This window comes from Psychrobacter sp. 1Y10 (assembly GCF_052259005.1).
GTDB classification, from domain to species: Bacteria; Pseudomonadota; Gammaproteobacteria; order Pseudomonadales; family Moraxellaceae; genus Psychrobacter; species Psychrobacter saeujeotis.
Genome location: NZ_JBQQES010000004.1, coordinates 173,015 through 255,994 on the forward strand (window position 1 = coordinate 173,015; position 82,980 = coordinate 255,994).

Sequence of the window (82,980 nt, forward strand, 5' to 3'; positions counted from 1 at the left end):
CGATGAAAGATGGGATAGATTATGTGCCTACCAATAAGTATGTATTATGGGGACATCATTTCACCTCTGTAGCAGGTGCTGCACCAATTATCGGTCCGGCCATTGCAGTCATTTGGGGCTGGGTACCAGCGGTGCTTTGGGTGGTATTTGGGACGATATTTATGGCTGGTGTTCATGATATGTCAGCCATTTGGGCGAGTATGCGTAATCGCGGTCAGTCTATCGGCTCTATCGCTGGTACGGTCATGGGCACACGCGTACGCAGTCTGATGATGGTCGTTATATTTTTATTATTATTAATGGTCAATGCTGTATTTGGTGTCGCTATTGCCAATATGCTTATCAAAACGCCATCAGCTGTCTTGCCAGTATGGGGAGCATTGATTGTCGCTTTCATTATTGGTCAATGTATTTATCGCTATAATATGAGCTTGGGTTGGGTTTCTATTATTGGGGTAACGGCCTTATACGGACTGATTTATCTTGGCCCTATGTTCCCAGTCGTATTACCTGAGACTGTCTTTGGACTGCCAGATAATGCCGTTTGGATTATCATTTTGTTCACCTATGCCGCCATTGCCTCATTATTACCAGTATGGATGCTATTACAGCCCCGTGATTATATTAATGGGTTGCAGCTATTCGTCGGTTTGATTCTATTATACGCTGCCATCTTTATCTCAACACCTAATATTGTCGCGCCAGCAATCAACACCGACTTACCAATAGGCACGCCATCTATGTTGCCATTATTATTTGTGACGATTGCTTGTGGCGCTATTTCAGGATTCCACGGCTTAGTCGCGACAGGTACGACCTCTAAGCAAATCGACAAAGAAGAAGATGTACGCTTTGTTGGTTACTTTGGTGCACTTGGCGAAGGGATGTTGGCATTAGGCGCCATTCTTGCTGCCACCGCAGGTTTTGCGACCCTTGGTGATTGGCAAGCAGTTTATCAAAAGTTCGGTGATGGCTCGGTTGGCGCATTTATTGATGGCGGTGCTGCGATTCTCAACGCAGGCGTTGGTATTGATTTGGTCTTATCACAAACAATGCTCACGGTAATGGCCGCACTATTTGCCGGTACGACCATGGACACGGGTGTCCGTCTTCAGCGCTACATCTTCCAAGAGTTTGGGGAGTTTTATAATCTGCCAATTTTGAGTAAAAGCGTCGTTGCTACTTTGCTAGCAGTCGGGTCGTGTTTGTTATTAGCATTTGGTGCAGGTGGTATTGATGGGGCGGGCGGCATGATTATTTGGCCACTATTTGGCACTACTAACCAGCTAATGGCGGCATTAACATTGATGATCGTAACCGTTATCTTATTACGTAAAGGCAAGACGGTTTGGTATACCTTAGCGCCCTTGTCATTTTTGTTGATCATGACCGTATTTGCACTGATGATACAGCTCAAAACCTTTTACACAGATGGTAATTGGTTACTCATTATTATGGATATCATCATTATGATTGCAACGATTTTGGTTACTTTTGAGAGTCTGTCTGTGCTACGCCGTGAATGGTCGCAGCATAAAGGTAAAAATGAGACTTAATTAAATCTGAAATATTTGAGCAGAACAAAACGCTAGCAATTGCTGGCGTTTTTATGCTTTGGAATATTGTTTTATAGGATATGGTTAGTACAGTGTAACCCACCAGTTAATGATATTATCTAATAAATAAGTTGTTAGAACCAAGGCAAAACTATGGACGAAACAAAAAACGACCAGCCTTTATGGAAAAGATTCCTAACAGGACTTAATGAGTTCTACCATGCACCATATCGGCAAACAATGGCACGCGCCGCACGCGATGAAGAAGATTTATTTATGCTAATGATGTTTGCGGAGAGTCTCGGCATTGATAACCCAGCCAGCTTTTATACACTTGAGCTACAGCCACTATTTTTAGAAAATTTCCATGAATGGCATACACGCATGGGTATGGAAAAATGCCCCTTTGACCATGTCGGCTGTTGCTAGTTGGGTGACTAATTAGATTGTTAGAAGTAACTATAAATAATAACTATAAGAAAAAAAATACAAACAGAAAATGGGAAAGGATTATGGCTCTACAACCATTAGATAAGCTAGCCACACAGTTAGCTAGCCAGCCGATTATATTTGTCGGTGGTAAAGGCGGCGTTGGTAAGACAACGACAGCTGCCGCACTTGCCAGCTATTATGCTACTCAGCAAAAAAAAACGCTCATTATCTCGACTGATCCAGCGCATAGCTTGGGCGATGTATTAAATGTAGCGCTCAGTAACGAGAAGACAGCAATTACCCCTTACCTTGATGCGCTTGAGCTCAACCCTGATATTATCGTTGATAACCATTTTGCGCAGGTCGAACGTACCATTAAAGGTTATGCCAATCCTGACATGATGCCCAAGATTCGTGAGCATCTACGTCTGTCAAAGTCTGCGCCGGGAGCACAAGAGGCGGCCATGCTCGAATCGATGTGTCAGCATTTGGTAGCAGCAGCGGATGCTGACTCTGATAAAAGGTACGAGCATATAGTCTTTGATACCGCTCCAACGGGGCATACCTTGCGTTTATTAGTATTGCCAGAGATGATGGGAGCGTGGACGGATGGATTATTAGCTCAGCAGCGGCGGCAGGCTAAGTTACGCTCGGCAGCAACGAGTCTGGATTTAGATAACAACAATTATAAAGACGATGATAAAAATAACGTCTCAAACCCCTTTGCCAAGCAAAAACCAGATCGATGGGAGCAGGCAGTATCTGTACTAGAAAAACGCAAGCAGCTGTTTCGTGAAGCAGGGTCGTTACTCCATGATCGTAAGCAAACAGCCATTGTATTGGTAATGACTGCTGATATACTGCCATTGGCTGAAACGAAGCGTGCCATCCAGCAATTAGAAGAAACCAAACTCACGCCAGCGGCAATCGTAGTCAATCAGCTAATAACGCCTACGCAAACCGATGAGTTTTGGCGTACACGTGCGGATAGACAACAAGGATTAATGAAAGAGATTGAAAGTAATTTTACAGACTATCCAATCTATCCCATTTATTTACAGCAGACAGACGTACGCGGTAGCGAAGCTTTGAGTGAGTTATTGAGTTAGATAAGTTATTGAGTTAAATCTGACTCTCAACTTAGTATGGACTTTCGTAGGGTGCATTCCACAATGCACCCTCATAATTTGATAGGTGTTTAGAAAGCACCCTACGCTCTAGAGCGCGTCAACAATCAAAACCATTAACCACGGTCAAGATTATGCGCCTGCAATTTACTTGAAAGTGACCATGCAGCATCAATACGTAAGCTTTCCGCCTGCTCAGACTTACCACTACTGAGTGATGACCATTGCGGCTTGCCACGAGCTTTTTTTAGCTCACTTGGCAGTTTGTGGGTAGACCAAGGGGTAATCGGATTGCTCTCATCATCGTTAAGTTCAACATTGCCATCATTATTTGTTATTTGCTCTTTTGCATACAACAGCTGCGTCGCATCAGTTGCAGCGTGACCACGATGACGCACGGCAACCAACAAGTCCATAGCGCGGGTAGCAAGGAGGGTTAGGGTAGCGGGGTCAATATATAAACGCTTCATACCGGATAACTTGTCCGCGATACTACCTGTATTGGATAACAGCCCACCTGCGATCCCACCTATCGCAGCACCCAATCCCAAAGTCGTACCCAATGCAGCTGCATCAATACCCAATCCCAATAACGCGCCAGCCGCCGCGCCAGAAGTCGTACGAATACCATAACTTTTGAGCAATTCAGGATCAAATGGATCTTGCTGATAAGCTTGCAACTCAAGCGGAGTCGCTGCCACAGCATTATCATAAAACTTGTAAAGATTTAATAACTTATGCTGCATGCTACGCTCGCTTTGGCGCACGGCTTCTTGCATCTGCTGTAACACAGGCATCGGATCATCGTCTTCATTAATTTCTTGGACAAATGCGGCGACATTTAATAAAAAATCTGCAATGATAATATTGGCCTCGTCGTACAGACGTGCCCAGTTTTCAGTCCGGCGTTGCATCAGTTGCTCAAGCATCTCAGCATGAGTAAGCATGGTAGCTAAATTCTGCCAAAGTCGCATCTCGTCGGCAAATTCAAAAGCGACAGAGTCAAAACGGGTGGAGATATGCAAATTACGCCGCGCCAGCATGGTTTGCCATTCATCAATATTGGCGTCTTGGCTATCAGTAAAGTTGAATACGGGCATAACTGGAATGGCTGCCCACGACAAAATGGTTAATTCGTCTTTATACTTACCGAGCACAGGCTCACGCGCATCGACTACATAAATGGTCATATCACTCGCCAGCAGCTGGCGAATAACTTTTGCTTCTTGGCTATAATCCTCACTGCTACCTAAGGCATCACCACCTTGTGCAATGTCTGTTGCCAAAAATTGCTGCAAACGCTCAATACCATCGCGGCGACTGGCAGTATTGTCCTCGAGCCAATCCATCAGACCAGACGCATCCTCCAAACCCGGCGTATCGTATAAGGTGACCAGAACTTCACCCGTTTGGTTATCCGTTAATTGCGCGCGCTCCACATGGCGGGTAGTCGCCGCCTCGTTTTTGACTTCACCAAAATAGACGTCACGTAGTAAGGTGCGCAGTATTGAGGTCTTACCTGTATTGGTATGACCAACGACTGCCAATTTTAATGGCTCGTCACTGGCAATTGTGGTTTTACTGGTTGTTTTAGTCGCGTCCATTGGTGACGTTGATAAAACCGATGAATCGGTTAGACGACTATCGGTAGTAGATTGATCAGTATTACCCGCACTCTGCTCTTTACTGATATCAATAGGTGGCGTACCCTCAGTAGGCTTGGTAGAAGAATTAGACGCATAATAAGCCTTGTCCGCAAATAGGCTTTTAGGCCGACTGTCAGAATTATTATTGTTATTATTCATGATAGGGTCTTATATTGAATATTATTGGTCAATGGCGGCTTTTAATTGACGGATAACAGCACTTAACAACATCTCGTCAATCTCAGTTAGCTCGTTTAATCCGTAATCATACGTTTTTAAGATCATTGCTTTTTGATCTCGAGTAAGGTGTACCGATATATCACCATCTTTTACCATTCCTCGATAATCTTCTAGCGTTACTTTTTTATCATTTTTCATGTCCAACCTCCTCTTGACTGTCGATACTGTCGATTTAGCAAATACTGTATAAAAAATCACTCTTTTTTATACAGATACATCCTCATCTATAAGCTATTGTAACCAAACGCTCTTATATGGTCTATATACGCGATGTTATTGCTAATCAGTCAGTTTTAAACGGCACTAGGTGGACGAAACAATACTTTAAACTTGTTCTTTAGCCCTTTGGTACGAAAGAAGCGTTGCCACATACGATAAAAGACACCAAATATTAGGCCAATAATATTATCGTGACTGGTCACGCCTACCGCACCATATTTCACTGGGTTATTAACCGTATCTTCTTCTACGTAAGTGCCAAACCAACGATCAAAAAGAATAATAACGCCGCCATAATTTTGATCGATATAGTCGCCATTGGTACCATGATGCGCACGATGATTGGAAGGAGTATCAAAGATATATTCAATCCATCTAGGGAACTTACCAACCGTTTCGGTATGAATAAAGAATTGATAAATCAGATCAAGCGCGTAGAAGAAGAAAACCCAAACCGGATGGACGCCAAGCAGCATCAGCGGGACAAAGAACAACCACCAGCCTGTGACTGAGTACAATAAACTTTGGCGCATAGCGGTTGATAAATTCATTTGATCGTCGGAGTGATGTACCACGTGTGCTGACCAAAACCAGTTGATTCGATGTGAGCTACGATGAAACCAGTAATAGCAGAACTCGACTGCAATAAAAATAGGAATGGCCGTGAGCCATGTGACTTCAATCGTAAACAAGCGATATTGATATAACCACAAGCAAATAGGCAGCACGACAAGTGCTTGTATGACCAGCTCAAACCCTAAATAAGAGCCGCCTAAGCTAAAGTTGGTCATGGCGCGACGCCAACCAAAGGCAGATCCACGTCCACGCTTAGATTGATAAAACCATTCTGCCAAAAATAATAAGAAAAAAGGTCCACCTGCCAGCGGTAATAGCCACTCTTGCCAGTGTGCAGGTAAGATACTCGCCAGCATAGGCTGCCATGACTCAGGCGCGATGGCTAAGATACTTTGATTGAGCATCTCTTTGTAAGCATCTAGGGTCTGTCCGTACTTGCCTAAACTTATTAGACCGTTACTACTATTATCTGTCATCGCCATAACATCCTACCGCATATCTACCATTATGGTCATCCTTGACTCTTTAATATAAGCTTGACGCCTTATAAAAGCAGCATTGCTTATGAACGCATGCGTCATCTACAGTCAGTCTAGTCTTATACAAAATGGTAAAGGGCTACTCATATGGATTTTTTGCAGCCTCTGTCTGCGCAGGTACCACAAGCAAGAAAAAATTATACCAGTAGAACCTTATAATGAGCGACTCTCTACCAAGCCAATATTACGTGCGGCTAATGCCGTTTGCCATTGTTGATAACGGATAGTCTGAGGCGATTTCGGGTCAGTAACCACCACAGATGTTGAGATATCATTAATATCGGCGCTATCCGTTCTGTCATTATTTAACAATTGAACGTTGAGGCCATGTTTTGCGTGAGTAGCAATGCGATCAAGCTTACGCAGGGTGCCGCGATCTGGCAATGCCTGACTATGAATACCTAGCAATACTTGTACTGGATTTTGCTCCAAATAGGTCGTTAGGCGATCCATATCATCCCGGTCATCAACGATACCGAAATCTTCAACCTCGCTATTGCTATCAGTACCCTCAAGACCTGCTTGCCACCAATGATCCTGCTCTGATGGATACTCAAGTAACGCAACCAGCTTCTTGCCCGCACTAACGCTCGCCTTTGGTGCTACCGGTACTGGTGCTTCATTGAAATCATCGGCATCTACTACTTGACGCTGCCAAAAGCTTAAAATCTTTTGATAATAGGGGAGTTTAATATCCAAGCGCATTTTTTTGCGGCGAAACATTAGCGCACAAAATGTCCAAGCGATCGCCCGTGGAACGATACCATACATAATTAGGCTACCAATTAACAAACTTGCCCATTGCCGCGCGACAGATAGTGGCATGGCATCTGTGACCAGTCGGCTCTGCACAATAGCAGCATTGTCCGGCACATCGAAACCAACCATACTGGGCAGCCAGCCAAGTACTTGGGTCAAGCCAATCAGCGCCTGATCTGATAGTAACGTCGACTCCCAGCTAAAGCTATACTGACGTACAATTAATAAAAAAATAATCGCAAACATCATGCCTGTCAGTGTTGCCAGCCACAATTGATGACTAAACCGACCTAGATACCAGCGCATCCCACTATGCTGCAATTGACGCTCGTATAACTCGACTGCCGCCTTAGTGACATCGTCCTTACCACGTATTAGGTAGCTGGGACTCACAAAGTTTGCAAACCAACTGGGCGACTGGCGACCTTGATTAATCAGTGTCATCACGAGCCAGCCACCGAGCATCAATGTATGAAAGCCCAGCAGGCAAACCAACACATAGAAAAAATTGACCACGTTGGTCTGCAATAAGGTAAACAAACCCAAAAATCCTGACACGCACCAGACGATGCTCATGACTATCATGATGCCTTTAATGCGGCCATCGATTTTCCCCAGTATCCGTGCAAGATTGCCATTACTGTCAATACGCGAAGCTCGCCGATGGAGCTTTTGAATCGGCTTACCGTCTTCTGCCTGTAATTTTTCGGTTACCAATAAAGGATCGGTCGTAAAGACGTGCTGCTCGGTCTCAAGCGTACGTACCAGCTCAGTTAATTGGTCTTGGGGTGATAGCATGATAGGGAGATATCCATATAAATAGAACAAACATTAATCCAGTAAAGTAAACAACTATTACGAACATTGTAACCTATTCAAGATTATTTTCATTCTTGCTTGAATAAACAAGAAATAAGGGTAAAATAAAAAGCTGACCAAATGGTCAAAATACAACCAGTAGTTATGGATAATAAAATCTACCCTAAAATTAAGTTATAAATATTATGACATATTCAATCATATCGTAATCTACTATACCTTCTCTTCTTAAAGAGTCTCTGCCACAGATATGGACTCTAGTGATCGTTTATAGCAAAGCTAGACAATACGATTGTGGTTGTATTTAAGCTTTATTTTAGGCTTTAGACAAAATATACATATCTAAAATAGATTAATAATAGATTATGCAGGGAGCACATCTATCTATGGATATCAAATCTACTTCTCAACCTCTATTAGAACGGCCAGAAGATGAAAACCTAGGCACTGTCGCCAATATTGCTTATGGCTTCCAACACGTACTAACTATGTATGGTGGTATTATTGCTGTGCCACTGATTGTTGGGCAAGCAGCAGGTCTAGTACCTGCTGAGATTGGCTTACTGATTGCCGCATCTTTATTCGTTGGCGGTTTAGCAACATTATTACAAACGCTTGGACTGCCGTTTTTTGGTTGTCAGCTGCCACTGGTGCAAGGGGTCTCTTTTGCAAGTGTCGCGACTATTGTGGCGATTGTCACTGCAGGAGGCGGTTTACCATCGGTATTTGGTGCTGTCATTGCTGCATCCGTTCTCGGGCTTTTAATCACCCCTGTTTTTTCAATGATTATTAAATTCTTCCCGCCACTGGTCACAGGCGCTGTCATCACAACCATTGGCTTGACCTTGATGCCCGTAGCAGCGCGCTGGTCGATGGGCGGTAATAGTAATAAGCCTGATTTTGGTAGCATGATCAATATTGGTTTAGCCGCCTTTACGCTAGCATTGGTGCTGTTATTAAGTAAACTTGGCAGTGCCGCTATCAGTCGCTTGTCGATACTACTCGCTATGGTCATCGGTACTTTTGCCGCTTGGGCAGTTGGTATGGTTGATTTTTCTGGTCTGATGACAGGACCTATCTTTGCCTTTCCTACTCCCATCTATTTTGGTATGCCAACCTTTGAGATTGCAGCTATTATCTCTATGTTTATTGTGGTGCTGGTCATTTTGGTAGAGACTTCAGCAGATATTTTAGCCGTTGGTGATATTATTGACACCGAAATCGATTCACGTCGTTTAGGCGATGGCCTACGTGCAGATATGATTTCAAGTATCGTGGCACCGTTTTTTGGTTCATTTACCCAAAGTGCATTTGCGCAAAACGTAGGTTTAGTTGCTGTGACTAACGTAAAAAGCCGCTTTGTCGTTGCTGCCGCTGGTATTATTTTGGTGACATTGGGACTATTACCAATCATGGGCCGTGTCATTGCGACTGTTCCTACTGCTGTATTAGGCGGTGCTGGTATCGTGTTGTTTGGCACGGTCGCCGCGAGCGGTATTCGTACCCTTGCGCAGGTAAGCTACGAGAATAATATGAACCTTATTATCGTTGCTACCTCTATCGGCTTTGGCATGTTACCAATTGCCGCCCCAGCTTTCTATGACCAGTTCCCAGATTGGTTTGCCACGATTTTTCATTCTGGCATTAGCTCTACTGCTATTATGGCCATTTTACTCAATTTATTATTTAATCACTTAAAAATAGGTAACTCAGATCAACAATCAGTGTTTGTAGCTGGTACGGAGATCAGGACAGTACGCTCTGATATTATTGTAGATTTGAATGAGGGTGATTATTTTGTTGAGGGTAAATTATTCGATTGTGACGGACAAGAGGTACCTGTGGAGCCTGATCAAAGGCAGGTTGCTCATCATTAATCTCTCTTTTATATGACTTAAGATACTAAACCGCTTATTGACAAAGGCGGTTTTTTTATCTGTCATCTTATGCCATAGTAATATTAAAAAATGTAATATTAAAAAATCAGCCTAAATAACCCATTAAGATAAACAGATGACAAGGAGTCGGTATGAGTAATATAAGTAAGAAAGACAAAACCTACCTAATCATCGGTGGAACAGGGGGCATTGGTCAGGCAATGGTTAGACAGCTGGTGCAAGCGACTACCGATGAGCAAAGCAACAACAGCACGCAGGTTAGAGTCTTTGCCACTTATCATAGAAACGTCCCCGACTTTGAAGCGGCTAATTTGTACTGGTTACAAATGGATGTCAGTGATGAGAGTAGTATCAAACAAGCCGTTGAGGACATAAAGCAACAGAGCACCCATCTTGATTGGGTCATTAACTGTGTAGGGCTATTACATACTAAAAAGTCACAACCAGAAAAGGCACTCCGCCAAGTTGAAACGGAATTTTTCTTACAGAATATGCAAATCAATGCACTAGCAGGGCTACTTATAGCTAAGCATGTCAGGCCGTTACTTGCCAAAGCCAAGCGCAGTACTGATAAGCCGGCGATATTTGCGACTATATCGGCACGTGTGGGCAGCATTGGTGACAATCAATTGGGTGGCTGGTATAGCTATAGAATGAGTAAGGCTGCGCTGAATATGGGCATGAAAAACCTAAGCATTGAATGGGAACGCTCATTAAAAGATGTGTGCATAGTGGTCATGCAGCCAGGAACGGTCAACACCCAGTTGTCAGCACCATTTCAGGGTAATGTCGCTGATGGACAGTTATTCTCGCCAGCCTATAGTGCAGAATGTCTACTAGAGGTACTGTCAGGTATGAGCGCTGCCCAATCGGGGAGTTTTGTCGACTGGGCAGGGGAGACAATCCCGTGGTAAAAAAGGACTTAAAAAAGTGAATTGTTAAAATAAGAAAAAGGGTATGTCATAATTCAATCAATGACATACCCTTTTTATTTATAGCACTCTAATTGATAACAAACAAGTCCATAAACTCATGAACAGGCGTCTGCTCTAATCGACTTTGATCGTCGCATAGCGCAACAATCTCGTCACAACGGCTCTCAATAAAGCGAGTCGCTAAACTGGCGCGAAACTTTGCTTCTAGTATAGGAATGCCTTCTTCACGGCGGCGTTTGTGTCCGATCGGGTATTCCACAGCGACTTTATCGGTACTAGTGCCATTTTCAAAGAAGATTTGAATCGCATTGGCAATTGAGCGCTTGCTTGGGTCATGATAGTCTGCTGAGTAGCGCTCGTCCTCTTCTACCACCATTTTGCTACGCAGCTCATCAATGGATAGATGCTGCTCATGATAGTCATCTTCATAGTTCTCTGCCATGAGATCGCCAGTTAGTAGAGGGACGGCAACCATATATTGTAGGCAGTGATCACGATCAGCAGGATTGGCAAGCGCGCCTTCTTTTGAGATGATTCGAATCGCTGAGTCATGCGTGGTCAGGACGATTTTTTCAATCTCATCAATTCTATCTTCGATGCGCGGATGTAGAATAACTGCGGCTTCACAGGCGGTTTGTGCATGAAACTCTGCGGGGAAACTTATCTTAAATAGTATGTTTTCCATCACATAGGTGCCAAAGTCACGCTGAAAAGTAAAGCGGCGCTCATCTTCAGGCTTGAGTGCGAGATCTTTATTGGTATGACTAAATAATACATCATAAAATCCCCATTGCGGCGCGGTCAGTGCACCAGGGATTCCCATCTCGCCGCGACGGGTGATATCGACCAAGCGTACCGCTCGGCTGGTTGCATCACCTGCTGCCCATGATTTACGGCTACCAGCATTCGGTGCATGGCGATAGGTACGTAGCGCTTGACCATCAACAAGGGCTTGTGAGATCGCGGCCATAATGCGCTCACGTGGTAGGTCGTATAATTTAGCAACGACAGCGGTTGATGCAAGTTTGACCAAGAATACATGATCCATACCCACGCGGTTAAATGAGTTTTCAAGCGCCATAACACCTTGGATTTCATGCGCCATAATCATAGATTCCAGCACATCTTTCATAGTAAGCGCTGCGCGACCTTTACTGACGTTTTGCTGACTAATATAGTCGGCCACTGCCAAGATGCCACCCAAGTTGTCTGAGGGATGCCCCCATTCAGCGGCAAGCCATGTATCATTATAATCAAGCCAGCGCACCATACAGCCAATATCAAAAGCGGCCTTGATGGGATCTAGTCGATGAGAAGTACCGGGGACGCGCGCGCCATTAGGCGTTATCTGATCGATGCATTCAGGCCCTAGATGCTTGGTACATTCAGGAAAACGTAGTGCCAAAAGGCCACAGCCTAGCGTATCCATTAGACAGTGACGTGCAGTCGTCCAAGCATCGGCGCTATTTGGAGAGTCATCAATAGAGTAGTTGAGAACATAATCGGCGATTTTTTGAATCTCGTCATCATATTCTGGACGGACATTGCTTTCTACATTAGACATAGTCGTTACCTCTTCCTTGAGTCAGATGATTTTTTGACTATCGACCGTTTATCAGTATCTTCAGTCTTACGATCATAGTCATGACTCAAAAGTAGCACAATCAATATAGAACAACAGTGAAGTCATGTAAAAGAACTTTATCGTTTGAGGCTTTATACGTAAGATCTCATGATTGCGTCAATTTTATCAAATCAAGTCAGCCACTTAAGTCATCAAGTAGATTAAGCCTGCGATGAATAAGAGGCTCAATACTAAAAGCAAAAAACTCAACAATTTGGTGACAAATCCTGAACTTTCAGAGCCAGCTGATTTCTGAAATTTTACTTTACCCTTTTTTAAAATGGGTAAGACCATGGTGATATGTTCGATATTGTCTTCAAGATACACAGGACCTTCAGGAACAAACCCCAATGATTCGTAAAAGCTGAGCAAATAGGTCTGTGCTGAGATAATAATCGGTTTTTTACCGTACTTTTTGCGGCAATACTTGATGGCATGCGTCATGATTTGCCGTGCTAAACCATAGCCTCGATGATCGCTTAATACCAGCACTCTTCCGATAGCAGGCATTGAGTGTGCTGAGTTTTCTAAATAATTTTTGGGATTAAATTTAGGTCCAATAATGCGACAATAGCCAACCAGCGCCTCATCCTTATGAGCGATCAGATGCAAGCAATCAAAGTCTACCTCATCCATATCTTGGTAAGCACAGTGTTGCTCGACAACGAATACTTGCGAGCGGGCCTTTAAAATATGATAGAGGTCAACTGAGGTCAGCTCATCAAAGGTTTTTATAGAAAATTCACAGGTCATAATTAATGATTCTTAACGGTTTAGACGTTTTTGGTTTACCTTTACAGTCGCTGCATAAGGACTAATGCCTTTATCTAATATTTTAATCGTTTCTTCATCGATATCATGCTCAAAGTTATTAAAAGCATGATAATGCCCTAACATAAAACGTTGACAGCTGCTCATCCATTTATTTAATAAAACCGATTGTGATGACATAATTTGCAAATTTATATCACTAATAGAATCTACAAAAGCTTTTTGCTTTTCTTCAACCATAGTAAATATCTCTTTTTGTTGCAATGTGGGGTTCATAGGAGAGGTGGCAAGCATCCAAACTCTAGAAGCCATAATTTGTGGCACAGCCGCGCACATCATCATGGTTTTTTTCTGAAGATTGACTGCACTTACTGAGTTCATTAACATTTTTTTCTCAATATACTTTAAGTTAATTTAACATTATATAGGCTTAACCATGGAGTGTTTGTCTAATTTTGTCCAAGTTTAAACTATCCGACATGGCGCTAAATATCTCATAATACTTACCACCTTTATCATACAGATCTTCATGCGTCCCAGTCTCAACTACTTGACCGTTTTCTATTACTACCAAATCATCGGCGTCAATAATCTGCGCGATATTGTGCGACACCATAATCACCGTACGATCTTTTTTGATTAAATCTAAGCTTTTTTTGACCTGCTGACTGGCGATAGCATCCAGGCTGGCGGTTGGTTCATCTAAGAACACAATCGGTGGATCTTTTAAAAACATCCTTGCCAGCGCAATGCGTTGCTGCTGACCACCTGATAGTGATTTTGCCGTACTCTCATAACCATCTTTAAGCTTCATAACTTGCTCATGAATCGAGGCTTTTTTGGCAGCGACAATAATGTCCTCTTGTATCGCATTGGTATCGCCATAACGGATATTTTCGCTGATAGTCCCTGAGAAAATATGATTACTCTGTAATACTAAGCCAATATTGTGACGTAAATCATGAGTATCACAGTCTGCTAAATCATGACCATCCAAGTAGATCACGCCTGCGTCTGGCTCGTAGAACTTGACTAACAAGCTAATAATGGTGCTCTTGCCAGCGCCAGAGAGGCCAACAAGAGCGGTAATACGATTGGGACGAATCTCAAAACTGACGTCTTTTAGTGCTTGCGTGCCGTTAGGATAAGTAAAATCGACGTTTTTTAGCTCAATATGACCCTGCAGATCTTTACTACTGATACCGTCAATATTCTCAACTTGTTTGTCATCTTCCAATATCTCAAAAAACCCTTCTGCATAAGTGAGCGCATTATTGATCTGATCATAAATGCGATGCAATTGACGGATAGGGGCGGCGACGTTCTGAAACAGCAGTACATGAAACAAAACCATGCCGATGGTCATCTCGCCTTGTAAGACAAAATAGGCAGTCAATAAAATAATAATGACGATGCCAATTTGCTCAATAAAGGTCTTTACCGCATCATAGATAAAGCCAATGCTACGAATGCGCAGCTGATTGCCTGTCATCTCTTTTTGAATCTTTAGATGCTTTTGCGCCTCGATCGGCTCACGGACGAAGGATTTGACCACGCTAATAGAGTTAATAAGCGAGATAACAAGCCCGCTTTTGGCCTCCCGAAAGCCGCGCATCTGCCGGCGGTAACCTTGTAAGCGCCTAGCTTGCTTTTGACTAATAAAAAAGTAAATGGGTATGATAATCAAACCAACGAGGCCAATCCAAAAGTTGGTCGAGAACATAATAATAAGCGACACAATGGCACTGGCAAACAGTGGCAGCATATCAATAAAGAAGTTTTGCACTAGGCTGGTCAGGCTCATCACACCATAATCGATGCGGGTTTGCAGCTTGCCACTATCGTTTTGACTACTGGTATAAAACGCCATACGGTAGGTGAGAATGCGTTCTATAATCTTTTGTGATAAATCGCGTGACAGATTAATACGAATTTTCTCACCAAAAAAACGCTGACCAAAAGAGATGAATATCGATAATATCTCTTTAGTCAACAACACGGCACTAATAATACCTAACATACGCAAACCTGCCTGCCAAGGGTCGGCAAGCGCGGCAATCTCAGTTAAAGTATCAACGGTATAACGCAATACAAAGGCATTGACCTGTGCGGTAAAAGAGCCAAGTACGGTTAAGATTAAAGTGGCTACGATTAACACTTTGTAAGGCGCGGCAAAGGTAGCAAGCTTTTTTAGAATATTCCACAGCAGTGCACGGCGCTCCGTTTTTTCAACGGGTGCAGTATTTAAGAAAGGATTATCATTTAGGACACGTGTGGGTTTAAACGGTTTTGGCATATTAAGGTTTTGGTCTTACGATTGAAGCCAATAAAATTTAGAGTCAAAAATATAGCAGCTGGTAACTATTCTATTATCCCGCATTTTATTTAAAAATACAGCGGATGACTGTTAATTTTAGATATCACTATTTATAAGTTAACGTAGGCTATGGTGTTAGCCACGTTTTCTATTTTTTTGCAAAGGTTTTGTAGAGTACGCTGCAAGTACCAAATATTATAAATGGTGCGCGGGACGTGCCCTACATACTACATATCACCTTACATACTTCATACCGCTAAACGTTTTAAAAAGTATCCGCTGGCACAAATACTGCGCCTGCCATAATACGTCGGGCTGAGCGACTCATGGAGACTTTTTTGGCTTGCCAGCGTCCAGCGACTTGTTCAGTCTTGCCGCCAACCAATAGCGTACCTGAAGGATGACCAAAACGCACCTCTGACAACTCGCCACCACCAGCGGCTGCATTCACTAATGTTCCCTGAGTAGTCGCTGCCGCGGCAATAGCGACCGCTGCCGTACCCATCATCGCATGATGCAGCTGTCCCATACTCATCGCCCGCACCACTAAGTCGATGTCGTCTGCGCTGACGTCTTTACCACTCGACGCGCTATAGCTTTGTGCAGGGGCGACCCAAGCGATTTTGGGAATATGTTGGCTGGTTTGTGCCTCGCTCTCGTCTTTAAAGAGTCCCATCGCCACACCGCCACGCGCGCGTATTTTTTCTAGTCTTGCTAACGTTTCGCTATCACTGTTAATATCGCCTTGTAGCTCAACCCCCGTAAACCCTAAGTCATCGCTTTTCATAAAGATAGTTGGGATACCGGCGCTGATAAAGGTCGCTTTAACGTTATCAGTATTTAGACCGCAACCAGACACATCAAATTCATCAACTAGATTGTTTGTTGGAAACATATCGCTTGATGAGTCAACGGGATCGATAAATTCAATTTTCACTTCGGCGGCAGGGAAGGTGACGCCGTCTAATTCAAAGTCGCCAGTTTCTTGTACTTGCACCTGGCCATTCTCATCTTTGTATACAGGGACATGAGCAATGATGGTTTTGCTGATATTCTCTTGCCAGATACGCACTTCGCAAATACCGCTATCGGCATCGACATCAATGCTACTAGAAACCTTGTCCGCGTCAACGATACCCATGTTGATAGCACAAGCACCAACTGCGGCGGTTAAGTTACCGCAATTGCCTGCCCAATCAATCATCGGCTTGGCAATATTCACTTGTCCAAATAAATAATTGACATCGTGGTCTGCTTGCCTTGCCTCAGATAGAATCACCGTTTTTGACGTGCTAGAGCTACCATTACCTAGACCATCGATTTGTTTGCCATAAGGGTCAGGGCTGCCGATGACGCGCAGTAGAAAGTTATCACGTGCCTTGCCAGCCATTTGGCAGCGCTCAGGTAAGTCGGATAGTTTAAAGAAGGTGCCTTTGGAAGTACCGCCGCGCATGTAGGTGGCAGGTACGGAGATTTGCGGGGCGAATTTTGGTTGGGTCATTTTTTCATTCCTTTGTATCTTCTTATAGTGTGATTAGTTAATATTTCTTATTTGTGGTAAAATACCACAAAGGTTAGCGTTATTAAATAAGGAGGACATTATGTCCACTGCAAGTATACGACTTAATAAGTCACTAGTTGACAAAGCTCATGCTATTGCAAAAGCACAACATCGGACACCACCGAAGCAAATTGAGCATTGGGCAACTATTGGTCAAATTATGGAGGATAATCCCGATTTATCCTATGAGTTTGTTCGTCAGTTATTAATTGCACAAGCAGAGGTTGATGCTGGTATGACTGAGCCTTATGAATTTGGCTAGTTTGATTTGGAAAAACTATGACTCAATTTCTACGTGTTATTCAGTCTCATGGATTCAAAAAAGCGGTTAAAAAATTGCATAAGAATCAAAAAGCAGACCTTGATGCTGCTGTACAGGCTATCATCGATAATCCTCATTTAGGCATACTCAAAGCAGGTGATCTTTCGTCTGTGCGCGTCCATAAATTTAAAATGACAAAACAGTTAACGTTATTAGCTTATCAGATAGATGATGGTCAGCTCGTTCTTACGCTGCTTATGCTAGGAACACATGAGAACTTTTATCGTGATGTTAAGTTAATGCTTTAAAGCTAACCTTTTCAGCTTGATACTGCTCAATAGATTTAGCCGAATGCGCTGCATTTGCAGGCGACCCTAACGAATAAAGTGTCTCTTTCAAACTATTATAATGAGCATGCGACATGACAACCGCATCATCATTGTTTTGATGCTTTATACAGACCACATTAGTATCATCGTTCACTATATCTAAAATTTGTTTAAAATCTTGATTAGCTTCTGCAAAACTGAAAGTTTTCATAAGATGTCTCTTTTTTAATTCGAGATTAAGACTTACGTTATCAACTATAAAAAGGCCGATGCCATATTTCTATACAACATCGGCTCATTTACTAATTATTAGCGTTTACGCCAAAAACTAAGCAATATCAATCGTTCCTTCAATAAATTCTTTGGCAAAACGCTGTAGCATACCGCCAGAGTTATACATCTTCACCTCATCAGCGGTATCTAAGCGGCAGATGACAGGCGTTTTATCAACTGTGCCGTCTTTGCGATGAATCACTAACGTCATCTCGCCGCCCGCTGATACGTCACCTTCGATATCAAAAATCTCAGACCCGTCAATGTTTAGCGTCTCACGGTTGGTGCCGTCTTTAAACTGCACGGGAAGCGCGCCCATACCGACTAAGTTTTGACGATGAATACGCTCAAAGTCTTCAGCGACAACGACTTCCACGCCAGCCAGACGCACGCCTTTGGCCGCCCAATCACGGCTTGAGCCTTGACCATAACCGTCACCGGCGATGATGATCAGCGGCTGTTCACGATTCATGTAAGTTTCAATCGCCTCCCACATACGCATGACTTGGCCTTCTGGCTCTACGCGAGCGAGTGACCCTTGGATAACGTCGCCTTTCTCATCACGTACCATCTCATTGAGCAGTTTCGGGTTAGCAAAAGTGGCGCGCTGAGCGGTTAAATGGTCGCCACGATGCGTGGCGTATGAGTTATAGTCCTCGCTTGGTAATCCCATCGTATCGAGATACTCGCCAGCAGCGGAATCTCCCATAATCGCGTTAGAGGGCGACATGTGATCGGTTGTGATGTTATCACCAAGCACAGCGAGTGGACGCAGACCTTTTAACTTATTCATTGCCGCCATCTTACCTTCCCAGTACGGAGGACGACGGATATAAGTACTCATCTCACGCCAGTCGTACTGAGGGTCGATAACCGACGCTTCATTACGACCTGCCTGTGCTTTGGCTTCATCAAACATCGGAATATAGACGGCATTATACTGCTCAGGTTTCACCGAGGCTTTAACGATAGCATCAACTTCCGCGTCATCAAACCAGATGTCTTTTAGATACACATCGTTGCCATTTTGGTCTTTGCCAAGTGAATCTTTTTCGATATCAAAACGGATATTACCAGCGATAGCATAGGCGACCACCAAAGGCGGTGAAGCTAGGAAAGCTTGCTTGGCATATGGATGAATACGGCCATCAAAATTGCGGTTGCCTGAGAGGACGGCGGTACTAAACAAATCCCGCTCGATGATCTCTTGCTCAATCTCTGGGTCGAGCGCACCGCTCATGCCATTACAAGTGGTACAAGCAAAGGCGACGACATCGAAGCCCAGTTTTTGTAGCTCGGGCAATAAGTTGGCTTCTTCTAAATACAGTTTAACGGCTTTTGAGCCTGGCGCGAGTGAGGACTTCACCCAAGGTTTGCGAATCAGGCCTTTTTCTACTGCATTACGAGCGACAATACCCGCAGCCACCATGTTGCGCGGGTTTGAGGTATTGGTACAGCTGGTGATAGCAGCAATAATGACGGCGCCATCTGGCATCAGACCATCTTTTGGTTCTGGCAACTTGTTACCTTCGCCATGAGCGATGCCTTCTTTTACCAAATCAGTCGTCGATACGCGCGCATGGGGTCGTGACGGGCCTGCGATATTACGCACGACTTTTGATAAATCAAAACGTAGCACGCGCTCATATTCGGCATCTTTTAGACCATCTGCCCACAGACCAACCTGCTTGGCATAGGCTTCAACCGTTTCGATTTGCTGCTCTGAGCGCCCAGTGAGACGCAAATAATCAATGGTTTGCTCATCGATGGAGAACATCGCAGCCGTTGCGCCGTACTCTGGTGTCATATTGGAGATAGAAGCACGGTCGCCAACGGTCAGATTGCGCGCGCCTTCACCGTAAAATTCTAGGTAGGCGGAAACCACGCCTTCCTCACGTAAGAACTCCGTCATGGCGAGTACCAAATCGGTACCGGTAATGCCTTCTTGTAGCTTACCGGTTAGCTCAACGCCAACGATGTTTGGCAAGCGCATGTATGAAGGGTTGCCCAACATGACGCTTTCGGCTTCTAGTCCGCCGACACCGATAGAGATAACGCCGAGCGCATCGACCATTGGTGTGTGACTATCAGTACCGACCAAGGTATCAGGGAAGGTGATGGCATCGCCGTCTTGGTCAGCCACCACTTGTACCACTGGCGACATTTTTTCAAGATTGATTTGGTGCATGATACCGTTACCGGGTGGTACCACGTTGACGTTATCAAAGGCGTACTGACACCAGTTGATAAAATGAAAACGGTCTTCGTTACGGCGCTCTTCGATAGCACGGTTTTTTTCAAACGCATCTTCCTCAAACCCTGCATGCTCGACCGCTAAGGAGTGATCGACGATAAGCTGTGTTGGTACGATAGGGTTCACTTTGGCAGGATCACCGCCTTCTGCTGCGATAGCATCACGCAAGCCTGCCAAATCGACAAACGCAGTCTGCCCTAAGATGTCGTGGCAAACCACGCGGGCAGGGTACCAAGGAAAATCTACTTCTTGCTTGCGATAAATATGCTGTGATAGCGCCTCGGTCAAATCTTCCGGTGGACAACGGCGGACAAGGTTTTCACACAGCACTTTTGAGCTAAATGGTAGTTTGGCATAAGCGCCCGGCTCAATCTCATTCACTGCTTGCTCGACGTCGAAATAATATAGATCAGTATTCGGCAATGGCTTTTTATACTGCTCATTCATGGTTTGCGGATTAACTTGCGTTAAAGGCTGCTTGCTGTCGCTCATGGCGTGCTTTCCTTTATAGTGGGTTTTATTAGGTGTCAAAGTATTTATTTAGCAAAATATATTATGAATAATAGGTTTTGCTAAATAAACATCATGATAATTTTAGAGAATGATAGGGTACGCCATACGTACCCTATAATGAAACAAACTATTAAATAACGATACTCAATTAACCACGCTCAGCGATAGAAGGCACGTCTCTTGGCTCTTCACCGATGTACTCTGCACTTGGACGAATAATACGGTTGTTAGCACGCTGCTCAAAGACGTGGGCTGCCCAGCCAGTCAGGCGCGAGCAGACAAAGATTGGGGTAAATAGCTTGGTTGGGATACCCATAAAGTTATAGGTTGAGGCATGGAAAAAGTCAGCATTACAAAACAGTTTCTTCTCACGCCACATCACTTCTTCACAACGTACCGATACTGGGTATAAAACCGTATCACCAACGTCCTCAGCCAGTTTTTCCGCCCATTGTTTGATGATGACGTTACGCGGATCAGACTCGCTATAGATAGCGTGACCAAAGCCCATGATTTTGTCTTTACGCTCAAGCATGGCCATCATCTCTTTTTCGGCTTCATCTGGTGAGCTAAAGTCTTCAATCATATCCATCGCTGCCTCATTAGCGCCGCCATGCAAGTGCCCGCGCAATGAACCAATCGCACCGGTGATGCAAGAATGGATATCTGACAAAGTAGAGGCGCAAACGCGCGCAGTAAAGGTAGACGCATTAAACTCATGCTCTGCATACAAGATAAGTGAAACGTTCATCACGCGTTCGTGTAGCTCATTTGGCTTCTCACCTTTGAGCAGATGCAAAAAGTGACCTCCAATAGTGTCATCATCGGTTTCAGTCTCGATACGCTCATTGTCATGGCTAAAGCGATACCAGTAGTTGATGATTGATGGGAACACCGCCAGCATACGATCTGTTTTATCATTTTGCTGTTCAAAGTCGGTTTCCATCTCAAGGTTACCCAGCATTGAGCAGCCCGTACGCAATACATCCATCGGATGAGCATCTGCTGGGATACGCTCAAGCACGTCTTTTAATGCTTGTGGTAGACCGCGCATCTTTTTGAGTTTGGTTTGATAAGCATCTAGCTCACTTTGAGTTGGCAGGTTGCCATAAAGCAGCAGATAAGCCACTTCTTCAAAGATACATTGCTCAGCCAAGTCTTTGACATCATAACCACGGTAAGTAAGACCTGAGCCTGATTTACCGACAGTTGATAATGACGTCTTGCCAGCAACTTGACCACGTAGTCCTGCGCCTGATAGTTGTTTGCCTGCTGCCATGATTAAATTCCTTTTGTTGGTAGCTTGTTGTTAAGGTGATTGAGTTAAACAGTATTGACTGTTTCTTACTTATTGTCCGCAAATAGCTTATCTAGGGTTTGCTCAAACTCATGATAATTTAAGAAATCATAAAGCTCCATGCGTGTCTGCATGGTATCGACGACATTTTCTTGCGTGCCGTCATCTAAGATATGTTGATAAACGTTTAATGCCGCTTTGTTCATCGCACGGAAGGCTGATAATGGATATAGCACCATATCGACACCTACGCCATGTAGCTGCTCAGTGGTATACAGGTCAGTTTGACCAAACTCAGTCATGTTGGCCAGTACCGGAATATCTAATACATCGGTAAATTTACGATACATCTCAATGTCAGTTAATGCTTCTGCAAAGATCATATCAGCGCCCGCCTCTTGAAACGCTACCGCTCGCTCAACTGCCGCATCAAGCCCTTCAACTGATAGTGCATCAGTACGCGCCATTACCACAAAGTCAGGGTCAGTTTTGGCATCAAGCGCAGCCTTTAGACGGTCTACCATCTCTGAGATACTGACGATTTCTTTATTAGGGCGGTGACCACAGCGTTTTTGCGCGATTTGATCTTCGATATGAACCGCTGCCACGCCTGCTTTTTCCATTTTTCTTACAGATTGGCTAATGTTAAATGCGCCGCCCCATCCCGTATCGATGTCGACTAATAGTGGAGTGTCGACGGCGTCAGTAATGCGGCGCGCATCTTCAAGCACATTATCAAGGCTGGTCATACCCAAATCTGGTAGACCAAATGAGGCATTGGCAACCCCGCCACCAGATAGATATATTGCCTGATGACCGACTTGCGTTGCCATCATGGCCGTATAGGCGTTAATAGTACCGACGATTTGTAGTGGTTGGTTATTATCGTTCTTTTGTTTCATGGCATTGCGAAAGCGCGCGCCAGCTGATGATGTCATTTGAGAGTCCTTGCATGGAGGGTTAATCTTATTATCACCATACAAAATCCTAGTCAGTATCTTGTATGGTCAAATTTTTATTAACTTAGAGTATACGCATTTGACTCTAATTTGGAAGTAAACATTGCTAATGTAAATTTAGTAAATATTTATTAAAAGTTAATTTAATTTAACATTATTCACTTATTGAATAATAGTATCTATATATTGATGATATCTCTATTCTGTTATGCATATTAATAAAAACAACACGCTATAACCAAGTTACTATGAAATATTTAGTTACACTTGCACTGTTTATAACTCATCAATTATAGTCGATTGACTATGGGGGACGTCTCATCGGAAGGGCTTTTACATTTTTTGTAATAAAAAAGCCCTAATAGCTAGCAGCTAAAAGGGCTTTGATTATTTATGGCTTAAATTGTTCAATACGCTTCACGCTTTTAGCCAAGCAGACCGGCAAGGTTGGCTAAAAATAATAGAGCGACACTTCCTAAGAACAGTAAGCTTACTATCGAATAAGCATTCATACCTGCTGATAGTTTTTGATGATTTTTTACTAAAGTGTAGTTCAACCAACCAAAGATAGGCGCCGATACAAAGGCTGATATCATAGCAAACTTTAACATAGCGCCTAATTGTCCGGTGAAGAAAGTGATGATAACCAAGCCACCGCCAATTGCATAAGTCGTCCAAAAAGCAACTTGCTTCTTATTAATCTCGCTCTCACCTTTTAGCAAACGCCAGCATTCAGCATTGGCACGGCCATAACCATCCGCACAGGTAATCGTAGTACCAAACATACACATAAAGGCGACAAAGGCAACCAGCAGCCTTGACCATTCACCAATAGTAGCAGTATACATATTGATAAGCTGATCAATATAAGCAACGCCTGCGGTTTGAATCTCTTGACCGGAGCCATATTGAACAAAAACACCTAAGGATAAGAAGAACAACGCTAAAATAGCAGACACTAAAAAGCCCACATTAAAATCAAGCAGACCTTGTTTATGAGTGGTATTGTCCGCTTTTCTCTTTGCAGAGGTCCACATCGAAGTAATGGCAGCAAACTCAAGTGGCGCTGGCATCCAACCCATCAATGCCACAATAAACCCTAAAGTCGCTAAATTCCAAGGAGACGTAGGAATAAAGTCAGCAGTCATTACCGTCGGTTTGCCAGCAGCAATCAAGACTGCTAACACTGTTGCGGAGACGAGTGCAATCATAATCCACTTAGTCACCCCATCGAGCAACTTATAATGACCAGCAATGAGAAAAAACCACGATACAGCAACGATTATGACCGCCAAGCTGATACTGGACAGCCCTATAGAAGCTGGCAACATAAAGCCCAATATTACCGCGGCCAGTAGCGTCACGGCACCTGTACTAATCACCGCGGATAAGATAGATAAAACAAAGTAAATCCAAAGATACGCTTTTGAGCGTTTGGCATAACCGGCGATCAAACTTTCGCTGGTATCATAAACATAATCTGTGCCAAAACGAAAGAAAGGGTACTTAAAGACGTTGGCCAGAATAATCATAATCGCCAGCTGCCAGCCGTATATAGCCCCCGCCTGCGTTGATGAAATCAGATGCGAGCCGCCGATGGCAGCAGTTGCCATCAAAATACCTGGCCCAAAGATACGCCAGCTAAAGCCTTCTTGTTGAGCGGTGCTAACCGTATCAGGGTTATCAATTGGTCGTGTGGTCATAAATACCTCGAGATGGTTAAAACGGCAAATTATCACTTACCTGTGTCAGCTTGCCAATGATCATTAAAAAATCGTTCTATATAGGATTGGTTAAAATGTAAAACGATTCATATCGTATCGACTTTAGCACATCAATACTATTCAGGATAACAATTATTCCAGTTATCATTACTATTTTCTTGTATGGCTATTCCTGTTGGTTATCATAGTAAACAACCAATATCAAGTATTGGCATCGTTTATTTTTTAGCGGTTCTTTATATCACAATACGCATCTGATATAGGATAATTTTAGACTATTCTTATAATTTATAGCTTTGATCCAAACTTTTGTCGTCGATAAGTAATACCACGTTGTTCATAAACGGCATAGATTGCATCTAAGAGATTGGGGATTTTGGGGTGGATAAAGTCTTTTAGTGTATGCAAGTACACAGGAGAGGTGATATTTTCATGAATCAAACGCTGATAACTGATCTGTTCGGTGCGTACTGTGCGTAGGCTGGCGGGTACTAATGTAATACCTTCGCCTGCCGCCACAAGTCCAAGCGCAACTTGCAAGTCGCTCACCTCAGTCGTCATTAGCGAGGTGATGCCATACCTTGCAAACAAGTGCAACAAAGGTTCGGTGACAGGCTCACTAACTGATAACGGTTCGCTGTCTGTCTCGCCATTTTTGGTCGCTAGGGTTGTGGCTGCGGTAGTAGATACTGGTAAATGTGTTTGATGATATAAAATTAGGCGGTTGTTTGCCAAATCGATCAAGCGTTGATCTGTAGTATTGGCAAGTGGGTGGGCTTTGGGCAATGCCACCAGATAGCGCTCATGACGCAATAGAATTTGCTGTATCCATGCATCTTGATGAGCAAAGCGACCAAAGCCAACATCAATATCACCAGATTTTAACGCTTCTACTTGTTGATATGAGCTGATATCTTTAAGATTGACTTCGATATCAGGGTTTTGCTGTTTTAAGGACGCAATGATGTCTGGTAAGTGCCCATAAAGTACTGATGGCACAAAACCTATGTTAAGTGCTTTACTTGGTGCTGATAAGCGCTGGGTCATACTGGTGATGGTATTGAGCTCTGTCAATACTGTACTGACTTTATCATAAAAGAACTGACCGGCCTTAGTCAGTTGTAGTGGCCGATGATAACGATCAACCAGTATCACGCCCATACCCGCCTCAAGCTGCTTTAGCTGGCGACTAAGACTTGGTTGTGATAAGCCTGTTTTTTTAGCGGCAGCACTAAAGCTTTTGAGATCGGCGATAGCAATAAAAGCATTGATCTGCTTTAAATCCATTGTTTATAGTCCTATCATAGTAGCTTTTTTCGTCTTTGATCGAATTAATGGCGTCGTGCGTATGTCAATTGGATCCAAAGTATCATAACGCAGTTATGATAGCGTAGTTTTTGCAATCACTTAATATTAACGGCATTACTTGGTTTATTAACATATGAATGAATTCAACAAAGGTAACTTAGAAAAAATTAATTTAGATAACCATAATTTAAGCAAAAATAAATCAGACAATAGTGATTTGTACAAAAATAACGTGGAGGGAAAAGAAAGTTTATCTGCCTCCGTTTGCAGAAAAGATAATAAAACCAGTGACATATATGAGCGTTTTATTAATCGCATACAGGGTATTAGTGAATCTAATGTTGACAAAAATTTAAGTCGTGCCAATTTTAAAGAAAAATTACCTCATGCAGAAACTGCATCTGAACCTTTAGATAATGCAGAGTGGCAACTTTCTTTAGAAACTGAACAGACCTCACACAATGATCAAAAAATCAAAGCCCAACAGCTAGATACCTCTAAAGCAAATACAGAAAACACTGATGATGGGTTGGAGCTGTCTTTGCTATCTTCACATGAAGATCCTACGCTTGACGACGCCGCGACAGCATCCGTACTACCTACTGACTTAAAAGCAGACGCTGACATCCAAAAAACAGGCGTATCAGAGGATAAGCAAGTTAGTAGCCTAAAACTAAAGCTATTGATTATTGGCATTGTTTGCGGGTTACTGCTGAGCGCACTTGTGGTTGCTATACTGACTATGACAGGTATATTTGCTAATACTGAGCCAGCTACAGAAAGCTCAAATACAACAGTGGTGAGCGCTGATGGACCAGATACTGCGGGTATAAAGCCATTGAGTAGTGAAGAGACGGTAGCGAAATCTGACAATGTAAGTGAGACAAATTTGTCAGATAACGTTGCAACGGTAGGGGAGTTGTCTGTAGACAAGTCAATCGACAAATCTAAGTTAAGCGATGAACAAATAAAAGATACACTGTTAAAGACTAGCACAACGCAACTGGTTACTGCAGTATCTCCAAAGACCGATACCAGCGATACAGAAGCTGACCTTGTCAAAAATAGCGATAATGAGGCTATAATTAGTTATGAGGATTTTGCAGAGGAGGCGCAAATTACTCTATATCGAGAAACGAATAACTAGTCGTTGTAACATATAATCAAATTGTAAGTACTTAAAGTAGGTTTTATAAGAAACAGCTTTAGATTTATAGTAAAAATATTTAAAGATAAGATATAATATTAATGCTATTTTTTTATAGAATTAATAAGTGAATATTGTAGTAAGATAACAAATACAAACAAAACTATTTAAACAGACTTTTGTTATTAAGTTATTTTTATCGACAAAAGACTACATTTGTTTGAAAGAGTATTGGTATTGAAAGAAAGATAGTCGCAAGGTGGTAATACTTAGAGTTAGGCTACTGGTTTATCAAGATTAAACACGCTCTATTATTGGATAATTATTATTCAATAGTAGAGCGTGTTTTTTTATATTGGCGGTATATTTTCGATAGTTATAGGAATACCATATACTTTGTAAGAGATTAATTTTCTCATTTATTAAATAGATAGAAAATTGTTCGCTAATATTCTCGTCATGTTTTTTTGTATAGAGTAGTAATAAAAAATTACGGCCTATTTACATTTTGTAAGCTTGTAAACATATTCGCTTTGATGAATACTAATTGAAACTATTTATTAAAATGAAGGAGCAAGCAGTGAATAAGATCTTCAAAAAAATCTGGAACCAATCATTAGGGCAGGTGGTAGTCACCTCTGAGACAGCAAAAAGTGCAGGCAAAACCAGCGGCGTAACTGGTAGTATTAGCCAAACGATTAGCCTATCTAGTCCTTCATCCAACAGTTCATCTAATTATCCAATGCTGACTCTAAAAGCTTTAGTTCTTGGTATGACAGCGATTAGCGCTACTGTTTGGGCAGATACCGGTTTTGATAATACAGATCCTAGTTACATTGATTTAAATAAAAACAGTAGTGATGTAGACCTTGATGAAAATCCAATGCCTTCATTCAGCACTGAAGTTGGTTTTGATAATATGGCAGGGGGTATATTTAGTAGTGCGGTCGGTAGTAAAAATCAAGCAATGCACGATGGTAGCAATGCTCTAGGTTATAATAATAAGGCATTCGGTCATCAGAGCAGTGCTGTGGGTAGTAACAATAACGCGCAGACTTGGGGAACTAGTGCGATAGGCAATGGCAATGCAGCATTAGAAGAATATAGTATCGCAATAGGTAATGGTAATGTCGCAGAGGGTGGTTGGAGCAATGCACTAGGCCGTGGCAATGCTACATCAGGGTATTATAGCAGTGCATTGGGTAACGAGAATACTGCTTCAGGTGAAAATAGTAGTGCCGTAGGTTATATCAATGATGCATCGGGTGAAAACAGTAGTGCGGTAGGGGCTAATAATAAAGCAGAAGGTACTGATAGCAGTGCAGTAGGTCATAATAATACTGCAAGCGGTCCCTTGAGTAGTGCCGTAGGTAATGGTAATACTGCATCGGGCAATAGTAGCAGTGCGGTAGGTTTCGGTAATGAAGCATTATTTACAAACAGTAGTGCAGTGGGTAATAGCAATACCGCACGGAGTAGATACAGCAGTGCGGTGGGTTATAACAATATCACATCGAGTAGGGACAGCAGTGCTATAGGTAATAACAATCAGGCGTTGGAGGAACATAGCAGTGCGGTGGGTTTTAGCAATACAGCAGTGGGCTTGTTAAGCAGTGCGGTGGGTTCTAACAATACCGCATCGAGTGAATATAGCAGTGCGATGGGGGCTTTTAATGAAGCATCAGGTGATGGTAGCAGTGCGGTAGGTGTTGGCAATACAGCAGAAGGTACTGATAGCAGTGCAGTAGGTCGTCTTAATATTGCAGAAGGTAATAATAGTAGTGCAGTGGGTTTTAGCAACAGAGCATCGGGGGGAAATAGTAGTGTGTTGGGTTATGGTAATAGCGCAAGTGGCTTTCTTAGCAGTGCTGTGGGTAGTGATAATCATGCAGAAGGTAGTGAGAGTAGTGCGGTAGGTAACGAGAATAGGGCATCAGGCGGTTGGAGCAGCGCAATGGGCTCTGGAAATACGGCATCGGGTGAAAAAAGCAGTGCGCTGGGTCGCTCCAATACGGTATCGGGTAGATTTAGTAGTGCGATAGGTTTCAATAATGAAGCATCGGATGACTTTAGCAATGCAATAGGAGCTGCTAACAAGGCATCAGCACGTAATAGTAGTGCGATAGGAGTTAGTAATATAGCACTGGGTGTTGATAGCAGTTCGCTGGGTCGCTCTAATACTGCATCAGGAATTGTTAGCAGTGCAATAGGTGTTTCCAATGAATCTTCGGGTGCTGCTAGTAGTGCGATGGGTCGTAAAAATAAAGCAAGAGGTACTGATAGTAGTGCAGTGGGTTCTAATAATATAGCATCTGCTAGCAATAGCAGCGCATTGGGTAGTGATAATTATGCATCTGCTAGCAATAGTAGCGCAGTAGGTCGCTCCAATACGGCATCAGGTAATATTAGCAGTGCCATAGGCATTAGCAATAGAGCAGTGGGTATTGCCAGCAATGCTGTAGGTCGTTCCAATATCGCATCAGGTAATGCAAGTAGTGCGGTGGGTTACAAGAATGACGCGGATGGTGAATATAGCAGTGCGCTAGGCTCTTTTAATAAAGCAACGGGCATTAGTAGTAGTGCGGTGGGTTATAGAAATATTGCCTCAAGTAGTTTTAGTAGCGTATTTGGAAGTAACAGCCGCGCTACAGCAGCACGTGCCACGGCCATTGGCCATAATTCTCTTGCGGATGAGGTAGATACCATTTCAGTGGGCCGCGCAGGTAGTGAGAAACGTATCACCAACGTTGCTGGTCCACAAAACGATTATGATGCTGCCAATAAACGTTACGTCGATGATCAAATACTAGTGATACAAAGAAACTTTTTAGTTGCCCCGCAGTCAGCTATGATTCAGCCTGCATCTATTGGACCTTCACCTATTGAGAATGAAATCAGTAGGTTTACGTCTGCAGAGTTTGCAACTGCCGACAATGCAAGTATGAGGTCGGTAGAGGCAAATGCTATAGACAATAATGCTACGAGCGACAATAACGCAGCCTGGCAAGGTGAAGGTGAGCAATCTATTGCCATTGGTGATGGTGCAGAAGCAAGCGGTGTGCAATCCATTAGTATCGGTACCGGTAATAAGGTCACAGGAGACCATTCTGGGGCGATTGGTGACCCAAGTGTCGTCAGTGGCGACAACAGTTACAGCTTCGGTAACGACAACACGGTGTCTGGTGACAATACTTTTGTAGTAGGCAACAACGTGAATACATCAGCTCAAAATGCGGTGGTATTGGGTAATGATTCTAGCTCTGATCGTGACAATACGGTGTCGGTTGGCTCTGCTAATGACCAACGTCAAATTATTAATGTTAAGGATGGTACTGATGAGCATGATGCGGTGAACGTAAGTCAACTACAAGCTGAGAAAACGAACGCTATCGAAACGGCCAATGCCTATACCGATACTGGTATAGCGACTTTGAATAACACATTCCAAAATTATGAGGTTGAGACTGACAGACGTTTTCGCGAAGTTGATGAGCGTTTTGATCGTCAAGGAGCGATGAGTGCTGCTATGCTAAATATGGCGACCAGCACCTCAGGTTTGTCAGGTAAAAACCGTATAGGCGTAGGTGCAGGTTTTCAAGGATCTGAGCAAGCGGTTTCAGTCGGCTATCAACGTGTCATCCATCCTAATGCAAGTGTCAGTGTTGGCGGTGCTTTCACCAAAGATGAGACTTCTGGTGGTGTAGGCTTGGGTTATAGCTGGTAAATACTCACTAAGCACAAACAAGGGATATTTATTTATCCTTTGTTTTTTTATAGACGTGAACTGCCATTATAGTTTAATATAAAACAGTCTATTTAACATAATATACATTATGCGAAAACAAACCAACGGTCTTAGACGTTGAGTGTATAATGTTTTAGTTCAATTATTTGTTATCCAGTTCTGTCTACAAGTCTTGCCATTCATTTCTAAAAGAAATTTATTTCATACTTAAATATCTATATTCCTTCTTAATAAATATTAATGCTCACATCTACCTCTTATATTCCAGCTAACGACAATGCTTCAGTAAATGCTCTCGTAACGATGTGCCATCCTCATCTAAGATGACATCTGCTACTTGGCAATTTTCTTCATTATCGATGCTATCACATGACAGCTCATAATAAACATCATTACCTTGCACTAAGCTGACTTTGACCAAACCTTTTGTGGTCACTGAAAACTGCTTGTCTTGTGCATAGTCAGGATCTTGAGAACTCCACAACACATCATAACCAATATGACATGACACTTGCTCTTTATCGAAATAATCCTGCTCAAGCTGCATGGCCGCCTGTAGCTCTGGACTACCATATTGTTGTAGTACAACTGGATAATCTTGACCTTGGTTTCTCGCATCCTGCCGGTACATTTTGGCAATAGTATTAACTTTCATAGCAAAAACTTTCTGTAACGGCTCAGTTAGATTAGCGCTAGCCGTCATAGCAGAAAACCCTATTATTAGCATTATTATAGACAATATCGTTTTTTGCATGGTGTCCTCCATGGATGATGACATCGTAAGTATTAAATTCATTAAAACACATATAAACTATCATTTTACTGCATAATTGTTTAGTATTTATATTAGTCTAACTTTTCTCCAATTCCACTTTTATAAAAATAATAAGCTATGATAAGGATATTGTTATGATGCCGTCATCTCGTTTTGATATTTCTAAGTCCTATCTTTATAAACTATCAGCTACTGTATGCTTTGCTTCAATACTGGTTACTACCGGTTGTCAATCTTCTGCTGAGTCAAATGCAACCGTTACTCATCAATCAAACGGTAACTCATCGACAACAGTTGTCTCAGATATAAGTCAACAAACCCTTAGACAGCAAGCGTTACGCATCCAGCGGGCACTTGCTAATAATGATTATGCTCGCATCACCAATGATATCCATCCGACACGTGGTGTGCGCTTCTCAATGTACGCTTACGTGCGCCCTGAGTCTGATAAAGTCTTTAGCCGTGAGCAATATGCACAGTATCTAAAACAGCCTAACATTCGCTTCACTTGGGGCGAACTTGATGGTACTGGCAATCCATTAATAATCCCACTACCAGAATACCTAGCTACTTGGGTGGACACGCAAAAGTATAATAATAGCGCCATCAGCATCAATGAATTCCGCCAAACTGGTGGTATGATTAATAATATAAGAGATATCTATCAACACTCGGATGTGGTTGAGTTTTATTATAAAGGGTCTGAAGAATATGATGGTATGGACTGGCGCATCATGCGCTTAGTGTTTGATGACTATCAAGGTAAACGCTATTTGGTCGCTATTATTAATGACCAATGGACAGTTTGATCAACAATTAAGCATATGATTTTATAGTCAAATTCCATTAAAAAAGGGCAATGCATCGTATATGATGCACTGCCCTTTTTGTATCAAAATAAAGAGATTAGCTATAACTATCTGTTCGTTTTTTTTAAAATATAGAATTCTAAAAATTTTTTAGTATATGTGAAGAAATTTTAACTAAAGTTACAATTTTTTAATGAAGAAAAATATATACACTTATACAAAATTCTGATATTTTGTAAATAGATTGTAATTTAAACTTACGAAATTTGTATTTAGAAATGCAACTTCAATTGCTTAGAAATAATTATTAAAATTTATTCAAAAATAAAGGTATGTGATGAGAAATAACTAACAAGGATGTTAATATTATGAGATTCATTATAGTAATGTTAGTTTCGGCTCTTTTGTCTGGTTGCTCAACACTTGGAAAAATTACAACAAATAGTGAAAAAGGCAGGTATTTTTGGTGCAATGATAGATACCTTCATAAGTTAGATTCTCCTTTTGGTAAGGAACATCTTAAAGTAGCTGAGAGAGGTTATATATATGCATTGGCTAGTTCATTAGTACTTCAGGGTCAAGATAAAATAACACAAGAAAGCAAAGACCATTTTTTTCAAATACCCTCTTATTTAGAAGTACATCACTGGCCTAAGTCAGACAAGTCTGGCTTTGGCGTTGGGACATTTAAGCTATATGAAACATCTGATAAAATAAAGCTTAAAGAAATAATAATTGCATTCACTGGCTCAAATCAGAAACGTGACTGGATATTTACAAACTTACTTTTTAGTAAAAAACAGTACAAATTAGCAGAAGAATACGTTCTACAAATAGCGGAAGCAAATCCAAACACTAGAATTGTTGTTGCAGGTTATTCACTCGGTGCAGGATTAGCAGTTCATGTTACTAAAAAAGATTCAACAAAATATAAGATAGCTGAGGCTTGGGCCTTGAATCCAAGTCCAAAAACTTATACACATGGAAAATCAGACAATAAAATATGGTTGGCATCAACTGATAATGAAGTATTGAAAATAGTAAGAAGCCCGTTTTTTCATAGATGGCCTGGAGTTGATAATATTGGTGCACCTGAAGATCAGACTGCTGAAGAATACAATCTGATAAGATCAATGGGTATCTACTCACATTACAGATGGGTTCTTACACGCAATATGCTTTGGGTTGCTGACCTATCTATATATAACCGCACAAAAGCTGATATGACTGAACCATTAAAGATAATTAAAAACTCAAGTTTTAAATCTTGCCAACAATATATTAATTAGGAATGAGTGAGAGTTGGTTGACAGAACTTAGTTCACTTTACCTTCCTCAAATCTATTATCTTCGTTCAATTCGGCGTCTGGCGAAAGAACTTGACCATAATCTCATAAATATCAGGATAAGCGTCTATCAGTTTTTGCGGGGTCTCAAAAAATACTTCGCTAAGTACCGCAAAGAACTCAGCCGGATTGGTCGCACCGTAGCGATCCAAGCCTGATTTACGATGCTTTTGAAAGTCTTCAAAGTCGCGGCTCATAATTGTCGTCCAGCGCGTTGGATCCATATCCGGCTGCATGGGCGGGAAGCCATTGGCGCGGCCATTAAGCATATCAAGCTTATGCACAAACTCGTGAATGACGACATTATGACCATCGCGCTCGCCTGAATGCTTGGCATCCTTCCATGATAAAACCACAGGTCCACGCTGCCACGCCTCCCCGCTTCGATGTTGCTGGCCTTCATGAACAATACCAAACTCATCTACTGTTTTGGTCTCACTTTTGTATGAACCAGGATAGATGATGACTGACGACCAGCCAGCGTACCACTCAAGTCCTAAATTTAAGATAGGCAGACAAGCTTGCAAGGCAATAGACTGCTTAACAGCATCGGTAATCTCAAAGCCTTGAGCGCCGTTAATAGATTTGTCGTCCAAAAACAATGTCGCCAAATCAAACAAACGAGATATCTCATCCTTGTCTAGTCTATCGAGTATCACAATACGCTTGGCAGCTTGCATCCAGTCAGCCTCGGTAAATTCGCTATTATCCAGTATTCGCTGCTCGCGCCAGTCTTTTATTATTTCAAACATATTGATTTTCCTTAACGTTAACGTTTAAACCATGTTTATCCCATCTATTCACTGCACAATGTTATCAAACAAACTGAGAGCAGCGATGATATTTATATAGTGCTTGATATCGTTGTGATTTAACGTGTGCAAATATGCCAGCGCCCTGCTCTATTTTTCATCTTTTAAAAGTAAAGCCTAATATATGTGCCTTAAAAATATAAGGATCAAAAAGCTGTATGTTTTAGTCTAAAATGATTCATTACGTTGAGCTTACCTTTTTCAAAAAAACTTAAATTAAAAATTACATTGTAATATATCTCTCTTCTATCAAAGCGTCTATGATTAAAGTAAATGTCCTACAGCTTCGCATAAAGCTTTTATCTTTTATAACAATAAACCGTTTTGCTTTAGCTACTACCTGTGCCACTTTGACTTTGCGCAACCCTCATTCATAAATGGCTTTAATAACATTCATATAGCTTTTTAATGGACATAAATATAAAGATATTGCTAAGGAGCTTTTCGATGGTATCAACGATTGACTTAAATTCAGATATGGGAGAAGGATTTGGCGCTTGGACGATTGGCGACGGGGTCGATCCCGATATCATGCCACTTATTAGCTCAGCCAATATTGCCGCAGGTTTTCACGCCGGCGACCCCTCTATTATGGCTGAGACGCTGCGGCTGGCAGCGCGCCATGAAGTATGCATTGGTGTCCATCCAGGTTTTCGTGACTTGGTCGGCTTTGGACGTCGCCATATCTTAGCATCTGCTGATGAACTGGTGAATGATGCATTGTACCAATTAGGTGCTCTACGAGAACTTGCTCATCTTAAAGGTCTAAAGATGCATCATTTCAAACTGCATGGCGCATTATTTATGCACGCAGCACGAGATGAAGAATTTGCTGAAAAGCTAACTTCTGCCCTAGCAATTGTCGCTCCCAACTTAGCTATTTACTGCTTGGCAGACACAACAATTGATCATGCAGCAAAAAATGCTGGGTTACATAGAGTGCATGAGTTTTATGCAGATCGTGATTACGACGATGAAGGAAATCTTGTGTTTGTGCGCAAGATCAAGCCACTTGATCCTAAGCGTGTGGCACAAAAAGTATTACGTGCCTGCCAGCATAATGAAGTAGAGTCAATTAATGGCCAGCTATTAACGGTTAAATTCGATTCTGTATGTATTCACAGTGACACTCCAGGCGCCCTTTCACTGATAAAAGCAGTACGAGCAGCTCTTGATAACGCGGGTATCGAGGTAGCGGCTCCTTAACTTAACTTTCATTAATAATAATTTCAAGGAAGAAGGAAAATCATCATGAAAAATCTCGAAATTGAAGAATTAACTATTGCTGATATGCAGACGCACCTTAAGAATGGATCGCTTACTGTACGAGGCTTGGTTGAAGCATACCTCGACCGAATCGAAGCCATTGACAGATCTGGTCCTACTCTTAACTCTATCATTACTATTAATCCACTCGCGCTCGATGAAGCCGATCGCCTTGATTCACATTTTGCAGAAACAGGAGAGTTTGTTGGGGCGTTGCATGGCGTACCGGTGCTTGTAAAAGATCAGATAGAAACCAAAGAAATGATGACGACCTTTGGTTCTATCGCTCAAGACGGCTACCAACCAAAAGACGACGCAACCGTTGTCAAAAAAATCAAAGCAGCAGGTGCTATTATCCTTGCTAAGACAGTATTGCCAGATTTTGCATCATCATGGTTTGGCTTCTGCTCAAAACAAGGCGAAACCAAAAATCCTTATGTTTTGTCACATGATCCAGGCGGCTCTAGTAGTGGTACAGCTGCTGGGATAGCGGCGAATCTAGGGTTGGTTGGAGTTGGCGAAGATACTGGTGGCTCTATACGTCTGCCAGCCAGTTTTACCAATCTTGTTGGTGTCCGTGTCACACCAGGCCTGATCAGTCGCGACGGCACCTCACCGCTTGTGGTATTTCAAGACACAGCAGGACCGATGGCGCGTACCGTTACAGATGCTGCTCTTCTTTTAGATGCAATGGTAGGCTATGATCCAAAAGATGAATATACTACTGCCGCGAGTATTGCCAATCATCAAGGCAGCTATACGGATGCGATGGATATTAACAGTCTAAAAAATGCACGTCTGGGCGTTGTCCGTAATGCTTATGGCTCAAATGACAATAATGAGTCAGCAGAAGTTAATCAGATTATCGACTCAGCGCTTGAACAAGCAAAGAGCGCTGGTGCAGAACTAATTGACGTTGAAATTCCAGATATGATGGAGCACATTACTGAAACCTCCTTATATGGTTCGCATTCGCGACACGACATTAATGAATTTTTAGCCTCACGTGAGAATATGCCAATCAAAAGCCTTGAAGAAATCAAAGAAAAGGGCTTGTTTCACCCTGTGCTGGACCTTTTAATTGATATCTTTGAGGGGCCAGTAAACCCAGAAGATGAGCCTGATTATTTCAAAAAACTTGCCGCTCGTGACAAATTCCAGCGCCTAGTTGCCGGAATCGTTGCAAAAAACAACTTAGATGCACTGGTATTTCCTTGCATTCAGATTCTGCCACCATCGAAACAAGATGTCCGTGATGGCAAGCATCAAGTATTAACTTTCCCAACAAATACTTTGATTGCTTCACAAACTTGGATGCCATCGATTTGTTTGCCTGCTGGATTTAGTAAAAATGGGTTACCCGTGGGTATGGAGCTGGTTGTTTTGCCCTATCACGAGCCTGATTTATTCCGATTGGGTTATGCGTTTGAACAAGCTAACAATGTACGTCAAACGCCTAAGTATTTATGATTTTCTAATTTTAAGACTCGCTTTAACGGCTATAGTACTGAGTTACTTAAATGCAATGATCTACTCGATAATTTTCACCATCTGCAGCAGTTGTCGAAAATACTGCGACAACTGCTTATTTATCCAGCTTACCTTTTTTAAAGACATTGTTAGTTTGATTAATACTAATAACACTACACCAATAAAAAGGGTGCGGTACGACTAGTCTTGGACTGCGCCACCTCAATAGGCGTGCCTTGAGCAACGATAGATCCACCCGCATCCCCTGCCCCTGGACCAATATCAATAATCCAGTCGCTATTGCTGGCCACTTGCATATCGTGCTCAACCATAATGACAGTATTGCCCGCCTCGACGAGCGCATTCAATTGCGCCATTAGCATCGACACATCGGCAGGATGCAGACCGATGGTCGGCTCATCCAAGATATAGAGCGTATCACCACGCTGGGTACGTTGTAACTCGGTGGCAAGCTTGATACGCTGCGCCTCCCCGCCCGACAGTTCAGTCGCTGGCTGCCCCAGACGCAAGTAGCCAAGACCAACTTGCAAGAGAGCATCTAAAGCACGTAATATCGAGGCTTCTCCGTCAAAAAACGCATAAGCGGCTTCTACCGTTAGATCCAGTACTTCAGCGATGTTTTTATCTCGGTAAGTGATCGCCAGCGTGTCATTATCATAGCGCTGACCGTGACAAACTTGGCAAGGCGCATAAACACTCGGCAAAAATAGCAGCTCGACACTGACAAACCCTAGCCCTTCACAGTTGGGGCAACGACCCTTTGGCGTGTTAAATGAAAAACGGCCCGCATCATAACCGCGCGCTTTGGCCTCTGCCGTTGCCACAAACAATTTACGGACATCATCAAACAGCCCTGTATAGGTCGCAAGGTTTGAGCGCGGCGTACGGCCAATGGCTTTTTGATTGATATCAATAAGGCGGCTGACCTTGTCCATGCCAACAATTATTTTGCCTTTAGTAACCGTCTCAAACTCCTGCTCTAACAAATCCGCTTCATCCGCTGGCGCGTCTGCACTGGATTTTTTTCCTAATGCCTCATTGACCAGCTCAACTAGAGCTTGACTGACCAAGCTTGATTTGCCTGATCCCGATACGCCAGTCACACAGCTCATAACCCCTAGTGGCAACTCAATACTTAACCCTTGGATATTGTTACGCTCTATATCAGCAAGCTTTAGCCAAGCGTTAGGTTTTCTAAGCGGTTGTTTGTGTGTCGTCTCTTTATCGGTAAAGAGATATTGCGCCGTTGTTGATGCAGCAACCTTGCGCAAACCCTCTACAGGTCCGCTATAGACAATCTCGCCGCCATGCGTACCTGCCTGTGGCCCGACATCGACCACCCAATCGGCATGACGAATAACGCTCACATCATGTTCAACGACAAACACTGAATTGCCAGCGGCAATAAGCTCATCCAATGCACCGAGTAGTGCTTGCGTGTCGGCAGGATGCAGACCTGCGGATGGCTCATCAAGCACATATACCACGCCAAACAGCTGCGAGCGTATTTGCGTGGCCAGACGCAAGCGCTGTAGCTCCCCTGGCGATAAGGTCGGTGTTGTGCGCTCAAGCGATAAGTAACCTAAGCCGAGCCTCGTTAGTGCCTCAACACGCGCTAAAATGTCGCTAGCGATCCGCTGTGCGACGATGGCTTTTTCGCGGTTGGGGGTGTCATCTTCGATTTTTGTATGCGCTGTTTTTTCCAGCGTTAACGCCAAATCGGTTAAAGTAAGTTGCGACAGCTCGCCGATATCCAGCCCTGCAAACTTTACTGATAGCGATTCTTTTTTAAGCTTTTTACCGTGACACTCTGGGCATACAGATATTTGCATAAACTGCGAGACCCGTTTTTTGACCCGTGGGCTTTGCGTGGTGGTAAAGGCATTTAAAATAAAGTTTTTGGCACTGATATACGTGCCCATATAATTGGGCTTCTCTCCTTTTTCAATTGCAGCACGCGTTTGCGTCACATTGTATTCAGGATAGACTGGTACCGTTGGCGTTTCATCAGTAAACAAAATCCAATCGCGAGACTTTTTGGGCAATTTGTGCCACGGCGTATCGATATCATAGCCAAACGTGGTCAATATCCGGCTCAAGTTTTGTCCTTGCCAAGCGCCGGGCCATGACGCAATCGCCCGCTCACGAATGGACTTGGTACTATCAGGCACCATCAAATCTTCGGTCACATCAAACACTCGGCCAATACCAGAGCACGCTCGGCATGCACCTTCTGGCGTATTGGGCGAAAATGCATCAGCGTAGAGCATGTCTTGATCTGCTGGGTACTCGCCAGCTCGTGAGTACAACATCCGCAAGCCGTTCGATATGGTCGTGACACTGCCAACGGAGGAGCGTACAGAGGGTGTGCCGCGCTGCTGCTGTAAGGCGACTGCGGGTGGCAGGCCTTCTATGGCATCGACATCTGGCTCGTCCACTTGATCGATCAAACGCCTTGCATACGGTGACACCGAATCCAGATAACGGCGCTGTGATTCGGCGAACAAAGTCCCAAACGCCAGCGATGACTTGCCTGAGCCTGATATACCCGTGAACACCACAAGTGCATCACGTGGCAAGTCAACATCGACGTTTTTTAGATTATGGACACGTGCGCCTCGGACTTGAACGTGATTATTTGGTTGCCTGCTCCGTTGATGATTGGGAGTGCTATAAAGATCGTGGAAGTTTGTGTTATTGTACTTGGCCATACCGCAGTCTTTCCTCTTAACTCATTGTTATTATAAGATTTGATTCACAAGAGGTTAACACACCTTGATTGTAGCCTATGGCTCGGCTTACGTATTCATAGTATAGAGAGACAAAACGATAACTTGAAACTAAAAAGAATATAAAAATAGCGCGCTAAAGACATCTTTAGCGCGCTATTTATTTACAAGTCAATGCGTTTATAACTTATGACGCGTAATTATTAATAACTATTAATAATCATGAGTACCACGAATGGGATAGTCTTTGTCTCTGATAAACGCCAAACCTTCTGCAAGTGTTTCAAGATCGGGTCTTACAAAAGGATTATTTGAGATATCCACGACCTGAATATCCCCTTTGTCGTTGACCACGTAGATACCAGGTTCAGCGAACGGATGATCGGTTTCTTTTTCTGAGCGCGGATTAGAGATATAAAGCCCCAGCGTTTTCATTTGCTCGACGCTCAAGCCATAAGCAATCGGGAAATCGATATCTATATCGTCAAAATGGCTTTCTAGCTGCTCTTTACTGTCGCCAGATACCGCAATGATATCGACACCTGTTTTATAAAAAGACGTTTTTCTAGTCTCAAGCTCATTGAGGTATTTGGTGCACATCGGACAATGCTGACCGCGATAAATAACGACCAGTTTCCAATCATGACCATGGGCCGGCTTCCCCAATGACTGCATCCCACCGTTATATAGCTGTACTTCCATCTCAGGAAACTTGGTACCAGAAAGCAATTTTTGATTGTAAGATGCTTGCATAATTTTATCCTTATATATTCTCATTATTGTAACTTTGAAGATTGATTTTGACCAATCGTTCAACATCTCACCAACGATGGTATAACTAAAAAGCCGACAGTTAAGTCGACTTTTTGTTATGAAATGATACGTATTGGCAATCTATAGAGATATTTTTAATCTCACCCCACCACCAGCCGCATCATCTGCGTACTGATATAACCGCCAAAGGTGCCGACCGCATAACCAAGAATACCCAAAAACACGCCTACAGGTGCCAAGGAAGGATGAAAGGCGGTGGCGACAATTGGTGCTGAGGACGCGCCGCCTGTATTGGCGTTGGAGCCGACTGCCAAAAAGAAAAACGGCGCACGAATGAGCCTAGCGACAGCAAAGACAATCACTACGTGAATACTCATCCATAGCAGACCAATGAGCAGCAGTCGCCACTGTGAGACGATGCCCGCCAGATTGATTTGCATACCGATAGCCGCGATGAGTACGAAGATAAACACCGTACCGATTTTGGAAGCACCCACATGATCAAGCCGGCGAACTTTGGTAAAGGAAAAAATCACCCCTATGATGGTAATGATGACCACCATCCAAAAGAAGCTGCTGGCAAAGCTATATTGTACTGCCCAACTATAGGGCGCAAAGAATTCTGCGATTTGCCCACCGATAAAGTGTGCCACTCCTACCATAGCAAAGCATAAGCCGAACATCACCATTAAGTCATTAAGTGTCGCTGGACGTGCATGGTCACGCTCGTAGCTCTCAACCGCTGCAATCACTTTATTAATACTACTGCTATCAGCCCTTAATAAGCGATCTATCTTATCGCTGTGCTTGGCCATGACCAAGATAGCCAATAGCCACAATGAGGCATTGGTCGTATCAACCAAAATCATCATGCCAAACAAATCATCACTGACCCCAAACAATTCTTTCATCGCTGCCTGATTAGCAGCACCGCCAATCCAGCTACCTGCCACTGCTGAAAACCCGCGCCATAACGTATCATCGGTAAACATACTGGGCGATACCCACTTAGCCACACCCAAACTAATCGGACCACTGATAATAATGGCAATACTGGCGGCAAAAAACATCGCAATGGCTTTCCAGCCTAAGCCCAGTATCTTGGGTACATCCATCGACAGGGTCATCAGTAGTAAGCTGGCTGGTAACAAGTAGGTAGCGGTAAAGCCATAAATCTGTGAGCCAATACCATCAGCAAAGAAGCCCAAGCTATTCAACGTCGCCGGTATAAAGCAGCACAATACGATACCGGGCAATACAGCATAAAAACGTCGCCAAAACTTACTGGGCAATCCTTGGGTATAAAATACCAAGCCTATAATGGCCATGATAATACCAAATGCTAGTGGCAAACTATCAATTGCAAAACTTGAGGTAGCGGGCATCAAGGGGCTCCGAAGTGTGCGATTTATCAAAGTTTGTCAGTATAGACAAGGCAAAAAATAGGTGCAAGCTGCTATTTGGCCAAATCCTAAATTGAATAGACACAAAAAAGCCAGATAACACGTATCTGGCTTTTTCCGGCTTTACTATAGGGCTAAATGAGCGGCTTTACTATAAACCGTGATTAGCCGTTAGAGCTAACGTTATTACGAGTTTCTACCACGATTGCCACCAGTTGGACGACCTTGACCACGGCTGTCAGAACGATTGGCTGGACGACCTTGGCTACCACTTGGACGACCGCGACCAGAGGCGGCACGTTCACCGCGCGGCGCGCTATTACCGTCACCGCGGTTAGGGCCACTGCGTTTACCTTGGTATGGTTTGCCGCCTGAGCGCTCATTTGGTTTGCCTTGATAGCCACTGTCGTTGCTGGCGCGTTGACCAGTCGCTGCGCGATCACTTGAACGACCACCGGTGGACTTGCCAGCATAACCGCCGCTTGAACGGCCACGGCCTTGACCACCACCGTTAGAGCGTCCGCGACCACGGCCACGCCCTTTACCTTTGTTTTCACTCGGTACATAAGTTTTCTTTGGCTCCATGCCTTCAATGACACAGACTTCCATCTTACGATCTAAGTAGCGGTTGATAGCGTTTAGCTGTGGACGATCATCCATACTACATAAGCTAATAGCCACACCAGTACGACCTGCACGGCCACAACGGCCGATACGGTGGACGTAGTCTTCTGTTTGACGCGGCAAATCGTAGTTGATGACGTGTGAGATGGCTGGTACGTCTAAACCACGGGCTGCAACATCAGTCGCTACCAAGATTTTGCACTTGCCATTACGCAAGTCTTGCACAATACGGTTACGCTTACTTTGTGGTAAGTCACCATGTAGGAAGCTGGCTTTATGACCTTGTTCTTGTAACGATTTGGCCAATTTTTCCGTACTACGTTTGGTCGCTGCAAAGATGATAATTTGGTCCATCTCTGGTTGACAAACAATTTTATCAAGCAAACTATTTTTATGATTAAAATCATCACAGTAATACACTTTTTCTTCAATGTGTGCTGATTCAACTTTGATTGACACACGCTCAGGATTTTTAGTAAAGCTTGCAGCAATTTTGCCGACCGGGCCGTCCCAAGTCGCTGAACACATAATCGTCTGACGATCCGTTGGTGCCGCACTCAAGATATCACTAATGTCATCAGCAAAACCCATGTCTAGCATGCGGTCCGCTTCATCCAGCACGAGTACTTCAAGGTTTGATAAATCAACACGGCCTGCTTTGATATGGTCAAGTAAACGACCTGGTGTGGCGACAATGACCTGTACGCCTTTTCTTAACGCTGTGATCTGACCGTTGTATGGTGCGCCGCCAACCAATGGCACGCAAAATAGACCGCGCATGTCTTTAGAGTACGTACGCACACTGTCATGCACTTGTTGGGCAAGCTCGCGTGTTGGCGTTAGAATAAGGGCTTTGGTGAGCTTATCAAAGCTGGTAGCACGGCTCAAACGATCCAGTACTGGGATGACGAATGCCGCCGTTTTACCACTACCGGTTTGCGCCGACAATAATAAATCACGGCCTTGTAGGGCAAAAGGAATGGCTTGTGCTTGAATAGGGGTTGGGTTGGTATAACCAACGCGATCAAGCGCTGTCAAAATTGGCTTGGCAATATTAAGGTCAGTAAAGGTAACTTGATCTTCTTTGGCAGCAGTAGCCGCTTGATTATCAGTATCAGAGGTGTCGGTATTTGCAGTAACAGTATTTTCGATGATGCCGTTTTCAGCGGCAATGGTAGATAAGATATCAGTCATGAGAATCCTTGGTAAGTATAAGCTGCTGCACATTCAGCAAGCTTGATGCATACCACTGATAACCGTTCATCACGCTGCTTTTATCGACCATTACCGAAACACAAAAAAGTGTCGATAATCAAAAGCCAAGCCAATAAAGCTTAGAGCCTCTACAATAAATGCGTGCGTGCTGTCTGACGTATTTTGGTGGTAGTGCCGAGTGTCTTATCCTTGTCTGATACAAGCGCATTATCGATACTTTATCCAAAGCAGATAAGGGCGAATAACAACCAATCTAGCCCATACTCATGGGTCAGTAGATAAGATATGAGTCAAAAATAACTGACATATTATAAAGGTTATTTAAGTACACAAAATCATCGGCAACAATTACTAATGGTCAATCCTAGACCCAAAATCGCAGGCGATGTTATCAATCTCATAATTCACGAAAGCCTATGCTAACGTGGCGACGCAGTATAGCACAATGAAACGGCTATCAATACCTATTTTTTAATGTATTGGCAAAAACATAATGTTTGCAAGTTAAAAACAGGGTTTTATGAATCTATAGAGCTTAACGCAGGGTGTTGACCTCAGATACATAAGTTGGCAGTTGCCATGCCCCGCCCGCTTCAATCATACGGCACAGCCCTGTACTACTCTCATGACTTTTTACAAAACTCTTACCCGTCCATATCCAATCAATTTTATTTAAGCAATCACCAATACCGCGGCCTTTTTGTACAGAGCTGATCTTACCGTTTGTATAATCAGTCGCCTCAGTGGTTATTAGCACCGGGTTATAAGGTTTTTTATCATTGATTAGCCACATTCCTGTTCCCGCATTATAAGCACCCATCCAGCAGTTATGTTGGATTAGCAATTGTGACCCATTCAGACGACTGATTCGCCAAGGTGATTTGTCTGTTAAATTTGGGCAGTCAGTATCTACATTGGCTATGGTGCCTCTTGTCAATGCCGATAACTGTGAGGACTTCATACTAAACTTCTCTTTACGGCTTGATGTGGCCCTGATGTTAGGCACTATTAAACGCAGCTGAGGAGCAGGTTTGGGTGGTAGTACATTACTGTTAGACTTGCTTGTGCCATTGGTACTGACTAGCGCACTAGGTGTCCCTACTCGCCCTTGTGCTTCATCAGCTTTTATCATCACCGCCGTTGCGCCCTTATCAGACAACTCCCAACGCGCGTTGCGCATGACCAGTTCAATCTTACTAGATTTGGTCAACGCTTCAAGCAATGCTGAAACTTGGGTGGTAGTAAGCTCGGCATCACCTGCAACTGTTGAAAAAGGCTTGGTTTCTCCCAAATCTTTACCATCAATAAATAACGACATACGGTGGCGATTACCCAGTTGTAGCAGCGCTTTGGTAGAGCTCTCTTTGGTTCCGCCAAGCTTGACTTTACCCATGACATTAGCATCACTACCTGCACGGCGCATGAGTAATATTGATATAGGAAGCTCGCTATTTTCTGCTTGATAACCTGCTAGCCGGCAAGTACGCGTATTGTCACAAGCCACTTGCCAGTCTTGATGCGTCAGCTCAACCGCTGCGCTACTTATCGAACTTAACGCTATAGCACTGATGGCTACTAGTGTCGACGCTGCTATCTTATTTATAGGGAAAATACTTTTTAAAGAGGCGCGGCTATGTGCTTTGTCCCAAGAAGTACCCATTATCCAAGCCAATTTATTCTTATTATTTTTGTACTGCATACCAGTATTGCCCACAGTCCTATTTGACTGTATAGGCTTATAAAATAAACCTTTCATAACTCTCACTCATCAACAGAGGAAATATAAAACTGTAGCATTGATGACCACAGCTAATTATTGTCTTAGCCCACTGACGTGTCAATTTGTTATTACAATGTATCATTGTGTAATGCCATAAGCAAACAACTTTCAACCAGTTATCATTAATATTTCAATCAGTTAGTAATAAAAAAGCCAATCAGTATGGTGCTGATTGGCTTACAGGTTTTCTTCTACCTAAAATACAAATTATGTCTAAAAACAACCAATGTAGGAGCCGCTATTAGATAATAATTGAATTAAATACCACAAAACGTCAATCATCAAAATTATATTAAATTGAAAATAATAAGTTATTTAAACGATGGCTTTTAATGACAGGTCAACCGCTTTTTTTACTGCTGGACGTTCAGCGATATTTTGTGCCCAGCGTTTGACATGCTCATACTCATCCACTTGTAAGAACTCAGCGGCATCATAGAGCTTGCCAAGCACCAACTGTCCATACCATGCCCAAATAATCATATCAGCGATATTGTAATCGGCATCGTCATTACCGCCCATGTATTTGTGGTCTTTTAAGTGCTTGTCTAATACGTCAAGCTGACGTTTAACCTCCATCGTATAGCGATTGATCGGATACTCTAATGGCTTTGGTGCATAGGCATAAAAATGTCCAAAACCGCCCCCTAAGAAAGGCGCACTGCCCATCTGCCACATGACCCAAGACAAGCAGTCTGCACGCGCTTTACCTAAGGATAAAGGAATAAATTTGCCAAACTTTTCGGCCAGATACATTAAAATAGCCCCAGACTCAAAGATGGCCACAGGCTCGTCAGCTTCACGATTAGAATGATCGACTAAAGCTGGTATTTTTGAATTGGGGTTGATGTCCACAAAGCCTGAGCCAAACTGCATACCCTCAGAAATGTCAATTTTATAGGCATCGTACTCGGCGCCTTTGACGCCCAGCTCAGCCAGCTCTTCTAAAAGGATATTTACCTTGACACCATTTGGGGTATTAAGTGAATATAGCTGCAGGGGTGCATCGCCTACAGGTAATGCTTGCTCGTAACGCGCGCCTGCGGTTGGACGATTAATATTAGCAAACTTGCCACCGTTGTCTTTGTCTTGTACCCAAACCTTGGGCGGTGTGTAAGCCGCGTTCTGCTCGTCAGTATTGTTGTTAGAATGGTTGTTATCCTGACTCATAATATATCCTTAATTTGCGTTTATTAATTTACGTTATCGATGTTTTATCAACTCATGTTTTTTGTCTATTTTTTACGTAAGCATCAAGCCAAGGTTCACTATAGCGAAAAATTAACGGCATATTAAAGTCCTCTCTTGTAATCAATCTAGCGCTTCAAACATGACCTTTTATAAAATACTACCTTGATTTACTATTATTGTGAGCCGCTCTTTCTTATACTACTCAGCTTGCACCGCTTAACAGGCCGTTTTGCTTGTCTTAAAATCAAAAATCCAATGAGAGTGACATGGTAACGCTAACCCCAACGCAAGAAAAATACCTGCCCTATGTGTTAGCGGTAGCGCTGTTTATGCAAATCCTAGATGCTACTATCCTAAACACCTCGCTACCGCAAATGGCTCAAGCACTAGGCGAGTCGCCACTTAAAATGCAATGGGCGGTCATTAGTTACGCGTTAACATTAGCGATTTTTATACCTATTAGTGGTTTTTTGGCTGACAAATACGGCACACGTCGCATCTTTTTGACTGCCATTGTCATATTTTCTATCGGCTCAGTACTGTGCGCCGCATCCCCAACGTTAGACTTTTTGATAGGTTCGCGGGTGATTCAAGGGATTGGGGGCGCCATGATGACGCCGGTTGCACGCTTAATACTGGTCAAGTCTTATCCACGTAATAAACTACTGACCGTCATGAATTTTGCGGTGATACCAGCATTGGTTGCGCCACTCGTGGGACCAGTGCTGGGTGGCTATATTGTTCAGTATGCCAGCTGGCATTGGATATTCTTGATTAATATTCCGATGGGTATTTTAGGGTTTGTCATGGGTAAAAAGCTGGTGCCCGCTTTGTTTGAAGACACCAAACGCCTTGATTGGCTAGGCTTTGGGTTGTTTGCAGCAGCAGCTTGCGGCTTCACTCTTGCTGTAGAATTTGGCTCGCAAGTTGGGCGCGGTATATATGGCCTCTTATTGGCTGTAGCAGCAAGTGTATTATTAGGCGCTTATGTGGCACATGCTAAACGCCGCGCAGCACCCCTGTTTCCGCTTACTCTATTTGATATTCGCACCTTTCGCATCGGTATTACAGGCAATTTATTTACCCGTTTGGGCATCAGTGCTGTGCCGTTCTTACTGCCTTTATTGTTACAAGTGGTATTTGAGTACTCGCCATCACAAGCAGGTTGGTTACTCGCCCCTATTGCTATCGGAGCCATCGGTATTAAACCTTGGGTCAGTAAAATTATCCAGCGGTTTAGCTACCGTAAGGTTTTGGTATTAAATACTTTATTAATCGGCCTATTAATTATCGTGTTAGCACAGTTCGATAACCCTGATAATTGGCTATGGTTCATACCTCTTCTCATCATGATGGGTGCGTGTAATTCCATGCAATTTAGTGCGATGAACACCATTACTATCGGCGACCTAGAAGGCGCACAGACCAGTAGTGGTAATAGCCTAATGGCCGTCAATCAGCAGCTAGCAATTAGCTTTGGTATTGCTTTTGGGGCAGCGGTGCTCAACCTGCTGCGTGAGCGCTTTGAGCTTGATACCTTGGCGGCGTTTCAAACGACTTATTGGGTACTTGGCGTGTTAACCATTCTCTCGGGATTATACTTTTTACGACTCAAGCCTGAAGATGGTCGCGGTTTATACTAACAACCGTAATGTCTAACTCTCTCAAACCCATCGATGTTATGGGTGCTGTAAACGGCATACTCTAAAATCATAAACATAAGACATAAAAATGCCAGCCTAACCTTAGATATATATCCAAAGACAGGCTGGCAAAAATAGTCTATTCATAATAAAACTAACGCAGTGTTAGACGCTGAGCATCTTATAGCGCGTCATCATCATGCATTTGCGATTGGATATAGCGCTCGACCCCAATACTCTGTATCAGATCTTCTTGAGTCTCCAACCAGTCGTCATATTCTTCATTACCATCTTTTAGAGTGACCAACAGCTGGCGCGATACATAGTCACGATGCGTTTCGCACAATGTAATCGCATCAGTGATGATAGTAAACTTTTGCCTTTCTAAACGCAGATTACACTCGATCATCTCAGGTACATCTTCTGCAAGAAACATCTTGCCATAATCTTGTAAGTTTGGCAGACCGCCTAATAACAAAATACGTGCAATCAAGTCATCCGACCACTTCATCTCAGCGATAGACTGTTTGTAACAGTTGTCGTTTAACGCTTCAAGCCCCCAATGACGAGCGATGCGTGCATGCAAAAAGTACTGATTGATCGCAATTAATGACTGTCCGAGTACTTTATTTAAGGCGCGAATGACCTCTTTATCCCCTTTCATATTTTCTCTCCCTAATCTATTCAATCTATTAATACATGCTCTAATTATTGCAACTCAGTATGACAATACTAGACAATATCAGAAGACACTTCCGCCATTTGGCTTTGCAGATAGTTAGGTAGTCCGATCATATCGATAAGGCGTAGCTGCTGCTCTAACCAATGTGCATGATCTTCTTCAGTATCTTTGAGCTGCTCAACCAACATCTCACGGGTCACATAATCCTGCTCTTCTTCACACAGCGCAATACCGCCTTTTAGATGCTGCTGCACCTCATACTCTAAATCAAGATCATATTGCAGCATCTCAGGAACAGTGCTACCGACTTTAATCTCATTAACGGTCATTTTTGGCGTACCGCTGAGCATCAAAATACGGCGAATAATAGCCTGCGCATGCAAAGTTTCATCTTCCATTTCATGATGGATACGGTCATATAGCTTACCGTAATGCCACTCAGCATACATCTCTGAATGGATAAAATACTGGTCACGGGCTGCAAGCTCACCGCCCAGTAAGAAATTTAAATAATCAATGACTTTTTGGCTGCCTATCATAACGCGTACTCCTATTCCTATACTCATTCGATTTTTTATTTATTCTAAGATGGTTCTGTTAATACAAAAAAATGTATTTATCAGTCGTTTATTGACCTTCAACTATATCCAATATATGGCTAAAGTATCTAACAGCGTTAGTGAAATATACTAGCACAAAGGCAGGATAAGGGGTGTAACGTTATGAACTAGGAATAAGATGTCAGTTGAGAATAATAACTAACATCATTGTAAGAGTGACTGTAAAGAATCAGATGACGCTTAAACATAATTTGGAATTGTTGATAAAAAGGGGAAAATATTAGGTAGTGGAAAGTTACTACATATGCCTTACCAAGTGTTCATTTTTGGAAACTAATATGCTTTACAACTTATTTGTGTCAATTAACCGTCTTTAATCAAACACTTGCTTTTCATTGGCATAACAATTGCATCATTTAAACCGCATAAGCCAATATATCGAGCTTGGCATGATGCTCGTTTAAATAGTCATTCACCATGGGTTCACAGCATCCACAACAAGTAGCAACATCAAGAGAGTCTTTTAAACCCTCAAGGGTATCGACTCCTGAAGCGATAGCCGCTTGAATTTGCTTCTCTTTTACATCGTTACAGATACATACATACATAGTTTGCTCCTATCACTATAGCTAGTTAGTATTGTTTATAATAACGATAATTATTACCATTTACAATGACTGTTTTGACAACAATTTTCAATAACGATTTATTTGGTGTGCCTAATTGGTAGGCGTTGGTAATGCTACAAAAACATAAAAAATAAGTTTACTGATATCAAAATATAGAAAAATATATTTATATATCCGTAAATATTAATATATTGCCGATGAACGGTGTTAAAATACAGACGAGTGGGCATATAAAATATATTTTTACGTATATAAATATATATTTTATGTTATTATTGTTTTCAGTTGCTTAAATGTTTTTTATTGTTCGTTTAGCTTATCATTTATGTATACTTATGTATGAACCGAATGTTCAATTTTGGACTATAGCTGAAGTGATATTGGTTAGCTGACGTTAAATCGACTTTGTTTACAAGACCAATATAATTATGCTTCAAATCTTTTACTAAATGAATGCGTTTTAATGACTCGATTGATTAGATAGTAAGTTATCGGATACTACTGGGTAATGGATTATCTATTTTATTAACTACTCAACTTCTCTCTTATTAAGATGAATAAAATTCATAAGTAAGTGTGACAATCTATTTGGAATATACTCTATGTCTGACAATAATTTTGCTATGCAGCCTCTTGAATTATTTAAAGTACTGTCTGATCCAACTCGTTTGAAGTTGTTCCAGATTTTATTTAATAAAGAGTCACGCTGTGTATGCGAACTGGTAGATCTGCTTGATCAACCGCAGCCTACAGTTTCTCGTCACCTAAACCATCTAAAAAAGCTAGGCATTCTTAGTTGCTCGCGCGAAGGTACATGGATGTGGTATGAAGTGGCTGATGATTTACCAGAGTGGTGTCAAGAAATATTAGAAATTACTTATAACACGCTACAAAGCCAGCCAGAAGCCAGTTAGTAGTCAGCTTTGCTATATGCATCTTTTGCAAATAAAAAAAGACCTATACTATTTAGGTCTTTTTTTATTCTTTATTGAAACGTTTGTTATGGCAAATATAAATTATGCTAAGTCTAAAAAATCACTGACAAAAGCATTGGTTGGATGATGAATCAACTCTTCTGAGGTACCTACCTGCTCTACACGGCCATGATTCATAACCACAATCTCATCGGATACTGCACGTGCCTCTTCTTGATCGTGCGTTACCATAATGCTGGTGATGCCAAGCTCGTGGTGAATGTCTTTTAACCAAGTACGTAGCTCTTTACGTACTTTAGCATCAAGCGCACCAAATGGCTCATCAAGCAGTAACAACTTTGGCTTAACCGCTAAAGCGCGTGCCAACGCAATCCGCTGACGCTGACCACCAGATAGCTGATGTGGGTAAGCATTCGCCAATTGCGGTAACTGAACCAAGTCTAATAGCTCAGCCACACGCTTATTGATATCGGTCTTGCTAGGACGTTCATTCTTTGGTAATAGCGTCAGTCCAAAAGCGATGTTATCCGCGATATTTTTATGTCGAAATAGCGCATAATGCTGAAACATAAAACCAATACGGCGTTTTTGTACTGGCGTATTGGTCACATCAAGCTCATCGAAAAGTATCTGTCCAGAATCTGCATACTCAAGACCAGCAATAATACGTAGCAAGGTGGTTTTACCGCAGCCTGAAGGTCCAAGCAAAGTAGTCAATTTACCAGTAGGAACGGTAATATTAATGTCATCTAAGGCGGTAAAGTTACCAAAGTTTTTATTTACGTTACGAATTTCGATGCTCATAATGGTACCTTTATTTATATTTTGCTTATCGTGGCAAATTGTTTGAGGGCGACAGTATTAATTGTATTCAAGTCGACCATCACCATTTTAGGCCCTATCACCTATACATTCCCTGAGCTGTTAGCGGTCTGTGACGCCGAGGTGTCGGTAGCATTGGCACTCACTGGCAGTTCGGGTGCACTAATCAGCCGTTCGGATTTGGCAAACTTGTGCTCTTGTAATTTGGTCATTACTTGCTGTATGAGCAACGTTACCAAGGCAAGTGCAGCAAGCAAGCTTGATAACGCAAAGGCAGCGGTAAAGTTATAGTCGTTATAAGCGATCTCAACCAGTAGTGGCATGGTATTGGTTTCGCCGCGAATATGACCTGACACTACACTGACAGCGCCAAACTCGCCCATCGCTCGGGCATTGGTCAAAATCAAACCATAAAGTAATGCCCACTTAATATTTGGCAAGGTGACATGCCAAAAAGTCTGCCAACCACTCGCGCCTAAAGTAAGCGCGGCCTGCTCTTCACTATCACCTTGCGTCTGCATGAGCGGTATCAGCTCACGCGCAACGAATGGAAAGGTGACAAATAATGTCGCCAATACAATTCCTGGTACAGCATAAATTACCTGAAAACCCAGGCTCTCAAGCCAGCCGCCAACGGTAGAATTCAGACCAAATAGCAACACAAACATCAAACCTGCGACCACTGGCGATACCGAAAACGGCAAATCAAGTAAGGTGGTGACCAGCTGTTTGCCTTTAAATTGATAACGCGTGACCAGCCAAGCAATCGCAATCCCCATCACCATATTGATCGGTAACACGATACCCGCGGTAATCAATGTCAGCTTGATAGCTTGCAAGGCTTCTGGGTCAATGAGCGAGGCGATATATAACTGCCAGCCATTCTTAAAAGCCTCGTAAAACACTGCCAGTAGTGGTATGACCAACATAACAATCATAAATAAAACCGCAACAGCAATAAAGGTGCGCCGTATCCAAGGCGTGTCTTTGGTTGCAGGATTGCTCTGATAATCATAGCTATTAGATATTTGCATGTTAGCGAGCTCCCACACGGCGCGACAGTTTCCACTGAGCAATATTGATGGTTAATAAAATCACAAATGAGATCAGTAGCATAAATAATGCAACGGCTGATGCACCTTGAATATCAAACTGCTCAAGCTTACTGATAATGATGAGTGGTAAAATCTCAGACTGCATGGGAATATTACCTGCAATAAAAATCACTGAACCATACTCGCCGGTCGCACGCGCAAACATCATGCCAGCACCCATCAGCAGTGCTGGTAGTAGCTCTGGTAAAATAACCTTACGAAAGGTCGTTAAACGATTGGCACCCAATACCGCAGCAGCTTCTTCAAATTCAACGGACAACTCTGCTAATACTGGCTGTACCGCACGGACAATAAACGGAAAACTTACCACCACTAAAGCCAGCCAGATGCCTAATGGCGTAAAAGCTACCTGAATATCGAACTTAGCAAACCACTGACCAATCAGACCATTAGGTGCATAAAGCGTAGCAAGAGAGATACCAGTGACCGCAGTCGGTAGCGCAAAGGGCAAATCAACCAAGGCGTTAATCATTGACTTACCCCAAAACTCATAACGCACCAGCACCCACGCAACCAGCGTACCGAATACCATATTGGTTAGCATGGCCAAAAACGACATCCATAAGCTCAGCTTAATAGCAGCCGTCACTTGTGGTTGAGTGATGGTCTCCCAAAACCCAGTCCAGCCCATCTGTGTCGTGGTATAAGCCATCATTGCAAACGGTAGGACGACCAATAACGATAAGCTAAAGACCGTGATACCCATACTCAGACCAAACCCTGGCAACACATTGCGTTGACGCAAACGGGTCAACCAGCCTTTTTTGTGAAGGGGTTTATTGGCAGAAGATGTTTTTGCTTTCATAGTGATGTCCTATAGCCTAACGTCAGCACTGAGTTTAGAGCTTGATTTGATATGTAATTAGGTACTTGTTAGGTACTTGGCGGTAATGCCTAGGGTACAGACCATGTTATGTCAGATATACTATTGGATTGGTCTGCTTACGGTACAAAGGACATAGCGCAGGTGGCCATGTCCTTTATATGATTGGACGTTACTCGTCAAATGGCCTTATGAGAAGCCAGCGTACTTTTTAAACAGCTCTATTACATTGGTACCAAGTATTTATTGTGGGGCGTTGATAGCAAGCTGATCAAATACACCGCCATCGGTAAAGTAAGTACCCATAATCTCATCCCAAGTGCCAAAAGCATCATTTGGGCGGAAAGTTTCAACTGGCGGTAGTTTGTCACCATTTTTATCAAGGATACTTTTCACACTTGGGCGTAAGTACAGGTCAGCAGCCAACTGCTGCGCAGGTTCACTCCATAGGTAGTCAAGATAAGCTTTTGCCGCATCAGTTGTGCCTTTTTTATCCGTTACCGACTTAACAATAGCCACAGGGCTTTCTGATTTAATCGAGTATTCTGGATAAACGATATCTACTTGCCCTGCGCCAAAATCAGTCGCTGCAAGATTGGCTTCGTTTTCAAAGGTGACCAATACATCGCCAATACCGCGCTGAACAAAGGTCGTCGTTGCGGCGCGGCCACCATTTTCATAGACCTTGACATTTTTGAGCATGTCTTTTACATAGTTTTTGGCAGGCGCTTCTTCATTATTGAAGGCGTGTAGGCCATAACCGTAAGCCCCTAAAAACGCATAACGACCATTACCCGTGACTTTTGGGTTGGCCATGACAATCTCAATGCCATCTTTGGTCAAGTCTTCCCAATCGCTGATGCCTTTTGGATTGTCTTTACGCACTAGAAATACGATGGTACTGGTAAAAGGGACGGCGTTATCAGGGAACTGAGATTCCCAATCTGACTCAACCAAGCCTTTTTTCTCAAGCAGCTCAATATCTGAGCCTTGGTTCATGGTGGCGACATCTGCTTGCAAACCGTTAGCCACAGACAATGCTTGCTTACTTGAGCCACCGTGTGACTGTTTAATTAAGATATTACTGTCTGGGTGCTCGCTTTTATAGTGTTCTACAAATAGCGGGTTGTAGTCCTTATAAAAATCGCGTGCCACATCGTAAGAGACGTTTAGCAGCTCAATATCTTGCCCCTCTGTAGTCGCTGCGGTACCATCAGCATTAGCAGTGGTTTCTGCCTGCTCACTATTGCTACAGCCAGCGATTCCAAGTGTAAGGGCAACGCCTGCGATACTTAAGACGCTAAGCGCTTTACTTTTATGTTGATAGCCTGCTGCGTAAGATGTCATAAATGCCTCAAAAAAGTTTGTTATGTAATGCAAGTATGCTAACAGTGCTGGCTTATTATGTTTAATGACTAATATGCGTATGTTATTGCCAAAATGGAATAATATACGCATCTAGTAAATCCACAAATATTTTAATTATTAGGACTTGCTGTGATAGATAACTATAAAGCCAAAGCTATCAATTACTTAGGTTTCATATGCTAGCAGGCACGCTGCACATTTTATAAATATGGAGCGCAATAATTCTCCAGCTGGGTACCAATATCTAGTTGCTTATATGACACTTTATAACTGTTTTATAATGGTGAGGCTTACTGCTCTGCCCGTGCCAACTGATCAAAAACGCCACCATTGACAAAGAAACTGTCCATAATTTTCTCCCATGACCCAAAGACATTTACTGGCTCAAAAGTATTGATATCAGGTAGCGTATCCTTATGCGCGGATAGGACGGCTTTATCACTGGGACGTAGATACATCTGTGCCATTAATTCCTGTGCAGGCTTATCCCATAAACCTTTTAGGTAAGTGTTTGCTGCATCTGCGTTGCCATTTTTTTCAGTAACAGTATCGATTACAGCGACTGGATTATTAATGGTAATAGAGTAGCTTGGATAAATTAGCTCAGTCTGACCTTTAGCGTATTTTTTGGTGACTAAATGCGCCTCATTTTCCGTAGTAATCAGTACATCCCCTAGCCCGCGCTGGGTAAAGCTGGTCGTTGCGGCACGTGCGCCATTGTCATAAGTAACCACGTTTGCCAGTACCTTTTTAATAAAGTCATCAGTCTTAGCTGGACTTTGTACGCTTTCTTTAAATTGATGCAGTCCATAGCCATACGCTCCTAAAAAAGCATAGCGAGCGGTACCACTTGTTTTTGGGTTTGGCATTACTACATCAACATCATTACGCGCTAGATCTTGCCAATCTTGAATATTTTTTGGATTACCATCGCGTACCAATAACACCATGGTACTGGTATAAGGGACGGCATTGTTTGGTAATGCTTGCTGCCAATTAGTGCCCACCAAGCCTTTTTCGACCAGTAAATTCATGTCAGTCGCTTGGTTTAGGGTCACCACATCCGCTTGTAAGCCATTAGCGACAGATAGCGCTTGTTTGCTGGAGCCACCATGCGACTGGTTGATGTTCACTTTACTGTTTGGATGTTTAACCTGATAAGCACTACTAAATAGCGTATTGTATTCTTTATAAAAATCGCGTGACACATCATAAGAGACATTCAAAAGGCTAATGTTTTTCGCATCGCCTGCTGATTTTTCTGCATCGTTTTGAGTCGCTTGTGTCGGGCTACAGCCTGTCATTAGTATCAGCGCTGTCAATGCGCTACCTATCATTAAAGTACGCGGCAACATGTTTTTATGAGTGAGCCTTACATTGCGCTTGCTACGAGGCGATGAGGCGTTAGATAAAGCGTTAATAGTTTCGGTAATCAGTTGCATGGTAGTTCTCTAAAAAATTGGAGTATTAAATAAGGGTTTATTTTTATTAAAGTATTGAATAGAGTAGATATAGATAAGAATTATGTGAGGATCGAAGCTATGCTAGCAGCTTGTTTGTTGAGCGCTTAATGACAATTAGGCTTATCGAGTGATGAACTTGGCATAAGTACCTATCCATTATTCTATAGCGGGCAAGTTTACGTAACGTTTATCCTATAAGGCGATAAGAGAGTTCTGTCCTAGACTGTGGCATACTCTAATCATTTAGCGGATAGTCATGGCTTGCCATTATTCTACCTACCATTCATTAGCGTCAAAGGAGGCTCTTTTATGATTAAATACCAAAGCCATCGCTCATTATTTTCTGTTGCAGCACTATTTTTTGCTGCCACTGCCCTCACTACCGTAACGGGCTGTAGCTACAATAATGATTTAGTCGTTGATAGTACGGCTAATAGTACTGCCTCTATCCAGACGCCTGCTATAAAAATGGTCGTTGGTGATTATGCTTCTTTAGGTTATGACAAACGGGCGCAAGGTGACGACTGGGTGGGTGTCGTGGTAAGAGCAGATGACGTAGATGACGGCGACCAGATTAATATCCAAGTACGCGCTCGTAGCGATATAAAAAAACCGACCTGCCATTTTGATGGAAAAGCTACCTTGATGGGTCAAGATGAAGCGCATGGTGTTATTTTTCAGACTACTGTTGATGACAGTACAGCCTTTTTCCAATTCAAAGATGGCAAGCTAACTATTGATAGTCAAGATAAGTATGTACTGAATCAATTCTGTTCTGGTGGCGGTACGCTAGTTGGCGACTATCAGAAGCTTTCAAGTGATTTAGAACTAACCTAAACGCTTTATGTTTGAACTGCTAACCTTTAATGACGAATAAAAAAAGGTGCCAAAATATAAATCTGGCACCTTTTTTATGAGTGGCTTTTTATCAAAAATAAATTGCGATCTATACCGCGGATGCCCCAGTCAATTTGACCTCAGCACGGTCATCGATAGCGATACCTGCATAATAATTGCGTAAAATCTCTAGTACTTCTGGACGACTAAAGTTCTCTGGGACATCGAGATCCTCTGATAGCGCTTTACGTAGCTTGGTGCCTGATACTTTCACATGCTCAGATGCTTCATGCGGACACGTCTTATCAGAGGCCATGGCATTACAAGCATTACACCAAAACGTCCAGCCAATCTTGAGCGGCTGAGTAATGAGATCGTCTTTACCGACATATTCAAAGATAGTCTGCGCATCAAATGCGCCATAATAATCACCGACACCAGCATGGTCACGACCAACGATCAGATGGCTACAACCGTAGTTTTGACGGAATACGGCATGCAATAGCGCCTCACGTGGCCCAGCATAACGCATATCAAGCGGATAACCTGCCTGAATGACAGTATCTTTTCTAAAGTAATTATCAATCAAAGTTTTGATAGCTTCTTGGCGCACGTCGGCTGGGATATCACCTGGCTTTAGTGCCCCTAGCAATGAATGAATCAAGACCCCATCACAAATCTCAATAGCAATTTTGGCAAGGTATTCGTGCGAGCGGTGCATTGGATTACGCGTTTGGAAGGCGGCAACTGTTTTCCAGCCTTTGGCGTCCAGTATTTCCCGTGTCTCAGCAGGAGTTTTATAAATCTCTGGATATAGGGTTGGGAACTCGCCTTCGCTTAGGACTTCGACACTACCCGCGATATTTACTTCACCTTGGTTTAGTACTTGCTGTACGCCCGGATGTTCGCTATCAGTGGTGGTAAAGACTTGCTGACACTCATGTTCTTTATCGATGGTATAAGTCTCTTCTACCGTCAGTATGCCCATAATCTCATTATCTTGGGCGACCAATGCAACTTTATCACCTTGGTTTAGACTATCGGCGGTCGCTTTCGGTGCTGACAACGTAATAGGAATCGGCCAAAACAAGCCAGCATTGTCACCACTTTTCAGACGCATATCATCGACCACACCTTGCCAATCCGCTTGGTTCATAAAACCATTCAATGGGGTGAAACCGCCAATACCGAGCATAATCAAATCGCCACGCTCACGTGAGCTCAGAGTAATCGTCGGTAAGGTGCTGGCAAGTTGCAACGCTTGCTTGCGAGCATCACCTGTTAATAGTAACGGCTTAAGATCGCTGCTACCGTGTGGTGGTACAAGCTTTGATGATTGTTGATTATGGGCTGTAGATGTCATATTGATTTAGAGCCTTTATAGGTAGGTATGAAATAAGTCGTAATAAATTTGATAAACATAGGCTACCTAACTTTCTTTATGAAAATTTATGCTGTGTTTGGATATGGATATGACTTAAAGGAATTTATGTTTAAAGGCTTAAACTTATATGATAGTGAAATTACATTGTTTGCACCGCGATTAGCCATAAGATTTATCACACACGCAAATCATTTTCGTTGCTGATTTTAAGACTAAAAACAAAATTGAGATTATGTCATGTATCAATATAATTACGCTGACCAGACCTTGGTAGAGGAACGAGTCGCCCAATTTCGCGACCAAACCGAGCGGTTTTTGGCAGGCGAGCTGCCAGAAGAGCAATTTTTGCCACTGCGTTTGCAGAACGGCCTCTACATCCAACGTTATGCGCCGATGTTGCGTATTGCCATTCCTTACGGGTTACTTGCCAGCTATCAGTTGCGTAAATTGGCTGAGATTACCCGTAAATATGACAAAGGCTACGGACACTTCACTACCCGTACCAATATTCAGCTGAATTGGCCAAAGCTAGAAGATGTGCCAGATATTTTGGCGGAGCTAGCCTCGGTACAGATGCACTCAATTCAAACCTCTGGTAACTGTATTCGTAATACCACCACCGATCCTTATGCCGGTATTCATCAAAATGAGATTGCCGATCCGCGTCCTTACTGCGAAATCATTCGCCAGTGGTCGACCTTTCATCCTGAGTTTGCTTTTTTACCGCGTAAATTTAAGATTGCTGTTATCGGTACCGATGAGGACCGCGCAGCGACGCAAGTACACGATGTTGGTCTGCACTTAAAGAAAAATGAGGATGGCGAGCTTGGCTTTGAAGTCCTAGTTGGCGGCGGTCTTGGACGTATTCCTGTGCTCGGCAAAGTTATCAATAAATTTTTGCCACGTCAGCATCTACTTAGCTATTTAGACGCCATATTGCGTGTCTATAATCTGCATGGTCGCCGTGATAAAGGTAGCAAGTACAAATCACGGATCAAGATTTTGGTCGACACACTGGGCGGACCTGCGTTTGCTAAATTGGTCGATGCCGAATGGGAAGCGCATACCAAAGACGGGCCGCTGACGTTGACGGATGCAAACTTTGAGACGGCTACCAGCTTTTTTAGTGAGCCCGATTATGTGACCTTTGATGCGCTACAAGCACAGTCTGATTTGCAGCAGCAATTAAGCGCTGATAAAGACTTTGCCAATTGGTATAACCAAAACACCGTCGCACATAAGGTCGCTGGTTACCGCGCAGTCGTTATTTCTCTCAAAGCAGGCTTGGTCGATGGCAAGTATGTGCCCTCAGGTGATGTCAGCGAATCGCAAATGGATGCGCTTGCTGATCTTTCTGACAAGTATAGCTTTGGCGAACTGCGCGGCACTTATCAGCAGAATTTAGTATTCGCTGATGTGCAAACCAACAACCTCTATGAATTGTGGCAGCAGCTCTCAGATTTGCATTTAGCACGTGCCAATATCAACACTTTAACTGACATGATTGTCTGCCCTGGTTGGGATTATTGCTCACTTGCCAATGCCACTACGCATAATATTGCTGAGCAAATCGAGAAGCAGTTTAGCGATTTAGATTATCTATACGATCTTGGCGATATCCGCCTCAATATGTCGGGCTGTATCAATGCCTGTGCACACCACCATACTGGCGATATCGGTATCTTGGGTGTCGATAAAAAAGGTGAAAACTGGTATCAAATTAGCCTTGGCGGCAACTCAAGTAACGATGCCAAGCTTGGCAAAATACTCGGCCGCTCCGTACCTACCGAAGCGGTTGCTGATACCATTCAACAGATTGTTGATGTCTATGTCGATCTGCGTGCCACCACCGAGAATGACGTTGAAAGCTTTGGCGAATTGGTTGAGCGTGTCGGTATTGATCCATTTAAGGAGAAGGTCTATGGCTAATCACCACATTTTGGATAGTCACGGCGTCGATATCAGCCATAAAGATAGCTGGCATGCGTTAACCACGGATACGTTACCAGATGGTATCGCCTCGATAGACCTAACTCTACTTGAACTGCTACATAAGCAAGAAAAACCTGACGTCCTAGTACCACTCGCTGATTTATTGGACGGTTCAGGGGCGCTGGCAAGTGGTTTGGTCAAAGAGGTGTATGAGCTGATAGTCCAGCATAGCAGCCGTATTGGATTATGGGTGACCGCTGACACGGATGCGAATGCATTGAAAGAGCTAAGTGAGCTGCTAATAAAGAAGGCGCTCATCGTCATTCATGTTCCTAAATTCGCTGATGGACGCAACTTTAGCTTCGCTCAAACGCTACGTCAAATGGGCTATCAAGGTGAGATTCGTGTCGCGGGCGCGTTCGGCCGTGATCAAATTGCGTATCTATTACGCGTAGGTGTTGACAGCTTTGTGCTCAGTGAGCATGACATGCAACCAGACTCTAAATTTAGTATTGACCAAGCGTTTACTGCCCTTGCTAGCAGTTATGACGGTCGCAACGCCGTCGACTTACCGATGTTTGCGGGCGCTTAGTTTTTGTTAATCATCATTTATTAAATTTTTTCTAAACCCTTTGTTTAATCAATCCCATTTAAGGAACGTATTATGAGCCAGTTACACCCAAATTTAGACATCAACCAAGCTAACCAAGATCTGCAAGGCAAATCACCCGAAGAAATCGTGGCGTGGGCACTGACACAAGCTAAAAACCCAATTATCACTACTAATTTCCGTCCGTATGAGTCTGCCATATTGCATTTGGTCGCAAAACAGCGTCCCGATATTACTGTATTGTGGGTGGACTCAGGCTACAACACGGACGCGACCTATCAGTTTGCTAATAAACTAATTCGTGATCTTGATTTAAATGTCATCACTTATATTCCTAAACAAACCGCTGCCCATCGCAATGTCACCATGAACGGCATCCCAGGGATTGACGACCCGCAGCATGATAATTTTACAGATCAAGTAAAGCTTGAGCCATTCCGCCGCGCACTTGATGAGCTAAAGCCAGACGTTTGGTTCAATGCTATTCGCAAGGATCAAACCGAATTCCGTCAAGGTCTTGATGTTCTTAGCTTATCAAAAGATGGCGTGCTAAAAGTAGCGCCGTTATTTGAAAAAACCGATAGCGATTTAGACGATTATCTGCTTGAGCATAGTTTGCCAAATGAGTTTGATTACTTTGATCCGACCAAGGTAGAAGAGCATCGTGAGTGTGGTCTGCATACGCAGTTGTAATCAAGCGTTACCGTAACTCATCGTTTAAAAATCTCTGTTTAAAAGGCTCTTTTACACTTGTAAGAGAGCTTTTTTGTCGCAAGCGTTCTTAACATTATTCTCCCCTCTATTCCACATTCCATCAAAAATCACAACTAACATGACAAAAACGAATATGCTAATGCCAATTCACTACGTGAGCGTGTGCCTGTGATACTTCATAATGGTGGCATATCTTACATTGACTGAATAATTGGTGATGCTATGAACACCTTTCCATTGTTTTTTAAATTAGAAGACCGCAAAGTACTGATCGTTGGTGGTGGTGATGTCGCGCTGCGCAAAGCCGACTTACTCAGTCGTGCCGGCGCTGCTATCACTATCGTCGCGCCAGGTATTTGCAAAGAGCTACAAGCCTTACTTCACGATGATAAGCACACTCTTATTTTTGATAACTATCATAAAAGGTACATGACGGGTGCACGCGTTATCATCGCCGGCACTGATGTTGAAGCGCTCAATCATCAAGTACACGCGGATGCAACCGAGCTTAATATTCCGGTCAACGTGGTTGATACCCCGCATTTATGCGACTTTATTTTCCCCGCTATCGTCGATCGTAATCCTATCGTCATCGGTATATCCTCAAATGGCAAAGCGCCGGTGCTCGCGCGTTTACTTCGCGCACGGCTTGAAACCTTAATTCCGCAAGGTTATGGCAAATTAGCCAAGCTTGCCGGCGAGTTTCGTAGCGAGGTAAAAAGTAAAATCCCAACCCTGACAGGCCGTCGTCAGTTTTGGGAGCGTGCCTTTGAAGGTCAAGTTAGTCAGTTGATGTTTGCCGGTAATGAGCGTGAGGCTACTGCGCAATTACAAGCAGATTTAGACAGCACAGTAGCAGCGCTTAAAAACAGTGTTAATCATACTATTGATCCTAATACCCATAGTCCTGCTACAACGACTAGCCAGCATGCTGAGAGCTACAGTACAGAATCACTATCGGCAACTGCGCCTGTAGCAACAGACGAATTAACCGCTACTCAAAATGCTACTATTGTTGGTGAAGTCTATATCGTTGGTGCTGGCCCTGGTGATCCAGAGCTTTTGACTTTTAAGGCGCTGCGTCTCATGCAACAAGCGGATATTGTCTATTATGATGCGCTAGTATCACCGCAAGTATTGGATCTATGCCGCCGCGATGCCGATAAAGTATTTGTCGGTAAAAAGCGTAGCAACCATGCGGTAGCTCAGCTTGGTATCAATGAGCTGTTGGTCAATAGTGCAAAAGAAGGTCGACGCGTCGTTCGTCTAAAAGGTGGCGATCCCTTTATCTTTGGACGTGGCGGCGAAGAAATTGAAAGCTTACGTGCGCATGGTGTACCTTATCAAGTCGTACCCGGTATTACCGCTGCTAACGCTGCCGCCAGTTATGCTGGTATTCCGCTGACTCACCGTGACCACTCACAATCAGTACGTTTCGTCACTGGATTTTTGAAGGCTGGCGCACCCAATAGCAATTTTAAAAGCTTTTTAAATACTGATGAGACCGTTGTGTTTTATATGGGTTTGCATTCGCTGGCGCGTTTGACTGAAGGTTTAATTGACGCTGGGCGCAGTAGCGACACCTCGATAGCTATCGTCTCCAACGCCAGTATGCCCAATCAGCAAGTATTAACTGGTACGCTTGAGACTATTGTTGCTCAGCAAGAACAAGCACAACTACCAACCCCTGCCTTACTTATCATGGGTGACGTCGTCAGCTTACATCATGATTTGGCTTGGTATAAGCTACACAATCAGCAAAACAATCAAAATAGTGAACATACAGCTAGTAACTGGCTACGTGAAGGATCAGCTACTACGGACAAAGATTCAAAAAAACCTATAGACCAGCAAGCCCATGCGCTATCTATGGTGGCTAATTTGGCTGCACAGCAAGAAGAAGATTTGGAGCAGTTGGTGATTGGTTAGGTTTTATTATTAATTTCTAAAAAGCTAAGTCCTACCGATAATATATTGGCAGGACTTTTTTTATGCGCTTGCAACAGAGCAGAAGAGCAAACCGCAACAATTCTTGCTAGAATGACAGCTTTCTAATAAACATTCTTAAGCTCAACTATGTCTACACCTGCCGATACCAAGTTCATGCCTACTAAACCTTTAAACATCTTACACACCTCAGATTGGCATTTGGGGCGCAGGCTGTACGGCCGTATGCGTTATGACGAGTTTGAGGCCTTTCTTGACTGGTTATACGGCACCATTAGCGCGCAAAAAGTCGATGTATTAATTGTCGCAGGTGATATTTTTGACACTATGACGCCGAGTAACCGGGCGCAAGCGCTATATTATGAATTTTTAGGTAGGGTCTCAAAATCATGCTGCCAACATATCATCATTGTCGCGGGCAATCATGATTCCCCTACTTTTTTAGACGCTCCAAGCAATGTATTAAAATTCTTAAACGTCCATGTCATCGGCACCGCTTGCGAGGACTTAAACGATGAGGTCTTGGTATTAGATGACACAGACGGCGCGCCGCACTGCATCATCGCCGCTGTGCCTTATCTGCGTGATCGTGATGTCCGTAGCAGTAGCGCTGGTGAGTCGATGGGTAGCAAAGACGCCAATGTCATCAACGGCATTCGCGCCCATTATGATAACGTCGCCAGTATTGCCAAAGCAAAGCAAACAGAATTAGCCGAAGCAAACCAGCGTTATATCCCGATCATTGCCACAGGCCATCTGTTTGCAGCTGGCGGCAAGACTACCGAAGACGACGGCGTGCGCGATCTTTATGTCGGTTCGCTTGGTAAGGTGTCTGCTGATATGTTTGACGATGGCTTTGATTATGTCGCCCTTGGGCACCTGCACGTCCCGCAGCGGGTCGGCGGCCGTGAGACCATTCGCTATTCAGGCTCACCGATTGCCATGGGTTTTGGTGAAGCCAAGCAACAAAAACAAGTATTGCTGGTACAGTTTGGCGATGTGAAAAATGATTTTAGCGAGCAAAAATCGGCATCAAATACTACTGCTACAAGCAGTATGCCTCAGCTTACCGATACAGTGACTAAGATTGAAAAATCGGTAGAAAAAGCCGCTAAAAAATTAGCCAGTCAGGCGACTGACTTTATGGACGATTTGTTTGGATTTGACGAGCCATCGGTTAGTGATAATAAAGATGAGATGGTAAAAACTGCTGCCATAGAAAACGCTTTTGCTAATCAAGACGAACACAATCAATCACTGTCTATTGATACCGCTACTACCAATAAAACCCTGTACCGTAATGATTCTAATCAGATGCAAGTAGTTTCCCTACCTATTCCAAAATTTCAGAAACTGGCACAAATATCAGGTGATTTGGAATCGATTAGTCAGCATATTGATAAAAACATTCAATCTCTTGATGCAACAGACTCTATTTGGTTAGAAGTTATTTATACGGGCGATGAGGTTATCAGCGAGCTGCGTGAGCATATTCAGGCAATGATAGAAGGCTTGCCGTGTAAAGTGTTAAAGATTAAAAACACGCGTACCTATAATAAAGTGCTGAACCAACAACAAACCTCTGAGACTCTCCAAGACTTAAATGAAGCAGAGGTATTTGAGCGTTGCCTGACCACTCACAATATCCCTGATGAACAAAAATCGTCCTTACGTAACGCGTATGATCAAATCGTTTATAACCTGCAGCATGAAGATACTCAGGCTGAATAACTGAGGCTAAATAATAGCAGCACATTTTAGATGCCAGCTGATAGCTTCTTCACTTCTTACCACTACTCTCTTTATAATTGCTTTATACAAAAATAAGACCTGCCCATGCGACTGATTGAACTGCGACTAAAAAACCTCAACTCCCTAAAAGGTGAATGGCACATCGACTTTAGTGACCCCGCTTTTCTGAATGAAGGCATTTTTGCCATTACTGGGCAGACGGGCGCTGGCAAGACCACCATCTTGGATGCAATTTGCTTAGCGCTTTATAGTCAAACGCCAAGATTGGGCGATATTACCGGCTCGACGAACGAAATCATGACCCAAGGTACGGGTGAATGCTCAGCAGAAGTTATTATCGAGATTGATGCCAAACGTTATCAATGCTATTGGTACCAACATCGCGCTCACAAAAAAGCCAAAGGTAACTTATTACCGATTAGACATGAGATTAGTGAGGTCAAAACTGGCAAAATTTTAGAAGAGAAAAAATCCAAAACTTCCGCCTATATTCAAGACCTCATCGGCATGGATTTTAATCAATTTACCCGCTCAATTATGCTAGCACAGGGCAGTTTTGCCGCGTTTTTAAAGTCTGATATTGGCGATAGAGCGGCCATTTTAGAGAAAATAACCGGCACTGCCATTTATGCCAAAATATCGCTAAACGTCCATGAGAAACATCGTACTGAAAAAGAAGCGCTTGGCAAGCTACAAGCAGGCGTGGATAGCTTATCCTTGTTAAGCCCTGAGGATGAAAAGCGACTGGCAGCAGAGTTAGAGACTCTGAATGAGCAGCAAAGCAAGCAGCGCCAAACCTTCAAAACCCTAAGCGAGCAGCTACAATGGCTGGACAGCGTTCAGCAGCTACAGCAAAGTTTATCAACCTATCAGACCGAGTTTGTAGTGGCACAGCAGGCACAGACAGATTTTATTCCAGAAGCCGAGCGCCTAGATATTGCTAATAAAGCCTTGGAAATTGATAGCCACTTTCGAGAGCTAAGCTATAGCCGAGAGTTGGTCAATCGACTTAGCAGTGAACAACATCAGTTACTCAGTAAGATCCCATCTCAGCAGGCAGTGCTTACACAAGCTACGACTCATTTAAACGATATCACTACCATTGAAAAGCAAGCAACAGATAATCTGCAAACCACTCTGCCTATTATTACAAAGACACGTGAGTTGGATGCTGAGATAAAACAGCAATCCCATTCTTTGGTAGACGATAATCAACGTAAAGACGACTTAGTCAATAATACGCAGCGATTACGCCACGAAATAGCCAGCCACAGCCAAATAGAACAAGACACTAAGACTCAGCTTAGCAGTATAGAAAAGTATTTTAGCGATTTCCAAGAACTAAACGCTCTCGACACAGACGTGGCGACCTTTGATAGCAACTGTAGCCGGTTAAAAGCATTGTTAGAAGATAACGTCAGCTTAGCGGCGGATAAGTTTGCGCAGGACACTCAATCAAGCCAGCTACAAGCTCGTTTTGATAATTTATCTAAACAGCAAGACGCAAATCAGATAGCGATAACCAAGCAACGCGAGCAACTTACAAGCTTACAACAGCAGCAAGCGGCACTTATCGAAAAACAATCGCTTGCTAGTATGCGCCGTGAGCAAGAGCAAGTCGATCAGATAAGCGCTCAGATTGTACAAGCCAGCTTTAAGCTACAGCAGCTGTCTGAACTTACTCGTCAAATCGAAAAGACGAAGCTCTCGCTACCCACACTAAATAAGGAATTAACTTCCTTAGAAACACTCATTGCTGATCATAAGTCAGATATTGAAGTTACTAAGCTCAAAAAACAAGAAAGACAAGAGCATCTAGATTTGTTGCAAAAGGTCGCCAAGCTTGAAGATTATATAGCAGAACTAGAAGATGGGACGCCCTGCCCACTCTGCGGTGCGCATGAACACCCTTATGGCGCACATCATCCACTACTAGACAATGACAATGCTAATCACAATCAGCCGTCTAAAACACAACAAGCTCGGCTACAAATAGCGGAACTAGAGACCATTATTGATAATCTTGAGCAGGCTTTATCGAAACATCGTATCGACCATGCCACAAAAAAAGAGACACTGAATAACCAAGAGCAACAATTAGCGCCCCTACAGCAGCGATCTAAAACCTTACATGAGGATATCCAGTCTGACCTACATTTGCTATTTGAGACTAAGAACGATTACTCTGAAGCAATCGCAGCAATTATCGACCCTCTTACGCAGATAAACGATAACATTGATGCGACTACTGCGAACATAGAGCTTATCTTATCCTTATTAGACACCGCCAAACACCACCTGACTGAACATAAACAGTCTCTTAAAACTATAATGGACAAATATGAGCACTTAACTGAAAGTGCGACAAAACTCAGTACGGCTATTGAAGCTGATGAAAAAAAGCAACAAGCGGTCAGTCATGACATTAACAACCTGACAACTAACATCAAGCTTAACTCGCAAAAGATTGTTGGAATAGAAGATAAGCTTGCTGCTAACTTCTCGGAGCTAACGCCGGTTATGACTACTGTTTCATCGCTAACGCACAAGTATCCTGCAGATAAATATAAAGATTATTTAACGACGGCGCTCAATGCGGCAGACGTATCTGAAGCACTTAAGCAACTAGATGATAGTTTTGATAAGCAAACGGTAATAGATCGCGCAGACTATGACCGTCATATTGAAAAACTGCGTCAACAGCGCAGCGCTTTAAACCAGTTAAAACAACATTTTAATGAGCAAAAAAATAGCCAGCATCAGCTGACCAATACCTTAAGCAGTTTGACTGCGCAGATTGAAACCAAGCAAACGCAGCTTAGTCATGATGAAATAGCGCTCAAAGAACTGCACAATTCAATTACTAATAAAATTAGAGTTATTGAACAATTACAGCAAGATAGAAAAGAGATTTTTGCAGATAAAAATACAGATACTGAAGAAGATCGGTTACGCAATATTGTCGATGAAGCGAAATCTAAGCAAGCGTCTGCACAAAGACAGTTAGATAAGGTAGAGCACGATTTAGAGCAGTTGGAGCGTAGCAAGCATCAGCTGACCACAGAGCTGCGGTCTGCGACTACCACCTTAAATACGCAGCAAAGCGCCTTTGCAGAGTTACTTACAGAGTCACAGTTCGTGGATGAAGCGGCATTCGTTAGCGCTCGCTTGCCGAAAGAAGCGCGAGAAGCATTACATACACGTAAATTAGCACTTGATAATGCGCTACAGCAAGCGAAACTACAATTAGATAGTACCCAGCAAGCGTTAACGCTAAAACTTGCTACTGCTATGACCGAGGAAAGCCAAGAAACGCTTGCAAGCCAGCATCAGCAAATACAAACGGATATCGATGAGTTAAGTCAAAAAATCGGTGCAATTGACCAAAAGCTCAAAGATAACGATAATCAAAAAGGCCAACAAGCGGAACAGCTCGTTGCGATTGATGCGCAAAAACAGAAACTACAAATCTGGCAGCAGCTACACACGCTAATTGGCTCAGCTGATGGCAAAAAATATCGCACCTTCGCCCAAGGCTTAACGTTTGAGGTCATGATTAGTCATGCCAATACGCAATTGCAAAAGATGAGTGATCGTTATTTACTCATTCATGATGATAGCAGTCCGCTTGAGCTTAATGTCATCGACAACTATCAAGGCGGTGATATTCGCAGTACCAAAAATCTTTCTGGCGGTGAAGGCTTTATTATCAGTCTAGCATTGGCGCTTGGTCTTTCACAGATGGCCAGTCATAACATTCGCGTTGACTCTTTATTTTTGGATGAAGGCTTTGGTACGCTTGATGAAGACTCCTTAGATATTGCACTCGACACCTTAACCAGCTTACAGCAAGAAGGTAAATTGATCGGCATCATCTCTCACGTACAGGCGTTAAAAGATCGTATCTTAACCCAAATAAAAGTCGAAAAACTCTCTGGCGGCTTTAGTCAAATCAGTGGTCAAGGCTGTCAAAAGATAGTCATATAAAATCATCAAAAAATAATAATGGCTTGTATCAGCCAATAAAAGCCCACTGCTAAATAAATTAACAGTGGGCTTTCATAGGTATCACAAATACTAATTACTTGGTAACAATACCACTTAGTTCACTCATTAGTACTGACAGTGTTGATAAACCAACCTGACTGTCTTCATCTTCACCATAAATATCATCAAGCTTATGCATCTCTGTCGTTACTGCTGCTAGCTGATCGAGATGACGAGAACGCCACTCGCTAAATGCTTGCTTGGCATCTGGTTTAGATAACAGCGCATCCATCAATAAGCGCAAGCTACGTGATAGCTCATTGACTAGGGCATGGCGCGCACGGCGATCCCAATAATCATGCTGCGGTAAAGTGGCGATATTATCCATCATCCAATCTAACTGTAAGACATGGTACGCCTCAAAGTACAGCGTTGCAATTTCATCGACAGGTCGCTCATATTGCTCAGCCAATAATGCCGCATCTAGCGCATCGACATGATAAGGTAGCATCGCAAACATCGTCGCATCACTCTCGGACAGATCTTCTTGCATCAAGCTGGTGGCATCCTCTTGCAAATATTCTGCAAATTGCTGTTCAATGAAACCGCCAGATTTGGTTAATTTTTCAACACTGCTTCTAAAGCGATTAATCATATCAGCGACTTGCAAGTCTTGTCCAAAGGCATTGATAAACCAGACAACACCTTGCTCAAGCGCATCACGCAGACGCAGCTCAAGTTTTAGCAGCAGTGTTGCGTCAATTTGGTTATCTAACGCTTCAAGCTTTTTCCATGCTATTGAGACATTGAAGACATCACGGCTAATAGCGTAACCCCGTACGATGGTTGCCAATGATTGATCGGTTTCTTCATAGAGACGGAACAGTGCCTCAATACCTAAGCGGTTAACCACACTATTGGTCAAATAAGTACTAATAATCTCACGATGCAAGCGGTGCTCAGTCATCTCATCAAAGAACCGCGTAGCCAGCTCATCAGGGAAGTACTTACGTAACTCATTGACGAAATACGGATCATCTGGCAAATCAGACAGTAGCAGATTGTCATATACCCACATCTTGCCATAAGCCATGACGACTGCTAACTCTGGGTTGGTTAGGCCAGTGGTTGCTTTTTGACGTTTGGCAATATCTTCATCCGATGGCAAATACTCGATCGCGCGATCCAGACGCCCTTCACTCTCCAACATCTGGATAAAGCGTTGATGATCACTTAAATTGGCCGCCGCACGAATGTGGCTGAGCTCAATCGCTTGGGGTTGTAGATAGTTTTGGCGCAATACCAGCTCTGCTACGGTATCGGTCATAGACTCAAGCAATTCATTACGCTGTTTTAAGGTCATATCACCTTGCTCAACGACTTTGCCAAGTAAGATTTTGATATTAACTTCGTGATCTGAGCAGTTAACACCGCCTGAGTTGTCGATAGCATCGGTATAAATACGGCCACCTGTTTGTGCATATTCGATACGGCCTTGCTGAGTAAAGCCTAAGTTACCACCCTCACCCACGACCGCCGTACGCAGCTCACCACCATTGATACGTACCGCGTCATTAGCACGATCACCGACATCGGCATGGCTCTCGTTTTCGCTTTTCACGTAAGTGCCGATACCACCGTTCCAGATGAGATCAACAGGCGATTTTAGTAATGCACTGATAAAATCATTAGGCGCAAGACTATCTTCACTGATATCGAACAGCGCTTTCATCTCAGCACTGATGGTGATGCTCTTATCTTGACGAGAGAACACACCGCCGCCTTGACTGATGAGCGATTTTTCATAATCATCCCACGTCGAGCGTGGCATTTTAAACAAACGCTCGCGCTCTGCGTAAGAAGCAGCGGTATCAGGATTAGGATCAACAAAGATATGCAGATGGTTAAAAGCAGCGACTAGCTTGGTATGGGTAGATTGCAGCATACCGTTACCAAAGACATCACCACTCATGTCACCAATACCAACCACAGTAAAGTCATCACGATTTTGGATATCCATACCACGCATACGGAAATGACGCTTGACGGACTCCCAACCACCGCGAGCCGTAATACCCATCGCTTTATGATCATAGCCAACTGAGCCACCTGAAGCAAAGGCATCGTCCAGCCAGAAGTTATATTCAGCAGACAAAGCGTTGGCAATATCAGAGAACGTCGCTGTCCCTTTATCGGCAGCCACTACCAAGTACGGATCATCTTCGTCATAACGCACAGTATCAGCTGGCGGAACAATTTGTCCATCAACGATATTGTCAGTGACATCAAGCATACCGCGTAAAAACGCTTGGTAGCAGGCAATGCCTTCTGCTTGAAACGCTTCACGGCCATCAGCCATGGTTTTGGTTTTGACAATAAAGCCACCCTTTGAGCCTACTGGCACAATCACCGCATTCTTAACCATCTGCGCTTTGACTAGTCCGAGTACTTCGGTGCGGAAATCTTCCATCCGATCTGACCAGCGCAAACCACCACGAGCCGCCTTGCCGCCACGCATATGTACTGCTTCAACGCGTGGTGAATAAACAAATATTTCAAACATCAATTTAGGCTTAGGCAAGTTAGGAATATTGGCTGCTAAGAACTTAAACGACAAGCGGTCTTTACGCTGATCATTGCTATCGGTTTGATAAAAGTTTGTACGTACCATGGCATTGATTAAGTCCAAGTACCAGCGCAAGATTCGATCTTCATCCAAACTATCTACATCTGCCAATGCAGCGATGATTTGTTGTTCAATCTGAGCGGTCTTTTCGCGGCGTTCTTCTTCACTATGTTTAGGGTTCATGCGCGCATCGAACAAACTGCCTAAAGTCACACTGATAGCGCTATTTTTCACCACAGTTTGCTGGATATAAGCACTAGAAAAAGGTGCTTTTGCTTGTATCATATAGCGCGATAACGCACGCAGTACGACCACATCATAAGTATCTAGTTTAGTAATTAATACCAGCTCGTTAAAGGAGTCACTCTCAACACGTCCAGCCCAAATTTGCTTTAGACTATCTTCAAACTGACCACGCACGACTTGCATATTGACAGTATTAACGTTTTCTAATATCAGCTCATATTCTTGCATCCAAATCGGCTGATCTGGCAGGTCAAACTCATACGTCTGTGCTGAGATAACTGATACACCAAAGTTTTCTAGAATCGGTAGTACTTTGGATAAAATTACTGGTTGATTGCGACCGTACAGTTTTAAATGTAACTGATTTCCTGCATCTCCTGTTGACTGGTATAAGTGCCAAATCATCGGCTGCTCATCGCTCAAGCTTGCCAAACGCTTAGTATCTTCAACCGCCGTACGCGCATCAAAACGCTCTTCGTAAGCTGCAGGAATGTAGTCTAGGAAACGACGCGTTAAGGAATTGGCTTGTTGTTCCCCAACATTATCAAGCAGCATTTGCTGATAATGATCAGTCCATGATTTCATAAGTGCTGATAGTTCAGCCTCAAGTGCAGCGTTATCGACATCGTTAACTTGACCTGGTACCGTGCGCACGTGTACATGTACGCGTGCGTGTTCAGATTCATTGAATTCGGTCGTAAAGCCAGATGATGTGCCACCATAAGCTTCTTTTAGCACTTTTTGTACTTCAATGCGCAATTCAGTGTTGAATTTATCACGAGGGATATAAACGAGGCACGACACAAAGCGCTGATAATGGTCAATACGGCTAAATAAGCGTAGGCTCTTTTTGTCCTGTAATTGGGTAATACCAGAAACGATAGGATATAACTCTTCAACGCTGGCTTGAAATAGATCATCACGCGGTAAAGTATTAATGACATGCATCATTTTATAATAAGCATGTCCTGCACGCGGTAAGTCAGCCATTGCCATAATTTTGTTGGCTTTTTCACGTAACAGCGGGATTTGTTGTACGCTAAGCTGATAGGCTTGAGATGTTAAAAGACCAATAAAACGGTATTCACCAACCAGTTTCCCATTATCATCGAACTTATGAATACCTAAGAAATCCATATATACTGGGCGATGAACAGGAGACACGCGGCTTGATTTGGACAGCATTAACACTCGTGGCTCGGTCAAAAGCTGTTTGAGTTCTTTAGGCAGTCTATCAAAGCTTTCTGAAAGCTTATCTTCTTCAGCACCGCGTAGTAGACCAAGACCACTATTACCAATGGCAAACAAATCTAGATCGGCATTTTGATTAGCACCGCCTTGTTTATTGTCTGACTTGTCATCAACAGCGATATAATTGCCACCTTCGAGACGATACTCACGATAGCCTAAAAATATAAAGTGGTCGTCTAAAATCCAATCTAAAAAGGCTTGAATTTCTTGCTGAGAATAATAAACTTCCGGTAGTGGCTTTTGTGACAGCTCAGTTTGAATATCAGTTAAACGTGCACGCATCTCCTTCCAGTCGCCAACCACGGTATCAAGCGTATCAACTTTATCTAAAAGTATCTGATGTAGCGCCTCTAACTCATCATCATTTTGATATGCAATCTCGCAATGGATGAGCGACATATTAGACGTCGCACTTTCATCAGCATTATCAACTTGGGTCAAATCGCCGTTTTCATCTCGCGTCACGCTGATGATTGTATTATAAGTGCGGTGAACATCGATACCTTGTGCTTCAAGGCTCATAAGCATTGTATCTACCAAAAATGGCCGATCGTATGCCACCATTTGAATAATAGTATGTGAGCTATGAAAATGCTGTTCTTCAGCGATAGGGTTAAAGACCGCTAACTGCGGCTTACTACCTTCATAGGCTTTTAGTAGCGTAAAGTGATGTAATGCCATACCTGCCAAATCAGCATCATTTATGACGTCTGCAGTTTCATGGTGCAGCGGTCGGTAATAGCTATTGATAAAATGATCAAGTAGTGATTTGTCTTTTTGCACATAACTGGTTGCAATATCACTTATCTGGCCAATGCGCTCTTTTGTGATACCAAGAGAGTTGGGCATAGCGTTCGTCCTTTTTATAAGTTTGATTTTTTTAATTAAATGTCGTTTACGTTTTTGTTTGATATTCTACTATTCAAACGTCTTTGACCCGTATACTTCGCTAGTCTGATGGATTGTAACCCACCTATCAGTATAGCTAAAGTGTAAAAAATTATTTCATGAATACGTACCGTCTTGATAACCTTTATTCATAAGATATTTGTTCATTATATCGCTAATTTGATAGTAATATCTTTTAAATATTCTTTTATGTAGATATTCTATGCTTTTACTAAATGATAGTAGACAATATTTTGACCAAACAAATTCTTTAGGCAATGTCGGTGGGTAGATATATATTGATAAGGTTGTCTGAAGTAAGGTTAGCCAATAGATACGAATGGCAATAGGTGAGACTTTTTTGTTAGAATACAGCAGTATGTTTAACAGTGTTTTACTGTTTCACTATTAACGCTTAATTAAGGGTAAGATGTATGATGAATATTTTGGTGATCGGCTCAGGTGGTCGCGAACACGCATTGGCTTGGCAATGTGCCAAAAATGATAACGTGCAGCGTATCTATGTCGCACCTGGTAATGCTGGCTCCGCTTTGGAACCCAAATGCCAAAATGTTGTCTTAAAATCTACCAGTAGTGACGCTAGTGAACATAGCGCTGTCATCGAATTTTGTCAAAATAATGCCATTGATATGGTCATTGTTGGTCCTGAAGCTCCGTTAGTTACCGGTATTATCGACGCTTGCCGTGATGCTGGTATCAAAGCATGGGGGCCGACTGCCTATTGCGCTCAGTTAGAAGGTTCAAAGACCTTTGCTAAAGAATTTATGGCTCAGAACAATATTCCTACTGCCGCCTATCAAGGCTTCACCGATGCGACGGCTGCTAAAGCTTATATCGATGAGCAAGGCGCACCGATCGTTATCAAAGCAGATGGTCTCGCTGCTGGCAAAGGCGTTATTGTAGCTGAGACTATTGAACAGGCTTATGATGCAATTGACGATATGCTAGCGGACAATAAGTTTGGCGATGCTGGTAGTCGTGTGGTGATTGAGCAGTTTTTACAAGGCGAGGAAGCAAGCTTTATCTGTATGATTGATGGTGATAACATTTTACCAATGGCGACCAGCCAAGATCATAAGCGTGCGTATGAAGGCGATACTGGTCCCAACACAGGCGGTATGGGCGCGTATTCTCCAGCACCAGTAGTCACTCAAGACGTGCATGATAAAGTGATGGCGCAAGTGATTCAGCCAGTGGTTGATGCCATGAAAGCTGCAGGTCATCCTTATACAGGCTTTTTGTATGCAGGTCTGATGATCGATAAGTCAGGCGACCCTTATGTCATCGAATTCAATTGCCGTTTTGGCGATCCAGAAACGCAGCCTATTTTGATGCGTCTTCAGTCATCTATGGTAGACTTAATTGCTCAAGGACTGGCAGGTCAATTGCCGAATGCAGCTAAATGGGATACGCGCCCTGCCCTTGGTATTGTTATCGCCTCTAAAGGCTATCCTGAAACTTCATCGAAAGGTGATGTGATTGCTGGCTTGCCCGAACTTGGCGTTGATAACGATGACTCAGTCAAAGTTTTTCATGCAGGTACTGCATTTTCTCAAGATGGCACTGACCTTGGTTCACAAGATGCAAGCTATGATAATAATGCTAAAGAAGTGATTACAAATGGTGGCCGTGTATTGTGCGTGACTGCTTTAGCAGATAGTATTTTAGACGCGCAACAAGCAGCACTTGCCGTCACAGGTGCTATCAGTTTCGATGGTGCGCATTATCGCCGTGACATAGGTCATCATGCTATTACACGCGAGCAGTCTTAGACCCAGTCGTATTTGAGACAGTATATTTTGTCCCAATATTTTGTTTTATTAATAAGTTATATGACTCAAACCCCAGTTTAAACATGAGCTGGGGTGTTTTAGTATTTTCATTCGTATTATGACCTAAAGGTCAGTACGACTTTGTATACTAACCTTGCATGTTCCTTGTATTGTTAGTCTTAAACCCGCAAATCAGTACAATCTGATGAATGGTTATATTTATGGCACATGATACGTCTAGACCTTCTAATAACAATAGGCAATCAATTGACACCCTAAAAACCTCTGGGTTTGAACGTCGATTATCGATTGCCAAAACCTCTTTGAACATTGGTCGTCGTTGGGCAGGTAATAGTATGTCTGGTATATTTTTGGATAAGCAGGCACGCTCGAAGCGCAATCAAGTTTTTATGGAGGCGCAAGCAAACTATGTCGCAGAAGAGCTAGGTAAACTAAAAGGCTCAGTGGTTAAGATTGGTCAAATGTTGGCGTTGTATGGTGAGCATATATTACCGCCAGAAATCACCAAAGCGTTGCAAACGCTTAATGATGACACGGCTACTCTCGCTTGGCCAAAAATAGAACAAACCCTTCAGCATATATTAGGTGACAAGCTAAATGAGCTCGAAGTGGATTCGGTTCCTATTGGTACCGCCTCCCTTGCCCAAGTTCACCGTGCAACGGTACTAGAAACTGGCGAGCAAGTCGTACTAAAAATACAGTATCCAGGTGTAGCAGAAGCGATCGACTCTGATCTTGCACTGTTTAAACGCTTACTAAAGGTAAGTAACGTGGTACCACAAACACGTGCACTTGACACTTGGTTTGAAGAGATACGCGACCTACTCCATAATGAAGTTGATTACAATACTGAAGCTGCAACGACAGAGCGCTTTTATAGTCGTCTGGTTGACGATCCTCGCTATATCGTACCGAAGATTAATCGTAATTACTCAAGCAAGCGTTTACTGTGTATGACTTATGAGCCTGGTGTCTCTGTCACCTCAGAAGCGCTGCAATTGATATCGCATGAACGACGCAATGCTATTGGTCAAGCAGCCATAGAAGTTATGATGCAGGAGATTTTCGTTTGGGGTGAGATGCAAACTGATCCAAACTTTGGTAATTACTTGGTACGTATCAGTGATAACTTTGAAGAGTTAGATAAACTTATCTTATTAGATTTTGGCGCTATTAGGCAGTTTGATAATACGCTATTGACCATTGCGCGTAACTTATTACGTGCAGGCTACCATCATGATCATCAATTAATGGTAGAAGGTATGACAGGTTATGACTTTTTTAATACGATGAGTGATAAAGTTCGTTCCGATATCGCCTCATTATTTTTGCTTGCGACAGAACCTTTTAGTCATCCTGATGCTAACCTTGATATTCCTGCAGACTGTTTAGATGAACAAAAACGTTATATTTGGGCCAATAGTAAATTGCATTCACGTATATCAGAGCGTGCTACACAAGCGATTCAGTCGTTCGAATTTAATTTACCTCCAAAAGAGTTTATGTTTATTAGCCGTAAATTTATTGGTGCTTACACTTTTTTGACGGTTGTTAATGCGCATACTAATTCAGAAAAATTGGTAAAACCTTTTTTATAAAATTATTATCGACCCTCCTTAAATTTTGAAAACCGCTCTTTGTAGCGGTTTTTTATTGTTTTACCGTTTTATTTGCTTAGGCTATTTTATATAGTTATATCTCAATAATGCCATTCAGTTTTACATAATTTTCCATTACTTAGGCTATTTACTTTTGTCATTACTATACGTTGTTTGCACACCAATCATCAAACCTTGTTTTATAACCTTGAGGCTTTGTCATGACTAGCTCCCAACACGTCTCCCCTCGAGCTAAATACTTGACTTCAAAGTGAGTACGCTGACTTTCAATAGCTATTTTATGGCGATTGTTAGGCAATACCCAAACAGTCGTCGCCTGCTCAACTGCATTGTCCATATAGGTGTCTATATTGGTTGCCAGAATCACAGTGCCGCCTATTTGCAAACGAGATAATAAAAATTCGAAGAAAGGCATATTTAGCCACTGCTGATTAAGGTTATGCTGTTCTGGGTTTGGATAAAGCAGATAAATACTTGTCAAACAATCGGGAGGCAGCGCGTGTACAGTCCATGCAATAGCATCAGCGTGGATGGGTGTTAGGTTATCTGGCAGTTGTTGCTCAAATAGTTTGGTGAAAGCTTCAAATTTATTACGTGTACGTTCAATAGCAATCAGATGTTTATCAGGATGCTCGGCTGCAAAACTAAGTGCATGCTTGCCCTTCCCTGCTCCAATCTCCAACACCAAAGGCATATTACTGTTACTATTTTTTATAACGCTTGGAACGGTAAAATCACGCGGTGCTGAGAGTTTTTGTGGTTGAAATGCACGCTTTTGCTGATGCGTAAACTCAATATTTTTAGTCATCTACTGTCCTTAAAGCATTTGTCTTTTGTCATCATCGAGCCCCATGCTATTATATAGGCAATTCACTTTAATAGTAATATGACAACAGTGAGTAACGCGTTAGGTTCTATCAATCGCAGCATAACAAAGGATAGATAGGATTGCGTATTACTGTTTCTTAATAATACTGAATGCTACCAATAAATTTGAGACTACTATTACCCTTATTATGACTAAAACGACTCCCGACACTTCCCCTAAGACCTATCCTTGCCCGCGTTGTGGTACTCAGACCACATGGCAGGACAATAAATACAAGCCATTTTGTAGCAGTCGCTGTAAGCTGATTGACTTGGGCGCATGGGCTAATGAGGACTATACTCTACCTGCAGAAACCACCCCTTTCTCTGACGAGCTATAGCCCATACCTTTTATTTTACTAACTTATCATCTTAAGGATGTTTTGCATGTCAGCTACTTATCTGATGCCTACCTATAATCGTCAGCCTATCAGCTTCACCCATGGTTCGGGAAGCTGGTTATATACCAAAGATGAAACTCCATATTTAGATGCACTTACAGGCATTGCAGTGTGCGGCTTAGGGCATTGTCATCCGAAGGTTACCGAAGCTATTCAGCAGCAGGCTGCCACTTTGGTTCATACCAGCAATTTGTTTGGCATCGATTGGCAAGAACGTGCAGGAGAAGCACTTTGTACTGCAGCACAAATGGATAGCGTGTTTTTTGCCAATAGTGGTGCTGAGGCCAATGAAGCTGCTCTAAAGATGGCGCGACTTTATGCTCACCAGCAAGGCTTTAAACGTCCAAAAGTTATTGTGATGGAGCAATCATTTCATGGTCGTACTTTACTATCGTTATCAGCGACTGCCAATCCTAAAGCGCGTGAAGGTTTTTATACCTTAGATGATGATTTTATCCGTGTGCCCTTCGGTGACATCGCAGCTATCAAACAAGCGGCCAAAGATTATGATGATATTTGTGCAATATTCATCGAACCTATTCAAGGCGAAGGCGGTCTCAATACTGCAGCTAATGGATTTAGCTATTTAGAAGAGCTACAAGCACAATGTGAGACAAACAACTGGCTCTTTATGATTGATGAAGTACAGACTGGCAACGGACGTACGGGCAAATATTTTGCTTATCAACATAGCAACGCTCGTCCTGATGTATTGACTACTGCTAAAGGCCTTGGTAATGGTTTTCCTGTAGGCGCCTGTATGGTACGCGGACGTGCTAACGGCTTATTCGGCGCAGGCAGTCATGGTTCTACTTATGGCGGCACACCGCTTGCAAGTCGCGTAGTACATAGTGTGTACGATGTATTGGCAAATAGCGGCATAATGGAAAACGCGTTAACCGAAGGTCAGTTTATTCGTAAAAGCATAACGGACGAGCTGCAACAATACGACGTTAGTAGTCGCGGTGCTGGAATGATGATAGGTATTGTCTTACCCAATACCATGGACTGTAGTCAGCTGGTGGATCTAGCACGCGATGAGCACAAACTAATCATCAATGTCACAGGCGGTCATGTCGTACGCCTATTACCGCCACTAAACATCAGCCGTCATGAAAGCCAGCAAGTTATTGAGCGATTAGTTAACTTATTGAGGCCCTTACTTTAAACTGGTTTTGTCATATACTTGATATATACTAAAGACCAAAGAGCCCTAAATAAGATTTATTTAGGGCTCTTTTCGTATCTCTATAACTTTACGCTTATTGACCATTAACAAGCATGGAAGTATTTTTTTAAAACTTCTAAGCAGCGAGTAATCTTTGCAGGCTGCTGCTCACGATTTAGGGTGACTGCATATAATACAAAGCTTGGTAACTGATAACCTGTCAATACTTCCACCAATTCACCACTTTCTAACTCTTTTTTAGCATCCATCTCCAACATTCTAACCAAACCATGCCCCTCTTTGGCCAAAGTAGTAGCCATAAAGACATTGTTGGTATGAATACGAGAGTCCATCTTTATACGCGTCTTTTTGCCAGTTTCGGTCTGGGTAAGCTCAACTTGATTAGAGTCTTTCATGATGTCAATACAAATTAGCTGATGCATCGCTAGATCTTTTGGGCTTTCAAGTTTTTTACGCTGACGTAAATATTGCGGCGATGCAATCAGTACTTGACGTACATCTGTCAACGGATGACTACTTAACGTAGAATCATTGATTGTGGGGCTCATACGTATGGCAATATCAATGCGCTCATCAATCATATCAATATAATGATTGTCCGCAAGATAAGTGATACTTAAGTCGTCATGCGCCGCCATCCATGTAGATAATGCTGGCAAAATATGATTAACGCCAAGCTCAGGTGTAGTAGCAATACGCAAACTACCTGCTAACTCATCACGCAACTGATTAACTTTAATTCTGCCCTGCTCTGCAGCACTAACGACATCTTTGGCCGCTTCATAAAAACTCTCACCTGCTTCAGTCAGGCTTAACTTGCGTGTAGAGCGATGTAATAACACTACACCTAGCTCATTTTCTAGTGATCGTATCTGTTGGCTGACTGCACTAGTTGTGATGCCAAGCTCACGAGCCGAACCACTAAAAGAGCCATGTCCGACCACACTGGCGAACACAGCCATACCGCGTAAATTATCTAACATAGTCTCACCTGGTAAACTTTCTGGTTGTTAATATAACTTAACCAGTATATCGGATTTTGTACATTTTTCATATTACCGTATATCAGTAGTACCATTTATTTTTAAATATAAAACAAAGTAATATCAATACGTTGGCTTTTGACTATGATAATTTGTAGTTAGACGCTGTTTATAAATGATTACTTTTACTACTTGCAAGAATCTAGCAAACTATTTAATAAAAATTAACACTGAAAAAATGAATAAAATGAGATTCTCCGCCATATAAAGTAACGATGGCATAGGTATATTAATGGCTAAATAAGTTTGACCTTACCCATTTTTCCTTCGCCACGAGCAGACAAATACTGCATGACAGGTGACTCAAGTAACATGGTTTCTGCAACTGAGGTGGCTTGCAAAACGCGTTGACGCTGACGCAGCTCAGGGGTTTTATTCTCATCTTGCATCACACTGCTGTCTACTTGCAAACTTACATCTGCCTTAGGAAACTGCTGTTGTAGCTTTGCAGCCAGTGCTTGAAAGGTAGTTTGCAAATGCTTGCTATCGACACCAGTCACAAATACTGCGTCTCCATTGCAGTCGCCAGTCATCATACCTTGACGAGCAAGGGCTAACTCATCTTGCGCAAGGTTGCTATTCTCACGAGCCTCTTGTAGCCAATAGTCCCACTTCTCTGGTGTCCATTCTCCTGTCAGCTCTTGCGGTGGGCAACGTAGCAAAACACGTGGGTCATTGTCTTGAGAATATAATTGAGAATCATTTCGATTTGGCTCAGAAATTGGTTCAGGCTCAGAAATTGGTTCAGGCTCAGAAATTGGTTCAGGCTCAGAAATTGGTTCAGGCTC

Annotated in this window: 61 protein-coding genes and 1 pseudogene (1 of these 62 running past the window's edge); 26 read left to right on the plus strand and 36 right to left on the minus strand. The window is 42.9% G+C overall.

The window, feature by feature from the left end:
* The 3 genes from ACTXGH_RS07535 to ACTXGH_RS07545 form a co-directional block, all read left to right on the plus strand.
* Positions 1–1,556 carry the 3' portion of a carbon starvation CstA family protein gene (locus ACTXGH_RS07535; protein ID WP_439296623.1) on the plus strand. Its footprint begins 124 nt before the window's first position, so only the last 1,556 of its 1,680 coding nucleotides appear in the window; its start codon lies beyond the left edge, outside the window; the stop codon is at positions 1,554–1,556.
* A gap of 153 nt (positions 1,557–1,709) precedes the next feature.
* A complete protein-coding gene (locus ACTXGH_RS07540; RefSeq protein ID WP_439296624.1) occupies positions 1,710–1,985 on the plus strand; it encodes a cory-CC-star protein in 276 nt (91 codons plus the stop codon).
* Between the two features lie 83 nt (positions 1,986–2,068).
* Positions 2,069–3,097, plus strand: coding sequence for an ArsA family ATPase (locus ACTXGH_RS07545; protein ID WP_439296625.1), 1,029 nt, complete (start codon positions 2,069–2,071; stop codon positions 3,095–3,097).
* Between the two features lie 134 nt (positions 3,098–3,231).
* Here ACTXGH_RS07545 and ACTXGH_RS07550 read toward each other — a convergent pair whose 3' ends face one another.
* The 4 genes from ACTXGH_RS07550 to ACTXGH_RS07565 all read right to left on the minus strand — a co-directional run bounded on the left by ACTXGH_RS07550 (position 3,232) and on the right by ACTXGH_RS07565 (position 7,892).
* Positions 3,232–4,920, minus strand: a complete 1,689-nt coding sequence (locus ACTXGH_RS07550; protein ID WP_439296626.1) for a DUF3482 domain-containing protein — start codon at positions 4,918–4,920, stop codon at positions 3,232–3,234.
* A 21-nt stretch (positions 4,921–4,941) separates the two neighbouring features.
* Positions 4,942–5,139 (minus strand): hypothetical protein, encoded by a 198-nt coding sequence (locus ACTXGH_RS07555; RefSeq protein ID WP_439296627.1) that lies wholly within the window; start codon positions 5,137–5,139, stop codon positions 4,942–4,944.
* Between the two features lie 155 nt (positions 5,140–5,294).
* Entirely contained in the window at positions 5,295–6,278 is a 984-nt protein-coding gene (locus tag ACTXGH_RS07560; RefSeq protein ID WP_443561728.1) for a sterol desaturase family protein, read from the minus strand.
* Positions 6,279–6,488: 210 nt separating this feature from the next.
* Entirely contained in the window at positions 6,489–7,892 is a 1,404-nt protein-coding gene (locus ACTXGH_RS07565) for a DUF2868 domain-containing protein (protein ID WP_439296629.1), read from the minus strand.
* Between the two features lie 407 nt (positions 7,893–8,299).
* Here ACTXGH_RS07565 and ACTXGH_RS07570 point away from each other — a divergent pair, with 407 nt between their 5' ends.
* On the plus strand, positions 8,300–9,790 hold the full coding sequence (locus ACTXGH_RS07570; RefSeq protein ID WP_439296630.1) for a nucleobase:cation symporter-2 family protein: 1,491 nt from the start codon (positions 8,300–8,302) through the stop codon (positions 9,788–9,790).
* 152 nt (positions 9,791–9,942) lie between these two features.
* Positions 9,943–10,725, plus strand: coding sequence for an SDR family oxidoreductase (locus ACTXGH_RS07575; protein ID WP_439296631.1), 783 nt, complete (start codon positions 9,943–9,945; stop codon positions 10,723–10,725).
* Positions 10,726–10,813: 88 nt separating this feature from the next.
* Here ACTXGH_RS07575 and ACTXGH_RS07580 read toward each other — a convergent pair whose 3' ends face one another.
* From ACTXGH_RS07580 to prpF, 5 genes are all read right to left on the minus strand, one after another.
* Entirely contained in the window at positions 10,814–12,310 is a 1,497-nt protein-coding gene (locus ACTXGH_RS07580; RefSeq protein WP_439296632.1) for a bifunctional 2-methylcitrate dehydratase/aconitate hydratase, read from the minus strand.
* A 204-nt stretch (positions 12,311–12,514) separates the two neighbouring features.
* Positions 12,515–13,123: a GNAT family N-acetyltransferase gene (locus ACTXGH_RS07585; RefSeq protein WP_439296633.1), complete on the minus strand. Its 609-nt coding sequence runs from the start codon at positions 13,121–13,123 to the stop codon at positions 12,515–12,517.
* 12 nt (positions 13,124–13,135) lie between these two features.
* Positions 13,136–13,528, minus strand: coding sequence for a hypothetical protein (locus ACTXGH_RS07590; protein ID WP_439296634.1), 393 nt, complete (start codon positions 13,526–13,528; stop codon positions 13,136–13,138).
* A 43-nt stretch (positions 13,529–13,571) separates the two neighbouring features.
* Complete coding sequence (locus ACTXGH_RS07595; protein WP_439296635.1) at positions 13,572–15,437, minus strand: ABC transporter ATP-binding protein; 1,866 nt, start codon at positions 15,435–15,437, stop codon at positions 13,572–13,574.
* 286 nt (positions 15,438–15,723) lie between these two features.
* The gene (gene prpF, locus ACTXGH_RS07600) at positions 15,724–16,959 is read right to left on the minus strand and encodes a 2-methylaconitate cis-trans isomerase PrpF (RefSeq protein ID WP_439296636.1); all 1,236 of its coding nucleotides are present in this window, start codon (positions 16,957–16,959) and stop codon (positions 15,724–15,726) included.
* Positions 16,960–17,059: 100 nt separating this feature from the next.
* Here prpF and ACTXGH_RS07605 point away from each other — a divergent pair, with 100 nt between their 5' ends.
* Both ACTXGH_RS07605 and ACTXGH_RS07610 read left to right on the plus strand, forming a co-directional pair.
* A complete protein-coding gene (locus tag ACTXGH_RS07605) occupies positions 17,060–17,281 on the plus strand; it encodes a TA system antitoxin ParD family protein (protein WP_058368813.1) in 222 nt (73 codons plus the stop codon).
* Between the two features lie 17 nt (positions 17,282–17,298).
* The gene (locus ACTXGH_RS07610) at positions 17,299–17,589 is read left to right on the plus strand and encodes a type II toxin-antitoxin system RelE/ParE family toxin (RefSeq protein WP_439296637.1); all 291 of its coding nucleotides are present in this window, start codon (positions 17,299–17,301) and stop codon (positions 17,587–17,589) included.
* Here the strand turns inward: ACTXGH_RS07610 and ACTXGH_RS07615 are convergent.
* The 6 genes from ACTXGH_RS07615 to ACTXGH_RS07640 all read right to left on the minus strand — a co-directional run bounded on the left by ACTXGH_RS07615 (position 17,573) and on the right by ACTXGH_RS07640 (position 25,917).
* Complete coding sequence (locus tag ACTXGH_RS07615) at positions 17,573–17,821, minus strand: type II toxin-antitoxin system Phd/YefM family antitoxin (RefSeq protein WP_439296638.1); 249 nt, start codon at positions 17,819–17,821, stop codon at positions 17,573–17,575. The genes ACTXGH_RS07610 and ACTXGH_RS07615 overlap by 17 nt on opposite strands.
* A 117-nt stretch (positions 17,822–17,938) precedes the next feature.
* The gene (gene acnD, locus ACTXGH_RS07620; RefSeq protein WP_439296667.1) at positions 17,939–20,584 is read right to left on the minus strand and encodes a Fe/S-dependent 2-methylisocitrate dehydratase AcnD; all 2,646 of its coding nucleotides are present in this window, start codon (positions 20,582–20,584) and stop codon (positions 17,939–17,941) included.
* Between the two features lie 214 nt (positions 20,585–20,798).
* Positions 20,799–21,929 (minus strand): bifunctional 2-methylcitrate synthase/citrate synthase, encoded by a 1,131-nt coding sequence (gene prpC / locus ACTXGH_RS07625; RefSeq protein WP_439296639.1) that lies wholly within the window; start codon positions 21,927–21,929, stop codon positions 20,799–20,801.
* A gap of 65 nt (positions 21,930–21,994) precedes the next feature.
* Positions 21,995–22,885, minus strand: a complete 891-nt coding sequence (prpB, locus tag ACTXGH_RS07630; RefSeq protein WP_299220726.1) for a methylisocitrate lyase — start codon at positions 22,883–22,885, stop codon at positions 21,995–21,997.
* Between the two features lie 446 nt (positions 22,886–23,331).
* On the minus strand, positions 23,332–24,609 hold the full coding sequence (locus tag ACTXGH_RS07635; protein WP_439296640.1) for an NRAMP family divalent metal transporter: 1,278 nt from the start codon (positions 24,607–24,609) through the stop codon (positions 23,332–23,334).
* Positions 24,610–24,918: 309 nt separating this feature from the next.
* The gene (locus tag ACTXGH_RS07640) at positions 24,919–25,917 is read right to left on the minus strand and encodes a LysR substrate-binding domain-containing protein (RefSeq protein WP_439296641.1); all 999 of its coding nucleotides are present in this window, start codon (positions 25,915–25,917) and stop codon (positions 24,919–24,921) included.
* A gap of 154 nt (positions 25,918–26,071) precedes the next feature.
* On the opposite strand from ACTXGH_RS07640, the gene ACTXGH_RS07645 reads away from it, so the two are divergent.
* Together ACTXGH_RS07645 and ACTXGH_RS07650 are read left to right on the plus strand one after the other, a co-directional pair.
* Positions 26,072–27,085 carry a hypothetical protein gene (locus tag ACTXGH_RS07645; protein ID WP_439296642.1) on the plus strand — a complete coding sequence of 338 codons (1,014 nt, stop codon included), beginning with the start codon at positions 26,072–26,074 and terminating at the stop codon, positions 27,083–27,085.
* 580 nt (positions 27,086–27,665) lie between these two features.
* Entirely contained in the window at positions 27,666–30,809 is a 3,144-nt protein-coding gene (locus tag ACTXGH_RS07650) for an ESPR-type extended signal peptide-containing protein (RefSeq protein WP_439296643.1), read from the plus strand.
* Between the two features lie 289 nt (positions 30,810–31,098).
* On the opposite strand, the gene ACTXGH_RS07655 is transcribed toward ACTXGH_RS07650, so the two are convergent.
* The gene (locus ACTXGH_RS07655; protein WP_439296644.1) at positions 31,099–31,584 is read right to left on the minus strand and encodes a hypothetical protein; all 486 of its coding nucleotides are present in this window, start codon (positions 31,582–31,584) and stop codon (positions 31,099–31,101) included.
* 155 nt (positions 31,585–31,739) lie between these two features.
* On the opposite strand from ACTXGH_RS07655, the gene ACTXGH_RS07660 reads away from it, so the two are divergent.
* Positions 31,740–32,414, plus strand: a complete 675-nt coding sequence (locus ACTXGH_RS07660) for a hypothetical protein (RefSeq protein WP_439296645.1) — start codon at positions 31,740–31,742, stop codon at positions 32,412–32,414.
* Between the two features lie 368 nt (positions 32,415–32,782).
* Complete coding sequence (locus ACTXGH_RS07665; protein WP_439296646.1) at positions 32,783–33,703, plus strand: alpha/beta hydrolase family protein; 921 nt, start codon at positions 32,783–32,785, stop codon at positions 33,701–33,703.
* A gap of 65 nt (positions 33,704–33,768) precedes the next feature.
* On the opposite strand, the gene ACTXGH_RS07670 is transcribed toward ACTXGH_RS07665, so the two are convergent.
* On the minus strand, positions 33,769–34,512 hold the full coding sequence (locus ACTXGH_RS07670) for a M90 family metallopeptidase (protein ID WP_439296647.1): 744 nt from the start codon (positions 34,510–34,512) through the stop codon (positions 33,769–33,771).
* Positions 34,513–35,019: 507 nt separating this feature from the next.
* Between ACTXGH_RS07670 and ACTXGH_RS07675 the strand changes: the two genes are divergently transcribed.
* Together ACTXGH_RS07675 and ACTXGH_RS07680 are read left to right on the plus strand one after the other, a co-directional pair.
* Positions 35,020–35,778 (plus strand): 5-oxoprolinase subunit PxpA, encoded by a 759-nt coding sequence (locus tag ACTXGH_RS07675; protein ID WP_439296648.1) that lies wholly within the window; start codon positions 35,020–35,022, stop codon positions 35,776–35,778.
* A 45-nt stretch (positions 35,779–35,823) separates the two neighbouring features.
* Positions 35,824–37,308, plus strand: coding sequence for an amidase (locus ACTXGH_RS07680; protein ID WP_439296649.1), 1,485 nt, complete (start codon positions 35,824–35,826; stop codon positions 37,306–37,308).
* A gap of 173 nt (positions 37,309–37,481) precedes the next feature.
* Here the strand turns inward: ACTXGH_RS07680 and uvrA are convergent, their stop codons facing one another.
* The 6 genes from uvrA to yghU all read right to left on the minus strand — a co-directional run bounded on the left by uvrA (position 37,482) and on the right by yghU (position 47,024).
* Complete coding sequence (uvrA, locus tag ACTXGH_RS07685) at positions 37,482–40,040, minus strand: excinuclease ABC subunit UvrA (RefSeq protein WP_439296650.1); 2,559 nt, start codon at positions 40,038–40,040, stop codon at positions 37,482–37,484.
* A gap of 231 nt (positions 40,041–40,271) precedes the next feature.
* The gene (locus tag ACTXGH_RS07690; protein WP_439296651.1) at positions 40,272–40,811 is read right to left on the minus strand and encodes a redoxin domain-containing protein; all 540 of its coding nucleotides are present in this window, start codon (positions 40,809–40,811) and stop codon (positions 40,272–40,274) included.
* Between the two features lie 161 nt (positions 40,812–40,972).
* Positions 40,973–42,217, minus strand: coding sequence for a DUF819 family protein (locus ACTXGH_RS07695; RefSeq protein WP_439296652.1), 1,245 nt, complete (start codon positions 42,215–42,217; stop codon positions 40,973–40,975).
* A gap of 204 nt (positions 42,218–42,421) precedes the next feature.
* Positions 42,422–44,053, minus strand: a complete 1,632-nt coding sequence (locus ACTXGH_RS07700; RefSeq protein WP_439296653.1) for a DEAD/DEAH box helicase — start codon at positions 44,051–44,053, stop codon at positions 42,422–42,424.
* 556 nt (positions 44,054–44,609) lie between these two features.
* Positions 44,610–45,830 carry a DUF1176 domain-containing protein gene (locus ACTXGH_RS07705; RefSeq protein ID WP_439296654.1) on the minus strand — a complete coding sequence of 407 codons (1,221 nt, stop codon included), beginning with the start codon at positions 45,828–45,830 and terminating at the stop codon, positions 44,610–44,612.
* A 339-nt stretch (positions 45,831–46,169) separates the two neighbouring features.
* A complete protein-coding gene (yghU, locus tag ACTXGH_RS07710; RefSeq protein ID WP_439296655.1) occupies positions 46,170–47,024 on the minus strand; it encodes a glutathione-dependent disulfide-bond oxidoreductase in 855 nt (284 codons plus the stop codon).
* A 287-nt stretch (positions 47,025–47,311) separates the two neighbouring features.
* Between yghU and ACTXGH_RS07715 the strand changes: the two genes are divergently transcribed.
* Positions 47,312–48,688, plus strand: a complete 1,377-nt coding sequence (locus ACTXGH_RS07715) for a DHA2 family efflux MFS transporter permease subunit (RefSeq protein ID WP_439261326.1) — start codon at positions 47,312–47,314, stop codon at positions 48,686–48,688.
* 181 nt (positions 48,689–48,869) lie between these two features.
* Here the strand turns inward: ACTXGH_RS07715 and bfr (ACTXGH_RS07720) are convergent, their stop codons facing one another.
* The 3 genes from bfr (ACTXGH_RS07720) to ACTXGH_RS07730 all read right to left on the minus strand — a co-directional run bounded on the left by bfr (ACTXGH_RS07720) (position 48,870) and on the right by ACTXGH_RS07730 (position 50,538).
* Positions 48,870–49,352, minus strand: coding sequence for a bacterioferritin (gene bfr / locus ACTXGH_RS07720; protein WP_439296656.1), 483 nt, complete (start codon positions 49,350–49,352; stop codon positions 48,870–48,872).
* Positions 49,353–49,420: 68 nt separating this feature from the next.
* On the minus strand, positions 49,421–49,909 hold the full coding sequence (bfr, locus tag ACTXGH_RS07725; protein ID WP_439296657.1) for a bacterioferritin: 489 nt from the start codon (positions 49,907–49,909) through the stop codon (positions 49,421–49,423).
* A gap of 437 nt (positions 49,910–50,346) precedes the next feature.
* The gene (locus ACTXGH_RS07730) at positions 50,347–50,538 is read right to left on the minus strand and encodes a (2Fe-2S)-binding protein (protein ID WP_299220789.1); all 192 of its coding nucleotides are present in this window, start codon (positions 50,536–50,538) and stop codon (positions 50,347–50,349) included.
* Positions 50,539–51,161: 623 nt separating this feature from the next.
* On the opposite strand from ACTXGH_RS07730, the gene ACTXGH_RS07735 reads away from it, so the two are divergent.
* On the plus strand, positions 51,162–51,473 hold the full coding sequence (locus tag ACTXGH_RS07735) for an ArsR/SmtB family transcription factor (RefSeq protein ID WP_299220792.1): 312 nt from the start codon (positions 51,162–51,164) through the stop codon (positions 51,471–51,473).
* Between the two features lie 102 nt (positions 51,474–51,575).
* On the opposite strand, the gene ACTXGH_RS07740 is transcribed toward ACTXGH_RS07735, so the two are convergent.
* The 5 genes from ACTXGH_RS07740 to ACTXGH_RS07760 all read right to left on the minus strand — a co-directional run bounded on the left by ACTXGH_RS07740 (position 51,576) and on the right by ACTXGH_RS07760 (position 56,977).
* Positions 51,576–52,298 (minus strand): sulfate/molybdate ABC transporter ATP-binding protein, encoded by a 723-nt coding sequence (locus ACTXGH_RS07740; protein WP_299220795.1) that lies wholly within the window; start codon positions 52,296–52,298, stop codon positions 51,576–51,578.
* A 101-nt stretch (positions 52,299–52,399) separates the two neighbouring features.
* On the minus strand, positions 52,400–53,350 hold the full coding sequence (gene cysW, locus ACTXGH_RS07745; RefSeq protein WP_439296658.1) for a sulfate ABC transporter permease subunit CysW: 951 nt from the start codon (positions 53,348–53,350) through the stop codon (positions 52,400–52,402).
* A gap of 1 nt (position 53,351) precedes the next feature.
* Positions 53,352–54,236, minus strand: coding sequence for a sulfate ABC transporter permease subunit CysT (cysT, locus tag ACTXGH_RS07750; RefSeq protein ID WP_439261321.1), 885 nt, complete (start codon positions 54,234–54,236; stop codon positions 53,352–53,354).
* Positions 54,237–54,497: 261 nt separating this feature from the next.
* Positions 54,498–55,601: a sulfate ABC transporter substrate-binding protein gene (locus ACTXGH_RS07755; protein ID WP_439296659.1), complete on the minus strand. Its 1,104-nt coding sequence runs from the start codon at positions 55,599–55,601 to the stop codon at positions 54,498–54,500.
* A gap of 311 nt (positions 55,602–55,912) precedes the next feature.
* Positions 55,913–56,977, minus strand: coding sequence for a sulfate ABC transporter substrate-binding protein (locus ACTXGH_RS07760; RefSeq protein ID WP_439296668.1), 1,065 nt, complete (start codon positions 56,975–56,977; stop codon positions 55,913–55,915).
* 417 nt (positions 56,978–57,394) lie between these two features.
* Between ACTXGH_RS07760 and ACTXGH_RS07765 the strand changes: the two genes are divergently transcribed.
* Positions 57,395–57,922 (plus strand): hypothetical protein, encoded by a 528-nt coding sequence (locus ACTXGH_RS07765; RefSeq protein ID WP_439261319.1) that lies wholly within the window; start codon positions 57,395–57,397, stop codon positions 57,920–57,922.
* Between the two features lie 109 nt (positions 57,923–58,031).
* Here ACTXGH_RS07765 and sat read toward each other — a convergent pair whose 3' ends face one another.
* Positions 58,032–59,285 (minus strand): sulfate adenylyltransferase, encoded by a 1,254-nt coding sequence (gene sat / locus ACTXGH_RS07770; protein ID WP_439296660.1) that lies wholly within the window; start codon positions 59,283–59,285, stop codon positions 58,032–58,034.
* Positions 59,286–59,543: 258 nt separating this feature from the next.
* Between sat and ACTXGH_RS07775 the strand changes: the two genes are divergently transcribed.
* The 6 genes from ACTXGH_RS07775 (at position 59,544) to ACTXGH_RS07800 (ending at position 70,248) form a co-directional block, all read left to right on the plus strand.
* On the plus strand, positions 59,544–61,235 hold the full coding sequence (locus ACTXGH_RS07775; protein WP_439261317.1) for a nitrite/sulfite reductase: 1,692 nt from the start codon (positions 59,544–59,546) through the stop codon (positions 61,233–61,235).
* Positions 61,228–61,830, plus strand: a complete 603-nt coding sequence (locus ACTXGH_RS07780; RefSeq protein ID WP_439296661.1) for a DUF934 domain-containing protein — start codon at positions 61,228–61,230, stop codon at positions 61,828–61,830. The genes ACTXGH_RS07775 and ACTXGH_RS07780 overlap by 8 nt, the downstream gene beginning before the upstream one ends.
* Before the next feature lie 72 nt (positions 61,831–61,902).
* Positions 61,903–62,541 (plus strand): phosphoadenosine phosphosulfate reductase domain-containing protein, encoded by a 639-nt coding sequence (locus ACTXGH_RS07785; protein WP_439296662.1) that lies wholly within the window; start codon positions 61,903–61,905, stop codon positions 62,539–62,541.
* A gap of 243 nt (positions 62,542–62,784) precedes the next feature.
* On the plus strand, positions 62,785–64,491 hold the full coding sequence (gene cobA, locus ACTXGH_RS07790; protein WP_439261314.1) for a uroporphyrinogen-III C-methyltransferase: 1,707 nt from the start codon (positions 62,785–62,787) through the stop codon (positions 64,489–64,491).
* A 147-nt stretch (positions 64,492–64,638) separates the two neighbouring features.
* Positions 64,639–66,240 carry an exonuclease SbcCD subunit D C-terminal domain-containing protein gene (locus ACTXGH_RS07795; protein WP_439296663.1) on the plus strand — a complete coding sequence of 534 codons (1,602 nt, stop codon included), beginning with the start codon at positions 64,639–64,641 and terminating at the stop codon, positions 66,238–66,240.
* Positions 66,241–66,345: 105 nt separating this feature from the next.
* Positions 66,346–70,248 (plus strand): AAA family ATPase, encoded by a 3,903-nt coding sequence (locus ACTXGH_RS07800; RefSeq protein WP_439296664.1) that lies wholly within the window; start codon positions 66,346–66,348, stop codon positions 70,246–70,248.
* 94 nt (positions 70,249–70,342) lie between these two features.
* Here the strand turns inward: ACTXGH_RS07800 and ACTXGH_RS07805 are convergent, their stop codons facing one another.
* Positions 70,343–75,220, minus strand: coding sequence for an NAD-glutamate dehydrogenase (locus tag ACTXGH_RS07805; protein WP_439296665.1), 4,878 nt, complete (start codon positions 75,218–75,220; stop codon positions 70,343–70,345).
* Positions 75,221–75,696: 476 nt separating this feature from the next.
* On the opposite strand from ACTXGH_RS07805, the gene purD reads away from it, so the two are divergent.
* Both purD and ACTXGH_RS07815 read left to right on the plus strand, forming a co-directional pair.
* Entirely contained in the window at positions 75,697–77,052 is a 1,356-nt protein-coding gene (gene purD / locus ACTXGH_RS07810; protein WP_439261624.1) for a phosphoribosylamine--glycine ligase, read from the plus strand.
* 221 nt (positions 77,053–77,273) lie between these two features.
* Positions 77,274–78,671, plus strand: coding sequence for an ABC1 kinase family protein (locus ACTXGH_RS07815; protein WP_439296666.1), 1,398 nt, complete (start codon positions 77,274–77,276; stop codon positions 78,669–78,671).
* 163 nt (positions 78,672–78,834) lie between these two features.
* On the opposite strand, the gene ACTXGH_RS07820 is transcribed toward ACTXGH_RS07815, so the two are convergent.
* Complete coding sequence (locus ACTXGH_RS07820; RefSeq protein ID WP_439261309.1) at positions 78,835–79,500, minus strand: class I SAM-dependent methyltransferase; 666 nt, start codon at positions 79,498–79,500, stop codon at positions 78,835–78,837.
* A gap of 208 nt (positions 79,501–79,708) precedes the next feature.
* Here ACTXGH_RS07820 and ACTXGH_RS07825 point away from each other — a divergent pair, with 208 nt between their 5' ends.
* Together ACTXGH_RS07825 and ACTXGH_RS07830 are read left to right on the plus strand one after the other, a co-directional pair.
* On the plus strand, positions 79,709–79,900 hold the full coding sequence (locus ACTXGH_RS07825; RefSeq protein ID WP_439261308.1) for a DNA gyrase inhibitor YacG: 192 nt from the start codon (positions 79,709–79,711) through the stop codon (positions 79,898–79,900).
* A gap of 46 nt (positions 79,901–79,946) precedes the next feature.
* Positions 79,947–81,128 (plus strand): aspartate aminotransferase family protein, encoded by a 1,182-nt coding sequence (locus ACTXGH_RS07830; protein WP_439261307.1) that lies wholly within the window; start codon positions 79,947–79,949, stop codon positions 81,126–81,128.
* A gap of 104 nt (positions 81,129–81,232) precedes the next feature.
* Here the strand turns inward: ACTXGH_RS07830 and ACTXGH_RS07835 are convergent, their stop codons facing one another.
* Positions 81,233–82,132: a LysR family transcriptional regulator gene (locus ACTXGH_RS07835; protein WP_439261306.1), complete on the minus strand. Its 900-nt coding sequence runs from the start codon at positions 82,130–82,132 to the stop codon at positions 81,233–81,235.
* 296 nt (positions 82,133–82,428) lie between these two features.
* A pseudogene (locus tag ACTXGH_RS07840) lies at positions 82,429–82,980 on the minus strand (DNA polymerase III subunit gamma/tau); the annotation flags it as partial.

What these genes read in the sequence shown, in the direction of transcription:
- ACTXGH_RS07795 (WP_439296663.1), top strand. Translation starts at nt 64,639, where the DNA reads ATGTCTACACCTGCCGATACCAAGTTCATGCCTACTAAACCTTTAAAC.
- ACTXGH_RS07715 (WP_439261326.1), top strand. Translation starts at nt 47,312, where the DNA reads ATGGTAACGCTAACCCCAACGCAAGAAAAATACCTGCCCTATGTGTTA.
- ACTXGH_RS07765 (WP_439261319.1), top strand. Translation starts at nt 57,395, where the DNA reads ATGATTAAATACCAAAGCCATCGCTCATTATTTTCTGTTGCAGCACTA.
- ACTXGH_RS07645 (WP_439296642.1), top strand. Translation starts at nt 26,072, where the DNA reads ATGAATGAATTCAACAAAGGTAACTTAGAAAAAATTAATTTAGATAAC.
- bfr (WP_439296657.1), bottom strand. Translation starts at nt 49,909, where the DNA reads ATGATAGGCAGCCAAAAAGTCATTGATTATTTAAATTTCTTACTGGGC.
- ACTXGH_RS07665 (WP_439296646.1), top strand. Translation starts at nt 32,783, where the DNA reads ATGAGATTCATTATAGTAATGTTAGTTTCGGCTCTTTTGTCTGGTTGC.
- ACTXGH_RS07815 (WP_439296666.1), top strand. Translation starts at nt 77,274, where the DNA reads ATGGCACATGATACGTCTAGACCTTCTAATAACAATAGGCAATCAATT.
- ACTXGH_RS07570 (WP_439296630.1), top strand. Translation starts at nt 8,300, where the DNA reads ATGGATATCAAATCTACTTCTCAACCTCTATTAGAACGGCCAGAAGAT.
- ACTXGH_RS07830 (WP_439261307.1), top strand. Translation starts at nt 79,947, where the DNA reads ATGTCAGCTACTTATCTGATGCCTACCTATAATCGTCAGCCTATCAGC.
- ACTXGH_RS07825 (WP_439261308.1), top strand. Translation starts at nt 79,709, where the DNA reads ATGACTAAAACGACTCCCGACACTTCCCCTAAGACCTATCCTTGCCCG.
- bfr (WP_439296656.1), bottom strand. Translation starts at nt 49,352, where the DNA reads ATGAAAGGGGATAAAGAGGTCATTCGCGCCTTAAATAAAGTACTCGGA.
- ACTXGH_RS07705 (WP_439296654.1), bottom strand. Translation starts at nt 45,830, where the DNA reads ATGAAAGGTTTATTTTATAAGCCTATACAGTCAAATAGGACTGTGGGC.
- ACTXGH_RS07820 (WP_439261309.1), bottom strand. Translation starts at nt 79,500, where the DNA reads ATGACTAAAAATATTGAGTTTACGCATCAGCAAAAGCGTGCATTTCAA.
- ACTXGH_RS07675 (WP_439296648.1), top strand. Translation starts at nt 35,020, where the DNA reads ATGGTATCAACGATTGACTTAAATTCAGATATGGGAGAAGGATTTGGC.
- ACTXGH_RS07760 (WP_439296668.1), bottom strand. Translation starts at nt 56,977, where the DNA reads ATGTTGCCGCGTACTTTAATGATAGGTAGCGCATTGACAGCGCTGATA.
- ACTXGH_RS07740 (WP_299220795.1), bottom strand. Translation starts at nt 52,298, where the DNA reads ATGAGCATCGAAATTCGTAACGTAAATAAAAACTTTGGTAACTTTACC.
- ACTXGH_RS07780 (WP_439296661.1), top strand. Translation starts at nt 61,228, where the DNA reads ATGGCTAATCACCACATTTTGGATAGTCACGGCGTCGATATCAGCCAT.
- ACTXGH_RS07730 (WP_299220789.1), bottom strand. Translation starts at nt 50,538, where the DNA reads ATGTATGTATGTATCTGTAACGATGTAAAAGAGAAGCAAATTCAAGCG.
- ACTXGH_RS07635 (WP_439296640.1), bottom strand. Translation starts at nt 24,609, where the DNA reads ATGACCACACGACCAATTGATAACCCTGATACGGTTAGCACCGCTCAA.
- prpC (WP_439296639.1), bottom strand. Translation starts at nt 21,929, where the DNA reads ATGGCAGCAGGCAAACAACTATCAGGCGCAGGACTACGTGGTCAAGTT.
- ACTXGH_RS07640 (WP_439296641.1), bottom strand. Translation starts at nt 25,917, where the DNA reads ATGGATTTAAAGCAGATCAATGCTTTTATTGCTATCGCCGATCTCAAA.
- ACTXGH_RS07670 (WP_439296647.1), bottom strand. Translation starts at nt 34,512, where the DNA reads ATGTTTGAAATAATAAAAGACTGGCGCGAGCAGCGAATACTGGATAAT.
- ACTXGH_RS07835 (WP_439261306.1), bottom strand. Translation starts at nt 82,132, where the DNA reads ATGTTAGATAATTTACGCGGTATGGCTGTGTTCGCCAGTGTGGTCGGA.
- ACTXGH_RS07595 (WP_439296635.1), bottom strand. Translation starts at nt 15,437, where the DNA reads ATGCCAAAACCGTTTAAACCCACACGTGTCCTAAATGATAATCCTTTC.
- ACTXGH_RS07550 (WP_439296626.1), bottom strand. Translation starts at nt 4,920, where the DNA reads ATGAATAATAACAATAATAATTCTGACAGTCGGCCTAAAAGCCTATTT.
- ACTXGH_RS07585 (WP_439296633.1), bottom strand. Translation starts at nt 13,123, where the DNA reads ATGACCTGTGAATTTTCTATAAAAACCTTTGATGAGCTGACCTCAGTT.
- cysW (WP_439296658.1), bottom strand. Translation starts at nt 53,350, where the DNA reads ATGCAAATATCTAATAGCTATGATTATCAGAGCAATCCTGCAACCAAA.
- ACTXGH_RS07805 (WP_439296665.1), bottom strand. Translation starts at nt 75,220, where the DNA reads ATGCCCAACTCTCTTGGTATCACAAAAGAGCGCATTGGCCAGATAAGT.
- cobA (WP_439261314.1), top strand. Translation starts at nt 62,785, where the DNA reads ATGAACACCTTTCCATTGTTTTTTAAATTAGAAGACCGCAAAGTACTG.
- ACTXGH_RS07660 (WP_439296645.1), top strand. Translation starts at nt 31,740, where the DNA reads ATGATGCCGTCATCTCGTTTTGATATTTCTAAGTCCTATCTTTATAAA.
- sat (WP_439296660.1), bottom strand. Translation starts at nt 59,285, where the DNA reads ATGACATCTACAGCCCATAATCAACAATCATCAAAGCTTGTACCACCA.
- prpF (WP_439296636.1), bottom strand. Translation starts at nt 16,959, where the DNA reads ATGACCCAACCAAAATTCGCCCCGCAAATCTCCGTACCTGCCACCTAC.
- ACTXGH_RS07800 (WP_439296664.1), top strand. Translation starts at nt 66,346, where the DNA reads ATGCGACTGATTGAACTGCGACTAAAAAACCTCAACTCCCTAAAAGGT.
- ACTXGH_RS07615 (WP_439296638.1), bottom strand. Translation starts at nt 17,821, where the DNA reads ATGAAAACTTTCAGTTTTGCAGAAGCTAATCAAGATTTTAAACAAATT.
- ACTXGH_RS07695 (WP_439296652.1), bottom strand. Translation starts at nt 42,217, where the DNA reads ATGCCCGCTACCTCAAGTTTTGCAATTGATAGTTTGCCACTAGCATTT.
- ACTXGH_RS07575 (WP_439296631.1), top strand. Translation starts at nt 9,943, where the DNA reads ATGAGTAATATAAGTAAGAAAGACAAAACCTACCTAATCATCGGTGGA.
- ACTXGH_RS07755 (WP_439296659.1), bottom strand. Translation starts at nt 55,601, where the DNA reads ATGACATCTTACGCAGCAGGCTATCAACATAAAAGTAAAGCGCTTAGC.
- ACTXGH_RS07565 (WP_439296629.1), bottom strand. Translation starts at nt 7,892, where the DNA reads ATGCTATCACCCCAAGACCAATTAACTGAGCTGGTACGTACGCTTGAG.
- ACTXGH_RS07775 (WP_439261317.1), top strand. Translation starts at nt 59,544, where the DNA reads ATGTATCAATATAATTACGCTGACCAGACCTTGGTAGAGGAACGAGTC.
- acnD (WP_439296667.1), bottom strand. Translation starts at nt 20,584, where the DNA reads ATGAATGAGCAGTATAAAAAGCCATTGCCGAATACTGATCTATATTAT.
- ACTXGH_RS07555 (WP_439296627.1), bottom strand. Translation starts at nt 5,139, where the DNA reads ATGAAAAATGATAAAAAAGTAACGCTAGAAGATTATCGAGGAATGGTA.
- ACTXGH_RS07590 (WP_439296634.1), bottom strand. Translation starts at nt 13,528, where the DNA reads ATGTTAATGAACTCAGTAAGTGCAGTCAATCTTCAGAAAAAAACCATG.
- ACTXGH_RS07735 (WP_299220792.1), top strand. Translation starts at nt 51,162, where the DNA reads ATGTCTGACAATAATTTTGCTATGCAGCCTCTTGAATTATTTAAAGTA.
- prpB (WP_299220726.1), bottom strand. Translation starts at nt 22,885, where the DNA reads ATGACATCATCAGCTGGCGCGCGCTTTCGCAATGCCATGAAACAAAAG.
- cysT (WP_439261321.1), bottom strand. Translation starts at nt 54,236, where the DNA reads ATGAAAGCAAAAACATCTTCTGCCAATAAACCCCTTCACAAAAAAGGC.
- ACTXGH_RS07680 (WP_439296649.1), top strand. Translation starts at nt 35,824, where the DNA reads ATGAAAAATCTCGAAATTGAAGAATTAACTATTGCTGATATGCAGACG.
- ACTXGH_RS07690 (WP_439296651.1), bottom strand. Translation starts at nt 40,811, where the DNA reads ATGCAAGCATCTTACAATCAAAAATTGCTTTCTGGTACCAAGTTTCCT.
- purD (WP_439261624.1), top strand. Translation starts at nt 75,697, where the DNA reads ATGAATATTTTGGTGATCGGCTCAGGTGGTCGCGAACACGCATTGGCT.
- ACTXGH_RS07610 (WP_439296637.1), top strand. Translation starts at nt 17,299, where the DNA reads ATGACTCAATTTCTACGTGTTATTCAGTCTCATGGATTCAAAAAAGCG.
- ACTXGH_RS07545 (WP_439296625.1), top strand. Translation starts at nt 2,069, where the DNA reads ATGGCTCTACAACCATTAGATAAGCTAGCCACACAGTTAGCTAGCCAG.
- ACTXGH_RS07785 (WP_439296662.1), top strand. Translation starts at nt 61,903, where the DNA reads ATGAGCCAGTTACACCCAAATTTAGACATCAACCAAGCTAACCAAGAT.
- ACTXGH_RS07560 (WP_443561728.1), bottom strand. Translation starts at nt 6,278, where the DNA reads ATGGCGATGACAGATAATAGTAGTAACGGTCTAATAAGTTTAGGCAAG.
- ACTXGH_RS07580 (WP_439296632.1), bottom strand. Translation starts at nt 12,310, where the DNA reads ATGTCTAATGTAGAAAGCAATGTCCGTCCAGAATATGATGACGAGATT.
- yghU (WP_439296655.1), bottom strand. Translation starts at nt 47,024, where the DNA reads ATGAGTCAGGATAACAACCATTCTAACAACAATACTGACGAGCAGAAC.
- ACTXGH_RS07700 (WP_439296653.1), bottom strand. Translation starts at nt 44,053, where the DNA reads ATGACTGATATCTTATCTACCATTGCCGCTGAAAACGGCATCATCGAA.
- ACTXGH_RS07605 (WP_058368813.1), top strand. Translation starts at nt 17,060, where the DNA reads ATGTCCACTGCAAGTATACGACTTAATAAGTCACTAGTTGACAAAGCT.
- uvrA (WP_439296650.1), bottom strand. Translation starts at nt 40,040, where the DNA reads ATGGCCAAGTACAATAACACAAACTTCCACGATCTTTATAGCACTCCC.
- ACTXGH_RS07655 (WP_439296644.1), bottom strand. Translation starts at nt 31,584, where the DNA reads ATGCAAAAAACGATATTGTCTATAATAATGCTAATAATAGGGTTTTCT.
- ACTXGH_RS07540 (WP_439296624.1), top strand. Translation starts at nt 1,710, where the DNA reads ATGGACGAAACAAAAAACGACCAGCCTTTATGGAAAAGATTCCTAACA.